Source organism: Rhizobium sp. BK491, from assembly GCF_014194925.1.
In the GTDB taxonomy this organism is placed as follows: Bacteria; Pseudomonadota; Alphaproteobacteria; order Rhizobiales; family Rhizobiaceae; genus Rhizobium.
Genome location: NZ_JACIAR010000010.1, coordinates 1 through 94,431, shown reverse-complemented (window position 1 = coordinate 94,431; position 94,431 = coordinate 1). Strand labels below are relative to the sequence as shown.

At 60.8% G+C, this 94,431-nt stretch carries 91 protein-coding genes, 2 tRNA genes, 1 other RNA gene and 2 pseudogenes; 38 read left to right on the top strand and 58 right to left on the bottom strand.

Annotated features, from left to right (window positions below; genetic code table 11):
* Positions 1-17 precede the first annotated feature (17 nt).
* From FHX05_RS27075 to FHX05_RS27065, 3 genes are all read left to right on the top strand, one after another.
* Positions 18-94 (top strand) — tRNA-Met (locus FHX05_RS27075).
* A gap of 496 nt (positions 95-590) precedes the next feature.
* Positions 591-1,487, top strand: a complete 897-nt coding sequence (locus FHX05_RS27070; protein WP_183875718.1) for a sterol desaturase family protein — start codon at positions 591-593, stop codon at positions 1,485-1,487.
* Positions 1,488-1,567: 80 nt separating this feature from the next.
* Entirely contained in the window at positions 1,568-1,954 is a 387-nt protein-coding gene (locus FHX05_RS27065; protein ID WP_112338850.1) for a hypothetical protein, read from the top strand.
* A gap of 56 nt (positions 1,955-2,010) precedes the next feature.
* Here the strand turns inward: FHX05_RS27065 and FHX05_RS27060 are convergent, their stop codons facing one another.
* The 9 genes from FHX05_RS27060 to FHX05_RS27020 all read right to left on the bottom strand — a co-directional run bounded on the left by FHX05_RS27060 (position 2,011) and on the right by FHX05_RS27020 (position 10,975).
* The gene (locus FHX05_RS27060; protein WP_183875716.1) at positions 2,011-2,283 is read right to left on the bottom strand and encodes a hypothetical protein; all 273 of its coding nucleotides are present in this window, start codon (positions 2,281-2,283) and stop codon (positions 2,011-2,013) included.
* A 266-nt stretch (positions 2,284-2,549) separates the two neighbouring features.
* Positions 2,550-3,182, bottom strand: coding sequence for an outer membrane beta-barrel protein (locus tag FHX05_RS27055; RefSeq protein ID WP_183875714.1), 633 nt, complete (start codon positions 3,180-3,182; stop codon positions 2,550-2,552).
* A 386-nt stretch (positions 3,183-3,568) separates the two neighbouring features.
* Positions 3,569-4,786, bottom strand: coding sequence for an MFS transporter (locus FHX05_RS27050; RefSeq protein ID WP_183875712.1), 1,218 nt, complete (start codon positions 4,784-4,786; stop codon positions 3,569-3,571).
* Positions 4,787-4,926: 140 nt separating this feature from the next.
* Entirely contained in the window at positions 4,927-5,991 is a 1,065-nt protein-coding gene (locus FHX05_RS27045) for an ABC transporter ATP-binding protein (protein ID WP_183875710.1), read from the bottom strand.
* Positions 5,991-6,917, bottom strand: coding sequence for a PfkB family carbohydrate kinase (locus FHX05_RS27040; RefSeq protein ID WP_183875708.1), 927 nt, complete (start codon positions 6,915-6,917; stop codon positions 5,991-5,993). The genes FHX05_RS27045 and FHX05_RS27040 overlap by 1 nt, the downstream gene beginning before the upstream one ends.
* Positions 6,918-7,940, bottom strand: coding sequence for an SIS domain-containing protein (locus FHX05_RS27035; RefSeq protein WP_183875705.1), 1,023 nt, complete (start codon positions 7,938-7,940; stop codon positions 6,918-6,920). It lies immediately after the preceding gene.
* Positions 7,937-8,782 (bottom strand): carbohydrate ABC transporter permease, encoded by an 846-nt coding sequence (locus FHX05_RS27030; protein WP_183875703.1) that lies wholly within the window; start codon positions 8,780-8,782, stop codon positions 7,937-7,939. Before FHX05_RS27030 ends, FHX05_RS27035 begins: the two co-directional genes overlap by 4 nt.
* Positions 8,782-9,666: a sugar ABC transporter permease gene (locus FHX05_RS27025; protein ID WP_183875701.1), complete on the bottom strand. Its 885-nt coding sequence runs from the start codon at positions 9,664-9,666 to the stop codon at positions 8,782-8,784. Before FHX05_RS27025 ends, FHX05_RS27030 begins: the two co-directional genes overlap by 1 nt.
* A gap of 70 nt (positions 9,667-9,736) precedes the next feature.
* The gene (locus tag FHX05_RS27020) at positions 9,737-10,975 is read right to left on the bottom strand and encodes an extracellular solute-binding protein (RefSeq protein WP_183875699.1); all 1,239 of its coding nucleotides are present in this window, start codon (positions 10,973-10,975) and stop codon (positions 9,737-9,739) included.
* A 232-nt stretch (positions 10,976-11,207) separates the two neighbouring features.
* Between FHX05_RS27020 and FHX05_RS27015 the strand changes: the two genes are divergently transcribed.
* The gene (locus tag FHX05_RS27015) at positions 11,208-12,410 is read left to right on the top strand and encodes an ROK family transcriptional regulator (protein ID WP_183875697.1); all 1,203 of its coding nucleotides are present in this window, start codon (positions 11,208-11,210) and stop codon (positions 12,408-12,410) included.
* Between the two features lie 3 nt (positions 12,411-12,413).
* Here FHX05_RS27015 and FHX05_RS27010 read toward each other — a convergent pair whose 3' ends face one another.
* Complete coding sequence (locus FHX05_RS27010; RefSeq protein WP_183715740.1) at positions 12,414-12,749, bottom strand: DUF6665 family protein; 336 nt, start codon at positions 12,747-12,749, stop codon at positions 12,414-12,416.
* A 254-nt stretch (positions 12,750-13,003) separates the two neighbouring features.
* Here FHX05_RS27010 and FHX05_RS27005 point away from each other — a divergent pair, with 254 nt between their 5' ends.
* On the top strand, positions 13,004-13,537 hold the full coding sequence (locus tag FHX05_RS27005; RefSeq protein WP_183875695.1) for a methylated-DNA--[protein]-cysteine S-methyltransferase: 534 nt from the start codon (positions 13,004-13,006) through the stop codon (positions 13,535-13,537).
* Between the two features lie 277 nt (positions 13,538-13,814).
* Here the strand turns inward: FHX05_RS27005 and FHX05_RS27000 are convergent, their stop codons facing one another.
* The 5 genes from FHX05_RS27000 to FHX05_RS26980 all read right to left on the bottom strand — a co-directional run bounded on the left by FHX05_RS27000 (position 13,815) and on the right by FHX05_RS26980 (position 20,230).
* A complete protein-coding gene (locus tag FHX05_RS27000; RefSeq protein WP_183875693.1) occupies positions 13,815-15,818 on the bottom strand; it encodes an aldo/keto reductase in 2,004 nt (667 codons plus the stop codon).
* Positions 15,819-15,982: 164 nt separating this feature from the next.
* Positions 15,983-17,071: a sn-glycerol-3-phosphate ABC transporter ATP-binding protein UgpC gene (gene ugpC, locus FHX05_RS26995; RefSeq protein ID WP_112338864.1), complete on the bottom strand. Its 1,089-nt coding sequence runs from the start codon at positions 17,069-17,071 to the stop codon at positions 15,983-15,985.
* Between the two features lie 15 nt (positions 17,072-17,086).
* The gene (locus FHX05_RS26990) at positions 17,087-17,923 is read right to left on the bottom strand and encodes a carbohydrate ABC transporter permease (protein WP_015338242.1); all 837 of its coding nucleotides are present in this window, start codon (positions 17,921-17,923) and stop codon (positions 17,087-17,089) included.
* Complete coding sequence (locus FHX05_RS26985; RefSeq protein WP_112338865.1) at positions 17,920-18,780, bottom strand: sugar ABC transporter permease; 861 nt, start codon at positions 18,778-18,780, stop codon at positions 17,920-17,922. The genes FHX05_RS26990 and FHX05_RS26985 overlap by 4 nt, the downstream gene beginning before the upstream one ends.
* Before the next feature lie 175 nt (positions 18,781-18,955).
* Entirely contained in the window at positions 18,956-20,230 is a 1,275-nt protein-coding gene (locus FHX05_RS26980; RefSeq protein WP_183875691.1) for a sugar ABC transporter substrate-binding protein, read from the bottom strand.
* An 86-nt stretch (positions 20,231-20,316) separates the two neighbouring features.
* On the opposite strand from FHX05_RS26980, the gene FHX05_RS26975 reads away from it, so the two are divergent.
* Both FHX05_RS26975 and FHX05_RS26970 read left to right on the top strand, forming a co-directional pair.
* The gene (locus tag FHX05_RS26975; protein ID WP_348648348.1) at positions 20,317-21,267 is read left to right on the top strand and encodes a helix-turn-helix domain-containing protein; all 951 of its coding nucleotides are present in this window, start codon (positions 20,317-20,319) and stop codon (positions 21,265-21,267) included.
* Between the two features lie 64 nt (positions 21,268-21,331).
* Positions 21,332-22,102 (top strand): TIM barrel protein, encoded by a 771-nt coding sequence (locus FHX05_RS26970; protein ID WP_183875687.1) that lies wholly within the window; start codon positions 21,332-21,334, stop codon positions 22,100-22,102.
* Here FHX05_RS26970 and copD read toward each other — a convergent pair.
* Positions 22,099-22,983 carry a copper homeostasis membrane protein CopD gene (gene copD / locus FHX05_RS26965; RefSeq protein ID WP_183715730.1) on the bottom strand — a complete coding sequence of 295 codons (885 nt, stop codon included), beginning with the start codon at positions 22,981-22,983 and terminating at the stop codon, positions 22,099-22,101. The two genes, FHX05_RS26970 and copD, sit on opposite strands and share 4 nt — an antisense overlap.
* A 378-nt stretch (positions 22,984-23,361) precedes the next feature.
* Between copD and FHX05_RS26960 the strand changes: the two genes are divergently transcribed.
* Positions 23,362-24,108 (top strand): metallophosphoesterase family protein, encoded by a 747-nt coding sequence (locus FHX05_RS26960; RefSeq protein ID WP_181476421.1) that lies wholly within the window; start codon positions 23,362-23,364, stop codon positions 24,106-24,108.
* 7 nt (positions 24,109-24,115) lie between these two features.
* On the opposite strand, the gene FHX05_RS26955 is transcribed toward FHX05_RS26960, so the two are convergent.
* Positions 24,116-25,597, bottom strand: a complete 1,482-nt coding sequence (locus FHX05_RS26955; protein WP_183875686.1) for an NAD-dependent succinate-semialdehyde dehydrogenase — start codon at positions 25,595-25,597, stop codon at positions 24,116-24,118.
* Between the two features lie 70 nt (positions 25,598-25,667).
* On the bottom strand, positions 25,668-26,939 hold the full coding sequence (locus FHX05_RS26950) for a 4-aminobutyrate--2-oxoglutarate transaminase (RefSeq protein ID WP_183875684.1): 1,272 nt from the start codon (positions 26,937-26,939) through the stop codon (positions 25,668-25,670).
* Between the two features lie 221 nt (positions 26,940-27,160).
* Here FHX05_RS26950 and FHX05_RS26945 point away from each other — a divergent pair, with 221 nt between their 5' ends.
* From FHX05_RS26945 to FHX05_RS26935, 3 genes are all read left to right on the top strand, one after another.
* Positions 27,161-27,988, top strand: a complete 828-nt coding sequence (locus tag FHX05_RS26945; RefSeq protein ID WP_183715722.1) for a MerR family transcriptional regulator — start codon at positions 27,161-27,163, stop codon at positions 27,986-27,988.
* 83 nt (positions 27,989-28,071) lie between these two features.
* Entirely contained in the window at positions 28,072-28,698 is a 627-nt protein-coding gene (locus FHX05_RS26940; protein WP_112398639.1) for a ribonuclease D, read from the top strand.
* 237 nt (positions 28,699-28,935) lie between these two features.
* The gene (locus FHX05_RS26935; protein ID WP_183875681.1) at positions 28,936-30,627 is read left to right on the top strand and encodes a hypothetical protein; all 1,692 of its coding nucleotides are present in this window, start codon (positions 28,936-28,938) and stop codon (positions 30,625-30,627) included.
* A 102-nt stretch (positions 30,628-30,729) separates the two neighbouring features.
* Here the strand turns inward: FHX05_RS26935 and rpsA are convergent, their stop codons facing one another.
* The 3 genes and pseudogenes from rpsA to FHX05_RS26920 all read right to left on the bottom strand — a co-directional run.
* A complete protein-coding gene (rpsA, locus tag FHX05_RS26930) occupies positions 30,730-32,433 on the bottom strand; it encodes a 30S ribosomal protein S1 (protein ID WP_112338876.1) in 1,704 nt (567 codons plus the stop codon).
* 180 nt (positions 32,434-32,613) lie between these two features.
* Positions 32,614-33,246 (bottom strand): (d)CMP kinase, encoded by a 633-nt coding sequence (gene cmk, locus FHX05_RS26925; RefSeq protein ID WP_183875679.1) that lies wholly within the window; start codon positions 33,244-33,246, stop codon positions 32,614-32,616.
* Positions 33,247-33,259: 13 nt separating this feature from the next.
* Positions 33,260-33,475 (bottom strand): annotated as a pseudogene (locus FHX05_RS26920) (FMN-binding negative transcriptional regulator); the annotation flags it as partial.
* Between the two features lie 257 nt (positions 33,476-33,732).
* Here FHX05_RS26920 and FHX05_RS26915 point away from each other — a divergent pair.
* From FHX05_RS26915 to FHX05_RS26895, 5 genes are all read left to right on the top strand, one after another.
* A complete protein-coding gene (locus FHX05_RS26915) occupies positions 33,733-34,113 on the top strand; it encodes a TIGR02300 family protein (RefSeq protein WP_015338257.1) in 381 nt (126 codons plus the stop codon).
* A 151-nt stretch (positions 34,114-34,264) separates the two neighbouring features.
* Positions 34,265-34,340 (top strand) — tRNA-Ala (locus FHX05_RS26910).
* Positions 34,341-34,525: 185 nt separating this feature from the next.
* Complete coding sequence (locus FHX05_RS26905; RefSeq protein ID WP_183875677.1) at positions 34,526-34,765, top strand: GIY-YIG nuclease family protein; 240 nt, start codon at positions 34,526-34,528, stop codon at positions 34,763-34,765.
* 107 nt (positions 34,766-34,872) lie between these two features.
* Positions 34,873-35,592, top strand: a complete 720-nt coding sequence (locus tag FHX05_RS26900; RefSeq protein ID WP_112420144.1) for a YoaK family protein — start codon at positions 34,873-34,875, stop codon at positions 35,590-35,592.
* Between the two features lie 72 nt (positions 35,593-35,664).
* On the top strand, positions 35,665-36,456 hold the full coding sequence (locus tag FHX05_RS26895; RefSeq protein WP_183875676.1) for a YdcF family protein: 792 nt from the start codon (positions 35,665-35,667) through the stop codon (positions 36,454-36,456).
* A 39-nt stretch (positions 36,457-36,495) separates the two neighbouring features.
* Here the strand turns inward: FHX05_RS26895 and FHX05_RS26890 are convergent, their stop codons facing one another.
* Complete coding sequence (locus FHX05_RS26890; RefSeq protein WP_183875675.1) at positions 36,496-36,975, bottom strand: hypothetical protein; 480 nt, start codon at positions 36,973-36,975, stop codon at positions 36,496-36,498.
* 141 nt (positions 36,976-37,116) lie between these two features.
* On the opposite strand from FHX05_RS26890, the gene FHX05_RS26885 reads away from it, so the two are divergent.
* Positions 37,117-37,752 carry a trimeric intracellular cation channel family protein gene (locus FHX05_RS26885; RefSeq protein WP_112338929.1) on the top strand — a complete coding sequence of 212 codons (636 nt, stop codon included), beginning with the start codon at positions 37,117-37,119 and terminating at the stop codon, positions 37,750-37,752.
* A 40-nt stretch (positions 37,753-37,792) separates the two neighbouring features.
* Here the strand turns inward: FHX05_RS26885 and irrA are convergent, their stop codons facing one another.
* Positions 37,793-38,215 (bottom strand): iron response transcriptional regulator IrrA, encoded by a 423-nt coding sequence (gene irrA, locus FHX05_RS26880; protein ID WP_112338881.1) that lies wholly within the window; start codon positions 38,213-38,215, stop codon positions 37,793-37,795.
* A gap of 297 nt (positions 38,216-38,512) precedes the next feature.
* Between irrA and fabA the strand changes: the two genes are divergently transcribed.
* The 4 genes and pseudogenes from fabA (at position 38,513) to FHX05_RS26860 (ending at position 41,773) form a co-directional block, all read left to right on the top strand.
* Entirely contained in the window at positions 38,513-39,028 is a 516-nt protein-coding gene (gene fabA, locus FHX05_RS26875; protein ID WP_015338264.1) for a 3-hydroxyacyl-[acyl-carrier-protein] dehydratase FabA, read from the top strand.
* Positions 39,029-39,081: 53 nt separating this feature from the next.
* Complete coding sequence (gene fabB / locus FHX05_RS26870; RefSeq protein WP_092720354.1) at positions 39,082-40,305, top strand: beta-ketoacyl-ACP synthase I; 1,224 nt, start codon at positions 39,082-39,084, stop codon at positions 40,303-40,305.
* Positions 40,306-40,309: 4 nt separating this feature from the next.
* A complete protein-coding gene (gene fabI / locus FHX05_RS26865; protein WP_112398635.1) occupies positions 40,310-41,116 on the top strand; it encodes an enoyl-ACP reductase FabI in 807 nt (268 codons plus the stop codon).
* Positions 41,117-41,193: 77 nt separating this feature from the next.
* A pseudogene (locus FHX05_RS26860) lies at positions 41,194-41,773 on the top strand (GNAT family protein).
* Positions 41,774-41,815: 42 nt separating this feature from the next.
* Here FHX05_RS26860 and FHX05_RS26855 read toward each other — a convergent pair.
* The 12 genes from FHX05_RS26855 to recR all read right to left on the bottom strand — a co-directional run bounded on the left by FHX05_RS26855 (position 41,816) and on the right by recR (position 56,624).
* Positions 41,816-42,832 (bottom strand): class I SAM-dependent methyltransferase, encoded by a 1,017-nt coding sequence (locus tag FHX05_RS26855; protein WP_183875673.1) that lies wholly within the window; start codon positions 42,830-42,832, stop codon positions 41,816-41,818.
* Between the two features lie 315 nt (positions 42,833-43,147).
* Positions 43,148-45,286: a polyribonucleotide nucleotidyltransferase gene (gene pnp, locus FHX05_RS26850; RefSeq protein ID WP_112398691.1), complete on the bottom strand. Its 2,139-nt coding sequence runs from the start codon at positions 45,284-45,286 to the stop codon at positions 43,148-43,150.
* Between the two features lie 325 nt (positions 45,287-45,611).
* On the bottom strand, positions 45,612-45,881 hold the full coding sequence (gene rpsO, locus FHX05_RS26845; RefSeq protein WP_015338271.1) for a 30S ribosomal protein S15: 270 nt from the start codon (positions 45,879-45,881) through the stop codon (positions 45,612-45,614).
* A 152-nt stretch (positions 45,882-46,033) separates the two neighbouring features.
* Complete coding sequence (locus tag FHX05_RS26840) at positions 46,034-46,885, bottom strand: alpha/beta hydrolase (protein ID WP_183875672.1); 852 nt, start codon at positions 46,883-46,885, stop codon at positions 46,034-46,036.
* A gap of 92 nt (positions 46,886-46,977) precedes the next feature.
* Positions 46,978-47,910, bottom strand: a complete 933-nt coding sequence (gene truB / locus FHX05_RS26835; protein WP_112412262.1) for a tRNA pseudouridine(55) synthase TruB — start codon at positions 47,908-47,910, stop codon at positions 46,978-46,980.
* A gap of 11 nt (positions 47,911-47,921) precedes the next feature.
* Positions 47,922-48,329 (bottom strand): 30S ribosome-binding factor RbfA, encoded by a 408-nt coding sequence (gene rbfA, locus FHX05_RS26830; protein WP_112338886.1) that lies wholly within the window; start codon positions 48,327-48,329, stop codon positions 47,922-47,924.
* A 269-nt stretch (positions 48,330-48,598) separates the two neighbouring features.
* Positions 48,599-51,316, bottom strand: a complete 2,718-nt coding sequence (gene infB / locus FHX05_RS26825; RefSeq protein ID WP_112338888.1) for a translation initiation factor IF-2 — start codon at positions 51,314-51,316, stop codon at positions 48,599-48,601.
* A gap of 101 nt (positions 51,317-51,417) precedes the next feature.
* Complete coding sequence (locus tag FHX05_RS26820) at positions 51,418-52,110, bottom strand: RNA-binding protein (protein ID WP_112338889.1); 693 nt, start codon at positions 52,108-52,110, stop codon at positions 51,418-51,420.
* Positions 52,107-53,711 carry a transcription termination factor NusA gene (nusA, locus tag FHX05_RS26815; RefSeq protein ID WP_015338278.1) on the bottom strand — a complete coding sequence of 535 codons (1,605 nt, stop codon included), beginning with the start codon at positions 53,709-53,711 and terminating at the stop codon, positions 52,107-52,109. Before nusA ends, FHX05_RS26820 begins: the two co-directional genes overlap by 4 nt.
* A gap of 63 nt (positions 53,712-53,774) precedes the next feature.
* Positions 53,775-54,383 carry a ribosome maturation factor RimP gene (rimP, locus tag FHX05_RS26810; RefSeq protein WP_183875670.1) on the bottom strand — a complete coding sequence of 203 codons (609 nt, stop codon included), beginning with the start codon at positions 54,381-54,383 and terminating at the stop codon, positions 53,775-53,777.
* Positions 54,384-54,541: 158 nt separating this feature from the next.
* Positions 54,542-55,984 (bottom strand): lytic murein transglycosylase, encoded by a 1,443-nt coding sequence (locus FHX05_RS26805; RefSeq protein WP_246699122.1) that lies wholly within the window; start codon positions 55,982-55,984, stop codon positions 54,542-54,544.
* Positions 55,985-56,018: 34 nt separating this feature from the next.
* Positions 56,019-56,624 carry a recombination mediator RecR gene (gene recR, locus FHX05_RS26800; RefSeq protein ID WP_183875668.1) on the bottom strand — a complete coding sequence of 202 codons (606 nt, stop codon included), beginning with the start codon at positions 56,622-56,624 and terminating at the stop codon, positions 56,019-56,021.
* Between the two features lie 57 nt (positions 56,625-56,681).
* Here recR and FHX05_RS26795 point away from each other — a divergent pair, with 57 nt between their 5' ends.
* Positions 56,682-57,305, top strand: coding sequence for an MOSC domain-containing protein (locus tag FHX05_RS26795; RefSeq protein WP_183715703.1), 624 nt, complete (start codon positions 56,682-56,684; stop codon positions 57,303-57,305).
* 2 nt (positions 57,306-57,307) lie between these two features.
* Here the strand turns inward: FHX05_RS26795 and FHX05_RS26790 are convergent, their stop codons facing one another.
* Complete coding sequence (locus FHX05_RS26790) at positions 57,308-57,919, bottom strand: LysE family translocator (RefSeq protein WP_112609811.1); 612 nt, start codon at positions 57,917-57,919, stop codon at positions 57,308-57,310.
* Between the two features lie 93 nt (positions 57,920-58,012).
* On the bottom strand, positions 58,013-58,549 hold the full coding sequence (locus FHX05_RS26785; protein ID WP_112609813.1) for an alpha/beta hydrolase: 537 nt from the start codon (positions 58,547-58,549) through the stop codon (positions 58,013-58,015).
* A 113-nt stretch (positions 58,550-58,662) separates the two neighbouring features.
* Between FHX05_RS26785 and FHX05_RS26780 the strand changes: the two genes are divergently transcribed.
* Complete coding sequence (locus tag FHX05_RS26780; RefSeq protein WP_112400329.1) at positions 58,663-59,139, top strand: Lrp/AsnC family transcriptional regulator; 477 nt, start codon at positions 58,663-58,665, stop codon at positions 59,137-59,139.
* A gap of 16 nt (positions 59,140-59,155) precedes the next feature.
* On the opposite strand, the gene FHX05_RS26775 is transcribed toward FHX05_RS26780, so the two are convergent.
* From FHX05_RS26775 to ffs, 3 genes are all read right to left on the bottom strand, one after another.
* A complete protein-coding gene (locus FHX05_RS26775; RefSeq protein WP_037155519.1) occupies positions 59,156-59,479 on the bottom strand; it encodes a YbaB/EbfC family nucleoid-associated protein in 324 nt (107 codons plus the stop codon).
* A 106-nt stretch (positions 59,480-59,585) separates the two neighbouring features.
* The gene (locus FHX05_RS26770) at positions 59,586-61,460 is read right to left on the bottom strand and encodes a DNA polymerase III subunit gamma/tau (RefSeq protein WP_183875666.1); all 1,875 of its coding nucleotides are present in this window, start codon (positions 61,458-61,460) and stop codon (positions 59,586-59,588) included.
* A gap of 45 nt (positions 61,461-61,505) precedes the next feature.
* Positions 61,506-61,603: signal recognition particle sRNA small type (ffs, locus tag FHX05_RS26765), an RNA gene on the bottom strand.
* Positions 61,604-61,694: 91 nt separating this feature from the next.
* Here ffs and FHX05_RS26760 point away from each other — a divergent pair.
* From FHX05_RS26760 to FHX05_RS26735, 6 genes are all read left to right on the top strand, one after another.
* Positions 61,695-62,105, top strand: coding sequence for an HIT family protein (locus tag FHX05_RS26760; protein WP_081598397.1), 411 nt, complete (start codon positions 61,695-61,697; stop codon positions 62,103-62,105).
* The gene (nudC, locus tag FHX05_RS26755) at positions 62,102-63,061 is read left to right on the top strand and encodes an NAD(+) diphosphatase (protein WP_183875665.1); all 960 of its coding nucleotides are present in this window, start codon (positions 62,102-62,104) and stop codon (positions 63,059-63,061) included. The genes FHX05_RS26760 and nudC overlap by 4 nt, the downstream gene beginning before the upstream one ends.
* Positions 63,062-63,073: 12 nt before the next feature.
* Positions 63,074-63,760 (top strand): YafY family protein, encoded by a 687-nt coding sequence (locus FHX05_RS26750; RefSeq protein WP_112338899.1) that lies wholly within the window; start codon positions 63,074-63,076, stop codon positions 63,758-63,760.
* 84 nt (positions 63,761-63,844) lie between these two features.
* The gene (locus tag FHX05_RS26745; protein ID WP_210295002.1) at positions 63,845-64,072 is read left to right on the top strand and encodes a hypothetical protein; all 228 of its coding nucleotides are present in this window, start codon (positions 63,845-63,847) and stop codon (positions 64,070-64,072) included.
* Between the two features lie 221 nt (positions 64,073-64,293).
* Entirely contained in the window at positions 64,294-64,662 is a 369-nt protein-coding gene (locus FHX05_RS26740) for a VOC family protein (RefSeq protein WP_183875663.1), read from the top strand.
* 290 nt (positions 64,663-64,952) lie between these two features.
* Positions 64,953-65,351: a VOC family protein gene (locus tag FHX05_RS26735; protein ID WP_015338293.1), complete on the top strand. Its 399-nt coding sequence runs from the start codon at positions 64,953-64,955 to the stop codon at positions 65,349-65,351.
* 8 nt (positions 65,352-65,359) lie between these two features.
* Here FHX05_RS26735 and FHX05_RS26730 read toward each other — a convergent pair whose 3' ends face one another.
* Positions 65,360-66,214 (bottom strand): prephenate dehydratase, encoded by an 855-nt coding sequence (locus FHX05_RS26730; protein ID WP_112609823.1) that lies wholly within the window; start codon positions 66,212-66,214, stop codon positions 65,360-65,362.
* Positions 66,215-66,238: 24 nt separating this feature from the next.
* On the bottom strand, positions 66,239-66,994 hold the full coding sequence (locus tag FHX05_RS26725; protein ID WP_183715691.1) for a 3-deoxy-manno-octulosonate cytidylyltransferase: 756 nt from the start codon (positions 66,992-66,994) through the stop codon (positions 66,239-66,241).
* A gap of 151 nt (positions 66,995-67,145) precedes the next feature.
* Between FHX05_RS26725 and FHX05_RS26720 the strand changes: the two genes are divergently transcribed.
* Complete coding sequence (locus FHX05_RS26720) at positions 67,146-67,724, top strand: cytochrome c family protein (RefSeq protein WP_112400332.1); 579 nt, start codon at positions 67,146-67,148, stop codon at positions 67,722-67,724.
* A 59-nt stretch (positions 67,725-67,783) separates the two neighbouring features.
* Here FHX05_RS26720 and FHX05_RS26715 read toward each other — a convergent pair whose 3' ends face one another.
* The gene (locus tag FHX05_RS26715) at positions 67,784-68,941 is read right to left on the bottom strand and encodes a patatin-like phospholipase family protein (protein WP_183875661.1); all 1,158 of its coding nucleotides are present in this window, start codon (positions 68,939-68,941) and stop codon (positions 67,784-67,786) included.
* 121 nt (positions 68,942-69,062) lie between these two features.
* Positions 69,063-70,007 (bottom strand): AEC family transporter, encoded by a 945-nt coding sequence (locus FHX05_RS26710; protein ID WP_112338905.1) that lies wholly within the window; start codon positions 70,005-70,007, stop codon positions 69,063-69,065.
* Between the two features lie 394 nt (positions 70,008-70,401).
* On the opposite strand from FHX05_RS26710, the gene FHX05_RS26705 reads away from it, so the two are divergent.
* Positions 70,402-71,394 carry an adenosine kinase gene (locus FHX05_RS26705; RefSeq protein WP_183875659.1) on the top strand — a complete coding sequence of 331 codons (993 nt, stop codon included), beginning with the start codon at positions 70,402-70,404 and terminating at the stop codon, positions 71,392-71,394.
* An 87-nt stretch (positions 71,395-71,481) separates the two neighbouring features.
* Here the strand turns inward: FHX05_RS26705 and FHX05_RS26700 are convergent, their stop codons facing one another.
* Together FHX05_RS26700 and FHX05_RS26695 are read right to left on the bottom strand one after the other, a co-directional pair.
* On the bottom strand, positions 71,482-72,081 hold the full coding sequence (locus FHX05_RS26700; RefSeq protein ID WP_348648347.1) for a cadmium resistance transporter: 600 nt from the start codon (positions 72,079-72,081) through the stop codon (positions 71,482-71,484).
* A gap of 96 nt (positions 72,082-72,177) precedes the next feature.
* Complete coding sequence (locus FHX05_RS26695; protein WP_183875655.1) at positions 72,178-72,717, bottom strand: SH3 domain-containing protein; 540 nt, start codon at positions 72,715-72,717, stop codon at positions 72,178-72,180.
* A gap of 190 nt (positions 72,718-72,907) precedes the next feature.
* Here FHX05_RS26695 and FHX05_RS26690 point away from each other — a divergent pair, with 190 nt between their 5' ends.
* Positions 72,908-73,909: a D-glycerate dehydrogenase gene (locus FHX05_RS26690; RefSeq protein WP_112338909.1), complete on the top strand. Its 1,002-nt coding sequence runs from the start codon at positions 72,908-72,910 to the stop codon at positions 73,907-73,909.
* Between the two features lie 142 nt (positions 73,910-74,051).
* Complete coding sequence (gene murA / locus FHX05_RS26685; protein WP_183875653.1) at positions 74,052-75,365, top strand: UDP-N-acetylglucosamine 1-carboxyvinyltransferase; 1,314 nt, start codon at positions 74,052-74,054, stop codon at positions 75,363-75,365.
* A gap of 27 nt (positions 75,366-75,392) precedes the next feature.
* On the opposite strand, the gene FHX05_RS26680 is transcribed toward murA, so the two are convergent.
* The 6 genes from FHX05_RS26680 to FHX05_RS26655 all read right to left on the bottom strand — a co-directional run bounded on the left by FHX05_RS26680 (position 75,393) and on the right by FHX05_RS26655 (position 84,076).
* Complete coding sequence (locus FHX05_RS26680; protein ID WP_183715677.1) at positions 75,393-75,872, bottom strand: GNAT family N-acetyltransferase; 480 nt, start codon at positions 75,870-75,872, stop codon at positions 75,393-75,395.
* Positions 75,869-76,639 carry a molybdopterin-synthase adenylyltransferase MoeB gene (locus FHX05_RS26675; protein ID WP_183875651.1) on the bottom strand — a complete coding sequence of 257 codons (771 nt, stop codon included), beginning with the start codon at positions 76,637-76,639 and terminating at the stop codon, positions 75,869-75,871. The genes FHX05_RS26680 and FHX05_RS26675 overlap by 4 nt, the downstream gene beginning before the upstream one ends.
* Before the next feature lie 36 nt (positions 76,640-76,675).
* Positions 76,676-77,803: a DNA replication/repair protein RecF gene (recF, locus tag FHX05_RS26670; RefSeq protein ID WP_183875649.1), complete on the bottom strand. Its 1,128-nt coding sequence runs from the start codon at positions 77,801-77,803 to the stop codon at positions 76,676-76,678.
* 318 nt (positions 77,804-78,121) lie between these two features.
* Positions 78,122-79,267: a molecular chaperone DnaJ gene (dnaJ, locus tag FHX05_RS26665; RefSeq protein WP_112338915.1), complete on the bottom strand. Its 1,146-nt coding sequence runs from the start codon at positions 79,265-79,267 to the stop codon at positions 78,122-78,124.
* Between the two features lie 82 nt (positions 79,268-79,349).
* Complete coding sequence (gene dnaK / locus FHX05_RS26660; protein ID WP_112338916.1) at positions 79,350-81,269, bottom strand: molecular chaperone DnaK; 1,920 nt, start codon at positions 81,267-81,269, stop codon at positions 79,350-79,352.
* 395 nt (positions 81,270-81,664) lie between these two features.
* Positions 81,665-84,076 (bottom strand): transglycosylase domain-containing protein, encoded by a 2,412-nt coding sequence (locus FHX05_RS26655; protein WP_183875647.1) that lies wholly within the window; start codon positions 84,074-84,076, stop codon positions 81,665-81,667.
* Positions 84,077-84,369: 293 nt separating this feature from the next.
* On the opposite strand from FHX05_RS26655, the gene FHX05_RS30555 reads away from it, so the two are divergent.
* The 3 genes from FHX05_RS30555 to FHX05_RS26645 all read left to right on the top strand — a co-directional run bounded on the left by FHX05_RS30555 (position 84,370) and on the right by FHX05_RS26645 (position 85,188).
* Positions 84,370-84,558, top strand: a complete 189-nt coding sequence (locus tag FHX05_RS30555; protein ID WP_112338918.1) for a hypothetical protein — start codon at positions 84,370-84,372, stop codon at positions 84,556-84,558.
* A 77-nt stretch (positions 84,559-84,635) separates the two neighbouring features.
* Positions 84,636-84,758 carry a hypothetical protein gene (locus tag FHX05_RS30805; RefSeq protein ID WP_257714005.1) on the top strand — a complete coding sequence of 41 codons (123 nt, stop codon included), beginning with the start codon at positions 84,636-84,638 and terminating at the stop codon, positions 84,756-84,758.
* A 187-nt stretch (positions 84,759-84,945) separates the two neighbouring features.
* Positions 84,946-85,188 (top strand): DUF982 domain-containing protein, encoded by a 243-nt coding sequence (locus FHX05_RS26645; RefSeq protein WP_112609847.1) that lies wholly within the window; start codon positions 84,946-84,948, stop codon positions 85,186-85,188.
* 223 nt (positions 85,189-85,411) lie between these two features.
* On the opposite strand, the gene FHX05_RS26640 is transcribed toward FHX05_RS26645, so the two are convergent.
* From FHX05_RS26640 to FHX05_RS26620, 5 genes are all read right to left on the bottom strand, one after another.
* Positions 85,412-86,296, bottom strand: coding sequence for an SH3 domain-containing protein (locus FHX05_RS26640; protein WP_183875645.1), 885 nt, complete (start codon positions 86,294-86,296; stop codon positions 85,412-85,414).
* A gap of 666 nt (positions 86,297-86,962) precedes the next feature.
* The gene (locus FHX05_RS26635; protein ID WP_183875643.1) at positions 86,963-88,432 is read right to left on the bottom strand and encodes an efflux transporter outer membrane subunit; all 1,470 of its coding nucleotides are present in this window, start codon (positions 88,430-88,432) and stop codon (positions 86,963-86,965) included.
* A 348-nt stretch (positions 88,433-88,780) separates the two neighbouring features.
* Positions 88,781-89,725, bottom strand: a complete 945-nt coding sequence (locus FHX05_RS26630; protein ID WP_183715787.1) for a phosphoribosylaminoimidazolesuccinocarboxamide synthase — start codon at positions 89,723-89,725, stop codon at positions 88,781-88,783.
* A gap of 142 nt (positions 89,726-89,867) precedes the next feature.
* Positions 89,868-90,548 carry a phosphoribosyltransferase gene (locus tag FHX05_RS26625; protein WP_183875641.1) on the bottom strand — a complete coding sequence of 227 codons (681 nt, stop codon included), beginning with the start codon at positions 90,546-90,548 and terminating at the stop codon, positions 89,868-89,870.
* Positions 90,549-90,561: 13 nt separating this feature from the next.
* Positions 90,562-91,362, bottom strand: a complete 801-nt coding sequence (locus FHX05_RS26620; protein WP_183875639.1) for a pseudouridine synthase — start codon at positions 91,360-91,362, stop codon at positions 90,562-90,564.
* 356 nt (positions 91,363-91,718) lie between these two features.
* On the opposite strand from FHX05_RS26620, the gene FHX05_RS26615 reads away from it, so the two are divergent.
* Both FHX05_RS26615 and FHX05_RS26610 read left to right on the top strand, forming a co-directional pair.
* Entirely contained in the window at positions 91,719-92,438 is a 720-nt protein-coding gene (locus FHX05_RS26615; protein ID WP_015338318.1) for a response regulator, read from the top strand.
* 3 nt (positions 92,439-92,441) lie between these two features.
* The gene (locus tag FHX05_RS26610; RefSeq protein ID WP_112338925.1) at positions 92,442-93,791 is read left to right on the top strand and encodes an ATP-binding protein; all 1,350 of its coding nucleotides are present in this window, start codon (positions 92,442-92,444) and stop codon (positions 93,789-93,791) included.
* Positions 93,792-93,855: 64 nt separating this feature from the next.
* Here FHX05_RS26610 and FHX05_RS26605 read toward each other — a convergent pair whose 3' ends face one another.
* Positions 93,856-94,062 (bottom strand): hypothetical protein, encoded by a 207-nt coding sequence (locus tag FHX05_RS26605; protein WP_183875637.1) that lies wholly within the window; start codon positions 94,060-94,062, stop codon positions 93,856-93,858.
* Between the last annotated feature and the right edge of the window lie 369 nt (positions 94,063-94,431).

Sequence of the window (94,431 nt, the reverse complement as noted above, 5' to 3'; positions counted from 1 at the left end):
GCGGTTTGCGCTGGTGACGCGGGGTGGAGCAGCCCGGTAGCTCGTCAGGCTCATAACCTGAAGGCCGCAGGTTCAAATCCTGCCCCCGCAACCAATAATCTATCCCCCCTCAGCTCCTAGCCAGGGCAATACTAGCCAAGCCCGCAGCTGCCCTGGCAATCGTCTGTCGAAAAGCTAGCCGCACATTTTCCCGAAATAACGCAATGCTCCCGTAATCTGCTTCGCAGACCATCCGTGCATCAAAGCAATCAAAGGCGGGTGGTTATGCGGTTTTTTCTTCTTTTGGCCTGCATCCTGGCGGTCGGCAGCTCCTGTCTATCGGCCGCCGAACTCGGTTCGGAGCGCAGAAATCGGCACCCTCTCCTCGTTCAATATAGATATGACCCATGTACCGATGGCCGCGTGAGCGACGGGCGTCCGAGGAGTTGCGAGGAGTTGTGGCGCGCCTGGCGGCATGACCGATGGCGCGACTGGCCGGATGAAAAATATAGCCGTACACGACGATCCTTTATCAATCCATGTACCAACGGGCGTTTTAACGACGGCCAGCCCCGATCTTGCCGGGAGCTGCTGGACTGGCTGGATTGGCAATGAAAACGGTCCTCTCGCTGTCGTCCTGGCCTTTGGTGTTCTTCTCTGGCCTGCTTCTCACTCATTTCGCTTTCGAGAGCGAACGGCCAATGTTTGGCTTTGCGCTTGTCTATGCCGGCGAGGTGCTGCTGCTCCTGCTGCTCGAACGCTATATTCCCTATGAGCGGCATTGGCTGCTTCCTGATGGCGAAACGGCTAATAACATCGCCCATACGCTGCTGACCAAGGGGGCGGTGCAACTGTTTGCACTAGTCGGCGCCGTTTTCCCGATGCTGACGGCCACTGTGCTGCAGCCGTTCGCCGGTGCCCGCTTCGATCTGTGGCCGACGGCACCACCCATGCCGTTTCAAGTGGCGATCGCTGTCGTCGTCGCGGAATTCGGCCTCTACTGGGCGCATCGGATCGCCCATGAAAGATTGTTCTTCTGGCGCTTTCACGCGCTGCATCACAGCGTTATCAGGCTATGGGTCGTCAACACAGGCCGCTTCCACATTGCCGATTCGCTGTTCAAGGTAGCCCTCAGCCAGCTGCCGATCTATCTGCTGGGCGCACCGCTCCAGGTTTTCTGGTGGCTTGGTGCGATCACGGCGTTCATGGGCATTCTCACCCACTGCAACGTCGATATGCGAACCGGTATTTTCGATTATATCTTCAGCACGCCGCGACTGCATCGCTGGCATCATTCCAAGGACATGCGCGAGGGCAACACGAACTACGGTGAGAATGTCGTGTTCTTCGATCTGCTGTTTGGCACCTATTTCAATCCCGATCGACCATCTTCGACGGATATTGGCATCCGCGGCGAGGTCGCGAAAAATTTTCTCGGCCAGCTGGCGCAGCCTTTCCGCAAGGAAGGCATCCGCCAGATCCTTGGGCGCCCGACAAAAAGCGGCTGATGCCGCAAAGCGCAATGCTGCCGTAATCCATGAGACGTACCCCTGCCTGCGATCTCTCTCCAGTTGCAAAGGACGTTCTGATGACTGCCATTCGCATGAAGCAGCTCCCCCGTGGAATTGCTGCGCTCATAGTCCTGCTAATCCTGCCGGCCTGTGCCTCGCAGATCATGAAGAGCTATATTGGCGCGCCGATCAGCAGCGTGATGCTGGACTATGGTCCGCCGGATAATGTCTATGATCTAGGCCCGGGCGCGCGTGCCTATCAATGGCGCAAGCAGAAGACGCAGGTGGTGTCAGGCCAATCCAGCGGCGAAATCCGGGATACACGTCGCGGCAAACGTTATGAAGTCACCGAAACGCCAGGTTACGTCGAGCATACGGAATGTTTCTACACCTTCTATACCCGAGGCTCCGGTCCCGATTGGTATGTAACGAGTTTTCGCCAACCTTCGCTTGAATGCGAATAAATCCCTCTAGCGGCCCAGCGGAAGCCGGATGATTCCGCTGCTCGCAAGGGAACAACTCAATCCTGACCTGGTTCGTCAATTTTGCCCCATCGCCAACGCCATGGGGCATCGCTTTTCCACCAGGCAACGAAAATCAGCAATGCCGTCGGGACGATGATCGCTGTGGCGTAGCCGATTGGATGACTATCCGCATTAGGCCCGCCGACGAAGATAAAGGCCATCAGCACCAGCGCATAGATAACAAGCGCCATCCAGCCCTGCCAGCAGCAAGGCCGGCCGGCTCCGTAACCATAGGCTTTGACATGGAACCACGGGGATTGGTATCTCACGCGGTCGGATCCCTTGGCGGATCAGTCATCGCTTCGCTGCACTTCTCCACCAGGATTGTCCGGCAACTTTCGGGCAACCGCAAGACCGCCGATCGTGCGAAACGCGATGGCAGCGAATGGTTCGATTGCGTACGCATGACGCGGCTGGCTTTCATGATCGAAAGCGGCGAAAGCGCTGATTTGGGGTTCGATCAGCCATCCTCCGCCGCTCTCCGTCAGGCCCGCCCTGGCTTGAAAAAAGCGTGCCGACCTCGGCGAACCGGGCATCAGAAGCGATAGTTCAGGCCGGCCTTGATGACGTGATCGCGCAGATCGGTCTTCGACTTGCCGCTCGATGTCGTCGTGGAGACGTCGTTGGTCATGACGTAGTTATATTCGATCTTGGCCGACAGGCCGCCGCCGAAGCCCTGTTCGACGCCGCCGCCGACAAGATAACCCTGCTTCCAGCCGCCAGAGGTGGAAACGCCCTTGCCGCCTTCGAATTTGGTCATCGTCAGACCCGCAGTGCCATAGACCAGCGTGCGGTCGAAGGTCAGGCCGGCCTTGGCCTTGGCGGCGGCGCGGAAGCGTTCTTCCACCTTGCCGTTCGGTACGTGCAGTTCGTTGTTTCCGAGATAGGAGCCTTCCAGTTCTGCGCCGACGATACCTGGCCCCACCTGGAAATTGTAGCCGGCTTGCGCGCCGCCGGTCAGCCCCTTGCCGCTGGCGAAAGGATTGAACTTAGGCGAGGCGATACCGCCATGGGCACCGAAATAGGCGCCGCTCCACTGAAAGGCCGCCGGCCTGTCATAGGCGGAGGCATCCGGGGCCTGGTAGGTGGTGAGATCGGCGGCTGATGCATTGTTTGCGGCCGCCATGGCCAGAGCCGCGAACAGAATCGATTTTACGCTGAGCGACATTGCTAACTCCATACGAAACCCATGCGCCACTCTCGACGCTCGCAAGGTCTCAGTTGCGTTGGAGAACCGAACATCGGTTCCTGCTGCTCTCCGGGACCGACCGCCTTGGGGAGCGGATCGCCTTCAGGAGATGGAGGTCATTTTGCCGGTGAGAATTGCGAGTACATTGCAGGATTGAAAAAATATTCAGAAATTATCTAGTATTTTAAGATAGTTGATCGGATTTCCTTAACTATTTCTTAAAGTCTAGCAGTCGGAGCGTCGTGATGGGTATGCAGGATCTTCGTCCGTTGCCTGATGATGGCGCCTCTGCCAATCTCGATCGTGAAGTTCATTTCTTGACCGATCAGCGTCCTTGCGCGCAGCCTACCTGCCCATCCTTCGTTTTAGTCGACTGCTTGCGGCTCCTCATCACGAGCGGATTCCACCCACGCCGCGCCGACGGCCGCGCCCAGCGACAGCAAGAATGCCAGAAAGATGCAGGCCGTGCGAAACGAGGTCAGACCCATCGCAGCGCCCGTCAGCATGTATTCGACCGGCAGGAATAGCAGAGCGATCGAATAGGAAAGACCCATCACATGGGGTCGGCAGTCGCGTGGCGGCTTCAATTGCAGGATCGCGACGAAGGCGGGTGAAAGCCAGCCGTTCGCCAATCCGGCAACGAGACCGGCCACCATCATCGTCATCGGCGAAATCTCGATCCATAGAATGCCCATCGAAAGCGCTAGGCCGAGCAGAGCCTTGGAAACGATAGCCGTAGGCGCCGGTAAGGCATGGCGCGATGCGAGATGCAGGTTCATCATGATCGTGCCCGTCGCCGATGCTGCAATGAAGAGCCCGAGCCACGCCACCGATTCACCCTGCAGGCGCAAGGCAGCCGGCACGATGAAAATCTGCAGCACCATGAAGAAGCCGAGCGCCGCGCTTGCGCAAAGAGCGAATGGCAAAGACACGGCTGCAGTGCGGAACCGCCTGCCGGCGTGGAGGATATCGCCAAGCTTCGGCGCCGGCCCCAGCCGGAACCGCGGCAGGCTGAAAGACAGCAGCATCATGGCGATGAAATTGCCGATTACGATCCACCATGCCGCATCCTTCGGGCCGATGACGGCAATGATGAAAGCGCTGGCGGCAGAAGCCGTCAACAGCAAGAGGCCATCGATCGTATCGTCGATGGAAACCGCCGCGGCTGATGACAGCCTCGAAAGCCGCGCGATTTCCGGCGTCTTCGCCTCGGTGGCGACAGTCGCCGGACCGTCGAGTATCGACCCTGCGAAGCTGAGAAGGAGGAGGGTGCCCGGATGCAGGAAGTCCGCCATATAGAGGATCGCGATCATCAGCGACGCCAGCATGCCGATCTTCGCGGAGATGAGCGCGGTGTGACGCGTGCCCAGCATCTCCGCCACATAGCCGCCAAAGACCATGCCGATCAGAAGAACCATGCCGTTCACGAAAGCGATCAGCGCCATGCACACGACGCTACGGGTGAGATCGTACATGATCCAGGGATAGAGGACGGCTGCAAAGGCATGGCTGGAATTCAGAGCGATATTGCTCAATTGAAGCCCGACGAAAGGCCATCGCACGCGGCGTTGAAGTTGAAACATGACTCTTTCCTGACGATCGTTTTCATCGTCAGGTTCGGCGCTCCGCCTTGCAGCAACATTACGGAAATAAAATTATTGCAGCGGGGACCACAGCGGCCACCTGCGCACCCGCAGCGATCATGTCTCCAGGGTGCGAAGATCTATTCGCAGCGCTGGCCGGTGGCGCGATCGAAGAGATGCAGCGCGCCTGCCTCGAAGCCGAGCTTGAGGCTCTGCCCTTCGGCAATCACTGTGCGCGGCGGCAGGCAGGCCATCAGCCGCTGCGAGCCCGCCTGCGCTGTCACGATCAGTTCGGGGCCGGTCAATTCCGCGACTTCGCATATGGCTTCGAGCTTGCCGCCCTCATCGAGATGCAGTGTTTCCGGCCGGATGCCGATGACCAGCTCCTGGCCTTGGTTGATCGCCGCTTTCGTCGACGGCATCGGCAGGATGATCGAGGTGCCGTCGATGCGCAGCGAACCCTGGTCGGCGGTCGCGTTCAAAAGGTTCATCGGCGGCGCACCGACGAAGGTCGCGACGTAAAGTGTTGCCGGATGATTGTAGATTTCGTCCGGCGTGCCGAGCTGCTCGATCCGGCCGTCGCGCATCACGGCGATGCGCGTTGCGAGCGTCATTGCCTCGATCTGGTCGTGCGTCACATAGACGACCGTGGTCTTCAGCATCTGGTGCAGGCGCTTCAACTCGGTGCGCATCTCCATGCGCAGCTTGGCGTCGAGGTTGGAGAGCGGCTCATCGAAGAGGAAGACCTCCGGCTTGCGCACCAGCGCCCGGCCGATCGCTACGCGCTGGCGCTGGCCGCCGGAAAGCTGGCTCGGCTTGCGCTCCAGCAGTGCTTCGATCTGCAAGAGCTTCGCCGCCTCGCGTACCGCCTTGTCGCGCTCGGCGGCAGGCACCTTGCGCATTTCCAGGCCGAAGCCGATGTTGCGGCGGACCGAGAGGTTTGGATAGAGCGCGTAGGACTGGAACACCATGGCGATGTCGCGGTCCTTCGGATGCACGCCGAGCACGGAGCGATCGCCGATGCGGATATCTCCGCTCGTCGCCTCGGCAAGCCCGGCGATGATGTTCAGAAGTGTGGACTTGCCGCAGCCCGAAGAGCCGAGCAGCACCAGGAATTCGCCGCTTTCGAGCGAAATATCGATGCCCTTCAGCGTCTCCACTTCGCCGTAGCTCTTGCGGATGTTCTGGATTTCGAGCGCGCTCATTAAACGGCCTCCTCGGATGCTTGGGCCGGGCCGTAGCTGCGCGGCAGTGTGGAAATGGCGCGGGATGCGACCGCGGTCCCCGCCGAAAGGCAGGCCGCAGGCGGCTCGCCGCGGGCAAGGGCGGCCAGAAAGCCGGCATTGAAGACATCACCGGCGCCGATCGTATCGACGACAGTGACGCAGGGCGCCGCGGCCGAAACGAGATTGCCGTCAGCATCGATGGCGATCGCGCCATCCGGACCGCGCTTGACGACGAAGATGGCACCTTGAGGCATCAACGCATGGAGCGCGCGCGCGGCTTCGGCCGGATCGTCCATGCCGGCTAAGGTCGTCGTCTCGACTTCGTTCATGAGCGCCACGCCGCAGCGCGCAAGCCAGTTACGGGTCGCGCTGCAATTCGTATCCGTCCAGCCGTCGAGTGGCCAGCCGGTGTCGAGCGCGACGGTGATCCCATGCTTGTCGGCCCAGTCGAACAGGGCATCATAGTCCCGCGTGAGATCTTCTGTGAGGAAGGCGCCGCACAGAAGCGCATAACCACCGGCAAGCCTGTTGCCGTCGAGAACCGCAAACACGTCATCGATATTGAACCGCGGCAGGTGCCCACGCGTCGTGAAGAAGGTGCGCTCGCCATCGGGATGGGTGATGCCGACCGAGAGCGTCGTGCCCTCCGGACGCACCGGCCATTTGCTGCTGCGCGCCCCGAAGGCTTCGCTGAGCCAGCGTCCGAACTGGTCGCTGCCGACATTGGCGGCAATCTCGTAATCGACGCCGAGGCCTTCCCAGGCAAGCGCGCTATTGCCCGCCTGACCGCCGACTCGCAGCTCGTCATGATCGACGATGATCTCGGTGCCGGCCCTCGGCCAAGGTGCCGCCGGCCCGAGGATCAGGTCGATATTGACGTTGCCGATGACTGCAAGCGGCTTCATTCATTCGCTCCGGGTGATCTTGGTAGAGCGCACCGGCGTGCCGGCATTCTCCACCCGCTCGTTGGCAAAGGCGATCATCAGCGACTGGGCGACGGGCAGCATCTGGAAGATGGCGGCAATACCTGTTTCCGGTTTGAAGCGCAGGGTGACGCAGCCAGACACAGGCTCTTCTTGCGAACCGTCGAAGACGATTACGGGCGCACCCGTCTCGACGGCAGAAACAGCCATAGCCGTCACGAGACCAGCCGTCGCATCATTGCCGCGGAAGAGGACGACGCCGATCGAAGGCCCGAGCATTTCCATCGGCCCGTGACGCAGCTGACCGCCTTCAAGCGAGAAGCAGGGACGGCGGGAAAGCTCGGTGAGACCGAGCGCCAGCGCCTCCGCAACGCCCTGCAGGCGGCGGCCTGAGGTAACCACCGTCGCGACATTGGCGAGAGCCGCGAGAGCCGGCTTAATATCGAGCGTCTCCGGGGCACGAAGCACGGCGAGCGCAGATGCCGGATCCTGACCGAGGGCTGCGAAGATCGCCAGATGCAGCGCGAAGGTGACGGTGAGGCTGCGGGTTGCCGCAAAGGCAAGCTCGGTGCCGCCAACGCCGACGAGGGAGGGAACTGTCTTCGCGAGGAAGGAGCTGCCCTCCAACGTCAGGCCGAACGTGTCGGCAGTACCGCCCGTTTCCTTGAACCAGCGCACGACCTCGGCACTTTCCCCGGATTGCGAGGTCATGAAGACCGTGCGTCCATCCGACGACAATGGCTGGCCGAGCTGCTCGGAGAGCGGCAGTGCGATCGCATCGATGCCGGCGGCGCGATAGAGTGGCTCGACGGCGCGGTTGACGGCATGGGAGCCGCCCATGCCGAGCAGCAAGAGCTTGCCTGTGCGCTTCAGCGAAGCGGCGGCCTTGGCCGCCATATTGGCTGATGCTTCGAAGGAGGCAAGCGCGTCGGCGTGCTGGCGAGCCATTTCGCGGTCGATGGCGGCAAGGCCTTCGGGGCGTGTGTTCTCCTTGGTCATGGTCATCCTTTGACGCCGCCATTGGTAAGGCCCGAGATCAGGGCACGTTGCATGACAAGGCCGATCAACACCGGGGGCAGGGCGGCCAGCACACCGGCAGTCGCGATCAGTCCGTAATCCGAGACACGGCCGCCGGCCAGATCCGCTATGGCGACGGTGAGCGTCTTGGCGCGCTGGTCTGACGTGAAGAGCAGCGCGTAGAAGAATTCATCCCAGGCAAGCAGGAAGGCGAAGAGCGCCGAGGTCGCCATCACGGGCATGGCAAGCGGCAGCGTGATGATCTTCAGCGTCTTGAACAGCCCGGCGCCATCGATCATCGCCGCAGCCTCGATTTCCTTCGGAATGGAATCGAAGCCGGATTTCATCAGCCAGGTCGTGAACGGCGCAAGGATCGTCAGATAGACGAGTGCCAGGCCGAAGACGTTGTTGAGCAGGCCGAGATAGGCAAGCCCCATATAGAGCGGCACGGCGAGTGCCACCGGCGGCAGCATATAGGTGGCGATGACCATAGAGAGCGACCACCCGACGGACGGCGTGCGCGACACGGCCCAGCCGGCGGGGAAGGCGAGCGCAATAGCGGCGATGGTCGCCATGCCGGCGACTTCGATGCTGTTGCGCAGCGACGAGGTGAAGGCGGCGCCTTCGCTGTTTTCCAGCGTCGACAGCAGCACTCTGTAGCGCGAGAAATCCGCCGTCTGCGGCCACCAGCGCAGCGGCTTGGCGGCAAGATCGGCAGCCGGCGAAATGCTCATGATGAAGAGCCAGGCGATCGGCGCCAGGATGACGATGGCGAGTAGGATGGCGCAGATATAGATGAAGCAGGTAAAGAGCGGGCTCTTGCGTTCCATCAGGTGGCACTCCCTGCGGTTTTGCGAACAAGGGCGGCATAGGCGGCGGCCAGCACCGTAACCAGCAGCGTAACGATAAGGGCGAGCGATGCGCCTGACCCCGCTCGCTGGAAGGAGAAGGCTTCCTGGTAGACGAGCATCGACAGCGTGCGCGTGCTGTTTGCCGGGCCGCCGCGGGTCATCACCCAGATGATGTCGAACACCTTGAAAGCCTCGATGGTGCGCAACACCAACGCGACCATCAATGGCCCGACAAGATATGGAAGGATCACGAAGCGGAAGCGCTTGAAGGGGCCGGCGCCGTCGACCAGCGAGGCGGCGGTGATATCGCGCGGCACGGCCTGCAGGGCGGCGAGCGCAATCAGCGCCACCAGCGGGAAATTCTTCCAGCAATCGGCGACTATGAGTGCCGTGAGCGCCGTGCCCGGCTCGCCGAGCCAGGAGCGATAGGCGTCGATGAGGCCGAGTTGGGTGAGTGCCGCGTTCAGCGCGCCATATTCGGGATTGTAGATCAGCCGCCAGAGTGTCGCGTTGACGACGGTTGGCAGCGCCCAGGGCAGGATCATCAGCGCGCGCAGCACGCCCCGGCCCTTGAAGTCCTGGTTCAGCAGCAGGGCGGCCAGCACGCCGAGAACCATTTCGGCGGCGACGGAGATGATTGCGAACCACGCCGTGGTAATCAGGGTGCGCTGGAAATTGGAATTCGCCAGCATCTTTGCATAGTTGTCGATACCAACAAAATTGCCGCCGGTTCCCACAAGCTTCGCATCGGTGAAAGAAAGGCCGACCGTATCGACGAGAGGCCAGCCGATGACGGCGATCATCACCACTAGCAGGGGCAGCATCAAAAGCCAGGCGCGAGTTGTCATCGAGGTGCCGGACATGGCGGGCCCCTTCTTTCATTCTTCATGGAGGTTAGAGGCGGGCGGCGCTTGGCGCCGCCCGATAAGACTATCAGAGACCGCTGTTGGAGGCTGCCGACTTCAGCGCATCTTCCGGAGAAGACTGGCCGAGCAGGGATTCCTGGATCGCCTGCTGAAGTGCTGTCGACAGTTCCTGATACTTCGGCGTCGTCGGACGCGGATACATGGCGGCGAGGCCGACCTTTGCGGCCGCGATCAGTTCTTCCTGGCCCTTGGTCACGGCCGGATCGCTGTAGGACGATGCCCAGATCGGCAGGCTGAGCTTGGCATACTGGTTCTGCGTCGCCTGCGAGGTCATGAAGGTGATGTACTTCCAGGCTTCGTCCGGATGCTTGCTGGCGGACGTGATGCCGAGGCCCATCGAACCGTTGACGGCCGAAGCCTCGCTCTTGCCGGCAACGCCCGGTGCCGGAACGACGCCGACCTTGCCTGCGACCTTGCTGTCCTTCGGGTCGTTCGCCATGTTGTACATGTAGGTCCAGTTCAGCGCGAAGGCGGCATCGCCATTTTCGAAGACCTTGCGGACGTCCTCTTCGAGGAATTCCTTCGAGTTCGGGTTGGTGAGGCCGGATTTGTAGCTGGTGACCATGTATTTCAGGGCATCGAGGCCGCCGCCGGTCTGGAAGTCGGGCTTGCCGTCCTTGATGAAGTCGCCCTTATAGGCGCTGACGAGCGTGGCGTAGTCGCAGATCGCGGCTTCCGCCTGCGACCAGCTCCAGGCGATCGGCGTTGCCAGCAGGCCCTTGTCCTTGATGATCTTGGCCTGTTCGTTCAGTTCGTCCCAGGTCTTCGGCGGCGTCTTGATGCCGGCCTTTTCCAGGATTTCCTTGTTGTAGAACAGATACTTGGTATCGAGGATCCAGGGCATGCCATAATATTTGCCCTCATACTGCACCGTCGTCCATGCGCCCGGCAGCACGCTCTTCTTCGTGTCGTCGGAGATGCGCGAGGAAACGTCGACCAGAACCTTGTTCGTCGCGTATTCGGCCGGCCAGATCACGTCGAAGAGCACGACGTCGTAGCCGCCGCCGGACCCTTGAGCCAGCACGGTCTTATCGTGCAGGCCTTCATAAGGGACGAATTCAAGATTGACCTTGATGTCCGGATTGGCCTTGGAGAAGGCGTCCGTCATGGCGCGCACATCGGCTTCGCTATAGGCGGCCTGCGCCATGAAAAGGGCATTGATCGTGGTTTCGGCAAAAGCGTGCGAGGCGAAGGATACGCCGATCAGCGCTGCGCCGAGCAATGTCTTGTTCAATGATTTCAACATTCCATCCTCCGGTTTTTTGACAGTCACGCGATTTTTCCAATGGCGGCTGAAGCGTCGCCATCGGTTGTCGAGCAGGCAATTGGCCGGGCTGGCCGCCGAGCATCGATCGGCGCGTCTCTAGAGCCAGAAGGCTCCGTTTTGTTCCCTGATGAAACTCTGTGGTTTCTTTTAAGTCAATTGTCTTGACTAATTTGTTCTTCAATATTCTATTGCTGTCAAGAGGCAAAAACAGATGAACGATATTCGCCCGATCAGGGCAACGAGCGGAACGAACCACGAGGGCACCAGCGCCCATAACCGGCGGGTGATCATTGATGCCCTGCGGCTCAATGGTGCGCTCTCCCGCGCCGACCTTGCACGCGCCACGCGCCTGACAAAGCAGACAGTCTCCAACATCATGGAGGAGCTGGAACACGACGGGCTCGTCACATCAAGGGAAACGGTGCGACGCGGCCGCGGCCAGCCCTCGACACCTTATGGTCTCGTGCCCGAGGGAGCTTTCGCCATCGGTCTGCAGATCGACCGCCATATCACCCGCGCGATCGCCGTCGACCTCGTCGGCAATGTTCTCATCCGCAAGGAAGCGAACCTACCGGCCGGTGGCCCGGCAACGGGCACGCCCGTCGTCCTGCAGTTGGTAGAGGATGTGCGCAGCGAACTGAAGCAAAGTGTCGCGCAGGCGGAGAAGCGGCTCGTCGGCCTCGGTGCGGCGATGCCGGGCCCGTTCGGCATCGAGCAGGACGATGCCGACAATCCCTGGATGATGGGCGCCTGGCAGCGTTTTCCGCTGCTGGAAACGCTGTCGGCCGGAACCGGCCTCAACGTCACCCTGCAAAACGACGCCGCCGCCTGCGCGACCGCCGAGCGCATGGTCGGGGCCGCGCATGGGCTCGATCACGCCGTCTGCCTCTATGTCGGCTACGGTATCGGTGCCGGGCTGATCCTCGGCGGCGAGCTCTATAGCGGCGCCCATGGCAATGCCGGCGAAATCGGCATGGCGCTGCTGACATCAGGCGGAAAACAGACCCAGCTGGAGCATCGCGCCTCGCTGGCTTCTCTGTATGATCACCTCGGCGTCGATCCGATGGCGCCGGATATCTATTCGCTGATAGACAAGCGCGCCGCTGCCGATGACCCGGATATTCTCGCCTGGATCGAAAGGGCGGCAGTTGACCTGCGCTGGAGCGTACAGCTCATCGAAACCATCTTCGACCCGCAAACGGTGATTCTTTGCGGCGGTGCGCCCGTAGCGCTCGCAACGCGGCTGATCGCGGCCATGCAGCCGCTATTGCCCTCCAATGCCGATCGCCCCGACCGGTTGCTACCCCGCCTGCAGCTCGGCATGACCGATCCCTGGGCCGTGGCGCGCGGTGCCGCTGCCGAGCCGATCGGCCACGCCTTCGATCCGCGTTTCCAGGCGATCTTGAAATCCTGATATTCAGGGGTGTCGCGGGCTGGCGCCGAGGCGCGCAAGCACCTTGTTCGGAATGCCATAGCGCTGGATGACATCGCGGCCGTTGCGCAGACCGCAGATCTCGCGATGGATGAACATTCCCCAGACGGCTTGCGCCGCGATATCCACCAGCCGCTCGTGCTCCACGCCCGCCTTGCCCTTGGCTTCGCCCTCTTGCAAGGCTGCAAGCGCCGCTTCCACCTTCATGCCATGATGGCCGAGCGTGCTGGCGCGTTCCGATAGCATCTCATACTCAAGAATGCCGAGGCCGGTTTCTTTGGTTTGAGATGGATTGAAGTTGCGTGGCGGGCGAACTGTCATATCGAGCTCCGCATGCTTGATGATCTGGCTTTCCACGATTCTATACAATTCCAGCCCATTCCCCAAGCGTGCGCATGGAGGCTGCGTCATCTTGCAGCTGAAGACAGGAACCGGGAAATGCCGGGATTTTCTTGCCGGCCGTCCGTTTTCGGGTGGTTGCGAACGCTCATTTAAGGTCCAATACGGACATCAGCGCTCCATCGGAGGCAATCTCGCCCGAAGCCGCAAGCGCAAATCAAAGAAAGGATATCGGCATGACCAAAGCTCGGAAAAATGCGGAAAAGCAGTATGTCTATCGGATTGTGAATTCGCCCGTCGGCGCCTTGAAACTCGTCGGCAGCGATGATGGACTTGCCGCGATCCTCTGGGACAATGATCGCCCGGGCCGCGTGCCGCTGCTGATTGTCGCTGAAGATGACAGCCATCCTGTATTGCTGGAAACCGAGCGGCAGCTCCGCGAATATTTTGCCGGCGAACGACAGGCTTTCGATCTGCCGCTCGATTTTGCCGGGACGGAGTTCCAGCAGAAGGTATGGCAGGCGCTGCTCGCCATCCCCTTCGGCGAAACACGGAGCTACCGCCAGATTGCGACCGAGATCGGCTCGGCAAAGGCGATCCGTGCGGTCGGGGCAGCCAATGGCCGCAACCCGATCTCGATCATCGCACCCTGCCATCGCGTGGTGGGATCGGCGGGCGATCTCCGGGGATTTGCCGGCGGTCTCAAGCGCAAGGCCTATCTGCTGCGCCTCGAAGGAGCGGATACGAAGACATTCGATTTCGCTGCCTGATCTCTCATGCTTGGCACTCTAAACTCCTTCTCCCCTTGGGGAGAAGGTGGCCCGAAGGGTCAGATGAGGGGGTTAACTGCGCTGATTTAATTGGTTTTCATGCTCTTGGCGAATCCCCCTCATCCGCCTGCCGGCACCTTCCCCCGAGGGGAGAAGGGGTAACAACGATCTCTTCCCATGTGAAAGCAGCCCATCCGGTTTCCCGGATGGGCTGCTTTCATTTCTCGAATTTAGACTCAGCAGCCGACCGTGAACCCCGCCAGCCGACAGGCCTATCTCAGCCTTCGAGCCACTTCACCTGTTCCGGCGTCAGCTTGATGTCGAGCGCCGAAAGGCTGTCCTCCAATTCGGCGACCGTGCGTGGGCCGATCAGCGGTATCACAGGGAAGGGTTGGGCGACGACATAGGCGAGCGCGATGTGGATCGGGCTGCGGCCAAGCTTCTGCGCCAGTTCGATCGCCCTGTCGCGGCGGCCGAAATTGCGGTCGGAATACCAGACGCGAACCAATTCCTCATCGTCTCGCTTGTCGCGGCCGGCGCGGTCGGTGAAGAAGCCGCGGCCCTGGCTCGACCAGGCGAAGTTCGGGATCTGCTTGGCATTCAGCCAGGCCTTCCACTCGTCGTCGGAGGCGGCAACGCATCCGGCCCAGATCGGATCGAGCATTTCCGCCAGCGAGAAGTTGTTGGAAAGGGCAGCCGGTGCCGTCTTGCCGTTCTTCTGAGCATAGGCAATCGCTTCGTCGAAGCGAGCGCGCGTCCAGTTCGAGCCGCCGAAGATGCCGCGGATGCGGCCGGCCTTCACCTCTGCATCCATGGCATCCACGAACTCGCCGACCGGAACGTCGGTGCTGTCGCGGTGCATGAAGTAGATGTCGACATAGTCGGTCTTCAGGCGGTTAAGGGATTGGTCGAGCTGCTTGGCGATCACGTCCGGATAGCAAAGCGGCGAATGCGCGCCCTTGCCGATCAGCACGATCTCCTCGCGCGGCACGTCGCGGCTGGTGTGCCAGTCGCCGAAGATGCTCTCCGTCTTGCCGCCGCCATAGACATAGGCCGTGTCGAAGGCGTTGCCGCCGGTTTCATAGAAGGCGTCAAGCGTCAGCGAAGCGGCTGCGAAATTCGGGAAAAACTCGAAGCCGAGCGTGACGAGCGCTGCCGGCTTGGAGATGCCGGGAATGCTGCGCTTCGGAATGCTGTTGCCCTTGGTGACGGTCGCGCCGGCGATGTTCTTCGTCCGTTTTGCCGCCTTCTCGACACCATATTCGAGGCCGATCGAAGCACGCCATTGGTCGAGCACCTTGAGGTTGCCGATCGAATCGGCCCAGCTGATGCCGGGATAGGCGAATTCCTTTTGTCCGGCGCGGATGGCATCGCCGGCCGCATCGACTTCGAAGGAATAGAGCCAGCGCTCCTCCTTGACCTCGATCGTCTGAGTTTCGCCGCCCTTGATGACCTCGATCTTGCCGATCCCGCCCTTATGGCCGGAGGCGAACCAGAAGTCCTTGACTTCGATACGGCCGTCCGAGCCGATGATGCGCAGCGTGTTGTCCTGGTTCGCCATGATCGAGCAGGACACTTCGGCGATGACGTTATTGGGGAACTTCAGGACGGCGGAAGCCCATTCGTCGACGCCGGTCTGGCCGAGATGGCCGACGCCCGATATCTTTTCGGGATCGAGGAACGGCTTGCCGTCGACCGCGCCGGCGATCAGGCGGGCCATCGACACCGGATAGCCGCCGACGTCGAGAATGCCACCGCCAGCCATGTCATTGGCAAACAGCCGGTGTTCCGGATTGACCTTGCCCATATTGAAGCCGAAGGAGGTGCGGATGATGCGTAGATCGCCGATCACACCGCTCTTGACGAGCTCGATCAGCTTCGCCGTCTGCGGGTGGACGCGATACATGAAGGCTTCGCCGGCGAAGACACCGGCTTTCTTGGCCTCGTAGTAGATGGCTTCCGCATCAAAGGCGGAAAGCGCGATCGGCTTTTCGACAAGCACATGCTTGCCGGCACGGATAGCCTTGATCGCCCATTCGGCATGGCCGGTATGCGGCGTGGCGATGTAGACGGCGTCGATCTCCTTGTCAGCGAGCAGCGCTTCGTAGCCGTTGACGATGCGCGCGCCCGGGAAACCGTCGCCCAGGCCCGGCTTGTCCGGATTGCGGCTGGCGATGGCCACCAGCTTGCCGCTGCGGGAATGGGCGATACCATCGGCAAAAGTCTGTGCGATCCTGCCGGGGCCGATGATGCCCCAGCGGATTGGTGTCTCAGTGGTCATGGAACGATCCTTTCCTAAATCTGCATGCTGTCTTGGGAGGATGGCTGGAGCGTGATGCCGAAAAGTGTATGCGGTTTTCGGACGACATCACGCTCTACTTCTTTGATTCTAGAGCGGATTCAGATTTTAGATCGACCCGACCTAAATTCATCCGGCTCTAGCGTCTATCGCAATCGGTTGCCGGCGCTGTCGAACAGGAATGTCTTGGCGGCCGATAGCGCCACGGTGAGTTTGTCGCGATTGCCCGTGTTGCGGGACTCCTCGCGCTCGATGACGATCTGCTCGCCGCCTTCGACATTGGCGTAGATGTAGCTGGTATTGCCGAGATGCTCCGCGACGTCGACGTCAACCGTCATGTCCACATCGCCGCGCCCAGCCTCGAGGAAGTGTTCCGGGCGGACGCCGAGCGTCACCGGCTGGCCGACCTCCACCTTGGCGGACGTGATCGGCAAGGCCAGACGGATATCGCGCTGGCCCTTGAGCACGACTGCGATGCGGCCCTGCTGATCGCCCGCGACCTCGGCCTGCAGGAAGTTCATTTTTGGCGAGCCGACGAATCCGGCTACGAACTGGTTGGCCGGATCGTCATAGAGATCGAGCGGGGCGCCGACCTGCTCGATGTTGCCGCCGCGCAGCACGACGATCTTGTCGGCGAGCGTCATCGCTTCCGTTTGGTCGTGCGTGACGTAGATCATCGTGGTGCCGAGCTTCTTGTGAAGGCGGGAGATTTCCACGCGCATCTGCACGCGCAGTTCGGCGTCGAGGTTCGAGAGCGGCTCATCGAACAGGAAGATCTGCGGTTCACGCACGATGGCGCGGCCGATGGCGACGCGCTGGCGCTGGCCGCCGGAGAGCTGTTTCGGTCGGCGCTGCATCAGCTCCGTAATCTGCAGGATCTCGGCCGCCTGCTTGACGCGACGGTCCGTGTCGGCTTTCGGATTGCCGTTCATCCGCAGCCCGAAATTGAGGTTCTGTTCGACGGTCAGGTGCGGGTAGAGGGCATAGGACTGGAAGACCATGGCGATGCCGCGATCGGCTGGCTCCACATCGTTGACGACGCGCCCGCCGATCTTGAGTTCGCCGCCGGAGATATCCTCCAGCCCGGCGATCATGCGCAGCAGCGTGGACTTGCCGCATCCGGACGGCCCGACGAAGACGACGAATTCGCCGTCCTTCACCTCGAGATTGGCGCCGTGGATGATTTCCAGCGAACCGTAGCGTTTGACGATATTGGTAAGAGACAGTTCAGCCATACGGGTCTCCCGGAATTATTTGATTGCGCCGGCGGCAATGCCGGCGATGAAGTGGCGTTGCAGGAGAACGAAGATGATGAGGATAGGCGCCGTCAGCATCACGGCACCGGCCATGATGCCGCCCCAGGAGACCCTGGTGAGGCCGATCAGCGTTCCGAGCGCCACGGGCGCGGTCATCATTCCCGGCCGGGAGTTGATGAGCAACGGCCAGAGATAATTGTTCCAGGAAGCCAGGAACAGGATGATGGCGAGCGCAGCCATCGTCGGCCGCGCCAGCGGCAGGGCGATGCGCAGGAAGATCTGCCATTCCTTGACGCCCTCGACGCGGGCGGCGTCAAAGAGTTCGCCCGGCATCATCGAGAAGGCCTGACGCATGAAGAGGACGCCGAGCGAGTTGAAGAGCGGCGGCACGATCAGCGCTACCCACGTGTTCGCCAGCCCGAAATCGCGCGCCACCATGATGAATTGCGGGATGATGACGACGGAGTAGGGCAGCGTGATCGTGCCGAGGATGATGCCGATGACGCCCGAACGACCGGCGAACTGGTAGCGCGCCAGCGCCCATCCGGCCATCGACGTCAGCAGCACAGACAGGCAGGTATAGACGACGGCAACGACGATAGAGATCGTCATCGCGCCGACGAAGTTGGTGTCGGCCTGCAGGTTCCGGAAGTTGTCCATGAAACCAGTCGACGGTGTCAGGACGATGCCGGGGCTGAAAATGCCGTAATCGGGCATGGTCGAGAAGACGAACATCATCCAGATCGGGAACAGCCAGATGATGGCGAGCGGCGCCAGCAGGCCGTGCAAGGCGATCGAGCGGATCAGAGTGGATTTGGACTTTGATTTCATTTCGGTTCGCGCCCCACCCAGAGATTGAGAAGAGAGATGGCCACCGCAAGCGCCGCCATCGTATAGGCGATCGCTGAGGCGTAGCCGAAGTTGGTGGACTGGAAAGCCTGGCGATAGAGCAGCAGGCCGAGCGTTTCCGTCCCGCCGCCGGGGCCCCCCCTATTGGTGATCAGATATGGTTCGGTGAAGAGCTGCATGGTGCCGATGACGGACAGGACGACGCAGAAGAGGATGATCGGCTTCAGGAGTGGCAGGGTGATGTGGATGAACTGCTTGAAGCGGCTGACGCGGTCGAGGGTCGCGGCCTCGTAAACATCCTCCGGGATCGATTGGAGCCCGGAAAGGATGATAATGGCGTTGTAACCCGCCCAGCGCCAGGTGACGGCGATAACGATGAGTACCATTGCGGCATGCGAGTCGGCAAACCACGACACCGGCGCTATGCCCACGCCCCCGAGCAGCTTGTTGATGATGCCGAAGTCGACATTGAACATCAGGCGGAAGACGGCAGCATAGGCCACTTCTCCGACAACCACGGGCGCGAAGAAAGCAAAGCGAAAAATGCCACGCGCCTTCAACAACGGCGAATTCAGCAGCACCGCCATGACGGTGGCGAGTGTTATCATGACCGGCACCTGAACGATCAGGATGATCAGCGTGTTTTCAAGCGCATTGTAGAATGCCGGGTCGCCGAACAGCCGCCCCCAATTGAGCGACAGATTGAAGGTCCAGGGATTAACCCGTGTATTCTGGAACGATATCAGGAACGAATCGATGATCGGCCAGACCCAGAAAGCGGCGAATACCAGAAGATAGGGTGCAAGGAACGCATAGGCGCTCCGGTTTCGCAACCGCATGAAAGCCTTCTCCTTTAGCGCAGGAAAATGATGCGTGACATCACATCCCCGCCGCTCCTAGAGCGTGACGCCGAAAAGTGTAGGCGGTTTTCGGACGACGTCACGCGCTACTTCTTTGGTTCTAGGGCGGCGGGGATGCCGGGCGCGGCTTGGGAGGCACGCCCGGTAGTGTCACTCATTTCGCGAGCGGCAGACCTGTCGCCGAAGCGATCTGCTGGGCTGCATCGTCGAGCGCGGCCTTGCCATTCGGATAGCCGCCAGCGAGATATTTCGTCTGGACAGCCTTTATGACCTCATCCGCATCACTGAAATACTGGGTGCCTGGGCTCGGGTTGATTTTCGGCAAGGTGGCGAGAATATCGGCCCAGACCTTTTGCCCGCCCCAATAGGGCTGCGGCTGATTGACGAAAGGATCTTGGACCGCCGTCAGCAGCGACGGCACGAGGCCGAAGGATTTCAGCATGGTCACCTGGCCCTCATTGGTGCCAAGTGTGTATTCGAGAAACTTCCAGGCGGCTTCCTTGTGCTTGGATCCGCTGGCGATTGCGAGCGACGAGCCGCCGAGATTGGCTGCGTGCGGGCCGTCGGCCGTCATGCTCGGCATCGGGTAGACGCCCCATTTGCCGGCAAGATCCGGCGAGGTGGAGCGGATAGTGCCTTCATACCAGCCGCCATAGAGCTGCGATGCCACCTTGCTTGCCGTGTTCGCCTGGATTTTCTCGTTCCAGTTCGCGGCGCTCATCAGGCCCGCGTCCTTGATTTCCTTTACCTTCTCCAATGCCTTGACGCAGCCGGGCTGGTTGACGGTGATGCTCTGGCTGTCACCTGAAAAATACCCACAGCCCTGTTCGTTGGCGAGCATGCGGAACCATTCGGTGTCGCCGTTGAGATCGGCCTGCGTCATGATCACGCCCGGATTGGCGGCGGAGATCTTCTTGCCGGCGGCAATGAAATCGTCCCAGGTCTTGATGGTTGCCGGATCGACGCCTGCTTTTTCATACATGTCGCGGCGATAGAACATGGTGACCGGACCGGAATCCCACGGCATCGCATAGGCGGCATCGCCGACCTCAAGCTCGGCGCGCTTGAATTCCGGGAACTGCTTCTTCAGCTCATCCTTGTAGCCGAGCTTCGTGAGATCGGTCAGGCAGTCTGGAAAGCGGTTCCAGAAGATCGAAGCTTTGTGGTTTTCGATCGACATGACGTCAGGCAGCCCATCGCCGCCGGCAGCGCAGGCAGCCAGCATCTTGTCGAAGACCCCTGGGTTGCCGATGTCTTGAACCTCGACCTTGATGTCAGGATTTTTCTTATTGAATCCCTCGACCGTCGATTTCAGCGCCGACGCGGCGATGTTCCAGCTCCATACGGTGATGGTGGTTTGCTCAGCAAAGGCAGAACCGGAAGCAAGCAGGGCAGCAAGTGCCGTCGCTCCAGCAAGTTTTAAACGCATTGAAAATCCTCCCTTTTCAATTGCCGTCCTCAGTAGAACACGCTTAAACTATCCGCCGGTACGCTTCTGTCTCCTAAAAAGGGAACATCGACTTGGCGAAAAGTAAGGTGGGTCAACGGGCAGTTTATCAGCCGGGTGCGAGCAGTGTCGAAGGGCTCCCAAACGTCCTGCAGATGTTTCATAACCAGCCGTTGCCGATGGCAAAGCCGCATTGGCACGCACAGGTGGAAGTCAATTACATTGTCCGCGGGACCGTGCACTACCGCATAGGCGACCACGAGCTTACTTTGCGAGCCGGTGAGATCTGTCTTTTCTGGGGCGGCCAGCCGCACCAGCTGGACGAACCGTCCGACGATTCGATCTATGCTGGCGCGCATCTGCCGCTCGTGCATTTTTTCCGCTTGCGGCTGCCGCTTGATATCTCCGGCCGTCTTATTCGTGGGCAGGCATTGATAAGCTCGGCGACCGATGCCGCGGATGACGAGAACTTCGCCCGATGGCACCGCTATGTCATGTCCGGCGACGGCGCCAAGGCGGAACATGCCGTCGCGGAACTCCTGCTGCGTTTGGAGCGCATCGCTTTCGAGCCCTATCGCATGGTTCCGGAAAAGACTGGAAATGCGGCCAATGACCAGGCTCATCCGCAATCTTCGCGCAGCCTGGCGCGCATGTGTGATTTCATCGCCGATAATTTTCTGCATGACATCGATACGGTTGACATCGCCAAGGCGGCACACTTGCATCCAAAATACGCGATGAATCTTTTCAAGAAATCCACCGGCATGACGCTGGCCAAATATGTGAACCTGCTGCGCCTTTCGCGGGCGCAGGCGATGCTGATGCGCGACGGCGCCAATGTTCTGCAGGTCGCCATGGATAGCGGCTTCGGTTCGATCAGCGCTTTCAACAAGTCCTTCCGCCATATTGCCGGGATGTCGCCTTCCGATTTCCGCCGTGATATGCGCGTGCTCTCTGCGGTGAAGGTAGAGGCCATCAAACCGTCGATGCCGCGGCTGCCACAGCAATATCATCGCTAGAGAGGCTTGCCGTTGCGCATGATCTCGCGCATTGCTCCTGACCAAATCGAGGGAGGAGGATCTCATGCGACAGTTTTCGGCCTGTATCGAGTGGTTGTTTGCGCGCGATGGCGATGCTTTTGCGGATCGTATCCGGCTTGCACAGGCGGCGGGACTCGATGCGGTCGAGTTCTGGCACTGGACGAACAAGGATCTGGACGCAATTGCAGCTGCCGTCGCCGAAACCGGCATCGGGGTGTCCGGCATGGTGGCGGAGCCCATGATCGCGCTGACGAATCCGGCAAACAAAGAAATTTGGCTGAAGGGACTGCGGGAGTCCGTTGCTGTCGCCCAGCGCCTCGGCGCGCCAGTTCTGATCGCGCAGGCCGGCGATGAACTGGCAGAATTTTCCCGCGCCGAGCAGCGCGCGGCCATCGTCGCTACTCTTCGTGCCGGTGCTGACATTCTCGAAGGGTCCGGCGTCCGGCTCGGCCTTGAGCCGTTGAACACGAAGATAGACCATGCCGGCTACTACCTGTCTTCGACAGCGGAGGGCCTTGATATTGTCGACGAGGTCGGCCGCCCGGAAGTGGGTATCGTCTACGATCTCTATCATTCGGCCGTCATGGGCGAGGACACGCAGCAGGTGGTCGGCGATCGCATCGACCGCATCGTCCATCTCCATGTTGCCGATCATCCCGGCCGCAACGATCCCGGCACAGGCCATATCGATCTGGCGGAACGGCTGGATTGGCTGTACGCCCAAGGCTATCGCGGCAGGGTGGGCCTGGAATACAAGCCGACGACACAAGATCCGGCGGCCGTTCGGTCGGTCGTGAAATCGCTCGGCGGCTAGACTGGCTCCATCATGCCAAAGACGGCAACCAGCGCGATGACGATAATGCCGATCACGATCTCGGAGATACTTCCGAGCCGGAGGGCCAGCAGCGCCCGGCCCGGCTTGCGGCCGATCCAGGGAACGAAGACGTAGCGGTTGATAATGGCCAGCACCGTCATGATGGCAACCAGGGCGATCTTGATGGCAAGCAACTTCTGATACGGCGAAGACCAGTCCGTTGGCAGGCGTTTCAGGACCAGTAGCGTGCTGACGATGCCGGAGAGAATGACCAGTGCGACTGCAACGTGACCGGCATTGGAGAACCGGCGCAGCGCGAATTGCGCTTCCGCCCTATATTCCGGCTGGCCGAGAAGCTTGAGGATTGGGATCAGCGGCACCAGCGCCCCCAGCCAGCCGCCGCCGGCAAGCACGTGCAGGATATCATTGGCCCGGTGCACCTGCTGCAACCATCCCTCCAGCATCGAGGCATGCCCAGTCAATGACAGAGAGGCAAGGCCAATGCTGGCGCCCAGGGCCAGCCTGTGGCGGCGCCAGTTCTGTGGCGGCAGCAAGGCGCAAATCATCACGATGGCCGCCAGCATCTGCGCCTGCCAGGCGAACCCGACCGTTGTTTCGAAAACCACTTCATGGATCATGCCGGCATCGAGCGCATCGCTCCAGCCGCTGCCGATATTCGCCGTCGTCACCGGCAGTGCGGCCAGTGCCGTTAAAGCCGCAACCATGACAATCAGCACAAACGGTTTTGCAATCATGCGCCAAACGGTGTCGGCAAGTGCTCTTGGTACGAGGAGAGAGAGATAGGCGCATGCGCCCCATAGAAGCATCAGGGATGCATCATGCAGAAAGCGGCAGAGTTGGAGCGCTGTCGTCGTATCCATCAGGGCTTCACGATAAGTTTACAGTCGCCATGAATGGGACGTTCCAATTTGAGGCGGCAGCCCTCGTGCCGAGGCCCCAATATCTGGGTTTCCAGGGTCGACGGCGGAAGGTCTCGCGCCAGCGTGGGTAGCGCGATAAGATTGCGGATACGCACTGTCAACTTTCTCCATGCATAAAGGTGCCGTTCGGGACGCTTTGCCGCAAGGCGGGTTGGTGCTGCAGGTTCGGTCCTGCTGCCAGAACCGTCACCAGCGATAATTTCCGCCTTTCTGGCAAAGAATCGTCGCTTTTGAGTTCTTTTTGCAGACACAGTTGAGGCGTTCCGGGGTGTGCGCTCGAAAGGCAGTTTCATGGCGGCGTCCAGGATACGCGAAAAAATGACCAATGGCTTCGGCCATCGTCGACGCCGGGAATGGCTCGAACACCTCGACATGCCCACCTACGTCATCGGCGATGTCCACGGGCGTTACGATCTCCTGAGCGCGCTGGAGCGCAAGATCTTTGCCGACGCGGCGGGACTTCCCGGCCGAAAACTCATCATCATGCTGGGGGATTTCATCGATCGCGGTCCTGCCTCGGCGCAGGTCGTCAGCCGGCTGATGGCGCCGCCGCCGAACGGTTTCGACCGCATCTGCCTGACCGGCAATCATGAGATGGAGATGCTTTCCTATGTCGACGGAGAGATATCGCTTGAGGATTGGGTGGCGCTCGGCGGGGATGCGACGCTCGCCTCCTATGGCGTGGATATCCCTCGTTTGCAGCAATTATATCCCAAGCGGAAGAAGCTTGATACGTTCATTCGAACCTGGCTGCCCGACGATCACGTTAATTTCCTGCGTAGCCTGCCGATCCTGCTGGACACGCCCAAGGCGCTGTTCGTTCATGCCGGCATCGATCCCGACCGGTCGATTGCCGACCAGCAAGACGATGACCTGGTCTTCATCCGCTCGCGTTTCTACGACAGCGCGCAGCCGCTGCCGAAGCTGATCATCCACGGCCACACGCCAGTCCAACGGGCCGAAGTCAATGGTCTCAGGCTCAATCTCGATACCGGCGCCTTTTACACTGACCGGCTGAGCGCGGCCCGCCTATGGCAGGGCCGCATTCATATCACCTCAACCTGATAGCCGGCTACAGGTTGCCGATGCAGAGATATTTCATTTCGAGATAGTCATCGGCGCCATGGCGCGAGCCTTCACGGCCGAGGCCGGATTGCTTGATACCGCCGAAGGGTGCCGTTTCCGACGACATCAGGCCGGTATTGATGCCGACCATGCCATATTCCAGCGCCTCGGCCACCCGCCAGACCTTCTTGAGATCGCCGGCGAAGAAATAGGCCGCAAGGCCGAATTCCGTATCGTTTGCCTGGGCGATGACATCCTCGACGGTGTCGAAGCGGAAGAGCGGCGCAACAGGACCGAACGTTTCTTCGCGTGCGACCTTCATGCTACGGTCGACGCCTGTCAGGATCGTTGGCGCAAAGAAGGTGCCGGCGCCTTCGATGCGCTTGCCGCCCGTCACGACGCGCGCGCCCTTCGAAACGGCATCCCGAACATGGTCTTCAGCCTTGGCGACACCCTGTTCGTCGATCAGCGGCCCAACAGTTACACCTGGCTTGAAGCCGTCGCCGACAGAAAGCTCGGCCACCTTGGCGGCGAGCTTGGCGGCAAAGGCGTCATAGACATTGGATTGCACATAGATGCGGTTGGCGCAGACGCAGGTCTGCCCGGCATTACGATATTTCGAAGCCATGGCGCCTTCGACGGCGGCATCGAGATCGGCGTCGTCGAAAACGATGAAGGGCGCATTGCCGCCGAGTTCGAGGCTGACCTTCTTGATCTGGTCGGCGCACTGGCGCATCAGGATGCGGCCGACTTCCGTCGAGCCGGTGAAGCTGATCTTGCGCACCTTCGCATTGCCGCAAAGTTCGCGGCCGATCGCCGGGCCATCGATGCCGACGATGATGTTGAGGACGCCTGGGGGAATGCCTGCCTCCTCGGCAAGCACAGCAAGCGCGATCGCCGTCAGCGGCGTCTGTTCGGCGGGCTTCGAGACCACGGTGCAGCCGACGGCCAACGCCGGCGCGATCTTGCGGGCGATCATGGCCGCCGGGAAATTCCAGGGCGTGATCGTGCCGACGACGCCGACCGGCTGCTTGATGACGACCATGCGCTTGTCATTGGAGGGCGCGGGGATGGTTTCGCCGTAGATGCGCTTGGCCTCTTCCGCATACCATTCGACATAGGAAGCGGCGTAGAGAATCTCGCCTCTGGCTTCCGGCAGCGGCTTGCCCATTTCGGCGGTCAGGATCGCCGCCAGCTCGTCGGCGTTGGCAACCATCAGATCGAACCATTTGCGCAGGATCACGGCTCGTTCCTTGGCCGGACGGGCAGCCCAGGCGACCTGCGCGGCATAGGCAGCATCGATGGCAGCCGTTGTCTCGGTAGCACCCATGTCGGGCAGCGAGGCCAGCACTTCGCCGGTCGCGGGGTTGATGACATCGAATGTTTTCGTCGCCCCGCCGGCCGTCCAGGCGCCGTTGATATAACCGGCGGGGCGCAGGAAGCGCGAGGAAAAGGGAACATGCTTGGTCATTGCCGTTGTAAAGGACATGCTATGCACTCCGACTGATTTCGCCCGGCAGACCGCACGGGCGGATAAGGGAATAGGTGGACCGCGTCGGTTAATGGGAGGCGCTTGCCTCCAGCAGCGATGCCTCGAGGATATCGAGCGCTTCGTTGAACACGCCATCCTGAATAGTGATCGGCGACAGGAAGCGGATGACGTTGCCATAGACGCCGCAGGTCAAAAGAATCAGCCCCTTGTCGAGCGCGATCAGCCGCACCTTGTTGGCGAAATCCGCGCTCGGCAGCTTCGTCGTCGTGTCGTTGAATTCAACCGCATTCATGAAGCCGGGGCCGCGGATATCGGCGATTTCGGGCACCTTGTCGCGCAGCGATTCCAGTCGCTGTTTCAGGCGCGAGCCGAGCTGATTGGCGCGATCGCACAGACCCTCGTCGGCAATGACGTCGAGCACGGCATGGGCTGCGGCGATGCCGAGCGGATTGCCGCCATAGGTGCCGCCGAGGCCGCCTGGAGCGGGTGCATCCATGATTTCGGCGCGGCCGGTGACGGCGGCGAGCGGGAAGCCGCCGGCAAGGCTCTTTGCCATGGTGACGAGATCGGCGGCCACCTCATGGTGGTCCATCGCAAACATCCTGCCGGTGCGCGCAAAGCCGGTTTGCACTTCGTCGGCGATCAGTAGAATGCCGTGCTGGTCGCAAATCTCGCGCAGTGCCTTCATGAAGGCCGCCGGCGCGGGATAGAAGCCGCCTTCGCCCTGCACGGGCTCGAGGATGATCGCGGCCACACGCTGTGGATCGACATCGGCGGCAAACAGCTTCTTCAATGTTGCCAGCGACTGCTCGACACCGATGCCGTGCAGCGGCACCGGGAAGGGTGCATGGAAGACATCACCCGGCATCGGGCCGAAGCCGATCTTATAGGGGGCGACCTTGCCGGTCAGCGCCATGCCCATGAAGGTACGGCCGTGGAAGCCGCCGCCAAAGGCGATAATGGCGGAGCGGCCGGTGGCGGCGCGGGCGATCTTGACGGCATTTTCGACCGCTTCGGCACCAGTCGTCACGAAGATCGTCTTCTTGGCGAAATCGCCGGGAACGATCGCGTTCAGCCGCTCGGCCAGATGCACATAGCTCTCATAGGGTACGACCTGATGGCAGGTATGCGTAAAGCGGTCGAGCTGTTCCTTGACGGCGGCAATCACGCGGGGATGGCGATGGCCTGTATTCACCACCGCAATGCCGGAAGCAAAATCGATATAGCGATTGCCTTCCTTGTCCCAGATCTCCGCATTTTCGGCGCGGTCGGCATAGATCTGCGTCGTCATGCCGACGCCGCGAGAAATGGCGGCGTTCTTCCGCTCGGTCAAGGTCATTGCAGTGGCTCCCACAAGGTGTTTTCGAATTATCTTGCAGAAGTTCTGCAAGTTATTTAAAAAACTCCTACATTTTTCCTGTAGGATTTCAAGCGGGATTTTGTGTGGGAGACAGGAATGAGCCGAAGGCTGGCAGGAGGTTGCCGCTTTCCTTTAAGGCGCGCTAAGTCGCTTCATCCGTGCTAAACGGATCGAAAAACGACAATCAGGGATCTTGGCGAATGAGCAGTATCGAGCCGGAGCGATATCCGGTGCGCTATAAGGTGGCGGAAGCGGCGCGTCTTGCTGGCGTGTCGGCCTCAACGCTGCGGCTATGGGAAAGCCAGGGCCTTGTGGTTCCCTCCCGCTCCGAGACCGGACACCGCCAGTTCAGCGCCGAGGATGTGGCGCGACTGAAGCGTATTGCATGGTTCCGCGCCGAACGTGGCCTCAATCCCGCAGCGATTCGCGAAGCGCTTGAGACGGAGGAGGGGACTGCCGGATTGGAAAATGGCGAGCAACCGGCCTCCTCCGATATCGGCCGTAGGCTCCGGTCGCTGCGCCATGCCGCCGGCAAGACGCTGGACCAGGTCGCCGCCGACATGGGCATGACGTCGTCGACGCTGTCGACCCTGGAACGCACCTCGCAAGGCGTCAGCTTCAAGACCCTGCATGATCTGGCTGATTATTATGGCACGACGGTATCGCGCCTGTCCGGCGAGGAACGGGAGGATGCTTCCGCGCTCGTCCGATCCGGCGAATGGCGTGCCTGGCCGGCAACGACGCCGGGCGTCACTGTCCAGCTTCTCGCCGAAGGACGGACGATGATGGACTGCCATCGCTTCGTACTCGCACCTGGTGCGACGAGCGAGGGTGCCTATCGCCACGAGGGCGAGGAGTTCATCCATGTTCTCGCCGGTCGCCTGGAGCTGGTGCTCGACAGCGACCAGTTCTTCGATCTTCTGCCCGGCGATTCCCTTTATTTCGAAAGCCGCCGTTATCATTCCTGGCGCAACCGGCATGATGGTGAGACCATATTGCTCTGGATCAATACGCCGCCGACATTTTGAGCGGTGCCGGTATGGTTCTCATCCTCTCCGTTCTATAGAACGGACGAAAAGCGAATTCAGAACGACAGAGCCTGGAGAATCTCATGGCCGCCACCATCCGTTATCACGAAGGCGATATTTCCACTGAGGATGCCGCCCGCTACACCGGCGCCATTGCCATCGACACCGAAACTCTCGGCCTCGTTCCACGTCGTGACCGACTTTGCCTCGTGCAACTTTCGCCCGGCGACGGCACGGCTGACATCATCCGCATTGCGGCTGGCCAGAAGCAGGCCCCCAATCTCGTCGCCATGCTGGCCGACCCGACGCATCAGAAGATCTTTCACTATGGTCGCTTCGACATCGCCGTGCTGTTTCACACCTTTGGCGTCACCACGACACCTGTCTTCTGTACCAAGATCGCCTCGCGCCTATGCCGTACCTATACCGACCGTCACGGCCTGAAGGACAATCTCAAGGAAATGCTCGAGGTAGATATCTCCAAGGCGCAGCAATCGTCCGACTGGGCGGCGGAAACGCTGTCCCCGGCGCAGCTCGAATATGCCGCCTCCGACGTGCTTTATCTGCATGCGCTGCGCGAGAAGCTGACGCAACGCCTGCTGCGCGATGGCCGCATGGACTATGCGGATGACTGTTTCGCCTTCCTGCCGACGCGCGCCAAGCTCGACCTCCTTGGCTGGGAAGAGGCGGATATCTTCGCGCATAGCTGATTGCTTCGCTTGCAGCGCGAAATCCAGGGGCCAGTGTCGCGGAAGTGGCATTGGCCCTTTTATTTAGGGATCTGTTAAGGATTCGACTGCTATTTTGCGGATGATCTCCAGTTCTGCGCGTTCGCGCCTCGTCAGTTCGGTCATCCGGCGCTAGGAAATCCACAGGCCGCATGAGCGGACCTCAATTGAACCTGCTTCCCGCTTCCATCGTCGTCTTGCCAGACAAAGGAGCATGTCATGTTGCTTCCCGTTGGTGCCGTGTCCGCTGTGGGTGTGTCCGTTGAGAAGCCGATTGTCGCGACGGCCGAGACCTCCGGGCTTCAGACGACGGCAACGCCACTCGCCGTTTTGTCGAGTACCGTCAATGCCAGCGTCGAGGGAAAGCTGAACATGCTGCTGGTCGCGGCCCGCGAACGCATGCTCGACAGCCTGCTTTCCGCCATCGATGCCGCCAGCAAGGTGGTGAATGTTTCCCGTGAGCCGGGCGAGAGCAATACCGCCTATGCGCAACGTGTTGCCGCCGCAATCCGCAGTCTGACGCCGCCGCAACTCGCCGCCGCGCAGCAGCGAATGGATGCGCAGATGAGGACGCCGGTATCCTTGCCGCTTCTGGCAGCGGCATTGCAGGATCCGGAAAGCCCGCGAGCGGTGCAGCTGGCTCTCAGCCTGGAGCAGGCGTCGGTCACCGAGCCGGACGCCGTCCTGAAGGCGGTCGTCAATTCCTATGGGCAGAATGCCGGCAAAGTGGAAACGCCGGCTGCGCAGGGACCGACATCGGCTCCGCTGCAGAAGGTGGCCGATCTGGCCGCCCAGGCGACGGTACTTGCAGCTGCCGCAGAAGAACCGGCCTCCGCTATGCGGACCCCTGCGCCTGCGCCGGCCACACCACCGCCGGCTCAGCCTGTTGCACAGCCGGCACCTGCTGCACAGCCGACGCCACAATCGGGCATTCCCGTACAATCTCAATCCGCGCCGGCTGCTGCCCAGACGGCTCAAACACAGACGGTTGCGCAAAACGCTACCGTCGCCGCCCCGCAAGCCGCGCCTGCCGGCAGCGGTGCCGCTGCCCCTGCGGCCGTCATTGCCCAGCCTTCCGAGCTCGCTTCTCTTGTCGATGATTTGACCGCGAGCGTACTGCTGACGGCGATCGCCACCGAAGCCGAACTACCGACCGAAGTCGCGCTGATCCGGTCGCCGCTAGCGCCGCTGCCGGTGCCGCGCGATATCCAGCAGATAGAAGCCGACATCAAACAGGGCTTGCAGGTCGTCATTAGCGCGCCCGCGATGGCGACCAGTTCCGATCTTCTTCAGATCATCAACAATCCCTCCTCTTCCGTCGAGAAGATCATCGCCCAGGCACTGACCGGCAATGCTGCCGCGCAAGCCTCATCCGCGCAGCCGCCGGCCGTCAATGAAGGCCTCAAGAGTCCGGTCGCGGCGGCGGCCATGCCGGTGTCACTGGCGGAAGGACCCGAAGCATCCGACGTTCTTGCCATCGCTTCCGGCAAGCCGATGTTGCAGACGTCGGCTGTAACGCCGATGGCGGTGTATGAGGCTGCGGAGCAGACGGCAATGCCGGCACCTCTGCCGCTCGGCGTTCCCTTCGTCGTGGCGAATTATCTGCCGGCAGACGCCCCCGCCAAGAGCAGCGAATCGAAATTGCTCAATCGCGTCGATCCCGTCGGCGATGAGGAGGGCGGACAAGCTCAGGACGAGGAGAGCCGGCAAGGTCAGGATGAAGAGCGTGCCGATGCGGAGGAAGCATCGACAAAGTCAGAGGGCGAGGCATCTGACGAAGCGGAAGCTGGCCCGGCCTCCGCGAGGGATGATAGCGTCAGGCCGGAGCTCGTTGCCTTGCCGCAGCCTCTGCGCGACCCTCTGCACGACCACGCCTTCGATTTCTACCGGCGCATGGTCGCCTGGGAATAGCCGGCTCGCAACAGACAGGCGGCACGGGCACCGCATGGTGGACAAAGAAAAACCCGCGGGATCGCTCCGGCGGGTCTTTTGTTTCCAGGCTTCTACCGAAGATTATTCGGCGTTGCGGTTCTTCAGAGCCGCACCCAGGATGTCGCCGAGCGAAGCGCCCGAGTCGGACGAACCGAACTGAGCAACGGCTTCCTTCTCTTCCGCGATTTCCAGAGCCTTGATGGACAGCATGATCTTGCGGTCCTTCTTGGAGAAGTTGGTGACGCGAGCGTCGACAATCTGACCAACCGAGAAACGCTCCGGGCGCTGCTCGTCACGGTCACGCGACAGATCGGCGCGGCGGATGAACGAGGTGATGTCTTCGTGGTTGACGAGCTTCACTTCGATGCCGCCGTCGTTGACTGCGATGACTTCGCAGGAAACGACTGCATTCTTGCGCAGGTCGCCGGAAGCTGCTGCTTCGCCGACTGCGTCCTTGCCGAGCTGCTTGATGCCGAGCGAGATGCGTTCCTTCTCGACGTCGACGTCGAGAACGACAGCCTTGACGACGTCACCCTTGTTGTACTCTTCGATGACCTGCTCGCCCGGACGGTTCCAGTCGAGGTCGGAGAGGTGAACCATGCCGTCCACATCGCCGTCGAGGCCGATGAACAGGCCGAATTCGGTCTTGTTCTTGACTTCGCCTTCGACTTCGGTGCCAGCCGGATGGTTGCGGGCGAATGCTGCCCACGGGTTTTCCAGCGTCTGCTTCAGGCCGAGAGAGATACGACGCTTGGTCGGATCGACTTCGAGAACGACGACTTCGACTTCCTGGCTCGTGGACAGGATCTTGCCGGGGTGAACGTTCTTCTTGGTCCAGGACATTTCCGAGATGTGGATGAGGCCTTCGATGCCCGGCTCCAGCTCGACGAACGCACCGTAGTCGGTGATGTTCGTGACGGTACCGGAGATCTTCTTGCCTTCCGGATACTTGGCCTGGATGCCATCCCACGGATCGCTCTCGAGCTGCTTCATGCCGAGCGAGATGCGGTGGGTTTCCTGGTTGATGCGGATGATCTGTACCTTGACCTGCTGGCCGATGGACAGGATTTCCGACGGATGGTTCACACGGCGCCATGCCATGTCGGTGACGTGCAGCAGGCCGTCGATGCCGCCGAGGTCGACGAACGCACCGTAATCGGTGATGTTCTTGACGACGCCGTCAACAACCTGGCCTTCTTCGAGGTTCTGAACGATTTCAGAACGCTGCTCGGCGCGGGACTCTTCCAGAACCGTACGACGCGAAACGACGATGTTGCCGCGACGCTTGTCCATCTTGAGGATTTCGAAGGGCTGCGGGTTGTGCATCAGCGGGGTAACGTCGCGGATCGGACGGATGTCGACCTGCGAACGTGGCAGGAAGGCGATAGCGCCATCCAGATCGACGGTGAAGCCGCCCTTGACCTGGTTGAAGATGACGCCTTCGACGCGCTCGCCAGCTTCGAACTTGACTTCGAGCTTGATCCAGCTTTCTTCGCGGCGAGCCTTTTCGCGCGACAGAACGGCTTCGCCAAGCGCGTTTTCGATACGCTCGACGTAGACTTCGACTTCATCGCCAACCTTGAGCGTGCCGTCCTTGGCGCGTGCACCGAATTCCTTCAGCGCGATGCGGCCCTCGACCTTGAGGCCGACGTCTACAACGGCGACATCCTTTTCGATGGCGGTGATGATGCCCTTGGTGACATAGCCTTCAGCCAGATCGTTCTTGGCAAAGGATTCTTCGAGAAGGGCCGCGAAATCTTCGCGAGAGGGGGAAGTTACAGACATAAAATCTCCTGGCGTGTCCCGATCATGCAATCTGGACACTGATGCGCCGGTGGTTCGCGTTGAACAGGCCTGACCCCAGTCCGCCTCCCTTCGGGAAGCTATCCGGCGCTTGGACGGAATGTCAGGCTATCTTGAAATCGGCGGTTTCCGGCGCGAGGCGCGCGAAGGCCGCTCAAATTTTCAGGCATTTCGGCTCAGAGCGGCGTCGATGATCGATTTCGCCGTCTGAAACGCCGCTTCTATACTCATTTCTGAGGTATCTAGCAAGTGCGCGTCTTCAGCTGGTTTCAAAGGGCTGTCGGTGCGTCCCATATCGCGCTCGTCGCGCCGTTTCACGTCCTCGAAAATGGCGTCGTAATCGGCGCTGCCGCCGGCTTCGACAATCTCCTCGTAGCGCCGCTTCGCCCGCACTTCGGCCGAGGCCGTCACATAGAGTTTTACCGGCGCATCCGGGCAGACCACGGTGCCGATATCGCGGCCGTCGAGCACGGCGCCGGGCATCTTTTCGGCAAAGCGACGCTGCGCCTCGACCAGAGCCCGGCGGACGGCCGGCATGACAGCGATTTTCGAGGCTGCCTCGCCGATCTCATGTCGGGACAGAACGGCCCGGTCGAGCCCGGCGAGATCGACCTTGCGCGCCATGCCTTCGGCAATCGCTTCGTCGTCGAGCGGCAGCCCGGCATCGAGCAGCGCCTTGGCCGTGGCGCGATAGGTGAGGCCGGTGTCGAGATGATGATAGCCATAGGCTTCGGCGATCCGGCGTGCCAGAGTTCCCTTGCCGGCGGCCGCTGGTCCGTCGATGGCGATGATCATGTCTTTTCCGTCCCTAACCGGTCTCTCGTTGTTTGCTGTAGCGACGCACCAGTCCGGCCATTTCCGCCAACGCCGTGCGATTGATCGCCGAAAGGCCTTCGGCGACGCCCTGTCGGTCAGCCAGCGGCCGGTTCTGGCTCACCTTCCATTTGCCGTCAATCGTCTCGATGTCGATTTCGATGCCGGCGATGCCTTTCATCTGGGCTGCGATGAATTCCGGCAGCGCATCTTTCCACGCTCTATGGCTAAGCGTGCCTGGGCCATTGCATTTTCCGGGCGAGCATCTCCTCGACGGCCTCCCGCTTCTTACAGCCCTTTGGCAAAGGCCCGCCGACCACTATACTAAAACCCTATGCAAAGCGGCGTGAACTTTAGCTTTGACAGAAACGGCCGCAACGATTAAGGGGACCGGCTGATATTTCCCTTAAAACGCCGGCTTCCCCGGCATTGCCGAATTTTCATTCGGCCATTCATGAGGCTTTGACAGTGGCGAAAGCGGAACTTGGAACAAAACGTACCGATCCCGATACCGGCAAGAAGTTCTATGACCTGAACCGGGATCCGGTGGTCTCGCCCTATACCGGCAAGTCCTGGCCCTTGTCCTTCTTCGAAGAAACCTCCGCTTCCAAGGAAGTTCCGGAAGAGGATGAAGTGGCCGAAGTCGATACCGAAAACACGGAAGTCGAACTGGTATCGCTCGAAGATGCCGACGAGGCTGCAAGCGGCGACGACATTCCGGATATCGGCGATGACGATGTCGAAATCGGCGACGATGACGACGATACCTTCCTTGAAGCCGACGAAGATGAAGACGATGACGACATGAGCGACATTATCGGCGTCACCGGCGACGAAGACGACGTCTGATCTGAAAGACGATCGGCCCGGTGAAAGAAAAAATTTCCCGGGCCGAATTTTTCGGCTTGCTATCTGTGAAAACCACAAGTAATAAGCCGCCACCCCGACGGGCGAAGCGCTCGGAAGGGACCCAGGGCCGGTCAAACGGCACCATCTTGATGGGGCTATAGCTCAGCTGGGAGAGCGCTTGCATGGCATGCAAGAGGTCAGCGGTTCGATCCCGCTTAGCTCCACCAGCCTTCGCTCTCCGAGCTTCGGCTCGGCAAGCCAGTAAACGAAGGCTGTCGCGCTGAAGTTACGCAGTAACGAAAGCGGACTTTCTCCAAGCTGACTCACTGAGCTAAACTGGAAGATAGTTTTTGTACAACTGGTCGACAATGTATCGGTTGTGTCGACGTTGCTATTAGCTATCATGCGATGCATGAAGTACGTCTATATCCTTCAAAGCCATGATTTTCCTGATCGTTACTATATCGGCGTGACTGGAGACTTGAAAGCTCGCCTGGCGAAGCACAATGCCAGAGAAGTGCCTCATACATCGAAGTATACGCCGTGGTCGGTCAAAACTTACATCGGCTTTTCCGATGAAGCGCAGGCGTTCGCATTTGAAAAATATCTCAAATCCGGATCGGGTCGCGCCTTTGCCAGAAAGAGATTGTAACCGCGCTTTGGAGAGACGCCCTCCGTTGCAAACCGGCGCTATAATCCTCCGCATCCCCCCAACTTCATGCTAACCTCCCATCCTCCGTAACCCGCCCCGAATCGCCCATGACCAGACAGCGCCGCCGTCGTCTTATCAAGACCCGCCGTACCGTGACGGGGTTTCTGCTCGTTGCCTCGATCGCCTTTCTGGCGGGCATGACCGATGCCGTCGGGCTGATGCTGACGGGCAATTTTGTGTCCTTCATGACCGGCAATACGACACGGGCGGCGATTGCCCTCGGAATGGGCGAGTTCGGTCATGCGGCGGTGCTGTTCTCGGCCATCCTAACATTCATCATCGGCAATGCGCTCGGCATCGTCATTGCCCATGCCGCGGATCGGCGAGCTTTCGTGGTGCTTGCCTGCGTCAGCATCCTTCTGGCCGCTGCCGCGGGCTTTGCGGAGCCGTCGCTGGTTCTCGTGCAGTTCTATCTGGTGGTGCTTGCCATGGGCATGGTCAATGCCACCGTCGAGCATATCGAAGGCCTGCCGATCGGCCTCACCTATGTTACCGGGGCGCTGTCGCGCTTCGGGCGTGGTCTTGGTCGTTTCCTGCTGGGGGATCGGGATTTTCTCTGGACGGTGCAGATCGTGCCCTGGAGCGGCATGATATCAGGCGCCATCATCGGCGCGCTTCTGGCCGGCGCCTTTGGCGCGCACGCGCTCTGGCTGGTGTCGATGGTCGCACTTGTCCTGGCGCTGTCGACGCTTTTCATCCCCCGTCCGCTGCAGCGCCGCTTTAATCAGCGCTTCGCGCCGCCGCCGCTGGCACGGCGGGCGAAATAGCCACATTGCAGTGCACAAAAATCTGCTAGGGAGTAAAGCGAATCGTTTTGCCGACAAGCGTAAGGATGTGCCGTGTTCGTTTTTTCGAAACTTGTCTGGATCTTCGGTCAGCCGCTGTCGCTGGCCTTTCTGTTTGTCCTGTTGGCATTCATTGCCGCTCTGCTGCGCTGGCGAGCAACCGTCATCACCTCGGCGCTCTTGTCGGCGCTGATCCTGTTCGTCTCGCTTTATACGACGGCCGGCGCCTATGTCGTTCAAACGCTCGAAGAGCGCTTTCCACATCCGGCTGCCGATCCCGCCGATCTCAAATGCATGATCGTTCTCGGCGGCGCTACGCAGAACGAGGTGACGACGGTCCGAGGCGGCTACGAACTCGATTCGGCCGGCGATCGCCTGATCGAAGCGCTGCGTCTCGCGCAGAAATACCCGCAGGCGCGCGTCGTGATCTCGGGCGGCGACGGCTCGATCGGCGGCACCTATGAGGGCGATGCCGTGATTTCCGAGCGATTCTTCACCGCGCTCGGCATTCCGACAAGCCGCATGGTCGAGGACAAGACCTCGCGCACCACCTTCGAGAATGCCGTCAATACGAAGGAGCTGCTGGCGCAGAACGGGCTTTCGGAGTGCCTGCTGATCACTTCGGGCTTCCACATGCCGCGCTCGATGGGCATTTTCCGCAAACAGGGCATGAATGTCGTGCCCTGGCCGGTCGACTATCGCAGCACCGGCAAGGAAAGTCTCGGCTTCGATTTCACACAGCCCTCGCGCAATGCGCAACTGCTGGCGACCGGATTGCGTGAATGGGTCGGTCTGGTCGGCTATTACGCCGCCGGCCGCACTTCCGCCCTGTATCCAGGACCGTAACGGCGTGTCCAGGCCCTAACGATGCGCGCGCCGTAAAACCTATTTCTGGGATATGGTGACGAATTTGGTGCCGCGCACCCTGACGGTGATTTCGCAGACCGCTTCGCCATCCTTGCGGTCGCAGAAGTGCGGATGCATCTTCATGACCAGCACCATGTTGCCGAAGCGCTGGATGAAATCGTAGCCGTAGATCTTCGCCGTGGCGATCATCAGGTAGCCGCCTTCGGCCACTTGGACATAGAAATTGTAGGGGCAGCCTTCGTCCGTGCAGTAGGGTCCCTTTTCGCCTTTGCAGGTGATCTCACCTTCATTGATGACGATATCCATCAGTTTGTCGTTGTTGATGTCCTGCTGGGTGGCGAATTTGTCGCCGAAGCTCACCTGGCTGTCGCAGCTCTTGGTGAAATGGTCCTTCTCGAAGGCCACGGGGTCCTGCAGGATCGATTGCTGCGCCTCGGCCGCGGCGGGCATGACCACGAGAGCGAAGAGGTTGAGGATTAAGATCAGCAGGGATTTCACGGGGGGATTCCTTTTCGAAGCGCCGTTACGGTCGCGATAACAGCCGCAGCCGCTGCGACATCTTTGCACGCGCCTGCTTGCGCGGCCCTTGCCGTCGTGATTCATTTCGGAAAAATCGCGGGCGTTCCGCTGGAGTTTTCGATGTCGCTTCTCTCGTTTCTTGATTATGCCGGCGTCGCTCTTTTTGCCGCGACCGGCGCGCTGGCGGCCTCGCGCAAGCAGCTCGATCTGATCGGCTTCCTGTTTCTGGCGGCCGTCACCGGCATCGGCGGCGGCACGCTGCGCGATATCGTTCTCGGCCGGGTACCGGTCTTCTGGGTGCTGAACCCGACCTATATCATCATCTGTGCCGTGGTCGGCGTGCTGGTCTTCTTTACCGCGCACCTCTTCGAATCGCGCTATCGGCTGCTCATCTGGCTCGATGCCGTCGGGTTGTCAGCCTATTGCGTGATGGGGGCAGCCAAGGGCATGGCGGCGACGGGCTCGCCCACCGTCGCTATCGTCACCGGCGCGCTGACGGCGACCTTCGGCGGCATTTTACGTGATCTCTTGGCAAACGAACCTTCGGTGTTGCTGCGTCCGGAAATCTATGTGACTGCTTCACTCGTCGGCGCCAGCGTCTTCACCGCCGCCAATGCAACGATGCTGCCGCTTTATGCCTCTGCAGGGCTGGGTGTGATCGCGGCCTTTGCAGTGCGCGGCGGCGCACTCTGGTTCGGCTGGACCTTCCCGACCTATCACCATAAGCCAGGCCGGCATCCGGACGATGTGATGTGACGGAGAATCTTGTCGCAGGTGAGCTGACGCGGCGCTTATTTCAGCGCTGCTGCTTGCGCCGCAGGCGGATCACCACGTCGACATGAGCGATTTCCATGCCCTGCGGCGGCTCGGGCAGATTGTCGATCGTCAGGTTGCTGATCGGAATATCCAGCACCTCGTTGTGGCCTTCCACGAAAAAGTGATGGTGATCGGAGACATTGGTGTCGAAATAAGTCTTGGTGCTTTCGACGGCGAGCACGCGGATCAGGCCTGCCTCGGTAAATTGATGCAGCGTGTTGTAGACGGTGGCAAGCGAAACCGGAACGCCGGCGGCAACGGCTTCCTCGTGAAGCTCTTCCACGGTCAGATGGCGGTCGCCCTTGGCGAAAAGGAGGTCTCCCAGTGCGATCCGCTGCCTAGTCGGCCTTAGGCCCACATTGCGCAGCCTGGTTTCGATCGCGATTTCGGCATGTTCTGCCATTCAGGGACTCCGGATTCCTGATCTCTATAATTCTTTACTAAGCCATATAACTTTTGCCTTGATTGCTTTCAATAGTTTCCATGGGGTGGGAAGGTGCTCAAAAGCCGGAAAAATCGGGCTTTTGCCGCATTTGGCACTGGTAGCGGCTCTGGCGTTCCTGTATGCGACCACCACATAAGAGCTAATGCGTTCGATCGAACGACTGAATGAGAGTGTGATGGTTACGCTTCATTTTCTGTCGATCTTGCACTAAAGCTTCACATCCATCGGCATTCATGCGGGGGAAACGGAATTTTTATGACGACGAGACAATCCAGCTTCAATTATGAGGAAATCCTGTCCTGTGGCCGCGGCGAGCTGTTCGGCCCGGGCAACGCACAGCTTCCCCTGCCGCCGATGCTGATGGTCCATCGCATTACAGATATTTCCGAAACGGGCGGGGCCTTCGACAAGGGCTATATCCGCGCCGAATACGACGTGCGCCCCGATGATTGGTACTTTCCCTGCCATTTTGCCGGTAACCCCATCATGCCGGGCTGCCTCGGCCTCGACGGCATGTGGCAGCTGACCGGCTTCTTCCTCGGCTGGCTCGGCGAGCCCGGCCGCGGCATGGCGCTTTCGACAGGCGAAGTGAAGTTCAAGGGCATGGTTCGTCCGGACACGAAGCTTCTCGAATACGGCATCGACTTCAAGCGCGTCATGCGCGGCCGCCTCGTCCTTGGCACCGCCGACGGCTGGCTGAAGGCCGATGGCGAGACCATCTATCAGGCGACGGACCTGCGCGTGGGCCTGTCCAAGGACAAGGTTGCCTGAACCGCGGCATCGCCGCCTCCAAAAAGACAGATGTTTTAGAAAAGGTCATCGACATGAGACGGGTAGTTGTTACGGGTCTGGGTATTGTCTCTTCGATTGGAAACAATGCGCAAGAAGTGACCGCCTCGCTGCGCGACGCCAAATCCGGTATTTCCTTCTCTCCTGATTTCGCCGAGCATGGCTTCAAGTGCCAGGTCTGGGGCGCGCCGAAGATCGATACGACCGACCTGGTGGATCGCCGCGCTATGCGCTTCCTATCGCAGGGCGGTGCGTGGAACCACGTCGCCATGAAGCAGGCGATCGCCGATAGCGGCCTCGAGGAAGGCGATATCACCAACGAGCGCACCGGCATCATCATGGGCTCTGGCGGCCCCTCGACCCGCACGCTGATCGAGGCGGCCGACATCACCCGCAAGAACAACAGCCCGAAGCGCATCGGCCCCTTCGCGGTGCCGAAGTCGATGTCGTCGACCGCCTCGGCAACGCTTGCAACCTGGTTCAAGATCCACGGCGTCAACTACTCCATCTCGTCGGCCTGCTCGACCTCGGCGCACTGCATCGGCAATGCCGCTGAAATGATCCAATGGGGCAAGCAGGACGTCATGTTCGCCGGCGGTCACGAGGATCTCGATTGGACCATGTCGAACCTCTTTGACGCCATGGGCGCGATGTCCTCCGACTTCAACGAGAACCATCCGGAAACCGCCTCGCGCGCCTATGACGCCAAGCGTGACGGCTTCGTCATCGCCGGCGGAGCCGGCGTGCTGGTTCTGGAAGAGCTTGAGCATGCCAAGGCCCGCGGCGCCAAGATCTATGCCGAGATCATCGGCTACGGCGCCACCTCTGATGGTTACGACATGGTGGCGCCTTCGGGTGAGGGTGCCGTGCGCTGCATGCGCCAGGCGCTTGCCACGGTGAAAGGCGATATCGACTACATCAACACCCACGGCACCTCGACGCCGGTGGGCGACAGCAAGGAAATCGGCGCGATCCGCGAAGTCTTCGGCGACAAGATCCCGCCGATCCAGTCGACCAAGTCGCTGACGGGCCATTCGCTCGGCGCAGCGGGCGTTCAGGAATCGATCTATTCGATCCTGATGATGCAGGAGCGCTTCATCGGGGAAAGCGCCCATATCACCGAACTCGATCCGGAATTCGAAGGCGTGCCGGTCGTGCGCAAGCGTATCGACAACGCCAAGTTCGATATCGCTCTTTCGAACTCCTTCGGCTTCGGCGGCACCAACGCCACGCTCGTATTCCAGCGCTACAACGGATAAGGCAATGACGGGAATTATGCAGGGTAAGCGCGGCCTCATCATGGGTGTCGCAAACAATCATTCGATTGCCTGGGGTATTTCAAAGGCGCTGGCCGCCGAAGGCGCGGAACTGGCTTTCACGTTTCAGGGCGAAGCTCTCGGCAAGCGCGTCAAGCCGCTGGCAGCTGAAGTCGGCTCGGATTTTCTGCTGCCCTGCGATGTCGAAGATCTCGCTTCGGTCGATGCCGTCTTCGACGCCATCAAGCAGCGCTGGGGCAAGCTGGACTTCATCGTCCATGCCATCGGCTTTTCCGACAAGAATGAGCTGAAGGGGCTCTATGCCAACACCACGCGGGAGAATTTCACCCGCACCATGGTGATTTCCTGCTTCTCCTTCACCGAGGTCGCCAAGCGGGCCGCCGAACTGATGACGGAAGGCGGCAGCATGCTGACGCTGACCTATAACGGTTCGACGCGCGTGATCCCGAACTACAACGTCATGGGTGTCGCCAAGGCGGCCCTCGAGGCTTCTGTGCGCTATCTTGCCGCCGACTACGGCCCGCGCGGCATTCGCGTCAACGCCGTCTCCGCCGGCCCGATCCGTACGCTTGCCGGCGCCGGTATTTCCGACGCCCGAGCCATCCTGTCGTGGAACCAGCGCAACGCGCCGCTGCGCAAGTCGGTCACCATCGATCAGGTCGGCTCGTCCTCGCTCTATCTCCTGTCGGATCTCTCGGCCGGCGTGACCGGCGAAATCCATTTTGTCGATGCTGGCTACAACATCACCTCCATGCCGACGCTGGAAACGCTGTCGAGCGCCGACGCGGAATAAGCTCCCGATCTCAGTCGTGTCCTCCCGGTTTTGGCCGGGAGGATCGAATTTCCGGATATCCTTCCAGAGGATTCCCGATGACGTCAAACGACGCAGAACTTTTGGCATCGACTGATCGCCTCGTCCTCCGCCGCTTCGTGCCTGAGGAATTTTGTCGCCTACAGCGCCTATCGCTCCCTGCCGGAGATCTATCGTTTCCTGTATCGCGATCCACCTTCGCCAGAGGTGTTGCGAGAGCGTTTCGATGCCCGTTTGAATTCCGCTTTCTCCGAAGATGGGGATACGCTGCTGTGCGCTGCCATTCGGCGGGAGGATGGCGCTTTGGTGGGTGACGTCAGCCTGACATTTGCAAATAAGGCCGCACTTCAAGCGGAGCTCGGCTATACCTCCAACCCGGCCTATGCCAAGAAGGGCTATGCTACCGAGGCGGCGGAAGCCATGATTACCCTCGGCTTCGAAAAATTCGGCTTTCACCGGATCTTTGCACGGCTGGATGCGAAAAATACCGGCTCAGTCGGTGTCGTCGAACGGCTTGGCCTGCGTCGCGAGGCCCTTTTGATCGAAAACGATCGCTTCAATGGTGTCTGGGGCGATGAATGCGTCTACGCCGTGCTCGACTGCGAGTGGGCCGCAAGAGTGCCGAAACGAACCTCCTGAGCCCGCTCAAAAAAATGGCGGCCATCTGACCGCCATCCTTCCTTACTTCTTCGCCCAGAGTACCTTGTAGCGGGCATTGCGGCAGGTCTCGCCGAATTCCCTGAAATTCTCCGCTAGCACCGGCTCATAGGGCAGGCCGCGATTGGCGACCAGCATGAGCCGTCCGCCGCTGCGCAGCGCTGAAGCGGCCGTCTTGATCATCGCCTGGCCGAGCGAAGGCTCGGCGGCATGGCCCTCATGGAAGGGCGGGTTCATGATGATCAGGTCGTATTTGTCCTTGACCGGCTCGCTCGCCAGATCGTGCCAGAAGAAGCGCTGGGCGACTTTCGGGCAGTGCGACAGCAGATTGGCGCGTGCCGCCTCCAGAGAGCCGTAATGGGCCTCGTAGAGGTCGATGCGCTCGATCCTCGGCGACTTGATTGCCAGTTCGACGGAAAGATAGCCCCAGCCGGCGCCGAAATCGGCGGCATCGCCGGCAAAATCGGTTGGCAGGCGCGAGGCGAGCAGTTCGGAGCCGGCATCGATACGGTCATGGGAAAACATGCCGGGCGCCGTGGTGAAGCTGTCGTCGACGCGCGTTGCCGGCTTCGCGAGCTGCGCCGTCAACAGCTTGATATCGGCAGGGCGGGCAAACCAGAAGGCGACGCCGTGATACTTCGGCATGTGCTCGATTTCGAGACCGAAGGCCTCGATGCGCTTGCGCAGTGGTTGGATGCCATCTTCCTTGCCGCCTGCAACGACGATGAGGCCGCCTTCCTTTACGCGCGTCAGCGCTTCGGCGATGTGATCCTCATTCTCGCCCTTGTGCTTGCCGCAGAGCACCAGCGCGCCGTCATAGCCTTCGCCTTCGATTTCCGGCGTCACGTTGACCCGCTGTGCCTGCAACTGGCGAAAGAAGGGGCGGAAGCCCTGGACGGCGGACAGCTCAGCGGCAAAGCCCTCCGGCAGCGCAAAGCCTGCCTCCGCGCCGAGAAACAGGATCCGCTGACCCTCGCCGGGTGCGTCGACAGTGCCGGAGGCAAAGGGATGGAACAGGGTCTTCAGGGCATCGCGGCTCATGGGCGTGGTCTCGTCTTGAAAGGTGGACTTGAACCGTCAGATATCTGTGGCCTTATCGTATCTCGTGCTTACCCTTCACCCTAGCCCTCTCCCCGTTGGGACGGGGAGAGGGGACGACAGAGCCGGAAAACATGCCCCTTGGTGTAGAGGCCGTTATCGAGCACAGTCATGTCCCCTCGCCCCGCATGTGCGGGGAGAGGGCTAGGGTGAGGGGCTAGGCACGCAGCTTCCACGGTCCAGCCAAACCAACGGGCATTCAATATAAAAAGGGCGCGGAAAAGATCCCGCGCCCCGGAACTTGGATGAAGGCGCAGCTTATTCGGCTGCGTCGTCCTTCTTCTTGTCGGCAGCGATTTCCTGGCCGGTGGCCTGATCGACGACCTTCATGGACAGGCGAACCTTGCCGCGCTCATCGAAGCCGAGCAGCTTGACCCAGACCTTGTCGCCTTCCTTGACGACATCCTGCGTCTTGGCAACGCGCTCGGAAGCGAGCTGCGAGATGTGGACGAGGCCGTCGCGGGCGCCGAAGAAGTTGACGAAGGCGCCGAAGTCGGCGGTCTTGACAACAGTGCCTTCGTAGATCTGGCCGACTTCCGGCTCTGCGACGATCGAGTGGATCCATTTGCGGGCCGCTTCGATTTCCTTGCCGGAGGACGAGGCGATCTTGACGGTGCCGTCGTCCTCGATGTTGATCTTCGCGCCGGTCTTTTCGACGATTTCGCGGATGACCTTGCCGCCGGAGCCGATGACTTCACGGATCTTGTCGACCGGGATGTTCATGACTTCGATGCGCGGTGCGAATTCGCCGAGCTGGCCACGGCTTTCGGTGATGGCCTTGGACATTTCGCCGAGGATATGGGCACGACCGCCCTGTGCCTGGCCGAGAGCGACCTTCATGATCTCTTCAGTGATGCCGGCGATCTTGATGTCCATCTGCAGCGAGGTGATGCCGTCGGCGGTGCCGGCGACCTTGAAGTCCATGTCGCCGAGGTGGTCTTCGTCACCGAGAATGTCGGAGAGAACGGCGAAGCGATCGCCTTCCAGGATCAGACCCATGGCGATGCCGGCAACGGGCTTCGCCAGCGGCACGCCGGCGTCCATCAGAGCGAGCGAGGTGCCGCAAACCGTTGCCATCGAGGACGAGCCGTTGGACTCGGTGATTTCGGAAACGACGCGCAGCGTGTAGGGGAACTGTTCCGCCGACGGCAGCATCGGGCGGATAGCGCGCCATGCGAGCTTGCCGTGACCGATTTCGCGACGACCCGGGGAACCCATGCGGCCGGTTTCGCCAACCGAGTAGGGAGGGAAGTTGTAATGGAGCAGGAAGCGCTCCTTGTACATGCCGGTCAGGCTGTCGACATACTGTTCGTCTTCGCCGGTGCCGAGCGTAGCGACGACGATTGCCTGCGTTTCACCGCGGGTAAACAGCGCAGAACCGTGCGTGCGCGGCAACAGGCCGACTTCCGAAACGATCGGGCGAACGGTCGACAGGTCGCGACCGTCGATGCGGCTCGACGTGTCGAGGATGTTCCAGCGAACGATCTTCGCCTGCAGGTGTTTGAAGATGGCGCCGACTTCTTCGGCCGTGTACTTGGCTTCGCCTTCTTCCGGCAGGAAGTGTGCCTTCACCTTCGCCTTGACGGCGTCGACGGCAGCGTAGCGATCGGCCTTCTGCGTAATCTTGTAGGCGTCGCGCAGTTCGGCTTCGGCGAGGCCGAGCATTTCCTTCTCGAGCTCGGAATAATCTTCCGGCTGGAAGTCGCGCGGTTCCTTGGCGGCGACTTCGGCGAGCTTGATGATCGCGTCGATGACAGGCTGGAAGCCGCGATGACCGAACATGACGGCGCCGAGCATGACGTCCTCAGGCAGTTCCTTGGCTTCGGATTCAACCATCAGAACGGCGTCCTGCGTCCCGGCGACGACGAGGTCGAGGCTCGATTCGTCCATCTCGTCGAGATGCGGGTTGAGCACGTATTCGCCGTTGATGTAGCCGACGCGAGCGCCGCCGACCGGGCCCATGAAGGGAACGCCCGAGAGCGTCAGGGCAGCCGAGGTTGCAACCATGGACAGGATGTCCGGATTGTTTTCGAGGTCATGCTGGATGACCGTGACGACGACCTGGGTGTCGTTCTTGTAGCCTTCCGGGAAGAGTGGGCGGATCGGGCGGTCGATCAGGCGCGAAACGAGCGTTTCGTTTTCGCTCGGACGACCCTCGCGCTTGAAGTAGCCGCCGGGGATCTTGCCGGCTGCGTAGGTCTTTTCCTGGTAGTTGACGGTGAGCGGGAAGAAGTCCTGGCCCGGCTTCGGCGCCTTGGCGGAAACGACGGTCGCAAGCACCACGGTCTCGCCGTAGGTGGCGACAACGGCGCCGTCAGCCTGACGGGCGATCTTGCCGGTTTCGAGCTTCAGCGGGCGGCCTGCCCACTCGATTTCGACGGTATGGATATCGAACATATCTTGTCCTTGCATGATGCGGGAAAAGGCGCCGTCGCCGACGAATTCGGCAGGGCACATCTTCGACCGCACGAAGTGTGACGCATCACGGGCAAGACAACGAGAGGCTTTCGAAATCAGGCCGAAGCGCTAGGCTTCGGCTGAAAGCATCCGGCAATCCTGCCCCATGACAGGTCAACGGTTGTTGTTGGCAGCACCGGCCCATCCGGCCTGCCGACAGTTTCGCGTCGCACCGGCATAAGGCGCGAGGGAAACTGGTCTCAAGGGTTCATACCCTTCATAAGCATCCGGCGGACGTTCAGGTGAACGCCCGCCGGAAATTCCGTTAGCGGCGGATACCGAGGCTGGTGATCAGCTTGGTATAACGGCCTTCGTCCTTCTTCTTGAGGTAGTCAAGAAGCGAGCGCCGGCTGGAAACCATCGTCAGGAGGCCACGACGGGAGTGGTTGTCCTTCTTGTGGTCCTTGAAGTGTTCCGTGAGGTTGTTGATGCGCTCGGTCAGGATCGCAACCTGGACTTCCGGAGAACCGGTGTCGCCTTCGACGGTAGCGTATTCCTTGATCAGCGCAGCCTTGCGCTCAGCAGTGATCGACATCGGATGGTCCTTTCTATGAGAGGAGATTGAAGTCGCCAAACGCCGGGATGTCGTCCAGCATTGGCCGCGAATGCAATCAGGCATGCCTGATGCTGGCGCTGCCTATAAACCAATTGAGCGCTAATTGAAAGAGGGTTCTCCCTGAGCGCCTTTCAGCGCCCCGCCATGGCGTCCCGGATCATGGCATTGTAGCCTTCCGGATCCTGCAGCATGGCGAAATGGCTGGCATCCTTTAGAATGACAAGCTTCGCGCCCGGGATCTCCTTCGCCATCATCTCGGTATGGTCAAGCTTCACCGCTTCGTCATGGTCGCCGATGGCAAGCGTCACCGGCACCGTGATCTTTCCAAGGTCGGCTGCGGTCCATGCCGGCTGCGTCGCCCACATCTGCGAGATCTGGTTGACGAAAGCCTCATATTCGTTCGGGGTTGGCGATAGTTTTTTGTAATATTCGCCGGCGACGTTGATGTAATCGTTGAAAGTCTTGTTGCTCATGACGTCGGGCTTCACGCCGTCGGTCGTAACATTGGCGGCTTGCGCGATCACGCGCGTCAGCTTTTCGGGATATTTCATCGCCATGTCGATGCCGATGATGCCGCCGTCAGACCATCCGACCAACGTCACCTTGCCGACCTTCAGATAGTCGAGCAGCGCGACATAATCCGAAGTCATCAGATCGTAGCCGAAGGGTTTTTCGCTGCGCGTCGAGCGGCCATGCCCGCGGCTGTCGGCGACGATGACGAGGTGATCTCTCGCGAAATCGGCGACCTGAGCGCCCCAGACGTCGGCATTCCCGAGGCCGCCATGGATGAAGAGGATCGGGTCGCCCGCGCCATATTCGGCATAATACATCTTGATGTCGTCGACATCGGCCATGCCGCTCGTTTTCGGCTGCGGCATTGGCGGAAATGGCGGTAGCCCGGCCCACCGCTCGGCGGATTGGGCGTTTGTCACCGTCAGAAACAGGGAAAGGAATGCAAGTATTCCGAATGCAACTCTGCGCATATTTGCCCCCTTTGGACGGGCCATGATGGCCCGTCGGGGAACATATCGCATCGCCATTGCCCGCAATAGCCGCTATTTCCGGTTGATTGAGGTCAGCCGAACACGCGCTTGGGGCGGAATTCACCCTGGCCGATCTCGCCGATGGCGATCAGCTTGCCGCGGGACGTGGCATAGGCCTCGGTCTCGGCAACCGGTGCATCGCGGCCGCGCACCAGGATCGGGTTGCCCATCTTCAGGCGGTGCGCCTGGTCGTCGCTGATGACGAGATGCGGCAGCGAAGAAAGAGCTTCCGCTGTATCGATCAGCAGCGCATCGAGGGCTGCCAGTCGCTCGTCCGCATCTTCGATCTCCTCCAGCGCTACGAGATCGGCAAGCGGCACCATCGCCTCCTCGGCAAAGGGCGCGACGAAGCTGCGGCGCAGGCCGGAAATATGACCGTAGCAGCCGAGGTCGCGGCCGAAATCGCGGGCGAGCGCGCGCACATAGGTGCCCTTGCCGCATTCGACTTCGAAATGCGCCGTGTTGGCATCCGGGCAGGCGAGCAGCGTCAGGCGGAAAATCTCGACTTCGCGTGAGGGGATCTCGACCGTCTCGCCTTCGCGGGCGAGGTCATAGGCGCGCTCGCCTGATATTTTGATGGCGGAGAACTGCGGCGGAATCTGGTTGATGACGCCGGTATACTTCGGCAGCAGCGCGCGAATATCCTCTTCGCTCGGACGCTTGTCGGAGGTGGCGGTTACAGCGCCCTCCAGGTCGTCGGAAGCGCGTTCCTCGCCCCAGGTCACGGTGAATTCATAGATCTTGCGGCCATCCATGACGTAGGGAACCGTCTTCGTGGCGTCGCCGAGCGCGATCGGCAACATGCCGGAGGCGAGCGGATCGAGCGTGCCGGCATGGCCGGCCTTCTGGGCCTTGAACAGCCACTTGATCTTGGAAACGGCTTCGGTCGAGCCGAAATCAATCGGCTTGTCGAGGATGAGCCAGCCCGAAATCGGACGGCCCTTGGGCTTGCGTGGCTTGGACATTCTCTGTCTCTTTATTGATCTTGGTCGTTGTCGTCGTCGAGATCGCGGCTGACCTCGGGCGAGCGCAGAAGCGCGTCGATCTTCTTGTAATTGTCGAAGCTCGTATCGTCGCGAAAGCGAACTTCCGGCATGTACTTCATCTGGCGAAGCTGCGGGCCGAGGCGGCCGCGGATGTATTTCGCATGGCGGTTCAGCGCTTCGATGACGGCGCCGTGGTCGGAAACGCCGAGCGGCGTCACGAAGGCCGTCGCGATCTTCAGATCGGGCGACATGCGCACTTCGGAAATGGAGATCACGGTGCGCTCGATCAGGTCGTCGCGCACTTCGCCGCGCTGCAGAACCTGCGTGATCGCTGAGCGCACCTGCTCGCCGACGCGAAGCATGCGCTGCGAAGGCGCGGAGGAAGTTGGTTTGGTCATGGTTGTTCCGTTAGCAGCGTCCCATTGGACGCGATAAAGGGGGTCAAATGACTCGATCCGGCGCAAAGGTCAAGGCTGGACAGGTTTTGCGGCCCGCCAGAAGCCGAGAATCCTTGAGAATGCGGCATCCTGAGCGCCCCGGTTGGCAAAGGCAGGTGCCGGGATATAGGTGACGAAGGATTCGGACTGGCTCCCTGTTGTTCGTAACGGGCAAGAAAAAACCGCCGGTTTTGGCCGGCGGTTTTGATATCTCGCAAATCGAGGATTGCTTACAGCGTACGGGTGATATGCTCGACGCGGAAGCACTCGATCGTGTCTCCGGCGCGGATGTCTTCGTAGTTCTCGAAGGCCATGCCGCATTCCTGGCCGACATTGACCTCAGACACTTCGTCCTTGAAGCGCTTGAGGGTCTTGAGCTTGCCTTCGTGAATGACGACGTTGTCGCGCACGAGGCGGACGCCGACGCCACGCTCGACCTTGCCTTCGGTGACGCGGCAACCTGCGACCTTGCCGACCTTCGTGATGTTGAACACCTCGAGGATTTCGGCATTGCCAAGGAAGGTTTCGCGACGCTCCGGAGAGAGCAGGCCCGACATCGCCGCCTTCACGTCATCCACCAGGTCGTAGATGATGTTGTAGTAGCGGATTTCGATGCCCTGACGCTCGGCGAACTGACGTGCCTGCGCGTTGGCGCGGACGTTGAAGCCGATGATCGCTGCATTGGAGGCTTCCGCCAGCGAGACGTCCGACTCAGTGATGCCGCCTGCGCCTGAATGGACGATGCGGGCGCGAACTTCGTCGGTGCCGAGCTTGTCGAGAGCGCCGGCAATGGCTTCGATCGAGCCCTGCACGTCGCCCTTGATGACCAGCGGGAATTCCTTCACGCCGACCGTCTGAAGCTGGGTCATCATCTGCTCGAGCGAACCGCGCTGGCCGGACAGGCGGGCAGCTGCCTTGTCGCGGGTGAGGCGCTGGCGATATTCCGAAATCTCGCGGGCGCGGCTTTCGCTTTCGACGACGGCGAACTTGTCGCCGGCTTGCGGTGCGCCGGAAAGGCCGAGCAGTTCGACCGGCATGGCCGGGCCAGCTTCCTTCACATGCTCACCCTTGTCGTTGACGAGCGCACGAACGCGGCCCCACTGATCGCCGGCAACGACGATCTGGCCGGGACGCAACGTACCCTTCTGCACGAGCACGGTGGCGACGGAGCCGCGGCCGCGGTCGAGCTGGGCTTCGATGACGGTGCCTTCGGCCGTGCGGTTCGGATTGGCCTTGAGGTCAAGGATTTCCGCCTGCAGCAGGATGGCTTCGAGCAGCTTGTCGAGGTTGGTTCGGTTCTTCGCGGAGACTTCCACGTCGAGCACTTCACCGCCCATCGATTCGACGAAGACTTCGTGCTGCAGCAGTTCCGTGCGGACCTTCTGCGGGTTGGCTTCGTGCTTGTCGATCTTGTTGATCGCCACGATGATCGGAACACCCGCCGCCTTGGCGTGGTTGATCGATTCGATCGTCTGCGGCATCACGCTGTCGTCGGCTGCGACGACCAGGATCGCGATATCGGTTGCCTGGGCGCCGCGAGCACGCATCGCCGTGAAGGCGGCGTGACCGGGGGTGTCGATGAAGGTGATCTTCTGACCGTTCTGCTCGACCTGATAGGCACCAATATGCTGGGTGATGCCACCGGCTTCGCCGGCGACCACGTTCGCATGACGGATGGCGTCAAGCAGTGAGGTCTTGCCGTGGTCGACGTGGCCCATGATGGTAACGACGGGCGGACGGGAAACCAGTTCGCCTTCCTCGTCGGCAACGTTGAAGATGCCCTGTTCGACGTCGGATTCCGAAACGCGCTTGACCGTGTGGCCGAATTCGCCGGCGATGAGTTCGGCCAGATCGGCGTCGATGACGTCGCCCGGCTTCATCATCTGACCTTCCTTCATCAGGTACTTGATGACGTCGACGGCGCGTTCGGACATGCGCTGCGACAGTTCCTGAATGGTGATGGTCTCGGGCAGCACGACTTCACGCGAGATCTTCTCGCGCGTTTCCTGCATCTGGCTGCGCCGGAATTTTTCCTGGCGGCGGCGCATGGCCGAAAGTGAACGGCCGCGGGCATTGCCGTCTTCATCGACATTGGCCGTGGTAACCGTCAGCTTGCCGCGGCGGCGCTCGTCCTCGGTCTTCGGACGCGTGGTAACAGGCTTTGCCGGTTCCGGGCGTACGATTTTGCCGCGTGCCGGAGCGCCTCGGGGCGGGCCGCGATCGCTCTCTTCTTCATTGACGCGACGGCGGTTGGCCGGCGCCTCGCCAGCAGGAGCGCCAGGGCGTGCCGGCTGAGGAGCCGCATCCGGACGACGTGCAACGACGGGAGCCGCAGGCGTCTGGACTGCCGGCTTCGGCGCTTCCACCGGTGCGGGTGTCTCGACCTTGGCTTCGGCGGCGCGTGCGGCCTCTTCTGCGGCGCGGCGTGCAGCTTCAGCCTGTTCGGCGATGCGGCGTGCCTCTTCTTCCTGAGCGCGGCGTGCTTCTTCCTCGGCACGGCGCACGGCATCGGCAGCGTCGCGAACCTGGGCTTCGGCGAGCGCACGGCGGCGAGCATCCATTTCGCCGGCCGACAGATGGTTCAAGACCACCGGTCGCGACGAACGCTCCTGCTGCGGACGCTGCTGACTACCCTGGTTGGGCTGTCCCGGCCGCTGTTGCTGGCCACCAGGCTGATGAATGCGCGGAGCCGGCTGCGGCGGGCGCGGCGGCTGCGGCGTCGGTTCGGCGACGCGCGTCACCGAGGGCGCGGCGGTCGTTACCGGCGTGATTGGCTTTTCGTCTTCAGGACGTAGCGGGCGGCGCTTACGGGTCTCAACCACGACCGCCTTGGTGCGACCGCGGCCCATGTCCTGGCGCACGGTGCCCTGGTTTACGCCTGATGGCTTCAGGGTGAGAGTCTTCTTACCTGAAACATTCAGCGTCTTGTCGTCTTGATTGTCGGTCATTCCGTTCCTGTTCCTTCGGACAGGGCACGGAAACGTCCGTCAGACCCTGTCGTTCAATGCATGTACCTTAATGAGGCGTCCGGCAAAGGCCGGTGACCGCGTCATTGTTTTCGCCGGCCAGCGCCGCCCGTTGCCCGGGACTGACCGCCGTTGCGGTACCGTTCGAGCAGGTTTGCGCGCTTCACTACACCCTCACCCGCCTGCCCTGCAAGCGCTGCGGCATGGATAAAAGCATTCTGGCCCATCAGTTCTTCCATCTCCGCTTCCGTAAAGACACGGAAGGAAGGTATTTCCTTTTCGGTTTCCATACCGAGATGCCAAGCTTTTCGTGCCTGGTCGATCTTGCGGACGCCATCGGCGGCGGCGGCGATCGCATGAAACACGGCAATTGCCGAGCCGTTGCGAACGGCGCCATCAACCTTCGATGAACCGCTGACGAACCGGCCCGCCTTGCGGGCCATGTGCATCATCCCGGCCAGTTGCGCCAAGAGAAGCCGATCGACGACGGCACCGAGATCTGCCGGTGCTGTCACTTCCGCCTTCAAAGCGCGGGAAAACAGTTTCTTCGCCACTGCCTTGTCCACCAGTGCCCGGTCTATCTTAACCCAGCAGCCGCGTCCCGGCAGTTGCCGCTTCAGATCGGGAACGACAGTTCCGTCCGGAGCGGCTACGAAGCGGATCAATTCGTCGGGTGATCCGCTTTCGCGTGTTACGATGCACATGCGACCATTTGCGTCGTTACCGCCGAGATCATTGTCCTCGGTCGGTGCGCCAGGCCCCTCGGTGATCGTCATGCTTGTTGCTCGGTTTCGTCCTCCGCGACCTCTTCGGTCTCAGCGGCGAGATCGGCTTCGGTGATCCAGCCGGCCAGCAGGCGAGCCTGCACGACCATCTGTTCAGCTTCGACGCGCGAGACTTCAAGCTTGGAGAACAGGCCTTCGAACTTCTTCGTTTCGCCGTTCTTGCGTTCGCTCCAGCCGACGAGGTCGTCAGCGGCGCAGCCGGCGAAGTCCTCGATCGTCTTGATGCCATCCTCGCCGAGGGCGACCATCATCTGTGCGGTCATGCCGTTGATCTCTCGCAGTTCGTCGGAGACGCCCAGCGCCTTGCGCTTCTCGTCCATCTCGGCTTCGAGCTTCTCGAGATATTCGCGGGCACGGGTCTGGATTTCCTGCGCGGTATCTTCGTCAAAACCGTCGATCGAGGAGATTTCATCGAGATCTACGTAAGCCAGTTCCTCAACGGCGGCAAAGCCTTCCGAGGCCAGAACCTGGCCGACCATTTCGTCGACGTCGAGCGCATCCATGAACAGGTTCGTACGCTCGTTGAATTCCTTCTGGCGGCGTTCCGATTCCTCGGCTTCCGTCATGATGTCGATATCCCAGCCGGTCAGCTGCGATGCGAGGCGGACGTTCTGGCCACGGCGGCCGATGGCAAGCGAAAGCTGCTCGTCCGGCACCACGACTTCGATGCGCTCTGCATCTTCGTCGAGAACGACCTTGGCGACTTCGGCCGGCTGCAGCGCGTTGACGACGAAGTTCGCCGGCTCGCTGGACCAGGGAATGATGTCGATCTTTTCACCCTGCAGCTCACCGACGACGGCCTGAACGCGCGAACCGCGCATACCGACGCAGGCGCCGACCGGATCGATCGACGAGTCGTTCGAGATGACGGCGATCTTGGCGCGCGAACCCGGATCGCGGGCAACCGACTTCACCTGGATGATGCCGTCGTAGATTTCGGGCACTTCCATGGTGAAGAGCTTGACCATGAACTGCGGATGCGTGCGCGACAGGAAGATCTGCGGGCCGCGCTGTTCGCGGCGGACGTCGTAGACATAGGCGCGGACGCGATCGCCGTAGCGGAAGTTTTCGCGCGGGATCATTTCGTCGCGGCGGATGATGCCCTCGCCACGGCCGAGATCGACGATGACGTTGCCGTATTCGACGCGCTTGACGGTGCCGTTGACGATTTCGCCGACACGATCCTTGAATTCGTCGAACTGGCGGTCACGCTCGGCCTCGCGCACCTTCTGCACGATGACCTGCTTGGCCGACTGGGCAGCGATGCGGCCGAAATCCATCGGCGGCAGCGGATCGGCGATGAAATCGCCGAGGGCTGCGTCCGGATTGCGGTCGCGGGCCAGTTCCAGCGGGATCTGCGTGGAATAGTCCTCGGCCTTCTCGACCACTTCGAGCAGGCGCTGCAAGCGGATTTCACCCGTCTTCGGGTTGATGTCGGCGCGGATATTCGACTCCGTGCCGTAACGCGAGCGCGCGGCCTTCTGGATCGCATCCGCCATTGCGGCAAGCACGATCTCGCGGTCGATGACCTTTTCGCGCGCCACTGCATCTGCGATCTGCAGAAGTTCTAGCCGGTTCGCACTGACTGCCATTGTTCTTAGTCTCCGTCTTCCTGCCTTCAGGTTTCCCGTTCCGTCAGGCGGTTCGTTGATCGGTTATTCTTCTTCGTCGTCCGCTTCGTTCTGGTTCGCTGCCTCGGCTTTCGCCAGCTTGTCGGCGCGCAGCGCGTCGCGGATGAGATCGTCCGTCAGGATCAGCTTGGCCTCGGCCAGCGTGCTGAACGGAATGGTTACCTTCTGTTCCTCGCCGCGGGTCGCTTCATCGCGTTCGATCGTGAAGCCATCGGCATCGACGGCGACGATCTTGCCGCGGAAACGCTTGCGGTTATCGACGAGGATCGACGTTTCGCACTTGACGATGTGGCCGATCCAGCGCTGGAAATCCGACTTTCGCACCATCGGGCGGTCGATGCCCGGCGAAGACACTTCGAGATGATACGCCTTATCGATGGGATCTTCCACATCTAGGACCGGAGAAATGGCCGTGGAGACCTCTTCGCAGTCCTGGACGGTCATGGTGCCGTCGTTGCGCTCGGTCATGACCTGCAGCGTCAGGCCGTTCAGATTGAGGAGACGCACGCGCACCAGACGGAAGCCCATGCCCACAAGGATGGGCTCGATGATGGCGGCGACGCGCTGATCAAGGCCGGTTTCGACGATCAACCTGGGTTCATTGGTATTGTCTGCGTTTGTCACGTCCGACAAGCATTCACTCCGCATTGTTCATGCATTGGGAGATCGCGCTAATAAAAAAGAGCGGGTCCTTGCGGCCCACTCTTCATCACACGATCAAGAATTTGATGCGGATATAAGCCTCTTTCCGGCAAATTGCAAGGCATTCGCGCCGAAAGCCTTTTCCGCGGCTATTTCAGCACGCCGAGCATGGAGCTATCGGGATAGCAGGTCGGCTTCATGCCGCTCTTCTCCTGCCATTGGCCGATCGAGCGCCGCGTTTTGTAGCCGGGCAGGCCGTCGGTACCGCCGACATCGTAGCCCTTGCGCTCTAGAGCTTTCTGCATGTTTGCGACGTCGGAGCGCAGCATCTTGCCGACATCGCCCCATTTTTCCTGGAAGGCCCCGGTGCCATTGGCGATGCGGTCGGCTAGATTGCCGATATAGAGGCCGTATAGGTCGGAATTGTTGTATTCCTTGATGACGTAGAAGTTCGGCGTGACGATGAATTCCGGCCCGTCGCGTCCGGCCGGCACCAGCATCATGCCGCTCGCCCGCATTTCGTCGGATGGAAATGACTTGCCGGAAACCCGCTGAATGCCGAGCGAGGCCCATTGCGAAATCGGCTTGGCTAGGTCTGGCCCTTCCTGGGCGCAGGAGACGTTCCGCGGAATGGTAACTTCATAGCCCCAGCCGCGGCCACGCTGCCAGCCCTTCTGAACCATATAGTTGGCGATGGATGCCAGCGTGTCCGGCACCGAAGTCCATATGTTGCGGTGGCCATCGCCATCGAAATCGACGGCATATTTCAGATAGTTGGTCGGCATGAACTGCGGCTGGCCGAGCGCGCCGGCCCAGGAGCCCTTGAACTGATCGGGCGTAACGTCGCCATGTTCGAGGATGCGCAGTCCGGCGATCAGCTCGTTGCGGAACATGTCCTTGCGCGTCGACATGAAGGCTTTGGTTGCCAGCACCTGAACGGCGGAATTCGGCAGCTTGGCGATGCCGAAGCCGGTCTCTCGGCCCCAGATCGCCAGCAGGATCGGTCCCGGTACGCCGTAGGACTTCTCGATCCGCCGCAGCACCGGCCCATATTGCGAGGCGAGGCCCCGCCCGGTTACGGCCAGTTTCTGCAGCCGCCCCTCATTGAAATAGGGGGCGGGAGAGGAAAATTCGGCCTGTGTCTGCGCTTGTTGCTTCGGTTTCGGGAAGCCCGGCGGCTCGAGATCCGGCAGATCCCAGTTCAGCGTCACGCCGGCAAAAGCGGCCTGGAAGGTTTTTTCCGAAATGCCGGCCTTTCGCGCTTCCGGCCAGAGATCCTTCTGGATCCAGACCTGAAACTGCGCTTCGACATCGGCTTTCGAGGCGGCGAGAGCGGGGAGGGGGAGGAGGGCGAGGAGGAGGACGAGCAGGTATCGAATATGCCGAAAGATACCCTCCTCCGTCCCGTTTGGGACATCTCCCCCACAAGGGGGGAGATTGTTGGCCGCGCGCTTCACGCCATATCGATGGTCTGAAGTTTCTGCGGATACGATATTGGCTTGAGGCAGGTCGGTGCTACAGGCGACCAATCTCCCCCCTTGTGGGGGAGATGTCAGCGAAAGCTGACAGAGGGGGGTATGCACTCTCCTCATGCTCAATCCTTATGTCTTCGCGAAAATAATCGCCTCAAATCGCCGTCCGCGCCCTCAGCGCTGCCGCAAGCGTGCCCTCGTCAAGGTAATCGAGCTCGCCGCCGACAGGCACGCCATGGGCAAGGCGGGTGATCTTGACCTCGAGGCCATCAAGCTGGTCAGTTATATAGTGTGCTGTGGTTTGCCCTTCGACCGTCGCGTTGACGGCGATGATGATCTCGCGGACACCGCCTTCGCCGACGCGGGCGATCAATCCGCGAATGTTGAGCTCGTCAGGCCCGACACCGTCGAGGGGCGACAGGACACCGCCGAGAACATGATAGGCAGCGTTCATCGCGCCTGATCGTTCCAGAGCCCAGAGGTCGGAGACATCCTCGACGACGATGATAACGGACTGGTCGCGACGGTCGTCGGTGCAGACGGTGCAGGGATCGACGGTATCGACATTGCCGCAGCGCGAGCAGATCTTCACCTTGTCATAGGCATCGCCCATGGCATGGGACAGTGGCCCGAGCAGCTGGTCCTTCTTCTTGATGAGATGCAGCGCCGCGCGGCGCGCCGAGCGCGGCCCGAGGCCCGGCACTTTCGCCAGGAGCTGGATGAGTTTTTCGATTTCGGGGCCGGTGACTCGCTTTGCCATGGGAGGCTTTTAGCTCATAAGCTTCAAGAACGGAATCTCGGAAGGAACGGTTGACCGATGAAAATTCTGGCCGTTTGCCGTGGCGCCCCTGAAATGCTGCCGGGCAAGAAAGCGAAGACCGGCATCAACAAGCATGCCGTCAACGGTGCCGTCATGATCGACGAGCTGGGGCTGCTCGGTGATGCTATCTGCAATCGCAAGCATCACGGCGGCCGTGACCAGGCGGTTTATGTCGAAGGTTCGGTGACGCTGGACTGGTGGGCAAGCGAGCTTGGACGATCGATGGAGCCGGGTGCCTTCGGCGAAAATATCATCATCGAAGGCCTGGACAATCGCGAGATCGCCGTCGGCGATCAATTCATAGCCGGCGATCTTGTTCTGGAAGTGACCTCGGCGCGTATTCCCTGCTCCACCTTCGCAGCGAAGACGGACGATCCGCAATTCGTCAAGCGCTATATCCGGGCCGGACGGCCCGGCATCTATTGCCGCGTTCTTGCGGGCGGCACGGTGAGCGCTGACATGCCGGTCACCTATCTGCCTTATGCCGGCGCGAGAGTGACGATGCCGGAAATGATGGCGACCTTCGGCAGGCGATTGTCACCGGAGGATCGGGCGCGTTATCTGGCGGCGCCTATCCATTATAAGCTGCGGGCGTTCATCGAAAGCGACGCAGCGGCCTGAAATCACCGCATGGCAATCGCGACGGCCGCGCCTGCCATGGTGCCGGCGCTGGCCCGATTGGCGATGCGCACAGCCCGGCGGCTTTTGAGGAAGGTTCTGGCTTTGGCCGCCAGCATCGCCCAGGAGAGATCGATGATGACGAGCACCGCAAACATCGTCGCGACCAGCTCGGCCCAACCGGAAACCGTCACGCCATGCAGATCGATGATCGAGGGCAGCAGCGCCACGTAAAAGACCATGATCTTCGGATTGCCCATGGTGACCGTGAAGCCGGCGAGGAAGAGTCGTATGGCCGATTGCTCCTCCGGCAACTCCTCTCCCGTCGTATCGGAGGAGGCAAACCACATCTTCCAGGCAAGATAGAGGAGATAGGCAACGCCAAGCCATTTGATGACCACGAAGGCGAGATGGAAGGTTTCGGCAATGGTCGCAAGTCCGGCAACGGCGCAGGTCAGCCAGATCGCTTCTCCGAGCCACATGCCGGAGAGGAAAGGCAGCACGTTGCGCGCGCCCTTCGTCAGCACGCGCGCCACGAGTGCCGCGATGTTCGGTCCCGGCGATCCCGCCGCAATGAACAAGGCACCGGCAAAAACAAGCAACGTCGACAGGCTCATCGCATTCCCTCCGGTCAGGCAGGCCAGACGATGTCTGGAAGAGGGGGCAGAGATAGCATTCCGGCGCGGCTTTTCCAAATGCCGGATTTATGTTCAGCCAAGCTCGGCGCGAAAACGCCCGAAGATTGCCTTGCCTTCCGGCCAGTCGCCCAGTCCGGAAGCCGCATTGATATGGCCGCGTGGCCCGACATCGACGAAGGTGCTGCCCCAGCTTTCGGCGCTATGGCGTGCGTGGTCGAAGGAGCCGAACGGATCGTCGGTGCTGGCTACCAGCAGAGACGGAAAGGGTAGTTGCTGCCGTGGCGGATTGGCAAAGCTGCCAGCCTCGGCAAGGTAGATTTCGCCAGTAGGGTCGGGCACAGCCACCAGGAACGCGCCAAGGATCGCCGTCTCCTTCACAGGCGCCCAATGGGCGATCAGCTGGCAGGCAAGGCTGTGCGCGATCAGGATCGGCGGCGTTCTAGAAAGGGAGATTTCCCGTTCGAGCGCGGCAATCCAATCCGAAAGTATCGGTCTGTCCCAGCTTGATGGCTGGAAGCGTCGCATAGCTGGATCGTCCCGTTCCCACAATGTCTGCCAGTGACCTTCGCCTGAGCCGCCAAGCCCCGGTAGCGTGATGATATCGCTCATCTCTATCCTTTCTCCATGGTCTCTCATGGAGAAAAGCTCGCATGCTGGGATACCGATTGACATTGCAATCCATCGGATAAAACTTATCCCAACCGATGAATTGAAGGTGAGCAATGGACACTATCGAAAGAGGACTGGATCCGACGGATCTGTCGATCATCGAAATCCTGCAGCAGGACGGACGAATCTCGGTATCGGAGCTCGGCCGTCGTGTCGGCCTGTCGCAGCCGGCGGCATCGGAGCGGCTGAAGCGGCTGGAGGAGCGTGGCGTGATTGCCGGCTACCGTGCTGTGGTCGATCCCGCCGCCGTCGGGCTCGGCATGATGGCAGTCATCCGCCTGCGCACGACACACGAGCATATCCGGCCGTATCTGAAGCAGTTTTCGGAAATGCCCGAAATTATCGAGGTGTTGAGGCTGACAGGCGAAGATTGCTTCCTGCTCAAGGTTCTCGTGCCGACACCGTCGGACCTTGAAACCATCGTCGATTCCATTGCCCGCCATGGCGCGGTGACGACATCGCTGGTGCTGCGAAACGAACCCATAAAGGCGATCGGCCGCGATCTCATTCGCAAGGCGGCCGGCCGCTGAAAGAAATAGCCCAGGCTCAGAACGGCAGCTTGAAACCGGGCGGGATCGGCAGGCCGGCGGTCAGTTCGCGCGTCTTTTCAGCTGCGATCGCCTCAGCCTTTTCCTGAGCATCTTTGTTGGCGGCAACGATCAGGTCTTCGAGGATCTCGACATCGTCTTCCTTGAAGAGCGACGGATCGATCTTGAGGCCGACCATCAGGCCCTTGCCGTTGACGGTAACGGTGACGAGGCCGCCGCCGGCCTTGCCTTCGACGCGAATGTCGGCGATTTCCGACTGCATCTTCTCCATCTTCGCCTGCATTTCCTTCACTTTGCCCATCATGCCCATGATGTCGCGCATCGTCTTTGGTCCTTCTTCTGCAAGTCTCTGTTTGAGCGGCAGGATATGTCGTCATGGTCGTCAACCGCTTCAAGCCGAAGCGGTTCCGCCTGCACCCATCCTAGCCTTAGAATTCGATATCGTCGCCGGGTAGAATATCGCCATCAATGGATTCGGCGATTGCCGGCGGAGCAGCGGCTTCGTCCTCTTCGTCCGTCTCGGGAGCCCGCACCCGCACGTCGATGATCTTTGCGCCCGGAAATTGCGCCAGGATCGCCGCGACATCGGGGTCCTGCCGCGCATCGGCGACCCGTTGCTTCTGGGCGTTCGCTTCTGCTTCGACGAGCGTCGGCTGGCCTTCCTCGCGGCTGAGGCTGACGATCCAGTGGATGCCGGTCCATTCCTTTAGCTTGACGGCAAGCTCGTTCAAAAGCGTGCCCGGCGCGCCCGGCGTTAAGCTGACATCAAGCCTTCCTGGCTCCAGCTTGACGGGGCGCACGAATGTGCGCACCAGCGCCTTCAGCTTCGGATCGCGCTTCTGGCTCGCAAGTTCAGCGATATCGGCCATCGAATTGACAGGCACGAGCGGCTTCGGCGCTTCGGCGGGCTTCGACTCGATACGGCCGACAGGTTGCGAATCCGGCTGCGTATTCGGCACGGAGCGCAGCATGGCGACCGGTGCGGAAGGCGTAGGTCTTGGCGCCGGCGTTTCGACCGCGCGGGCCACGGCGCTGCCCTGATAGGACACAGCGCCGCCACCATTGCCGCCGCTCGAAGAGGGCGACGGACGAGCGGCGCCATTGCCATCAGAAAATTCGGCGAGCCTGCGCGCCGCATCTTCCGGTGCCGGCAAATGGGCCGCATGCGCAAGCCGGATCAGCACCATTTCGGCAGCACCGGCGGTGCGCGAGGCATTCTCCGTCTCGGCAATGCCCTTGAGAAGCATCTGCCAGATGCGGGAAAGTGCGGTTACCGCAACCCCTTGCGCGAATTCCGCCGCTTTCGTGCGCTCGACTTCGCTGAGCGACGGATCGTCGGCGGCATCGGGCACATATTTGAGGCGGGTCACGAGATGGGTGAAATCGGCAAGGTCGGTGAGCACGACCACGGGATTGGCGCCCGCCTCGTACTGGCTGTTGAATTCGGCAAGGGCTGCCGAGACATCGCCTTTGACGACATGGCCGAAGAGATCGACGATGCGGGCGCGGTCGGCAAGGCCGAGCATTGTGCGCACGGCATCCGCGGCGACAAAGCCGCTGCCATGGGCGATCGCCTGATCGAGCAGCGACAGGCCGTCGCGCGCCGAGCCTTCGGCGGCGCGGGCGATCATGGCGAGTGCTTCCGGCTCGGCCTCGATGCCTTCCTTGCCGGCAATGGTGGTGAACAGCCCGACGAGATCGGAAGCGCTGATGCGGCGCAGATCGAACCGCTGACAGCGCGACAGCACCGTGATCGGAACTTTACGGATTTCCGTCGTGGCGAAGATGAACTTCACATGCTCGGGCGGCTCTTCGAGCGTCTTCAGGAGTCCGTTGAAGGCCGCCGTCGACAGCATGTGCACTTCGTCGATGATATAGACCTTGTAGCGGGCCGAAACGGGCCGGTAGCGCACCTGCTCGATGATCTCCCGGATATCGTCGATACCGGTATGGGAGGCGGCGTCCATCTCGATGACGTCGACATGCCGGCCTTCCATGATCGCCTGGCAATGGTCGCCGGGTTCGCGCAGATCGATGGTCGGCCGATCGACCGCGGCGGTCTTGTAGTTGAGGGCGCGGGCAAGGATGCGGGCGGTCGTCGTCTTGCCGACGCCGCGCACGCCGGTCAGCATATAGGCCTGAGCGATGCGGCCGGTCTCGAACGCGTTGGTCAGCGTTCGAACCATCGGCTCCTGACCGACCATCAGGTCCGTGAAGTCCTTGGGTCTGTATTTGCGGGCCAGCACCCGGTAACCGGTGCCGGTCGAAGCGGCATCTTTTGCTTGTCGCTCGGTGTCGCTCATCGCCCTGCTTGTTGCCCGGAAAGCCGGGTCTTGCTTTCGGAAAGGGTGGGAGGCTGGCACGAATGACCCGTGCCGGGCTCGTTAGGGCTGCTTCCTTCCGGACCTGACCCGGTTGGCGAGTGGCTCGTCCACCACCAACCTCCCGGATGCACATATCGGCAATATCGTCATCAAAAGCAAGCCAAGGTCAAAAAAAACTGCTAAACATTTGATAAAACAATGGAGGATGCCCCTTTGAAGGAGTTTACGCTCGACGATCGTCTTGCGAATGACAGCGTTTCCGTCACCATAACTGGCCTTTGCGACGTCAGGCTGATGAAGGATCGCCGCTGGCCGTGGCTCGTGTTGATCCCGCGCCGGCCCGACAAATCGGAAGTTTTCGAGCTGACGCCCCTCGACCGGATCTTGCTGACCTTTGAAACGGATAAGGTCGCAAGCGTCCTGAAGACGGTGACGGGGGCAACAAAAATCAATGTCGGGGCACTTGGAAATATCGTCCGCCAGCTGCATGTTCATGTCATCGCGCGGTTCGAAGGTGATGCCAATTGGCCGGGTCCCGTCTGGGGCTATGGCAAGGCGGAACCCTATTCGGACGAAGACATGAACAGCCTCATAGCCAAGTTGCGGGAAACGCTTTCACAATGAGCCATTCCATCTTTTCCTCGGATGCCCCGCATCCGGAAGCCAGCAGTCTCACCGCTTTCGCGGAAAACCAGCTCAACCGGGATGCCGAGCATCGCGACGAGGAATCGATCAAGCAGGCGCTCGCCAAGGAAGGCACGCACATCCTGGCCTTCGCCCAGGACCGGCTGGTGCTGAAGCATGATGGCCAGGTGCTCGACCCTCTGTTTGCCCGCTACGAGTTGAAGGATCTCGATCCGAATTGGGACGATGCCGTTCTCCTCGGTTATAGCAAGAGTGGCGAGCCCCGCCTTGCTGTGCCCGTACGCGTCAATGCCGACGAGCTTGCCAGCCAATACAAGCCGGCTGACATGCGCTCGCTCTGGCGCGATCTTCTGCTGGAAGGCGAAATCCTGGGTGAAGCCGCGCAGGGCATGAGCCTTATCCGATGGAATGGCGACAACCGCTTCTGCGGCCGCTGCGGCTCGGTCATGGAAAGCAGGATCGGCGGCTATAAGCGGGTCTGCTCGGTCTGCGAACACGTGATATTCCCGCGCACGGATCCCGTAGTCATCATGCTTGGCATCGATGAGGAAAGGAATCGTTGTCTTCTCGGCCGCAGCCATCATTTTGCGCCGGGCATGTATTCCTGTCTCGCCGGTTTCGTCGAGCCGGGCGAAACAATCGAGAATGCGGTGCGCCGCGAAACGCTCGAGGAATCCGGTATTCATATCGGCCGTGTGCGCTATCACGCCTCGCAGCCCTGGCCGATGCCGCATTCCCTCATGATCGGCTGCTATGCCGAAGCCAAGTCGATGGAAATCCATATGGATGAGGCCGAGCTCGAGGATTGCCGCTGGTTCACCCCGGAAGAGACGCTTGCCATGCTCGATCGCGTCTCTGCATCCGGCAATACCTCTCCGCCCAAGGGCGCCATCGCCCATCGCCTGATGCGCGACTGGGTGGAGTGGAAGCGCTAGGACTATTCTGCCATGGCCCGCTCCGAACGCTTGTTGACGCTGTTGCAGACGCTGCGGCGCTATCGTCGTCCGGTGAGCGGCGCCGTTCTGGCGGAGGAAACCGGCGTCAGCCTGCGCACGCTCTATCGCGATATCGCCAGCCTGCAGTCGCAGGGTGCGATGATCGAGGGCGAGCCGGGCATCGGCTATGTCCTGAAGCCCGGCTTCATGCTGCCGCCGATGATGTTTTCCCAGGATGAGATCGAAGCGCTGGTGCTGGGATCGAGATGGGTGGCGCGTGCAACCGACGCTCGTCTGGCGGCAGCCGGGACCGATGCGCTCGCAAAGATTGCCGCCGTGCTGCCCGCGGACCTCCGCGAGGCGGTCGACCAGGCGGCCGTGGTCGTCGGCACGCGCCGCATCACCGAAGACAAGGCCGATCTTTCCCTGATGCGCAAGGCGATCCAGACCGAGCGCATGGTGCAGCTGACTTATGGCGATGTGAACGGCGCCATCTCGACCCGGCGCATCTGGCCCTTCGCGCTCGGCTATTTCGACAATTCCCGCATCATCATGGCCTGGTGCGAACTACGCCAGGATTTCCGCCATTTCCGCGCCGATCGCATCGTCGATTTCGCGGTGCTCGAGGCGCGCTACCCACGCCGCCGCGTCGCTCTGGCAAGAGAATGGCAGGCGCGCGAGGGCCTGGCCCATAATTGATCTCCGGGGCGCAATGCTACTGCCAGAAACTGTCAGTAGGCTTGGCTATAATCAGCGCCATCCAAGTAGGAAGGAGGACCGATCATGGCAGGCAACGTTTCCATCATTTCGCAACATGTGCATCGCGGCGGCATTGAGGCGCCTAAAGGCAAGCATCAGTCATGGCCCGCTCGTCTCTCTGAGGTTGCCCTCGGCTATTTCAGCCGCCGCTGGAATCGCCTCGATATCGAAGAAGTGCCCGATTCCGTGAAGCGGGATCTTGGCTTTCTCGACGGCTGTGAGCCGTATCGAGAGGAAGATCGGATGCGCTGAGGCAATCGACGCGAACTCGTCGCGACCTTCGCGGTAACGACCTGCGCATAATCAAAGATCCGAGCGCAAGGCGCTGATCCGAATAGCGCAACGCGTTTTGGAACCGCATCTCCGCACGCCTTCAACCACGCAATGACACAGTCACTCCCGGCGAACTTTGCTCCGTTCGCCGGTTCCTGTCCGCATGCCCTTAAATTCACCCAAACGAAAGGACCATCCACATGACCAGCCCGAACCTCATCATTTTCTATGTCAAGGATCCCAGCGAAAGTACGCCGTTCTACCGCGATCTCTTCGGCCGTGAGCCGGCATTCGCGTCGCCGAACTTCGTGGCCTTCTCGCTCGACAATGGCCTAAGTCTCGGTCTCTGGCGCCGCAGCAGCGTCGAGCCACAGCCCTCCGCCATCGGCAATCGCGGCGAACTGGGCTTCATGGTCGAAGGCACCGGGGCGGTTGAGCAGCATTACAGGGATTGGAAGGCACGCGGCCTGCCGATCGCACAGGAGCTGACGACCATGGATTTCGGCCCGACCTTCGTCGTGCTCGATCCGGATGGCCATCGCCTTCGGGTATGTGAGCCGGATAAGTGAATCCCTGTCCAGCGTGCCCCTCACCCTAACCCTCTCCCCGCACGCGGGGAGAGGAGACGACCTCAGGCTCTCGCCAAGTCCATAATGAAAGGTAGGCCGCAGGTGTGTCTATCCCTTCTCCCCGGTCGCGGGGCAAGGTGGCCGACAGGCCGGATGAGGGGCTGGCGGCGACCTCCGCAGGCTGTTTCATCAAAGTGGCTTGCCAGGGAGTCATGCCAATCGTCCGGGTTGACTCTCATGGCCGACGCAAAAGACACTGATCGATAGATAAAGAGTCACGCGAGGATCAATTGCTCCATCATATTTCGTTCGGTGTCTCCGATATCGAGAAAGCCGCCGCATTCTACGACGCAGCATTCGCACCGCTCGCCTATGTCAGGGTTTGGGAAGACTTGACCGCCGGCGATCCCGACCAGGCGATCGGATACGGCCCGGCGGGCGGTGGCGACAAGTTCGCCATCAAATTGCGTGGCAAGGAAGCTCGGGCACCCGGCTCCGGTTTTCATTTGGCCTTTGCCGCGCCAAACCGGGAAGCCGTCCTCTCATTTTACGAGGCTGCACTCGCTCACGGTGGCACGGACAACGGGCCGCCAGGTCTCCGGCCGCATTACGGCCCGGATTATTTCGCGGCCTTCGTCATCGATCCGGATGGGCATCGAATCGAGGTCGTAACCAAGGCGTCGCCATAACCGCCTGCTTAAAGATCGCCCCGCGTCGGGTGCCCCTTGTAGACGCCGAGGATCCGGACCTTTTCGGAGAAGAAGCGCAATTCTTCCAGCGCGCGGCGCACATGCGCATCGGCGGGATGGCCCTCGATATCGGCATAGAATTGCGTTGCGACAAAACGGCCGCCGAGCTGATAGCTCTCAAGCTTCGTCATGTTGATGCCGTTGGTGGCGAAACCGCCGAGCGCCTTGTAGAGGGCGGCGGGAATGTTGCGGACGTTGAAGACGAAAGTGGTGACGATCTTTTCGTCCGCCGAACCGCGTGCCGCCCAGTCTTCGTCGCGCGACAGGATGACGAAACGCGTCATATTGTTTTCGGTGTCTTCGACATTCTCGGCTATGATCTCCAGCCCGTAGAGATCGGCCGCGAGCCGCGGCGCCAGCGCCGCCATGCTGCGGTCGCCGGTTTCCTGCACCAGCTTGGCTGCACCCGCCGTATCGCCGGCAATGACCGGTTTCCAGCCATTGGCGCGCACGATGTTGCGGCATTGTCCAAGCGCGTGGATATGGCTGTGGACCGTGCGGATCTCTTCCTTCTTGACGCCGGGCAGCACCATCAGCTGGAAGCGGATCGGCATGAAATATTCGCCGACGATATGCAGGCGCGATTCCGGCAGCAGATGATGGATGTCGGCGACGCGGCCGGCGATCGTGTTTTCGATCGGGATCATGCCGAGATCGGCGTCGCCGTTCTCGATGGCAGTGAGGGCATCCTCGAAGGTCTGGCAGGGCAGCGGCTCCATGGTCGGGAACATATCACGGCTGGCCATATCGGAATTGGCGCCGTACTCGCCCTGGAAGGAGATCTTGTTGGTCTTGGTAATCATGGGACTGCCCTTGGGGGAATGCCGTCAATGAGAAGCGGCGGAGAGGATGCGTCTGGCCTTTTCGAGGTCGGCGGGAGTATCGACACCGAGCGGGATCGTGTCAACGATCTCGACATCGATGCGCATGCCGGCTTCCAGCGCCCGCAGCTGTTCTAGTGATTCGCGCAGTTCGAGCGGCGATGGGCCGAGGCTCACGAATTTCGCGAGTGCAGCGCGGCGGTAAGCATAGAGACCGATATGGTGATAGAGCGGCCCCTTGCCGTAGGGCGCTGTTGCACGCGTGAAGTAGAGCGCGCGCAGGCGATTTTCGGAAATCGGCGAGCCGATGACCTTGACGACGCTCGGCAGGGTCTTTTCCTCCTCGTCCTTGATCTCGACAGTCAGTGTGGCGATGTCGACGGCCGGATTTTCCAGCGGGCGCAGCGAGGCGCGGATGGTCTCGGGATCGATCGTCGGCAGGTCGCCCTGCACGTTGACGATGATTTCGGCCCGGCCCTGCGGATCGACGGCCTGCAGCGCCTCGTAGATGCGGTCCGAGCCCGATTGATGATCCTTGCCGGTCATCACGACATCAAAGCCGGCATTGGCGACTGCGGCATAGGTATCCTCATGGTCGACGGCGACGACGATGCGACCGATCGCCGCCTCGCGCGCGCGCTTGGCAACCTGTACGATCATCGGCAGACCGCAAATATCCGCGAGCGGCTTGCCCGGCAAGCGCGTGGAGGCCATGCGGGCGGGAATGAGGACCAGCGTCTTGTCTAAATTTGAATCAGTCATTGTTGGGCCTTCTATTCCCGAGGGAAAAGTGTCAAAACGTCTCATGGTGGAGACCGTTTACAGAGTTGCAAGAAACAGCCAAAAGACATAGGTTTCGCGCGAATTCAAGATGGGCCAGCGGAGGATGCTGGCGGCGAGGGGAGCATAGCAGATGAATTCATCCTACGTGAACATGGGTGTCGGGGCGCTTTTGGCCACGCTGTTCGTGTTGAAGTCCGTGTCGCTCGCGTCAGGATTTATTTTCCATTCAGAGGCGCCGGAAAAGCCCGGTTTTGCCATCGTCGCGACCGAGGAACCGGCTGCGGGCGGTGACAAGGGCGCGGCTGCCAAGCCGGATACCCCGATCGCTCAGCTCCTGCAGAAGGCTGATGCCAAGGTCGGCGAAACGATCTTCAAGAAGTGTCAGGCCTGTCATTCCGGAGAAAAGGGTGGTCCGAACAAGGTTGGTCCTGATCTCTGGGGTATTGTCGACCGCCCGGTCGCCGAGCACGAAGGCTTCGCCTATTCGTCCGGCATGAAGGATTTTTCCAAGGGCGGTACGGAAAAGTGGACCTATGACCACCTCTATCACTTCCTGGCCGCGCCGAAGAAATTCGTCGCCGGAACGGCAATGGGCTTTGCCGGCCTGCCGAAGGAAGAGGATCGCGCCAACGTGATCGCCTATCTGCGCACGCTTGCCGATACCCAGGTGCCGCTGCCCGACCCGAACGCACCGGCCGCCACGAACTGAGGCAATTACCGGATCGATTGAAAAACGCGGCCGTCAGGCCGCGTTTTTGTGTTGCTCGCTCAGATTGAATGCCGACGGGATCGCGTCCGCTGATCGAGGTCGAACACCTTCAACCCGTCCTCGGCGCTCGGCGGCATGCGCCAATCCTCGGCGACCAGCGCCTTGCGGGCGTCGCGCAAGCCGGCCTCCCAATGCTCGTGCATGGACAGTGCCGAAAACTCGTAATCCTTCGAATGCGACCGGAATTGCTTGTTGCGGTAGATCAGGTGGATGATGGTGACGCCGTAATCGGAGCAATGCTGCTCCAGCTTCTTGATCTCCGGATCGGCTTTGGCCTCTTCGGGAAGGCGGGCATAGAGCTCCGATATCGCGCGCCGCAGACGATGGCGTTCCAGAAAGAGATCTGTGTTGAGCCGGGTGCGGCTTGAATAGGTGATGTCCTTGCGCCGCTCCTCGACCTCTTCCAGATCCTGCGGCAGCGGCCCGACGGCGCTGAAGAGATCGACCTGAAAGACGACCGTATCGATATCGGCGCCATTGCGCAGCACGTAGCTGAGCGGCGTGTTCGAGACCAGGCCACCGTCCCAGTAATGCTCGTTGCCGATCTTGACCGCTGGAAAGCCCGGCGGCAATGCGCCGCTCGCCATCACATGCTCGGGTCCGATCTTGATCTCCTTGTTGTCGAAAAAGGCAAAATTGCCGGTGCGCACATTGACGGCGCCGAGGCTCAAACGCACCGGGCCGTGGTTGATTCGGTCGAAATCGACGTGATCGAGCAGCGTCTGGCGCAATTGCTCCGTATCGTAGATGCTGGTCGCGCCCGCCGAGCCGCGCGTCTGGAACCAGGTTGGAAGCTGCCACGGGGAAAAGAAGCCGGGCACGCCGAAGGTTGATACCCACCAGCTGCTGACCGAGCGATAGAAAGGGTTGGTCTCGCGCCGATCTTCCATCAGTAGATCGACGGGGAGATGCACGGTCACCTTGTTCCAAAAGGAGCTCAGCGCCTTAAGCCGTTCGCCGGGCACGTTGCCGGCCATGATCGAGGCATTGATCGCGCCGATCGAGATGCCAGCGATCCAGTCCGGCTCGATATTCTGTTCTCTCAGCGCCTGGAAGGCACCCGCCTGATAGGAGCCGAGCGCGCCGCCGCCTTGGAGCACGAAGACCTTCTGCGCATAGGCTGACGCGGGATTGGTGAGCGGAGCTGCAATATTCATGTGCCATCCTTTGCTGCGCTCCGGGTGGGAAGGCCGGGATGCGCAAAATATATGACCATTTTCCTGCCTGCTTCTCCGAAAGCGGAGAGATGCCGTTACGATCGGCGGGTTTTTGCCTCGGTTATCCGAGCAGATAGGCCCAGAGCGATACCGAGAATGCGCCGAGCGCTGTCGTCAAGGTAATCGTCGAGGCCGCGAGACTGTGGCCCACGCCGAAGCGATTGGCAATCAGCCAGGCGTTCACACCTGTAGGAACAGCGGCCGTGAGGACCAGTGCGGCCCGCCATTCCGGGCTCAGGCCGAGAAGAAGTCCGGCAGCCAGCACGCAGGCCGGCAGCAGAAAAAGCTTGAAGGCGGCAATGACGCTGGTGACGCCGAGATTGCCCGACAGCCCATATTGACGCAGCGCCATTCCGAGCGAGATCAGCGCAGCCGGGCCGGCGATGTTGGCAATGTTGTCGACGACCGTGCCGAGCGTTGCGGGGATGGGAAGGCCGGTCAGGTGGACGATGAGACCGCAGAAAAGCCCGATGACGAGCGGATTGCGCAGGAGATTGCTACCAACCTGACGCAGCAACTCGCCGGTGCTGCGGCCGGCGCCGGCATTCTCCTTGCGCTCGGCTTGCTCCATCAGCAGCGTGCCTGCGATCATCATCGTTGGAAGATGCACGGCGATCAGGATCGACATCGCCATGACGCCGTCAGGCCCCACCGTGCGCCCGACCAGCGGCAGACCGATGAAGATCGTATTGGCAAAAGCCGAGGAAACGCCGGCGAGCACACCGATGCGCGCATCTCGCCCGAAGAGCCGTGTCGCGACGATATGGCCGGCAGTCCAGGTGATGGCGACGCCGGAGAAATAGGCGATCCACAATCGAAACGGCGAAGCACCACGAAAATCCGCTTCGGCGATGGTCCGGAACAGCAGGAGCGGCACCGCGACCTTAAAGACGAACTCGCTCATCGCCTCACCGACATCGGTTTTCAGCAACCCCGTGCGCACGATGACCCAGCCGACGAGAATGAGCAGGAAGACGGGAAGAACGTCTGTGAGGATTTCGGACACGCGGGTATGAAGCTCGTGATTTCGAGGAATTGGACCCGAAACTTGTAGCAGCTTGCCCGGAGCTGGAAACCCGCAAAACAAAAAAAGCGGGCTTGGCCCGCTCTTGTCGATCTCGCCCCGGTGGGGAGGTCCCCCCGGTGCACATGCCGCCAGTTCATCCGTGGTCGACCCGCGTACCGGTGAGGCGGAAGGCATCATTCCTTCCCAAACTGGCTCGGAAGTCTTTCGAGCTTCCCATCCCAGTCGCGTGATAAGCATTTAAAGATAGAAAGTGACAGGCAAATGACTGATTGCAATCAAGTCGGCCGCGTTGGCGCGGATTTTTCTTTAAAACTTCAGAAAAACCGATAATACCGGATACCGGCTATCACCAGGATCCGGGACCCTCCTATAGATGACTCGCTTCGATGTACTGACCGTCGGCAATGCTATCGTCGACATTATCGCCCGTTGCGACGATCAGTTTCTGATCGAAAACAACATCACCAAAGCCGCGATGAACCTCATAGACGCCGAGCGCGCCGAGCTTCTCTATTCGCGCATGGGCCCGGCTCTGGAAGCCTCCGGCGGAAGCGCCGGTAACACGGCGGCCGGTGTCGCGAATTTCGGCGGCAAGGCTGCCTATTTCGGCAAGGTTGCCGAAGACCAGCTCGGCCAGATCTTCGCCCATGATATCCGCGCCCAGGGCGTTCATTACGAAACCAAGGCGAAAGGCACCTTCCCGCCGACCGCCCGTTCGATGATCTTCGTCACTGAGGATGGCGAGCGCTCCATGAATACCTATCTCGGTGCCTGCGTCGAGCTGGGTCCCGAAGATGTCGAGGAAGATGTCGTCGCCGATGCAAAGGTAACCTATTTCGAGGGCTATCTCTGGGATCCGCCACGCGCCAAGGAAGCGATCCGCGAGTGCGCCCGCATTGCTCATGCCAATGGCCGGGAAATGTCGATGACGCTCTCCGACAGCTTCTGCGTCGGCCGCTACCGCCACGAGTTCCTCGACCTCATGCGCTCCGGTACCGTCGATATTGTCTTCGCCAATCGTGACGAAGCCCTCTCGCTCTACGAGACCGACGACTTTGAAAAGGCGCTGACTCTGATCGCGGCCGATTGCAAGATCGCCGCCGTGACGACGGGCAAGGATGGCGCCGTCGTCGTGCGCGGCGATGAGCGCTATGTCGTCGATGCCCATCCGATCGAGGAGCGTGTCGACACGACCGGTGCAGGCGATCTTTTCGCTGCTGGTTTCCTCTTCGGCTACACGCAAGGCCGCGGTCTGGAAGACTGCGCCAAGCTCGGCAATCTCGCGGCTGCCATCGTCATCGAGCAGATCGGCCCGCGGCCGATGCGGTCGCTGTCGGAAGCCGCCAAGGAATTCGGGCTTATCTGACGAAGTTTATCTCTATCAACAGATCATCGAAGCCGCCTTCGGCAGATCGCAGGGGCGGCTTTGCTATAAAGTGCCGAAGCAAGCTTATCACCGAAAGAGCGTTACGGTTCCCGCCTCATAGAGGATGAGGATGCCGAGCGCGATCAGCACGAAGGGCACGACCCTGTGTCCATGTCGCCTGATCGGTGCGCCGAGCTTCGGATGATTGACGAGAGAATGTGCTGCACCCAGCCAGACTGCCGTCAGCACTGCAAAGGTGCAGCCGATGGCCAAAACCTCATAGGCCGAGCGCGTCGCAAAGAGAGGCGTATAGACGCTGATATTGTCGCCGCCATTGGCGATCGTTACCAAGGCGATCGCTACGATGTTTCCATGTCCTGCCGAGGCCTTGGCGTGATCTTCCGGATTATCGCCGGCCTCCCTGCCGTTCCAGAGCTCCCATAGCCTGCTGAGGCCGAAATAGATCGGCGCAAGGCCGAGCAGGCCGATATAGGCTGCTGGAATGACGAGAGCGAGCAATGAGGCAATGGCGCTGACGCCGTAAAGAACGCCAATACCGAGATATTGGCCTATGATGATCTGCCTCAATCGGAACTTCGGATCGGCAAAGAAGCCGAGAAGCACGAAGATATCGTCTATGTTCGTCGATGTGAACGTGGCGATTGCAACGCCAAGAACGCCGAGCACATACGCCAAGGTAACCGGTCTCCGTTTCTCATACCGGATACATCATTGTGCCGGAAAGTCGTACTATCGCTTATGTGTGAAAAGCCAGGGAGTACGCTACTTGAAGGCCTCGCCGGGGTAGGCACCCCAGATTTCCGATTGCGCCACCCAGCCTTCGGTGCCGTCGGCGGTAACGAGACACCAGTCGCCCGTGCATTCCTTGACACTCATCATCACGCCGGGCTGAAGCTTGGCGATGACGGCGGCGGATGGCTGGGATTCGCGGCGCATGTTGACAAAGACGGCCTTGCCCTTGCCTTTCATCCAGGGAGCAGCAATAGCGGAGCGCTGGCCCGACAGCAGCGACTGGTTGACCCAGCCCTCCGTGCCGTCGGCATCGCGCACGCGCCGCCAATTATCGTATTCCTGAATGATTTCGACCGGCAGGCCCTGCTTGAGATAGAGCCATGACACGGCATAATCCGCGCTCGGCCCGATGCGCAGGTTGACTCGCTTCGACTTCAGCGTGACGAAGCGCGGCAGCGGCAAGCCGCTCGGCCCCTTGGCGGCCTGGGCGACGGCAAGATCGGCCGACACAGCGGCCATCATCAGGCCGATTGCGAAAATGGCGCAGGACTTCAAGACATTGCCATGCATGGGAGTTCCGTTCGTTCGTCATGACAAAGGCGCCATTCCGGCGACCTTTCGCTCCGGTGAGCGGCAAATCCTCGGATCGCGTCAGCGAGTTTTGTTTGTCTTCGCCTGCGGGTCTGGTAGAAATGCCCGGAACGGGAAAATTATCCTGCTTCTTGGTTAAGAACATCTGAACAAGGCATCGCCGCTCGCCATGACGACGAAGAAAAAACCGAAGGTCTACGTCACGCGCAAACTGCCTGACGCGGTGGAGACGCGCATGCGCGAACTCTTCGATGCCGAGCTCAACATAGATGATCGCCCACGCACCAAGGACGAATTGATAGAGGCCGTCCGCTCGGTCGATGTGCTGGTGCCGACTGTCACCGACCGCATCGATGCTGAGATCATCGAAGAAGCCGGCCCGCAGATGAAGCTGATCGCCAGCTTCTCCAACGGCACGGATCACATCGATGTCGAGGCCGCCGCCCGCCGCGGCATCACCGTCACCAATACGCCGAATGTGCTGACCGAAGACACCGCCGACATGACCATGGCGCTCATCCTCGCTGTGCCGCGGCGACTGGCGGAAGGTGCGCGTGTGCTGACCGACAACCCCGGCGAATGGGCCGGATGGTCGCCCACCTGGATGCTCGGCCGCCGCATCCACGGCAAGCGCATCGGCATCGTCGGCATGGGGCGGATCGGCACCGCCGTTGCCCGTCGCGCCAAGGCTTTTGGCCTTTCGATCCACTATCACAATCGCAAGCGCGTCAATCCGGCGACCGAGGACGAGCTGGAGGCAACCTATTGGGACAGCCTCGACCAGATGCTTGCCCGCGTCGATATCGTCTCGGTCAATTGCCCGTCGACACCTGCGACTTACCATCTGATTTCTGCCCGCCGCCTGGCGCTGCTGCAGCCGACGAGCTACATCGTCAACACGGCGCGCGGCGATGTTATCGACGAAGCGGCGCTGATCAAGATCCTGCGCGAGGGCAAGATCGCCGGCGCCGGCCTCGACGTGTTCGAGAACGAACCGGCCGTCAATCCGAAGTTGGTGAAGCTCGCCAATGAGGGCAAGGTGGTGATCCTGCCGCATATGAGTTCGGCCACGCTCGAGGGCCGAATCGACATGGGCGACAAAGTCATCATCAACATCCGCACCTTCATCGACGGCCATCGCCCGCCCAATCGCGTGCTGCCCTTTCGATGACGGAAGCATGCTGATTCGCCCGCTGAAACGGGGCTGAATACCCCGCTGCAAATTTGATCTCATTTCCCTCTCGCTGGTCACGTGCATGTCACAAAGCCGGCCCAGAGGTGACCACAAACACAAATCAGGAAGGGCGGAAATCATGGCGCGCGCGTTGCCGCATGAGCGGATTCAATATGTGGTCGAGGGCGGCTTCAAGCTGTCGGGAGAGATCGAACCGAGCGGCAACAAGAACGCCGCATTGCCGATTATCGCCGCATCGCTTCTGACCGATCAGCGGGTCGAGCTCAGCAACGTGCCGCGCATCCGCGACGTCGAGGCGCTGGTGGAGCTGATCCAGTCGGTCGGTGCGAAAGCACGTTGGCTCGGTCGCAACGAGCTTGAAATCGAAGCGCGCGAGCTTCGCCCCGCCAATCTCGATCCCGATCTCTGCGCCCGCATTCGCGCCTCCATCCTGCTTGCCGGTCCGATGCTGGCACGCTGCGGCGAGATCACCCTGCCGCCGCCCGGTGGAGACGTCATCGGCCGTCGGCGCGTCGACACGCATTTTCTGGCGCTGGAACAGCTCGGCGCGAGGATCGAGGTCAATAGCGTCTATAGCTTCCGCACTGATGGGCTGCGTGGCGCCGATGTCTTCCTCGATGAGCCATCCGTGACGGCGACGGAAAATGCGCTTTGCGCTGCCGTGTTCGCCGAGGGGACGACGATCCTGCGCAATTGTGCTTCCGAACCGCACGTGCAGGATCTTGCGCGGTTCCTGATTGCCATGGGCGCTCGAATCGAAGGCGTCGGCACCAATATGATGACCATCCACGGCGGCCAGCGGCTCGGCGGTGCATCGCATCGCATCGGCCCCGACCACAATGAGGTGGGCTCGCTGATCGGCCTTGCCGCCGTTACCGGCTCGGAAATCACCATCCGCCGCGCTGGCGTAGAGCATCTGCGCTCCACCCTCATGACCTTCGAGCGTCTCGGCATCCGCTGCCAGATCGACGGCGATGATCTGGTCATTCCCTCCGGTCAGGAGATGAAAATCCAGCCTGATTTCGGTGGCCATATTCCGAAGATCGAAGATCAGCCCTGGCCGGCCTTTCCGGCTGACACCATGTCGATCGCCATCGTCACCGCCTCGCAATGCGATGGCGTCGTGCTGATGTTCGAAAAGATGTTCGAAAGCCGCATGTTCTTCGTCGACAAGCTGATTGCCATGGGCGCCCGCATCGTGCTGTGCGACCCGCATCGCGCCATCGTCGCCGGCCCCTCCAAGCTGCGTGCCGCCCAGCTCGAAAGCCCTGACATTCGCGCCGGCATGGCCATGCTGATTGCGGCCATGTGCGCCGAGGGCACCAGCGTCATCAACAACGCCCAGCAGATCGAGCGCGGCTATGAGCGCATCGAGGAGCGGCTGAATGCCATGGGTGCGCGCATTACACGCATTCCGCCGCGCGAAGCCTAACGACGCGGCTAAACGGTTGAAGATGCGCTAGGCAATCGCCTTGCGCATTTCGATTGATGTCGTGCGATCGAAACCGGCATGGCGATTTTCGGCCGTCTTCCGAAAGCCCCAGGCGGCGAAGGTGGCGTGATTGTCGGTGAGCTCGATCCGCGTTTCCAGCCGCAAGGTTTTTAGACCGAGCTCGCGCGCTTTAGTCTCGGCCAGGGCAAGCAGGCGTCTGCCGATGCCCTTGCCCTGCGCTGTCGGCAGCACGGCGAGCTTGCCGACATAAAGGCTCTCTGCCTCCGGCCGGCAGAAAATGCAGCCGACTAAATGCTCATCATCAAGCGCGGCATAAGCGATCTCGCTGATGGCCTTCGTTTTCAATGTTTCCGGTGTCAGCGCAAGGGCGGAGGAGGGCGGATCGATGCGGCCGTTCATGTAAGCGAAGGATGCCAAGATAAGATCCAGCAACGCATCCCAGCGGTCGAAGCCGTCATCGAGGCGACGAAACCCGATTTCGCTCATTCCGCCGCGGCCCGAGCGCGTTTGCGGCGATAGCGTACGGTTTCGAAGCGCGAGGAAAGCCCATCATAGAGCAGCAGGCGGCCGATCAGCGGCTCGCCGATGCCTGCGATAAGCTTGATCGCCTCCATTGCCATCAGCGTGCCGATGACACCTGTCAGGGCTCCGATGATGCCCGCTTCCGCGCAGCTGGGAATCAGGCCCTCCGGTGGCGGTGCCGGAAAGAGATCGCGATAGCGCGGATTGGGATTGCCGTCCGCATCGTTTTCGTAAGGCTTCAGTGTCGTCACGGACCCGTCGAATCTTCCGACAGCGCCGGTCACCAGCGGCAAACGCGTCGCTTCGGTCGCATCGGCCGCGGCATAGCGCGTGTCGAAATTGTCGGAGCCGTCGATGACGAGATCGAAGCCGGCAAGGTGCCGCGCAGCCGTATCGAGGCTGAACCGCTCCTCGAAGCGGATGGTGCGCACATGCGGGTTCAGCCGCGCGATGGCGTCGGCCGCGCTCTGCGTCTTCATCTCGCCGATCGTGCCCGTGTCGTGAATCACCTGTCGCTGCAGGTTGGACAGCGAAACGCGGTCGTCATCGGCAATGCCGAGCGTACCGACACCGGCGGCGGCGAGATATTGCAGCACCGGGGCACCGAGGCCGCCTGCGCCGATGACAAGCACGCGGGCCGCCTTTAATTTTTGCTGGCCGGCGCCGCCGACCTCCGGCAGGAGAATATGGCGGTGATAGCGGGCGATTTCGTCTGAGCTCAAAGGATCCATGTGCTCGAGTTTAGCACAATCGCGGTGAAGGAGGCGCTAGGTTTTCGTAATGCCGCCATGCGCCACGGTAAAGAATTGCGCACGCTCGCCAAGCGCCGAGAACATGGATTTGTCCGTGCCTGTCATGAAGGCCTGGCCGCCGAGCCCGTCGATGAGATCGAAGAGGGCCGCACGCCGTCCTTCGTCAAGATGCGCGGCGATCTCGTCGAGCAGCAGGATCGGAGCATAGCCCGTCAGATTGCCGACCAGGCGTGCATGCGCAAGGATGAGGCCGACAAGAAGGGCTTTTTGCTCGCCGGTGGAGCAGCGTTCTGCCTCCATGTCCTTTTCGCGGTGGCGTACGAGAAGGTCGGCTCGATGCGGCCCGTCCAGCGTCCGGCCGGCAGCGGCGTCACGGTAACGCCCCTCGCGCAGCATATCCGCATAGGCATCTTCGAGATCGACGGCGGGCCGGTCGAATTGTCCGTCGAGAAAGCCGGAAAGCCCGAGCGCCGCTGAAGGAAACGGCGTCGTCTCGCGCGTTTCGGCGATCAGCCGCGAGAGAAGGCCGAGCATTTCCTGCCGCGCGATCGCCATGGCGATGCCGAGGCTTGCCATCTGCTCCTCGATGCCGCCGAGCCAGGAGGGATCGAACCGGTTTTCGGATAGCAGCTTGTTGCGGCTGCGCATGGCGCGCTCGAAATCGCTGGCGCGGCGGCCATGGGCGGGATCGAGCGACAGTACCAGCCGGTCGAGGAAGCGGCGCCGCTCCGAGGAGCCGCCGGTGAAGAGGCCGTCCATGGCCGGTGTCAGCCAGAGAATGCGCAAATGATCGGTCAGCTCGTCGACGGTCTTGGCCGGCGTGCCGTTGATTCGCAGCCTGCGGGCGGCTGATTCGTCGGTCGTATCAATGCCGGTGCCGATCTCGACGGCACCCTCCATGCCTTCGAGCTCGGCAAAGATCGAAAATCCGCCTGCCGCATTAACCCGGGTGACATCGGCATAGGCCGCGCGGCGCAGGCCGCGGCCAGGCGAAAGAAGCGAGACCGCCTCCATGAGATTGGTTTTGCCGGCGCCGTTATCGCCGGTCAGCACCACATGCCGCTCGTCAAGCGTCAACGCCGCCGCCGCATAATTGCGGAAGTCGGTCAGCTTCAGGCGCGAGATGGAAACCTTGTTCGGCATCTGTCTTTCGGATTCTGGGTCGATGGGCGAGGGGTATGCCGAACCCCGGCCAAGTGCAAGGTTTTTGCCGTCGGCAATGGGTGCAAGAGAGATCGAGGACGATTCCAGAGACCACCGCCGTCCTTCGACGTGTTCAGGATGAGGATGGAGTGGCTTCTGCGCCAAGTTCAGCAGAGCAATCCTTGTAATAGCGGACGTTCCATGGTGAAGACGCCCGCAGGGCCGTCTCGAACCACGAGGGCGGCTGATTCGCGTACCCCAACAAAAATCCGGCCGAATCATCGGCCGGATTCATGTGAAACAGCTTTGCTTGGCGAATCAGTCGCTGAACGTATCGAAGAAATCCTTCATGCGGGCGAAGAAGCCTGTCGATTCGGGATTGTTGTCCTTCGAGGAGATCTGCTCGAATTCCTGCAGCAGTTCGCGCTGGCGCTTGGTGAGCTTCTGCGGCGTTTCGATCTGGATCTGGATGTAGAGATCGCCGACCTGGCTGGAGCGCAGCACCGGCATTCCCTTGCCCTTCAGGCGGAACTGCTTGCCGACTTGGGTTCCCTCGGGAACGCTGACGCGCGATTTCGTGCCATCGAGCGTCGCTACATCGAAGGTGCCGCCAAGCGCCGCCGTCGTCATCGAGATCGGCACGGCACAATAGAGATCGGCGCCGTCCCGCTGGAAGAATTCATGCGGCTTGACGGAGAGGAAGATGTAGAGGTCCCCGGAAGGACCACCGCGAAGACCCGCTTCGCCTTCGCCCTGCAGGCGGATGCGCGTGCCGTCCTCAATGCCCGAGGGAATGTTGACGGAGAGCGAACGCTCCTCGGTCACGCGGCCCTGGCCATGACACTTGGTGCAGGGGTCGGGAATGATCTGGCCGCGACCGTGACAGGTCGGGCAGGTGCGCTCGACGGAGAAGAAGCCCTGTGCTGCGCGCACGCGGCCGGAGCCCTGGCAGGTGCCGCAGGTCTTCGGCTGCGTGCCCGGCTTGGCGCCCGAGCCGGAACAGACGTCGCAGGTGATCGAGGTCGGAACGCGGATCTGCGCCGTCTTGCCGCTGAAGGCTTCCTCGAGCGAGATTTCCATATTGTAGCGAAGATCGGCGCCGCGCTCGCGTCCGCCGGACGAGCGACCGCGAGCGCGTCCGCCACCCATCATCTCGCCGAAAATATCCTCGAAAATATCGGAGAAACCGCCGCCGCCGAAACCGGCTCCGAAGCCGCCGCCACCGCCCATGCCGCCATGCTCGAAGGCTGCATGGCCGTAGCGGTCATAGGCTGCGCGCTTTTGCGGGTCCTTGAGCGTTTCGTAGGCTTCGTTGATTTCCTTGAACTTCCGCTCGGCATTGCTGTCGTCCGGGTTCTTGTCCGGATGAAATTGCATCGCCAGCTTGCGAAAGGCGCTCTTCAGCTCTTTCTCGTCCGCTGTTTTTGAGACGCCCAATGTCTCGTAAAAATCCGCTTTTGCCATTAAGGACTAGACCCCGGAAATGGATTTCCGGCTGCCCCGAAGGCAGCCGGATTTAAGTCTCCTAGAACCTTTCGGTTCGCGCTTATGCAGACCGCTTGTGGTCGCCTTCGTCCTTGATTTCCTCGTAGTCGGCATCAACGACATCGTCCTTGCCGCCTGCTGCCGAGGCATCGCCGGAACCGGCTTCCGCCTGCTGCGACTCATAGATCGCCTGGCCGAGCTTCATGGAAACTTCCATAAGCGTCTGGGTCTTGGCCTTGATGTCTTCGGCATCCGGCTCGGAAGCTTCGGTTGCCGCCTTCAGCGCTGCGATCGCATCGGAAATCGCGGTGCGATCGGCTTCGGTGACCTTGTCGCCGTAATCCTTCAGCGACTTCTCGCTGGAGTGGATCAGGCTTTCGGCCTGGTTCTTGGCTTCGACACCTTCGCGGCGTTTCTTGTCTTCGGCAGCATGGGCTTCGGCATCCTTGACCATCTTCTCGATGTCGGCGTCGGAAAGACCGCCGGAAGCCTGGATGCGGATCTGCTGTTCCTTGCCGGTACCCTTGTCCTTGGCCGAAACCTGGACGATGCCGTTGGCGTCGATATCGAAGGTGACTTCGATCTGCGGAACGCCACGCGGTGCCGGCGGCAGGCCGACGAGGTCGAACTGGCCGAGCAGCTTGTTGTCTGCAGCCATTTCGCGCTCGCCCTGCGAGACGCGGATGGTTACGGCCGACTGGTTGTCGTCGGCGGTCGAGAAGGTCTGCGACTTCTTCGTCGGGATCGTCGTGTTGCGTTCGATCAGACGGGTGAAGACGCCGCCCAGCGTTTCGATGCCGAGAGACAGCGGGGTCACGTCGAGGAGCAGAACGTCCTTGACGTCGCCCTGCAGAACGCCGGCCTGGATAGCGGCGCCGAGCGCGACGACTTCATCCGGGTTGACGCCCTTGTGCGGCTCCTTGCCGAACAGCTGCTTGACGACTTCCTGTACCTTCGGCATGCGGCTCATGCCGCCGACGAGAACGACTTCGTCGATTTCAGCCGCGGTAACGCCGGCATCCTTGAGGGCTGCCTTGCACGGAGCGATGGTGCGCTGAACGAGATCGTCGACCAGGCTTTCCAGCTTGGCGCGGGTTAGCTTCAGCGTCAGGTGCTTCGGGCCGGTGGCGTCTGCCGTGATGAAGGGCAGGTTGATTTCGGTCTGCTGTGCGGACGACAGTTCGATCTTGGCCTTCTCGGCAGCTTCCTTCAGGCGCTGCAGGGCAAGCTTGTCGCCCTTGAGATCGATGCCGTTGTCCTTCTTGAACTCGGCAACGAGATATTCGACGAGACGCATGTCGAAGTCTTCACCGCCGAGGAAGGTATCCCCGTTGGTCGACTTCACTTCGAAGACGCCATCGCCGATTTCCAGGATGGAGATATCGAAGGTGCCGCCGCCAAGGTCGTAAACGGCGATCGTCTTGCCGTCCTTCTTGTCGAGGCCGTAAGCAAGGGCTGCAGCCGTCGGCTCGTTGATGATGCGCAGAACTTCGAGACCGGCGATCTTGCCGGCATCCTTGGTTGCCTGGCGCTGAGCGTCGTTGAAGTATGCGGGAACGGTGATAACAGCCTTGTCGACCTTTTCACCGAGATAGGATTCGGCGGTTTCCTTCATCTTCTGAAGGATCATTGCGGAAATCTGGGCGGGCGAATAGCCCTTGCCGTTGGCTTCTACCCAGGCGTCGCCATTGTCGCCCCGAACGATGTTGAAGGGAACAAGGTGCTTGTCCTTCTCGACGGTCGGATCTTCGTAGCGGCGGCCGATGAGGCGCTTGACAGCGAAGAGGGTGTTTGTGGGGTTGGTGACAGCCTGGCGCTTGGCCGGCTGACCGACGAGACGTTCACCATCGTCGGTGAAGGCAACCATGGAGGGGGTCGTCCGGGCGCCTTCGGCATTTTCGATCACTTTTGCGTCCTTACCGTCCATGACGGCGACGCAGGAATTTGTCGTTCCAAGGTCGATACCAATTACTTTTGCCATGTCATTCTCTCCTTGAAGCAAGCTATCGGAACCCCTGTCAGGCATTCCATTGACAGCCCCTTACGGGATGGTCTTGAGGATTGCGCAGCCATGACTGCGGTGATGCCGCGTATATAAGTAGCGGTTTTACTGACTGCAAGGCAGGAAATGGCCCGAAATCCAGCAAAACAAATGGTTTGTCGCTCAAATTCCACATGCCCCATATGCGCCGAGGACCTCAGGATTTGACGCGACCGCGTATCAGAGCAGCCTTGCTGCGGCCATGCAAGCGTCTACTGCATGATTCTCTAAATCGGGATCGATTTAAGAATAAAATTCTGCAGCAGGTCCAAAGTGCCGCAGTGACCTTAGCGCGCCTACATGACGCGCCGTGCTGTGAGGGCGAAATTGCGATTTTATCGGCCCAGGATGACATCGAGCAGTGACGAGCGGTGCGGCCGCGCCGTGGCGACCGGAGCGCCGCCATCGCCGACATCGGCGGGCGGTATATCGCTGTCATATCGATTGGAGCTGTAAGGGTTGGTGTCGTCGGCCAGATTTGCCGGCGGCAGGTCCTGCGGGTCGTCGTTCGCGGAGGCCTGGTTGACAACCTGCGGCTGGATCGGCTGTTGCGACGGCCTTTGCTGCAAGGTCGGCTGCTGCATCGGCTGTCCGCCATTGGCGACGCCGGAGATGATGTTGCCGATGGTGGTCGGCTGGTCGCCGTTCGGCGCCGTCTGCGCCATGGGCAGGCCGTTGTCGATGATCTGGCCGCCGCCGAAGATCGGTGTCGGCGCAATGCCCTTATGGGCGGCGACCATGAATTCCTTCCACGCCTTTGCCGGCAGACCGCCGCCCGTCACCTTGCGCATCGACTTGCCGTCGTCATTGCCAAACCAGACGCCCGTGGTCAGGTGGCTGGTGAAGCCGACGAACAGCGCGTCGCGGAAGGATTGCGTCGTGCCCGACTTGCCGGCCGCCTGCCAGCCTGGAATGCGTGCTGTCTTGCCGGTGCCGTTAGTGATGACACCGGCCATCATGGCGTTCATGTTCGCAACGATATCCGGGCTGAGCACGCGCTCCGGATTGTCCGTATTGGCCTGGTACAGCACCTTGCCGGAGGCGGTCGTTACCTTGGTGACGACATGCGGGGCTACTTTGAAACCGCCGTTCATGAAGGTGGCATAGGCGGAGGTCAGCTCCAGCAGCGACACTTCGGACGTGCCAAGCGCGATCGAGGCATTGGCCTGCAAATCCGATTCGATGCCGAGCCTGCGGGCGACCTTGATGACCTGGTCCGGCCCGACTTCGGCGACGAGCTGCGCGGCAACGGTGTTCAGCGAATGCGCGATCGCGGTGGCAAGCGTGACGGGGCCGCTATAGCGCTGTTCATAATTTTCAGGCGCCCAGTTGCCGATCTTGACCGGCATGTCGTTGCGGATGGAATTGGGTGTCAGGCCCATCTCAAGCGCTGCGGTATAGACGAACGGCTTGAAAGCGGAGCCCGGCTGGCGCTTGGCGGTGACCGCGCGATTGAACTGGCTCTGTGCATAGTCGCGGCCGCCAACGAGAGCACGGATGGCGCCTGTTGCGTCGACGGAAACCAGTGAGGCCTGCGATGCGTTCAGCTTCTTGCCTTCCTTTTCGAGCACATCGCTGAGTGCCTTCTCTGCCTTCTCCTCCAGCGACATGTCGAGCGTGGTGTCCACGATCAGGTCTTCCTTGACATCGCCGCCGATCAGCTTCGGTAGCTGGTCCATGACCATGTCGGCGACGTAATTCTCGGCGCCGCTCCAGTAGCTCTTCGATCGTGTCGGCGGCTGGGACATCGCCGTCTTGGTATCGGCCTCGGTGATGAAGCCTTGATCCTGCATCGCCTGCAGCACGAGTTGTGCGCGCGCCTCGGCGGCGGCGGGATCGCGGGCGGGCGACAGCCGCGAGGGCGCCTTGACCAGGCCGGCAAGCATGGCGGCCTCGCCGAGATTGACGTCCTTGGCCGATTTGTTGAAGTAGCGCCGCGAGGCGGCCTCGACGCCATAGGCGTTGGAGCCGAAATAGACGCGGTTCAGGTACATCGTCAGGATCTGATCCTTGGTGTACTTGTGCTCCAGCCACAGCGCCAGCAGTACTTCCTGCACTTTGCGTTCCAGCGTGCGGTCCGGCGACAGGAAGAGGTTCTTGGCAAGCTGCTGCGTCAGCGTCGAGCCGCCCTGAACGGCATGTCCCGTCACGATATTCGTCACTACCGCGCGGCCAAGGCCGATCGGATCGAAGCCGAAATGCGAGTAGAAGCGCCGATCCTCGATCGCGACGATAGCCTCGGGAATATAGGGCGACATCTCGCTCAGCGATACGGCCTCGCCGCCCGTGGTGCCGCGATTGGCGATCAGGGTTCCGTCGAGACCGTTGATCTTGACGTTCGGCGGCCGCTCCGGGATCGACCACGTGCTGGCGCTCGGCATGCGCGAGCCATAGTAGGCGACGAGGCCGGCGAGGCCGATACCGGCCCAGAGGCAGAGTACGAGACCCCAGTAGATCGTCGAACGGATGAAGCCGAAAAAGCCGCGCCGCGGCCGCGCACGGCGTGCCGGTTTGCGGCGGCTGCGGGCGCGAGTTCGGCGAGGCTTTTCGACCACGGGCTCATCCTCGTCGTCATCGTCGTCGGGTTCCGGTTCTTCGTAGTATGTTTTGGAAGAAGACGAATATTTCTTGGCCGAGTGCCTGTTGCCGATGATGCGCTCGCCGGCATTGAATCCGTCCTCGATGCGTTCCCGGCCGCTGGAAAAGGATGGTTCTATTCTCTGGCTTGATTTTTTCTTATCTGCCATTGCCGGCCGGTCGTACCTCGGTGCCCTTGTATTCCATGCCTTCTATCAGGCTGATCGCATTGGCGGTAGCGATCTTTCAGCCAATGGGCGATCGAGGTAAAGCAACCCGCCTTGGTTCGCGCCTCTTCTGAAGACATCAAATCCCGCCTGAATTGTAAATGCGGCGATTTAAGGAGGGATTAAGAACATTCCGCCCCGCAATGACGGCGATCTCGCCCTGCAACCGCGGGGGCGCAAGGAACTTTTCGCCACTCTGAGCATTATCGTGTCATAAAAACAAAGAGGGCGAGCCCATGACTTCATTACTAAAGATAGAGCAAATTGAAGAGAGCAAGCTACGCGAGGTCTGGAGCGTCGAGGATTTCGTCCGACGCCATCGGATTTGCAAGGAGGAGGAAGCCCGGCTGAAGAAGCTGTTCGGCGACTTCGCAACGAAGCAGGAATTGCTCTCCAACGCGCAGCGGCCGCCCCAATTCCGTTGAAATGAAGTGGTTGGCCAGTGCGATGTTCATCGTGAGCCGCTGCGATCGAACGGATCGCAGCGGAGGAGGCTGAGCCAATGTGGAAACGTTTCGAACTGTGGCTGGTGGACCAGATCGACCGAATATTCGGCCTCGAGCGGCTTGCGCGCCGTGCCGGCTTCTCTCCGGATGAGGCGAGGCGGATCGCACGTGAAAAGTAGGCCGCCGGTGTTCCCCTGCAATTTGGGGATACTATCGCACTCGTATCGGATGAGACTGCGTCGATACTTCACGGACAACAAGCAATCTTCCATATTTTCGAATGCTCTGAACAAGGTTATAGTATTGTCATGTGGCCGTCTTGATCGACGGTTCCAAGCAATTGGTAGCGCGTGAGGAGGAGTGTTCATGCGACACGTCAAATGGAGCAATCCGATCGAGGTCGGTTTTGCTCAGGATAGCTTCCAGGTCGTGACAGGCCCTTCCGAGGCACTTAATTGCATGGCCAATCTATGGCCCGACCGCCGCGGCCCCCTCTATGTGGCGGCTCGAAGCCTTTGCCGGGCTGCCATTGACGGCCGCAAGTCTGCCGAAGAAGCGCGCGAGATGTTCATTTCGGCGACTCGGGAAGCGCGTCTAAAGATGCATTGAAGCATGCCGCTACCATCGCATTAACTGTCCAAACCTTGCGAACCGGCGAAAGCGCGGCAGAGGTCGAGAGTTTTGCGCGCGTGCTCTTCCGTGAAATCATCTGCTGAGTGAAGCTCCCGCACGGGAGCGCGTTCTTCTGGGAGGCAATGCACTTCACCAAAAAGGCCGGCGACTTTCAAAGTCGCCGGCCTTTTAGCTTTTCAGGTGGTTGCAGGGCCGGCCGTCAGCGGTTCGAGCCTCTCACGGACATCCGGCAGTTGGGCTCCGACGCGGGGCATGGATCTCTGTGGTTAGGGCTATAAGGTCCCGGGTCGCTTGCATTCGGCCGCGGATTGTTCTGTGGCTGCTGCGGCTGTGGTTGCGGTTGAGCCTGCTGCGGTTCCGGGCGCGGGCGGTTGTCCGGGCGATTATTGTCCGGACGGTTGTTGTCGCGCTGGCGGTCTGGCCGGTTACCCCAGTCCCGGTTATCGTCCAGGCGCTGTCTGCCCCAGTCGCGATTGCCGTCGCGTTGTCTGTCCCAATCGCGGTTACGATCACGATCAGGCCGGCGATCCCAGTTGCGATCCTGTCCGTCATTCCAGTCGCGATTGCGATCAGGGCGGCGGTCCCAGTTGCCATCCTGATCATCATTCCAGCCGGAGCCGCGGTCCCAGCCCGGAGAATTGCGGTGGTCCCAGCCGCTGTCGGGCCGCCGATCGCCCCAGCCAGGGCCGCGGCGCCAGCGATCGCGATCGCGGTAGAAGTCGCGGCCGCGGTAATAGCGACCCCAATAGTCGTCGAAATTGAACACCACTGTCGGAATACCGAGCGGCCGGTAATATTGCCGGTCGACATAGATGCGGCGCGACTGATAGGTCGCCTGGATATAGCGGCCTGCAACCCAGCCGCGGCCACCGTAGAAGGAGACATCGCACCACGGCGTATCATTGAGGCAGCCATTGATCTGAAGGGGTACACCGACCGGAATCATCGTGACAGCCGGATAGGCGGTGCTTGGGCCTGACCGCATGTTGACGTTTGCCGTGGCAAAGCCTTCCGCCGCTTCCGCAATGGCTGGCAGCGCCATGAGCGCTGTCAGTAGACTCGCCGCGAGAACCTTGAATTTCATAAATCACTCTCCCTTTCGCGCACTTCGCCGCCCCGGCGCTTGTTCACACTCATGCGCCTACCCCGGCGCTCTTTGGTAACACTAGCCAACTTCGGCAAGATAAAGGCTTCTCCATGCACGGGATCTGATAGGAATCCCAAGTGCCTCCTCAATCTGTGCATGTGTTGTAGAAGCATTTGCATGAATACAGCTTGAACGCGCCAGTTCGAAACCGAAAAGGCGTTAAGGTTTTCGATCAAGGCTGCCGGGCTGCTTTAGAAGGTTTCTGGCAGAAACAACAAAGCGGCCTTGAAATTGCCACCTTGCCCTCTCATATACGCTTCAGTCATGCAGCCGATGGGCGCTGGCGCGCTGGAAAGTGAGCCGTTTCGTCCGTTAATATCATGAAAGCGGCGTTAACTCTTCGTTGACCTTTCATGATCAATCTGGCTGCAGTTCCGCCCTTGCCTTTGACCACGGATGTACTGGCACTGATGTGAAGGCGGATGGCGAAAGGCCGGGTCATTCCGGCCTTTTTGTTTTTGGCGATGGCGTGTTCTTGCGGAAGCGGAGCGCGCCATTTTCATTTTAGCCATCTCCGTGCGCCCAAAAGAAAAACCGCCACAGATCCCTGCGGCGGTTTTCAAGTTCAAGCGGTAAGGCCCTGCTACAGCCCAAGCTATAGGCTTACATCGCCTTCTTGGCCGCGACCTTGATGGCCTCGGCCTTGGCTCTGGTCGGTCCTGCGGCCGCGATCGCCTTATCGGCGGGCACATAGCCTGCGCCGATGTTGACGTTTAGCGAGATGTAGTCGAGAGCGCTCGCTTGAATGGCCTGTGCCAGGCTTTGCTGGGCAGCGGTCACGTTGCGCTGTGCGTCGAGAACGTCGAGCAGAGAGGATGCACCGTCCTTGTAGCTTGCTGTCGAGAGCTGCAGGGCTTCCTGATAGGACTTGACCTGAGCCTGCAACGCCGCGACCGTCTGAGCATCACGGGCAACTGCCGACAGAGCGTTTTCCACGTCTTCGATCGCGGAGCGAACCGTCTGCTGCCAGGCGAGATAGTTCTCACGGCTTGTCGATTCGGCGCTCTTGACTCCGGCGCGCAGGGCACCGCCATCGAAGATAGGCAGGTTCAGCGATGGGCCGAACGACCAGGTGGTCAGGCCGCCGCTCGCTGCCGATGTATGGATATAGGTCGGCGAAATCGAACCGCTGAGGGTGATCGACGGGAAGAGCTTGGCTTCCGCCACACCGATCTGGGCCGTCGAGGCAGCAAGCTGACGCTCTGCAACGCGAATATCAGGGCGGTTGCGGATGAGGTCGGCCGGAACACCGGTGCGGACGCTGCCGCGGAACACCGGCTGCCTGCCGCCGCCCTGCATCTGCGCGATGATGGTCGATGAAGGAACGTTGAGCAGCGTGGCGATGTGGTGCACCTGCTGGCGATAGCTGATTTCATAACCAGGCACCAGCGCCAGCGTCTGGTTGACGAGGCCCTCGGCCTGAACCACGTCAAGGCGGGATGCTGCACCGGCTTCAAGCTGGAACTTGGTCAGAGAAAGCGTATCGCGCCGCGACTTCAGGTTTTCCTGCGCGATCGAGATGAGCCTCTGATAATAGCGGGCATTGACATAGCTGTTGGCGAGATCCTGCAGATATGTCAGGCGTGCAACGTCAACGCTGGAATAGGCGGCGTCAACCGAAGCATTGGCGCTTTCCGTAGCGCGGCGATACTGACCCCAGAGGTCGAGCAGCCAGGAAGCCGAAGCGGTTCCCGTCGTCGTATTCCGTCGGCCACCGGAACTGGATACCCTCGAGCCACCCTTCTGGCCGCTTGTCGTATTGTCACCCAACACGGTGAGGCTTGGGAGACCGCCTGCACCTGCTGTGACGACGGCAGCTTCCGCCTGGTTGATGCGTTCCAGCGACTGCTGGATGGTCAAGTTCTGGGCAAGTCCCTGTGTGGCGAAGGCATTCAGCTTGGCGTCGCCGAAAGCGGTCCACCATTGCGAGCCGGCGATATCGCCGTTCGCCTTCGTACCGCCCTCCGAGAATTTGGCCGGGAGAGGCATTTCCGGTGGCTTATGGTCTGGGCCGCTGACGCAACCTGCCAAAACAAGCAGCAGGGCGGGGGCGGCAGTACGAATGGAAACCATCACTTTGTCCCACAATTCAATTTACTGATCAGTGTTTTTCGGGATCGGCTTGACCCCATATGCCGGCGCTCCAGTCTTACGCAACACAAACAACGACCCGAAGCGGTCGGCGTCAATCTAGCAACGAGTTTTGCAATAGCACAGTGGCTTTTACGAATTCTCGGCAGCGAACATATGTGGGATCGGGCGAAATATCAGCTTGTCGGTAAAAAAAATCTAAAGTGTTGCAAAAAACATACCCTCGCATCCACAATCAAGGGATGTGAATGGCGCAGAACTTCGCCGCTGCCGCAACTTCCGGGAAGCTTCGGCATGCCCATTCAGCGAAAAGACCGTTCAAACGGTCTCCTAAGGGAAATAGCGGGCGAGGCTTGCGCGAACCCGGTCAAGCGGCGTTGCGTCGCGATCATCGGGCACGAAAGTCATGCCGGTGATCGCTTCATAGGCGCGTATATAGACCTTGGACGTCTCCTCGACCAACTCGCGTGGAATTTCCGGGATCTCGTCCTTATAGGGATCGCAGCGCTCCGTGACCCAGGCCCGCACGAAATCCTTGTCGAAGCTTTCGGGGCGCACACCGTTTTTGAAGCGGTCCTCGTAACTATCGGCGAGCCAATAGCGGCTGCTGTCGGGCGTGTGGATTTCGTCGGCAAGGATGATGGTGCCGTTTTCATCGGTCCCGAACTCATATTTGGTATCGACGAGGATCAGCCCCCGCTTGCGGGCGATTTCCTGTCCGCGCGCGAACAGCGCAAAAGCATAATTCGTCAGCGTCTGCCACTGCTGCTGTGTCAGAAGCCCGCCCTCGACGATCTGCTTCGGCGTCAGAGGCTCGTCATGACCGCCGTCGAATTCCTTGCTTGTTGGGGTAATGATCGGCTGTGGCAGGATCTGGTTGTCGCGCATGCCGTCCGGCAGGGTGATGCCGTACATCTCGCGCTGACCCTTCTTGTAGAGCGTCAGGATCGAGGTCCCGGTGGTGCCGGCGAGATAGCCGCGAACGACGACCTCGACAGGTAGGATATTCAACCGCTTGCCGACCACCACGTTCGGGTCGGGATAGTCGATCACGTGGTTGGGGCAGATGTCGCGTGTTTGCTCGAACCAGTAGCGGGCGGTCTGCGTCAGCACCTGGCCCTTATAGGGAATGCAGGTGAGGATGCGGTCGAACGCGCTCAACCGGTCGGTGCTGATGATGATGCGGCTGCCGTCGGGCAGATCGTAATTTTCGCGTACCTTGCCGCGATAGTAGTTGGGCAATTCCGGAAAATAGGCTTCGGAGAGAGTTCGCAACGCGTCCACCAACAGGCTCTTGCATCCGCCCGACGGATGCTTCTTGAGCGGACCCTTAGCGTATTGCGGCCGGAAGCGGAACGGTTTTCACATATATTATGCAATTTGCCTTCCATCGCATGGCCGCAACAGCAAAATGCGGTCAGCTCGGTCGACGCCAGCCGCTTCTACTCCACTCGAGGATCGGCGTCGAAAACACGCCGATGATTTTCTCGCTCCAGCGCTTGCCGCCTAGATCGACACGATCCCGCCAGCGTTCGGATTGCAGCATCGCCGCGCCGATCACCACGGGCTCGATGCCGCAAGACGTTAAAAGAGAAAGACCTGCAACGATCGAGGCGCCGCTGGAGATCACATCGTCGATCAGCGCGACGCGCTTTCCTTCCAGCAGCGGCAGCATGCGCGGATCTATATAAAGACGCTTCTCCTGGTTTGGCGTGGTGATGGAGGAGAGCGGGACCGAAAGCTCCTCGCGGTACCAGAATTTACGCGATGTTCCGAGCGGCACGTAGCGCGTATGGCCGAGTGCGCGGGCCACTGCTGCCGCCAGCGTCAGTCCGAGCGTCGGCAATCCGGCGACGACATTGATATCATGTGCTGCCATTCGCTTCGCAAGCGTCTCCGCAAGAGCGTCCAACACGGTGAAGCTTGCCTGATTGACGATCAGCGACGCCAGCGCATGTTCGCCGTCGGCGAGCACGCGGATCGGCAGCCGCAATTGCCGCCCGTCCGGCAGCTCGGCTACATAGAAATCCGCACGCTCCACCATTGGATCGAAGGTGCCCGGCGCATCCAGCTCCTGCCAGAAGTCATGAGGTTGCATCGCGCTCAGCCTTCTACCGATTGACTTTCATTCCGGCGCGCCGATGCAAGCTCAGTATTTCGGCCTCGGTCAAGGCGCGCACGCCGCCCTTCGGCAGATCGCCAAGCGCGATATCGCCAAAGGCAACGCGCACCAGCCGCAGGCATTCGATGCCGAGCGCCTCCAGCATGCGACGGATCTGGCGATTACGCCCTTCCTTCAGCTCCACCTCGATCCAGCTGTTGCGGTCGCCGCTGCGCAGCAGCCGGGCCGAGCTCGCGGTCAGGAGTTCACCATCGTCGACGATGCCACGCTCCATGCGTGCCAGCTGTTCCAGGTCCATGATGCGATCGACCTGCACATGATAGGCCTTGCCAACATGGCTGACGGGGTCGAGCAGGGCCTGCGCCAATACCGTGTCGTTGGTAAAGAGCAGCAATCCCTCGCTCGCCTTGTCAAGGCGGCCGACGGGCGCGAGATGGCGGGCATCGATCTCCCTCAGGCAATCATAAACGGTCGGCCGTCCTTCGGGATCGTCGCGCGTCGTCACCAGCCCGCGCGGCTTGTTCAGCATGAAATAGAGCTTCTTTTCAGCTGATATCTCCATGCCGTCGACCGCGAACTTCGAATGCTCCAGATCGACCCAGATGGCAGGATCGGAGATCAGGCGGCCGTCCACGGTCACGCGGCCGGTGACGATCAACGCTTCCGCCTGCGTGCGCGAGCAATAGCCAAGCTTCGAAAGCGCTCGCGGCAAGGTCACGCGCTTGCCCTCCGGCTCTGGGGTGCGCCTTGTCGCTTTGCCGGATCTCTGCGGTGATTGCCTTTGGCTCAACCGTCCTGCCTCATGAGCATGTTTCTCTGGCCCGACATCGCTGTCGGTGAAGGTCAATCCTTTCGCACGGCGGCGAGCAGGACGCAAACCCGCATTGTCGAAAAGGATCGGCGGTTTGGAAAAGCAGACAGGGCTCGCATTTCGTGGATGCGAGCCCTGTCGCGGGCCGGAGCGGGCGATGGGGTCGGGTAGGCGGCAACGAAGCTGCCGACATTCGCTCCGGAGGGATCCGGCTGCGGAGAAACTGCATCCCTTCTTTTGCTGGGATTTTTCAAAAGAAGGGAAATTTGTTACAGTTTGTAACGTCGGTCGTTTCCCTGTTGCCAAAACCGCCTCTCGCCCCGCATGGAAGAGCCATGGTTTCCGCATCGCTGCTTCTGGTCGAAGACGACCGCGAGATTAGGGCGCTCCTGGAGGAGTTCCTGAGCCGTGAAGGTTTTGCCGTGCAGGCCGCCGACAGCGCCGCAGCTATGGATCGCATTCTATCCAAGGGGTTCCCCGATCTGATCATCCTCGATCTGATGCTGCCGGGTGAAGATGGTCTCTCCGCGTGCCGGCGCATCCGCACCCGCAGCAAGGTGCCTATCCTGATGCTGACGGCGAAGACTGAGGATATCGATCGCATTCTCGGCCTCGAGATGGGCGCCGATGACTATCTCGGCAAGCCTTTCAACCCGCGCGAGCTCCTGGCACGCATCCGCGCCATTCTCCGCCGCTCCGGCCCGGAGCGGCCGGAGGATGCCGGCATTCCATCACGGCGCAAAAGCTTCGCCGGATTGATCGTCGATCTCGACGGCCGGGTGATCGAGATGGATGGCGAGCGCGTCGTGCATCTGACGACCGCCGAGTTCGATCTGCTCGTCTGCTTCCTCGAAAGACCGCGCCGCGTGCTGTCGCGCGAGCAATTGCTCGACTGGACGCGCGGCCGTGGCGCCGATCCTTTCGACCGGACGATCGATGTTACGGTCTCCCGCCTGCGCACCAAGCTCGGCCATTGCCTGCCTGATGGCGCTCAGATCATCACCACGGTGCGCAATGCCGGCTATCTCCTTACAAGGGACGTGAAGGATGTCTGAACCATGCTGAAACTCGGTCTGGTCGCCCGCATCATCATGATTGTGGCCGTGGCGCTGTTCATCATTCAGCTTGCGGCCTTTGCGGCCGCACAGCTGAAGCCGGATACGCCGTTCAATCCGGAGCGGTCGCCCGCCAAGCAAGTGAAGACTGCGATCCGTCTTCTCGATGCCATTCCGCCGGAGGCGCAACAGGCAGCCGTGCGGGCACTGAATGCCAATGGCCTGGCGATCCACCTGGCCGATCCGCCGGCTCCGGGTCGGGAGGAGGCCTCCAATCTGACGCTCACCGACAAGCTCGCCCGCGAATTTGCCGCGATCGCGCTCGGCAATCGCTATTTCAACATGCGCTCGCTTTCGGAAAAGCCGCAGGGCTGGTTCTCCGTCGGTGCGCCGGACAGGATCGTGGAGGTATCGATCGGCGTTGCCGGCGGCAAGATCGCCGTCTTCAACCTGCCCGAAACGCCGACGGTGCGATTGAACGGCATTCCCATCGGCCTCATCGCCGGCATCCTCGGCATGCTGGTCGCCGTCATCGCCATTGCCGCCGTAGCGCGGGAAACCCGGCCCCTGACGCGCCTGTCGCGAACCGTCAACTCGATCGGCAATGGTCTGCAGCCGGTTCATATTCCCGAAAGAGGCGCCTGTGAGCTGCGCCTGCTGATCAAGGCGATCAACGCCATGCAGTTGCGCATCGCCGCGCTTGTCAGCAACCGCACCCTTATTCTCGGAGCGATCTCGCACGATCTGAGGACCTACCTCACTCGCTTCCGTCTGCGCATGGAAATGATGCCGGAGACGCCGCATCGCGAGCGGGCGATCGCCGATGTCGAGGCCATGCAGCGGCTGGTGGAGGATGCGCTCGGCTTCGCCCGCAGCACCGTCATCTCGGACGGCAAGACCATTGTCGATCTCGACGCTGCCATCCAAGGTCACCTCGCCGAGCGGCAGGACGGCCAGGGCCTGGTGGGTTTCATGCCGATCGGGCAGCCGATTGCCGTCGCGATGACGGAGACTGCTCTCGTTCGAGTGCTTGATAATCTCATGGACAATGCGCTGCGCTATGGCGGCCGGGCCGATATTGTCGTCGGGCGCCGCGGTGATCAGGATGCCATCATCGTTGGCGATCGTGGACCGGGTATTCCCGCAGAGCGGCGCAAGGAGGTTCTCGAACCCTTCGTGCGGCTGGAGGAGTCGCGCAACCGTGACCTCGGAGGCAGCGGGCTTGGTTTGGCGATCGTCCGCCAGATCCTCGATGCGCATGGCGGCACGCTCTGTCTGGAAGACCGCGAAGGAGGCGGATTGAATGCCGTCGTCCTGTTGCCGCCGATGATGATGGAAAGAAAGGCAGCGTGAAATAGGCGCGCCCGTCAGCCGATCGCACTGGCACGCGATCGTCTCCTTGCGCGGAGCGGCCTGCTCAATGACAGGTCAGGAATCTCTGCAGCTCTTGCCGGTTTAAGACGATACCGGCGGCTGCTTTCTGCGGATCGGGATGCGTATAGGTAAAGCTCGGCAGGTCGGGCAGATCCAATGCCTGGCGCATGCTCATAATACCGAGCGCGCGGCGGCCACTGGCGCTGTCGAAGCTGACTTCGATGATGCATTCCGGTCTTGTTGTATGCATTGTTTCCTCCCTTCCCTTTTTATCTGCCTCAAACCATAGCAGAAACCTCATGGAAAATCTCGGCCTTTCTAAGGCTTGGAGCCAATAGGTTACACGGAAGCCCCGAGGCGCCGTCCGGTTGCTCGACGGGACGGGTTTTGCTGGACGGAGGATGCCATATAGAGCGAAAGCGCGCGTATTTAGCCGCTCCGAGCAAAATTTGACCATCTGGACAAGATTTTTAAGGCTGCTGAGGAAAACTTTCCCCTCTCTTCCGCCCACTAAGACAAAATCTCGTTTAAAATCAAGCCCTTACAAAAATGTCAGAATTTTTACAGTCTGAGTGTTGACTTGGTTCGGAGGTAGGGTCTATAAGCCCGATCACTGACG

Coding starts and splice junctions, on each gene's coding strand:
- FHX05_RS27070 (WP_183875718.1), top strand. CDS start 591: ATGAAAACGGTCCTCTCGCTGTCGTCCTGGCCTTTGGTGTTCTTCTCT.
- FHX05_RS27065 (WP_112338850.1), top strand. CDS start 1,568: ATGACTGCCATTCGCATGAAGCAGCTCCCCCGTGGAATTGCTGCGCTC.
- FHX05_RS27055 (WP_183875714.1), bottom strand. CDS start 3,182: ATGTCGCTCAGCGTAAAATCGATTCTGTTCGCGGCTCTGGCCATGGCG.
- FHX05_RS27050 (WP_183875712.1), bottom strand. CDS start 4,786: ATGTTTCAACTTCAACGCCGCGTGCGATGGCCTTTCGTCGGGCTTCAA.
- FHX05_RS27045 (WP_183875710.1), bottom strand. CDS start 5,991: ATGAGCGCGCTCGAAATCCAGAACATCCGCAAGAGCTACGGCGAAGTG.
- FHX05_RS27040 (WP_183875708.1), bottom strand. CDS start 6,917: ATGAAGCCGCTTGCAGTCATCGGCAACGTCAATATCGACCTGATCCTC.
- FHX05_RS27035 (WP_183875705.1), bottom strand. CDS start 7,940: ATGACCATGACCAAGGAGAACACACGCCCCGAAGGCCTTGCCGCCATC.
- FHX05_RS27030 (WP_183875703.1), bottom strand. CDS start 8,782: ATGGAACGCAAGAGCCCGCTCTTTACCTGCTTCATCTATATCTGCGCC.
- FHX05_RS27025 (WP_183875701.1), bottom strand. CDS start 9,666: ATGTCCGGCACCTCGATGACAACTCGCGCCTGGCTTTTGATGCTGCCC.
- FHX05_RS27020 (WP_183875699.1), bottom strand. CDS start 10,975: ATGTTGAAATCATTGAACAAGACATTGCTCGGCGCAGCGCTGATCGGC.
- FHX05_RS27015 (WP_183875697.1), top strand. CDS start 11,208: ATGAACGATATTCGCCCGATCAGGGCAACGAGCGGAACGAACCACGAG.
- FHX05_RS27010 (WP_183715740.1), bottom strand. CDS start 12,749: ATGACAGTTCGCCCGCCACGCAACTTCAATCCATCTCAAACCAAAGAA.
- FHX05_RS27005 (WP_183875695.1), top strand. CDS start 13,004: ATGACCAAAGCTCGGAAAAATGCGGAAAAGCAGTATGTCTATCGGATT.
- FHX05_RS27000 (WP_183875693.1), bottom strand. CDS start 15,818: ATGACCACTGAGACACCAATCCGCTGGGGCATCATCGGCCCCGGCAGG.
- ugpC (WP_112338864.1), bottom strand. CDS start 17,071: ATGGCTGAACTGTCTCTTACCAATATCGTCAAACGCTACGGTTCGCTG.
- FHX05_RS26990 (WP_015338242.1), bottom strand. CDS start 17,923: ATGAAATCAAAGTCCAAATCCACTCTGATCCGCTCGATCGCCTTGCAC.
- FHX05_RS26985 (WP_112338865.1), bottom strand. CDS start 18,780: ATGCGGTTGCGAAACCGGAGCGCCTATGCGTTCCTTGCACCCTATCTT.
- FHX05_RS26980 (WP_183875691.1), bottom strand. CDS start 20,230: ATGCGTTTAAAACTTGCTGGAGCGACGGCACTTGCTGCCCTGCTTGCT.
- FHX05_RS26970 (WP_183875687.1), top strand. CDS start 21,332: ATGCGACAGTTTTCGGCCTGTATCGAGTGGTTGTTTGCGCGCGATGGC.
- copD (WP_183715730.1), bottom strand. CDS start 22,983: ATGGATACGACGACAGCGCTCCAACTCTGCCGCTTTCTGCATGATGCA.
- FHX05_RS26960 (WP_181476421.1), top strand. CDS start 23,362: ATGACCAATGGCTTCGGCCATCGTCGACGCCGGGAATGGCTCGAACAC.
- FHX05_RS26955 (WP_183875686.1), bottom strand. CDS start 25,597: ATGTCCTTTACAACGGCAATGACCAAGCATGTTCCCTTTTCCTCGCGC.
- FHX05_RS26950 (WP_183875684.1), bottom strand. CDS start 26,939: ATGACCTTGACCGAGCGGAAGAACGCCGCCATTTCTCGCGGCGTCGGC.
- FHX05_RS26945 (WP_183715722.1), top strand. CDS start 27,161: ATGAGCAGTATCGAGCCGGAGCGATATCCGGTGCGCTATAAGGTGGCG.
- FHX05_RS26940 (WP_112398639.1), top strand. CDS start 28,072: ATGGCCGCCACCATCCGTTATCACGAAGGCGATATTTCCACTGAGGAT.
- FHX05_RS26935 (WP_183875681.1), top strand. CDS start 28,936: ATGTTGCTTCCCGTTGGTGCCGTGTCCGCTGTGGGTGTGTCCGTTGAG.
- rpsA (WP_112338876.1), bottom strand. CDS start 32,433: ATGTCTGTAACTTCCCCCTCTCGCGAAGATTTCGCGGCCCTTCTCGAA.
- cmk (WP_183875679.1), bottom strand. CDS start 33,246: ATGATCATCGCCATCGACGGACCAGCGGCCGCCGGCAAGGGAACTCTG.
- FHX05_RS26905 (WP_183875677.1), top strand. CDS start 34,526: ATGAAGTACGTCTATATCCTTCAAAGCCATGATTTTCCTGATCGTTAC.
- FHX05_RS26900 (WP_112420144.1), top strand. CDS start 34,873: ATGACCAGACAGCGCCGCCGTCGTCTTATCAAGACCCGCCGTACCGTG.
- FHX05_RS26885 (WP_112338929.1), top strand. CDS start 37,117: ATGTCGCTTCTCTCGTTTCTTGATTATGCCGGCGTCGCTCTTTTTGCC.
- irrA (WP_112338881.1), bottom strand. CDS start 38,215: ATGGCAGAACATGCCGAAATCGCGATCGAAACCAGGCTGCGCAATGTG.
- fabA (WP_015338264.1), top strand. CDS start 38,513: ATGACGACGAGACAATCCAGCTTCAATTATGAGGAAATCCTGTCCTGT.
- fabB (WP_092720354.1), top strand. CDS start 39,082: ATGAGACGGGTAGTTGTTACGGGTCTGGGTATTGTCTCTTCGATTGGA.
- fabI (WP_112398635.1), top strand. CDS start 40,310: ATGACGGGAATTATGCAGGGTAAGCGCGGCCTCATCATGGGTGTCGCA.
- FHX05_RS26855 (WP_183875673.1), bottom strand. CDS start 42,832: ATGAGCCGCGATGCCCTGAAGACCCTGTTCCATCCCTTTGCCTCCGGC.
- pnp (WP_112398691.1), bottom strand. CDS start 45,286: ATGTTCGATATCCATACCGTCGAAATCGAGTGGGCAGGCCGCCCGCTG.
- rpsO (WP_015338271.1), bottom strand. CDS start 45,881: ATGTCGATCACTGCTGAGCGCAAGGCTGCGCTGATCAAGGAATACGCT.
- FHX05_RS26840 (WP_183875672.1), bottom strand. CDS start 46,885: ATGCGCAGAGTTGCATTCGGAATACTTGCATTCCTTTCCCTGTTTCTG.
- truB (WP_112412262.1), bottom strand. CDS start 47,910: ATGTCCAAGCCACGCAAGCCCAAGGGCCGTCCGATTTCGGGCTGGCTC.
- rbfA (WP_112338886.1), bottom strand. CDS start 48,329: ATGACCAAACCAACTTCCTCCGCGCCTTCGCAGCGCATGCTTCGCGTC.
- infB (WP_112338888.1), bottom strand. CDS start 51,316: ATGACCGACAATCAAGACGACAAGACGCTGAATGTTTCAGGTAAGAAG.
- FHX05_RS26820 (WP_112338889.1), bottom strand. CDS start 52,110: ATGACGATCACCGAGGGGCCTGGCGCACCGACCGAGGACAATGATCTC.
- nusA (WP_015338278.1), bottom strand. CDS start 53,711: ATGGCAGTCAGTGCGAACCGGCTAGAACTTCTGCAGATCGCAGATGCA.
- FHX05_RS26805 (WP_246699122.1), bottom strand. CDS start 55,984: ATGAGGAGAGTGCATACCCCCCTCTGTCAGCTTTCGCTGACATCTCCC.
- recR (WP_183875668.1), bottom strand. CDS start 56,624: ATGGCAAAGCGAGTCACCGGCCCCGAAATCGAAAAACTCATCCAGCTC.
- FHX05_RS26795 (WP_183715703.1), top strand. CDS start 56,682: ATGAAAATTCTGGCCGTTTGCCGTGGCGCCCCTGAAATGCTGCCGGGC.
- FHX05_RS26790 (WP_112609811.1), bottom strand. CDS start 57,919: ATGAGCCTGTCGACGTTGCTTGTTTTTGCCGGTGCCTTGTTCATTGCG.
- FHX05_RS26785 (WP_112609813.1), bottom strand. CDS start 58,549: ATGAGCGATATCATCACGCTACCGGGGCTTGGCGGCTCAGGCGAAGGT.
- FHX05_RS26780 (WP_112400329.1), top strand. CDS start 58,663: ATGGACACTATCGAAAGAGGACTGGATCCGACGGATCTGTCGATCATC.
- FHX05_RS26775 (WP_037155519.1), bottom strand. CDS start 59,479: ATGCGCGACATCATGGGCATGATGGGCAAAGTGAAGGAAATGCAGGCG.
- FHX05_RS26770 (WP_183875666.1), bottom strand. CDS start 61,460: ATGAGCGACACCGAGCGACAAGCAAAAGATGCCGCTTCGACCGGCACC.
- nudC (WP_183875665.1), top strand. CDS start 62,102: ATGAGCCATTCCATCTTTTCCTCGGATGCCCCGCATCCGGAAGCCAGC.
- FHX05_RS26750 (WP_112338899.1), top strand. CDS start 63,074: ATGGCCCGCTCCGAACGCTTGTTGACGCTGTTGCAGACGCTGCGGCGC.
- FHX05_RS26745 (WP_210295002.1), top strand. CDS start 63,845: ATGGCAGGCAACGTTTCCATCATTTCGCAACATGTGCATCGCGGCGGC.
- FHX05_RS26740 (WP_183875663.1), top strand. CDS start 64,294: ATGACCAGCCCGAACCTCATCATTTTCTATGTCAAGGATCCCAGCGAA.
- FHX05_RS26730 (WP_112609823.1), bottom strand. CDS start 66,214: ATGATTACCAAGACCAACAAGATCTCCTTCCAGGGCGAGTACGGCGCC.
- FHX05_RS26725 (WP_183715691.1), bottom strand. CDS start 66,994: ATGACTGATTCAAATTTAGACAAGACGCTGGTCCTCATTCCCGCCCGC.
- FHX05_RS26720 (WP_112400332.1), top strand. CDS start 67,146: ATGAATTCATCCTACGTGAACATGGGTGTCGGGGCGCTTTTGGCCACG.
- FHX05_RS26715 (WP_183875661.1), bottom strand. CDS start 68,941: ATGAATATTGCAGCTCCGCTCACCAATCCCGCGTCAGCCTATGCGCAG.
- FHX05_RS26705 (WP_183875659.1), top strand. CDS start 70,402: ATGACTCGCTTCGATGTACTGACCGTCGGCAATGCTATCGTCGACATT.
- FHX05_RS26695 (WP_183875655.1), bottom strand. CDS start 72,717: ATGCATGGCAATGTCTTGAAGTCCTGCGCCATTTTCGCAATCGGCCTG.
- FHX05_RS26690 (WP_112338909.1), top strand. CDS start 72,908: ATGACGACGAAGAAAAAACCGAAGGTCTACGTCACGCGCAAACTGCCT.
- murA (WP_183875653.1), top strand. CDS start 74,052: ATGGCGCGCGCGTTGCCGCATGAGCGGATTCAATATGTGGTCGAGGGC.
- FHX05_RS26680 (WP_183715677.1), bottom strand. CDS start 75,872: ATGAGCGAAATCGGGTTTCGTCGCCTCGATGACGGCTTCGACCGCTGG.
- FHX05_RS26675 (WP_183875651.1), bottom strand. CDS start 76,639: ATGGATCCTTTGAGCTCAGACGAAATCGCCCGCTATCACCGCCATATT.
- recF (WP_183875649.1), bottom strand. CDS start 77,803: ATGCCGAACAAGGTTTCCATCTCGCGCCTGAAGCTGACCGACTTCCGC.
- dnaJ (WP_112338915.1), bottom strand. CDS start 79,267: ATGGCAAAAGCGGATTTTTACGAGACATTGGGCGTCTCAAAAACAGCG.
- dnaK (WP_112338916.1), bottom strand. CDS start 81,269: ATGGCAAAAGTAATTGGTATCGACCTTGGAACGACAAATTCCTGCGTC.
- FHX05_RS26655 (WP_183875647.1), bottom strand. CDS start 84,076: ATGGCAGATAAGAAAAAATCAAGCCAGAGAATAGAACCATCCTTTTCC.
- FHX05_RS30555 (WP_112338918.1), top strand. CDS start 84,370: ATGACTTCATTACTAAAGATAGAGCAAATTGAAGAGAGCAAGCTACGC.
- FHX05_RS30805 (WP_257714005.1), top strand. CDS start 84,636: ATGTGGAAACGTTTCGAACTGTGGCTGGTGGACCAGATCGACCGAATA.
- FHX05_RS26645 (WP_112609847.1), top strand. CDS start 84,946: ATGCGACACGTCAAATGGAGCAATCCGATCGAGGTCGGTTTTGCTCAG.
- FHX05_RS26640 (WP_183875645.1), bottom strand. CDS start 86,296: ATGAAATTCAAGGTTCTCGCGGCGAGTCTACTGACAGCGCTCATGGCG.
- FHX05_RS26635 (WP_183875643.1), bottom strand. CDS start 88,432: ATGGTTTCCATTCGTACTGCCGCCCCCGCCCTGCTGCTTGTTTTGGCA.
- FHX05_RS26625 (WP_183875641.1), bottom strand. CDS start 90,548: ATGCAACCTCATGACTTCTGGCAGGAGCTGGATGCGCCGGGCACCTTC.
- FHX05_RS26615 (WP_015338318.1), top strand. CDS start 91,719: ATGGTTTCCGCATCGCTGCTTCTGGTCGAAGACGACCGCGAGATTAGG.
- FHX05_RS26610 (WP_112338925.1), top strand. CDS start 92,442: ATGCTGAAACTCGGTCTGGTCGCCCGCATCATCATGATTGTGGCCGTG.
- FHX05_RS26605 (WP_183875637.1), bottom strand. CDS start 94,062: ATGCATACAACAAGACCGGAATGCATCATCGAAGTCAGCTTCGACAGC.